The sequence below is a fragment of the Nonomuraea sp. NPDC048916 genome (assembly GCF_040649575.1).
In the GTDB taxonomy this organism is placed as follows: Bacteria; Actinomycetota; Actinomycetes; order Streptosporangiales; family Streptosporangiaceae; genus Nonomuraea.
The window spans coordinates 55,552-167,368 of the sequence record NZ_JBEZFS010000011.1 but is presented as its reverse complement, the minus strand read 5'-3'; the positions used below and the strand labels follow the sequence as shown (position 1 = coordinate 167,368).

At 71.8% G+C, this 111,817-nt stretch carries 103 protein-coding genes and 2 pseudogenes (2 of these 105 running past the window's edge); 47 read left to right on the top strand and 58 right to left on the bottom strand.

What is annotated here, in order from left to right; genetic code table 11:
* Both AB0C16_RS13925 and AB0C16_RS13920 read left to right on the top strand, forming a co-directional pair.
* Window positions 1-589, top strand: the 3' portion of a protein-coding gene (locus AB0C16_RS13925) for a phosphatase PAP2 family protein (RefSeq protein ID WP_357682372.1). The gene continues 158 nt to the left of window position 1, outside the view; the window shows 589 of its 747 coding nt (coding positions 159-747); its start codon lies beyond the left edge, outside the window; its stop codon occupies window positions 587-589.
* On the top strand, window positions 576-1,286 hold the full coding sequence (locus tag AB0C16_RS13920; RefSeq protein WP_357682370.1) for a phosphatase PAP2 family protein: 711 nt from the start codon (window positions 576-578) through the stop codon (window positions 1,284-1,286). Before AB0C16_RS13925 ends, AB0C16_RS13920 begins: the two co-directional genes overlap by 14 nt.
* Window positions 1,287-1,295: 9 nt before the next feature.
* On the opposite strand, the gene AB0C16_RS13915 is transcribed toward AB0C16_RS13920, so the two are convergent.
* Both AB0C16_RS13915 and AB0C16_RS13910 read right to left on the bottom strand, forming a co-directional pair.
* A complete protein-coding gene (locus AB0C16_RS13915) occupies window positions 1,296-2,612 on the bottom strand; it encodes a wax ester/triacylglycerol synthase domain-containing protein (RefSeq protein ID WP_357682368.1) in 1,317 nt (438 codons plus the stop codon).
* Window positions 2,609-2,731 carry a DUF1918 domain-containing protein gene (locus AB0C16_RS13910; RefSeq protein WP_357682366.1) on the bottom strand — a complete coding sequence of 41 codons (123 nt, stop codon included), beginning with the start codon at window positions 2,729-2,731 and terminating at the stop codon, window positions 2,609-2,611. Before AB0C16_RS13910 ends, AB0C16_RS13915 begins: the two co-directional genes overlap by 4 nt.
* Before the next feature lie 388 nt (window positions 2,732-3,119).
* On the opposite strand from AB0C16_RS13910, the gene AB0C16_RS13905 reads away from it, so the two are divergent.
* Window positions 3,120-4,805 (top strand): AMP-binding protein, encoded by a 1,686-nt coding sequence (locus AB0C16_RS13905; RefSeq protein WP_357682364.1) that lies wholly within the window; start codon window positions 3,120-3,122, stop codon window positions 4,803-4,805.
* Window positions 4,806-4,982: 177 nt separating this feature from the next.
* On the opposite strand, the gene AB0C16_RS13900 is transcribed toward AB0C16_RS13905, so the two are convergent.
* Genes AB0C16_RS13900 through AB0C16_RS13890 form a run of 3 tightly spaced genes read right to left on the bottom strand, consistent with a single transcriptional unit; the run spans window position 4,983 to window position 7,599 of the window.
* Complete coding sequence (locus AB0C16_RS13900) at window positions 4,983-6,140, bottom strand: acetyl-CoA C-acetyltransferase (RefSeq protein ID WP_357682362.1); 1,158 nt, start codon at window positions 6,138-6,140, stop codon at window positions 4,983-4,985.
* A 10-nt stretch (window positions 6,141-6,150) separates the two neighbouring features.
* Entirely contained in the window at window positions 6,151-6,768 is a 618-nt protein-coding gene (locus tag AB0C16_RS13895; protein ID WP_357682360.1) for a TetR/AcrR family transcriptional regulator, read from the bottom strand.
* A gap of 15 nt (window positions 6,769-6,783) precedes the next feature.
* Window positions 6,784-7,599 (bottom strand): SDR family oxidoreductase, encoded by an 816-nt coding sequence (locus AB0C16_RS13890; protein WP_357682358.1) that lies wholly within the window; start codon window positions 7,597-7,599, stop codon window positions 6,784-6,786.
* Window positions 7,600-7,645: 46 nt separating this feature from the next.
* On the opposite strand from AB0C16_RS13890, the gene AB0C16_RS13885 reads away from it, so the two are divergent.
* From AB0C16_RS13885 to AB0C16_RS13875, 3 genes are read left to right on the top strand one after another with little or no spacing between them, the layout of a single operon-like run.
* On the top strand, window positions 7,646-8,485 hold the full coding sequence (locus AB0C16_RS13885) for an enoyl-CoA hydratase (RefSeq protein ID WP_357682356.1): 840 nt from the start codon (window positions 7,646-7,648) through the stop codon (window positions 8,483-8,485).
* Window positions 8,475-9,605: an acyl-CoA dehydrogenase family protein gene (locus AB0C16_RS13880; protein ID WP_357682354.1), complete on the top strand. Its 1,131-nt coding sequence runs from the start codon at window positions 8,475-8,477 to the stop codon at window positions 9,603-9,605. Before AB0C16_RS13885 ends, AB0C16_RS13880 begins: the two co-directional genes overlap by 11 nt.
* Window positions 9,602-10,723: an acyl-CoA dehydrogenase gene (locus AB0C16_RS13875; RefSeq protein WP_357682352.1), complete on the top strand. Its 1,122-nt coding sequence runs from the start codon at window positions 9,602-9,604 to the stop codon at window positions 10,721-10,723. Before AB0C16_RS13880 ends, AB0C16_RS13875 begins: the two co-directional genes overlap by 4 nt.
* 15 nt (window positions 10,724-10,738) lie before the next feature.
* Here AB0C16_RS13875 and AB0C16_RS13870 read toward each other — a convergent pair whose 3' ends face one another.
* From AB0C16_RS13870 to AB0C16_RS13855, 4 genes are all read right to left on the bottom strand, one after another.
* A complete protein-coding gene (locus tag AB0C16_RS13870) occupies window positions 10,739-11,842 on the bottom strand; it encodes a nitronate monooxygenase (RefSeq protein WP_357682350.1) in 1,104 nt (367 codons plus the stop codon).
* Window positions 11,843-11,916: 74 nt separating this feature from the next.
* Window positions 11,917-12,669, bottom strand: coding sequence for a CoA-transferase (locus tag AB0C16_RS13865; protein WP_357682348.1), 753 nt, complete (start codon window positions 12,667-12,669; stop codon window positions 11,917-11,919).
* A complete protein-coding gene (locus tag AB0C16_RS13860; RefSeq protein WP_357682346.1) occupies window positions 12,666-13,532 on the bottom strand; it encodes a CoA-transferase in 867 nt (288 codons plus the stop codon). The genes AB0C16_RS13865 and AB0C16_RS13860 overlap by 4 nt, the downstream gene beginning before the upstream one ends.
* On the bottom strand, window positions 13,532-14,281 hold the full coding sequence (locus tag AB0C16_RS13855; RefSeq protein ID WP_357682344.1) for an enoyl-CoA hydratase family protein: 750 nt from the start codon (window positions 14,279-14,281) through the stop codon (window positions 13,532-13,534). Before AB0C16_RS13855 ends, AB0C16_RS13860 begins: the two co-directional genes overlap by 1 nt.
* A gap of 186 nt (window positions 14,282-14,467) precedes the next feature.
* Here AB0C16_RS13855 and AB0C16_RS13850 point away from each other — a divergent pair, with 186 nt between their 5' ends.
* The 3 genes from AB0C16_RS13850 (at window position 14,468) to AB0C16_RS13840 (ending at window position 17,151) form a co-directional block, all read left to right on the top strand.
* Window positions 14,468-15,370, top strand: a complete 903-nt coding sequence (locus AB0C16_RS13850) for an SDR family oxidoreductase (RefSeq protein WP_357682342.1) — start codon at window positions 14,468-14,470, stop codon at window positions 15,368-15,370.
* Window positions 15,371-15,533: 163 nt separating this feature from the next.
* Window positions 15,534-15,842 (top strand): hypothetical protein, encoded by a 309-nt coding sequence (locus AB0C16_RS13845; protein ID WP_357682340.1) that lies wholly within the window; start codon window positions 15,534-15,536, stop codon window positions 15,840-15,842.
* Window positions 15,843-15,972: 130 nt separating this feature from the next.
* A complete protein-coding gene (locus AB0C16_RS13840) occupies window positions 15,973-17,151 on the top strand; it encodes a hypothetical protein (protein ID WP_357682338.1) in 1,179 nt (392 codons plus the stop codon).
* Between the two features lie 89 nt (window positions 17,152-17,240).
* Here the strand turns inward: AB0C16_RS13840 and AB0C16_RS13835 are convergent, their stop codons facing one another.
* Window positions 17,241-18,848, bottom strand: coding sequence for a FadD3 family acyl-CoA ligase (locus AB0C16_RS13835; protein ID WP_357682336.1), 1,608 nt, complete (start codon window positions 18,846-18,848; stop codon window positions 17,241-17,243).
* 264 nt (window positions 18,849-19,112) lie between these two features.
* Between AB0C16_RS13835 and AB0C16_RS13830 the strand changes: the two genes are divergently transcribed.
* Window positions 19,113-19,880, top strand: coding sequence for an SDR family oxidoreductase (locus AB0C16_RS13830; RefSeq protein WP_357682334.1), 768 nt, complete (start codon window positions 19,113-19,115; stop codon window positions 19,878-19,880).
* On the opposite strand, the gene AB0C16_RS13825 is transcribed toward AB0C16_RS13830, so the two are convergent.
* From AB0C16_RS13825 to AB0C16_RS13760, 14 genes are all read right to left on the bottom strand, one after another.
* Window positions 19,859-20,671, bottom strand: coding sequence for a MaoC/PaaZ C-terminal domain-containing protein (locus AB0C16_RS13825; RefSeq protein WP_357682332.1), 813 nt, complete (start codon window positions 20,669-20,671; stop codon window positions 19,859-19,861). The two genes, AB0C16_RS13830 and AB0C16_RS13825, sit on opposite strands and share 22 nt — an antisense overlap.
* Entirely contained in the window at window positions 20,668-21,855 is a 1,188-nt protein-coding gene (locus AB0C16_RS13820) for a lipid-transfer protein (RefSeq protein WP_357682330.1), read from the bottom strand. Before AB0C16_RS13820 ends, AB0C16_RS13825 begins: the two co-directional genes overlap by 4 nt.
* Window positions 21,852-22,292, bottom strand: coding sequence for a MaoC family dehydratase (locus AB0C16_RS13815; RefSeq protein WP_357682328.1), 441 nt, complete (start codon window positions 22,290-22,292; stop codon window positions 21,852-21,854). Before AB0C16_RS13815 ends, AB0C16_RS13820 begins: the two co-directional genes overlap by 4 nt.
* Entirely contained in the window at window positions 22,289-23,563 is a 1,275-nt protein-coding gene (locus tag AB0C16_RS13810) for an acyl-CoA dehydrogenase family protein (RefSeq protein ID WP_357682326.1), read from the bottom strand. Before AB0C16_RS13810 ends, AB0C16_RS13815 begins: the two co-directional genes overlap by 4 nt.
* Complete coding sequence (locus tag AB0C16_RS13805) at window positions 23,563-24,963, bottom strand: MaoC family dehydratase N-terminal domain-containing protein (RefSeq protein ID WP_357682324.1); 1,401 nt, start codon at window positions 24,961-24,963, stop codon at window positions 23,563-23,565. The genes AB0C16_RS13810 and AB0C16_RS13805 overlap by 1 nt, the downstream gene beginning before the upstream one ends.
* 2 nt (window positions 24,964-24,965) lie before the next feature.
* Window positions 24,966-26,132, bottom strand: a complete 1,167-nt coding sequence (locus tag AB0C16_RS13800; RefSeq protein ID WP_357682323.1) for an acyl-CoA dehydrogenase family protein — start codon at window positions 26,130-26,132, stop codon at window positions 24,966-24,968.
* 111 nt (window positions 26,133-26,243) lie between these two features.
* On the bottom strand, window positions 26,244-27,899 hold the full coding sequence (locus AB0C16_RS13795; RefSeq protein ID WP_357682321.1) for an AMP-binding protein: 1,656 nt from the start codon (window positions 27,897-27,899) through the stop codon (window positions 26,244-26,246).
* A 14-nt stretch (window positions 27,900-27,913) separates the two neighbouring features.
* Entirely contained in the window at window positions 27,914-29,140 is a 1,227-nt protein-coding gene (locus AB0C16_RS13790; RefSeq protein ID WP_357682319.1) for an NADH:flavin oxidoreductase, read from the bottom strand.
* A 110-nt stretch (window positions 29,141-29,250) separates the two neighbouring features.
* Window positions 29,251-29,607 (bottom strand): hypothetical protein, encoded by a 357-nt coding sequence (locus AB0C16_RS13785; protein WP_357682317.1) that lies wholly within the window; start codon window positions 29,605-29,607, stop codon window positions 29,251-29,253.
* A gap of 3 nt (window positions 29,608-29,610) precedes the next feature.
* The gene (locus AB0C16_RS13780; RefSeq protein WP_357682315.1) at window positions 29,611-30,321 is read right to left on the bottom strand and encodes an ABC transporter ATP-binding protein; all 711 of its coding nucleotides are present in this window, start codon (window positions 30,319-30,321) and stop codon (window positions 29,611-29,613) included.
* Complete coding sequence (locus AB0C16_RS13775) at window positions 30,318-31,052, bottom strand: ABC transporter ATP-binding protein (RefSeq protein ID WP_357682313.1); 735 nt, start codon at window positions 31,050-31,052, stop codon at window positions 30,318-30,320. The genes AB0C16_RS13780 and AB0C16_RS13775 overlap by 4 nt, the downstream gene beginning before the upstream one ends.
* A complete protein-coding gene (locus AB0C16_RS13770) occupies window positions 31,039-33,324 on the bottom strand; it encodes an ABC transporter permease (RefSeq protein WP_357682311.1) in 2,286 nt (761 codons plus the stop codon). Before AB0C16_RS13770 ends, AB0C16_RS13775 begins: the two co-directional genes overlap by 14 nt.
* Before the next feature lie 73 nt (window positions 33,325-33,397).
* Window positions 33,398-34,801, bottom strand: coding sequence for an ABC transporter substrate-binding protein (locus AB0C16_RS13765; RefSeq protein ID WP_357682309.1), 1,404 nt, complete (start codon window positions 34,799-34,801; stop codon window positions 33,398-33,400).
* A gap of 61 nt (window positions 34,802-34,862) precedes the next feature.
* On the bottom strand, window positions 34,863-35,624 hold the full coding sequence (locus AB0C16_RS13760; RefSeq protein WP_357682307.1) for an SDR family oxidoreductase: 762 nt from the start codon (window positions 35,622-35,624) through the stop codon (window positions 34,863-34,865).
* A 190-nt stretch (window positions 35,625-35,814) separates the two neighbouring features.
* On the opposite strand from AB0C16_RS13760, the gene AB0C16_RS13755 reads away from it, so the two are divergent.
* On the top strand, window positions 35,815-37,515 hold the full coding sequence (locus AB0C16_RS13755; protein WP_357682305.1) for a class I adenylate-forming enzyme family protein: 1,701 nt from the start codon (window positions 35,815-35,817) through the stop codon (window positions 37,513-37,515).
* A gap of 84 nt (window positions 37,516-37,599) precedes the next feature.
* Here AB0C16_RS13755 and AB0C16_RS13750 read toward each other — a convergent pair whose 3' ends face one another.
* From AB0C16_RS13750 to AB0C16_RS13740, 3 genes are read right to left on the bottom strand one after another with little or no spacing between them, the layout of a single operon-like run.
* Entirely contained in the window at window positions 37,600-38,472 is an 873-nt protein-coding gene (locus AB0C16_RS13750; RefSeq protein WP_357682303.1) for a PaaI family thioesterase, read from the bottom strand.
* A 55-nt stretch (window positions 38,473-38,527) separates the two neighbouring features.
* Window positions 38,528-40,936 carry an acyl-CoA dehydrogenase gene (locus tag AB0C16_RS13745; protein ID WP_357682301.1) on the bottom strand — a complete coding sequence of 803 codons (2,409 nt, stop codon included), beginning with the start codon at window positions 40,934-40,936 and terminating at the stop codon, window positions 38,528-38,530.
* A gap of 5 nt (window positions 40,937-40,941) precedes the next feature.
* Window positions 40,942-42,102 (bottom strand): steroid 3-ketoacyl-CoA thiolase, encoded by a 1,161-nt coding sequence (locus AB0C16_RS13740; protein WP_357682299.1) that lies wholly within the window; start codon window positions 42,100-42,102, stop codon window positions 40,942-40,944.
* Window positions 42,103-42,351: 249 nt separating this feature from the next.
* On the opposite strand from AB0C16_RS13740, the gene AB0C16_RS13735 reads away from it, so the two are divergent.
* Window positions 42,352-43,269, top strand: coding sequence for a 3-oxoacyl-ACP reductase (locus AB0C16_RS13735; RefSeq protein WP_357682297.1), 918 nt, complete (start codon window positions 42,352-42,354; stop codon window positions 43,267-43,269).
* 52 nt (window positions 43,270-43,321) lie between these two features.
* On the opposite strand, the gene AB0C16_RS13730 is transcribed toward AB0C16_RS13735, so the two are convergent.
* The 3 genes from AB0C16_RS13730 to AB0C16_RS13720 all read right to left on the bottom strand — a co-directional run bounded on the left by AB0C16_RS13730 (window position 43,322) and on the right by AB0C16_RS13720 (window position 45,606).
* Window positions 43,322-44,098 (bottom strand): SDR family oxidoreductase, encoded by a 777-nt coding sequence (locus AB0C16_RS13730; RefSeq protein WP_357682296.1) that lies wholly within the window; start codon window positions 44,096-44,098, stop codon window positions 43,322-43,324.
* Window positions 44,099-44,159: 61 nt separating this feature from the next.
* Entirely contained in the window at window positions 44,160-44,906 is a 747-nt protein-coding gene (locus AB0C16_RS13725; protein ID WP_357682294.1) for an SDR family oxidoreductase, read from the bottom strand.
* Between the two features lie 82 nt (window positions 44,907-44,988).
* Window positions 44,989-45,606: a TetR family transcriptional regulator gene (locus AB0C16_RS13720; RefSeq protein ID WP_357682292.1), complete on the bottom strand. Its 618-nt coding sequence runs from the start codon at window positions 45,604-45,606 to the stop codon at window positions 44,989-44,991.
* Between the two features lie 159 nt (window positions 45,607-45,765).
* Here AB0C16_RS13720 and AB0C16_RS13715 point away from each other — a divergent pair, with 159 nt between their 5' ends.
* Both AB0C16_RS13715 and AB0C16_RS13710 read left to right on the top strand, forming a co-directional pair.
* The gene (locus tag AB0C16_RS13715) at window positions 45,766-47,313 is read left to right on the top strand and encodes an FAD-dependent oxidoreductase (RefSeq protein WP_357682290.1); all 1,548 of its coding nucleotides are present in this window, start codon (window positions 45,766-45,768) and stop codon (window positions 47,311-47,313) included.
* Window positions 47,314-47,324: 11 nt separating this feature from the next.
* Entirely contained in the window at window positions 47,325-48,611 is a 1,287-nt protein-coding gene (locus AB0C16_RS13710) for an alpha/beta hydrolase (protein WP_357682288.1), read from the top strand.
* A gap of 99 nt (window positions 48,612-48,710) precedes the next feature.
* Here the strand turns inward: AB0C16_RS13710 and hsaA are convergent, their stop codons facing one another.
* Entirely contained in the window at window positions 48,711-49,877 is a 1,167-nt protein-coding gene (gene hsaA / locus AB0C16_RS13705) for a 3-hydroxy-9,10-secoandrosta-1,3,5(10)-triene-9,17-dione monooxygenase oxygenase subunit (protein WP_357682287.1), read from the bottom strand.
* Between the two features lie 172 nt (window positions 49,878-50,049).
* Between hsaA and AB0C16_RS13700 the strand changes: the two genes are divergently transcribed.
* The 3 genes from AB0C16_RS13700 to AB0C16_RS13690 are packed head-to-tail and all read left to right on the top strand — an operon-like array spanning window position 50,050 to window position 52,285.
* A complete protein-coding gene (locus AB0C16_RS13700) occupies window positions 50,050-51,204 on the top strand; it encodes a Rieske 2Fe-2S domain-containing protein (RefSeq protein WP_357682285.1) in 1,155 nt (384 codons plus the stop codon).
* Entirely contained in the window at window positions 51,201-51,494 is a 294-nt protein-coding gene (locus AB0C16_RS13695) for a ferredoxin (protein ID WP_357682283.1), read from the top strand. The genes AB0C16_RS13700 and AB0C16_RS13695 overlap by 4 nt, the downstream gene beginning before the upstream one ends.
* The gene (locus AB0C16_RS13690; protein WP_357682281.1) at window positions 51,491-52,285 is read left to right on the top strand and encodes an SDR family NAD(P)-dependent oxidoreductase; all 795 of its coding nucleotides are present in this window, start codon (window positions 51,491-51,493) and stop codon (window positions 52,283-52,285) included. The genes AB0C16_RS13695 and AB0C16_RS13690 overlap by 4 nt, the downstream gene beginning before the upstream one ends.
* A gap of 174 nt (window positions 52,286-52,459) precedes the next feature.
* On the opposite strand, the gene AB0C16_RS13685 is transcribed toward AB0C16_RS13690, so the two are convergent.
* On the bottom strand, window positions 52,460-53,941 hold the full coding sequence (locus AB0C16_RS13685) for an FAD-dependent oxidoreductase (RefSeq protein ID WP_357682279.1): 1,482 nt from the start codon (window positions 53,939-53,941) through the stop codon (window positions 52,460-52,462).
* 42 nt (window positions 53,942-53,983) lie between these two features.
* Window positions 53,984-54,922 (bottom strand): biphenyl-2,3-diol 1,2-dioxygenase, encoded by a 939-nt coding sequence (gene bphC, locus AB0C16_RS13680; protein ID WP_357682277.1) that lies wholly within the window; start codon window positions 54,920-54,922, stop codon window positions 53,984-53,986.
* A gap of 362 nt (window positions 54,923-55,284) precedes the next feature.
* Here bphC and AB0C16_RS13675 point away from each other — a divergent pair, with 362 nt between their 5' ends.
* Window positions 55,285-55,479 (top strand): hypothetical protein, encoded by a 195-nt coding sequence (locus tag AB0C16_RS13675; protein ID WP_357682275.1) that lies wholly within the window; start codon window positions 55,285-55,287, stop codon window positions 55,477-55,479.
* A 69-nt stretch (window positions 55,480-55,548) separates the two neighbouring features.
* On the opposite strand, the pseudogene AB0C16_RS13670 reads toward AB0C16_RS13675, so the two are convergent.
* A pseudogene (locus AB0C16_RS13670) lies at window positions 55,549-56,349 on the bottom strand (sugar phosphate nucleotidyltransferase); the annotation flags it as partial.
* Between the two features lie 72 nt (window positions 56,350-56,421).
* Here AB0C16_RS13670 and AB0C16_RS13665 point away from each other — a divergent pair.
* Window positions 56,422-56,859 carry an NUDIX hydrolase gene (locus tag AB0C16_RS13665; RefSeq protein ID WP_357682416.1) on the top strand — a complete coding sequence of 146 codons (438 nt, stop codon included), beginning with the start codon at window positions 56,422-56,424 and terminating at the stop codon, window positions 56,857-56,859.
* A gap of 354 nt (window positions 56,860-57,213) precedes the next feature.
* Here the strand turns inward: AB0C16_RS13665 and AB0C16_RS13660 are convergent.
* Window positions 57,214-58,137, bottom strand: a pseudogene (locus AB0C16_RS13660) (SUMF1/EgtB/PvdO family nonheme iron enzyme); the annotation flags it as partial.
* Window positions 58,138-58,846: 709 nt separating this feature from the next.
* On the opposite strand from AB0C16_RS13660, the gene AB0C16_RS13655 reads away from it, so the two are divergent.
* Window positions 58,847-60,211, top strand: coding sequence for a hypothetical protein (locus AB0C16_RS13655; protein WP_357682274.1), 1,365 nt, complete (start codon window positions 58,847-58,849; stop codon window positions 60,209-60,211).
* Window positions 60,208-60,711, top strand: coding sequence for an NUDIX hydrolase (locus AB0C16_RS13650; RefSeq protein WP_357682272.1), 504 nt, complete (start codon window positions 60,208-60,210; stop codon window positions 60,709-60,711). The genes AB0C16_RS13655 and AB0C16_RS13650 overlap by 4 nt, the downstream gene beginning before the upstream one ends.
* A gap of 157 nt (window positions 60,712-60,868) precedes the next feature.
* On the opposite strand, the gene AB0C16_RS13645 is transcribed toward AB0C16_RS13650, so the two are convergent.
* From AB0C16_RS13645 to AB0C16_RS13610, 8 genes are all read right to left on the bottom strand, one after another.
* Complete coding sequence (locus tag AB0C16_RS13645; RefSeq protein WP_357682270.1) at window positions 60,869-61,696, bottom strand: M55 family metallopeptidase; 828 nt, start codon at window positions 61,694-61,696, stop codon at window positions 60,869-60,871.
* A gap of 39 nt (window positions 61,697-61,735) precedes the next feature.
* Window positions 61,736-62,920 carry an acyl-CoA dehydrogenase family protein gene (locus AB0C16_RS13640; RefSeq protein ID WP_357682268.1) on the bottom strand — a complete coding sequence of 395 codons (1,185 nt, stop codon included), beginning with the start codon at window positions 62,918-62,920 and terminating at the stop codon, window positions 61,736-61,738.
* Between the two features lie 8 nt (window positions 62,921-62,928).
* Window positions 62,929-63,951, bottom strand: a complete 1,023-nt coding sequence (dmpG, locus tag AB0C16_RS13635) for a 4-hydroxy-2-oxovalerate aldolase (protein WP_357682266.1) — start codon at window positions 63,949-63,951, stop codon at window positions 62,929-62,931.
* Between the two features lie 17 nt (window positions 63,952-63,968).
* Window positions 63,969-64,871 carry an acetaldehyde dehydrogenase (acetylating) gene (locus AB0C16_RS13630; protein ID WP_357682264.1) on the bottom strand — a complete coding sequence of 301 codons (903 nt, stop codon included), beginning with the start codon at window positions 64,869-64,871 and terminating at the stop codon, window positions 63,969-63,971.
* 97 nt (window positions 64,872-64,968) lie between these two features.
* Window positions 64,969-65,754 (bottom strand): 2-keto-4-pentenoate hydratase, encoded by a 786-nt coding sequence (locus AB0C16_RS13625; RefSeq protein ID WP_357682262.1) that lies wholly within the window; start codon window positions 65,752-65,754, stop codon window positions 64,969-64,971.
* Between the two features lie 105 nt (window positions 65,755-65,859).
* Entirely contained in the window at window positions 65,860-66,888 is a 1,029-nt protein-coding gene (locus AB0C16_RS13620; protein ID WP_357682260.1) for a ferredoxin--NADP reductase, read from the bottom strand.
* A 20-nt stretch (window positions 66,889-66,908) separates the two neighbouring features.
* On the bottom strand, window positions 66,909-68,594 hold the full coding sequence (locus AB0C16_RS13615; RefSeq protein ID WP_357682258.1) for an FAD-binding protein: 1,686 nt from the start codon (window positions 68,592-68,594) through the stop codon (window positions 66,909-66,911).
* A complete protein-coding gene (locus tag AB0C16_RS13610; protein ID WP_357682256.1) occupies window positions 68,591-69,454 on the bottom strand; it encodes an alpha/beta fold hydrolase in 864 nt (287 codons plus the stop codon). The genes AB0C16_RS13615 and AB0C16_RS13610 overlap by 4 nt, the downstream gene beginning before the upstream one ends.
* Before the next feature lie 241 nt (window positions 69,455-69,695).
* On the opposite strand from AB0C16_RS13610, the gene AB0C16_RS13605 reads away from it, so the two are divergent.
* Window positions 69,696-70,274, top strand: a complete 579-nt coding sequence (locus AB0C16_RS13605; protein ID WP_357682254.1) for a flavin reductase family protein — start codon at window positions 69,696-69,698, stop codon at window positions 70,272-70,274.
* A 19-nt stretch (window positions 70,275-70,293) separates the two neighbouring features.
* Here the strand turns inward: AB0C16_RS13605 and AB0C16_RS13600 are convergent, their stop codons facing one another.
* Window positions 70,294-71,181, bottom strand: a complete 888-nt coding sequence (locus tag AB0C16_RS13600; protein WP_357682252.1) for an IclR family transcriptional regulator — start codon at window positions 71,179-71,181, stop codon at window positions 70,294-70,296.
* Window positions 71,182-71,380: 199 nt separating this feature from the next.
* Between AB0C16_RS13600 and AB0C16_RS13595 the strand changes: the two genes are divergently transcribed.
* Together AB0C16_RS13595 and AB0C16_RS13590 are read left to right on the top strand one after the other, a co-directional pair.
* Window positions 71,381-72,337: an LLM class F420-dependent oxidoreductase gene (locus AB0C16_RS13595; protein ID WP_357682250.1), complete on the top strand. Its 957-nt coding sequence runs from the start codon at window positions 71,381-71,383 to the stop codon at window positions 72,335-72,337.
* Window positions 72,334-72,828: a nuclear transport factor 2 family protein gene (locus tag AB0C16_RS13590; protein ID WP_357682248.1), complete on the top strand. Its 495-nt coding sequence runs from the start codon at window positions 72,334-72,336 to the stop codon at window positions 72,826-72,828. Before AB0C16_RS13595 ends, AB0C16_RS13590 begins: the two co-directional genes overlap by 4 nt.
* 224 nt (window positions 72,829-73,052) lie before the next feature.
* Here the strand turns inward: AB0C16_RS13590 and AB0C16_RS13585 are convergent, their stop codons facing one another.
* The 3 genes from AB0C16_RS13585 to AB0C16_RS13575 all read right to left on the bottom strand — a co-directional run bounded on the left by AB0C16_RS13585 (window position 73,053) and on the right by AB0C16_RS13575 (window position 76,099).
* On the bottom strand, window positions 73,053-73,427 hold the full coding sequence (locus AB0C16_RS13585) for a nuclear transport factor 2 family protein (RefSeq protein WP_357682246.1): 375 nt from the start codon (window positions 73,425-73,427) through the stop codon (window positions 73,053-73,055).
* A 2-nt stretch (window positions 73,428-73,429) separates the two neighbouring features.
* Window positions 73,430-74,791 (bottom strand): MFS transporter, encoded by a 1,362-nt coding sequence (locus AB0C16_RS13580; protein ID WP_357682244.1) that lies wholly within the window; start codon window positions 74,789-74,791, stop codon window positions 73,430-73,432.
* A 141-nt stretch (window positions 74,792-74,932) separates the two neighbouring features.
* A complete protein-coding gene (locus AB0C16_RS13575; RefSeq protein WP_357682242.1) occupies window positions 74,933-76,099 on the bottom strand; it encodes an acyl-CoA dehydrogenase family protein in 1,167 nt (388 codons plus the stop codon).
* Window positions 76,100-76,163: 64 nt separating this feature from the next.
* Here AB0C16_RS13575 and AB0C16_RS13570 point away from each other — a divergent pair, with 64 nt between their 5' ends.
* Window positions 76,164-77,237, top strand: coding sequence for an acyl-CoA dehydrogenase family protein (locus AB0C16_RS13570; RefSeq protein WP_357682240.1), 1,074 nt, complete (start codon window positions 76,164-76,166; stop codon window positions 77,235-77,237).
* Between the two features lie 325 nt (window positions 77,238-77,562).
* Complete coding sequence (locus AB0C16_RS13565) at window positions 77,563-78,267, top strand: hypothetical protein (RefSeq protein ID WP_357682238.1); 705 nt, start codon at window positions 77,563-77,565, stop codon at window positions 78,265-78,267.
* A 61-nt stretch (window positions 78,268-78,328) separates the two neighbouring features.
* On the opposite strand, the gene AB0C16_RS13560 is transcribed toward AB0C16_RS13565, so the two are convergent.
* Window positions 78,329-78,946, bottom strand: a complete 618-nt coding sequence (locus AB0C16_RS13560; protein ID WP_357682236.1) for a GntR family transcriptional regulator — start codon at window positions 78,944-78,946, stop codon at window positions 78,329-78,331.
* A 454-nt stretch (window positions 78,947-79,400) separates the two neighbouring features.
* Here AB0C16_RS13560 and AB0C16_RS13555 point away from each other — a divergent pair, with 454 nt between their 5' ends.
* Together AB0C16_RS13555 and AB0C16_RS13550 are read left to right on the top strand one after the other, a co-directional pair.
* Window positions 79,401-81,038, top strand: coding sequence for an NAD(P)/FAD-dependent oxidoreductase (locus AB0C16_RS13555; RefSeq protein ID WP_357682234.1), 1,638 nt, complete (start codon window positions 79,401-79,403; stop codon window positions 81,036-81,038).
* A 129-nt stretch (window positions 81,039-81,167) separates the two neighbouring features.
* Window positions 81,168-82,118, top strand: coding sequence for an alpha/beta hydrolase (locus AB0C16_RS13550; protein WP_357682233.1), 951 nt, complete (start codon window positions 81,168-81,170; stop codon window positions 82,116-82,118).
* A gap of 101 nt (window positions 82,119-82,219) precedes the next feature.
* Here AB0C16_RS13550 and fxsT read toward each other — a convergent pair whose 3' ends face one another.
* Entirely contained in the window at window positions 82,220-84,691 is a 2,472-nt protein-coding gene (fxsT, locus tag AB0C16_RS13545; RefSeq protein ID WP_357682231.1) for an FxSxx-COOH system tetratricopeptide repeat protein, read from the bottom strand.
* A gap of 208 nt (window positions 84,692-84,899) precedes the next feature.
* Here fxsT and fxsA point away from each other — a divergent pair, with 208 nt between their 5' ends.
* The 8 genes from fxsA to AB0C16_RS13505 all read left to right on the top strand — a co-directional run bounded on the left by fxsA (window position 84,900) and on the right by AB0C16_RS13505 (window position 92,834).
* On the top strand, window positions 84,900-85,067 hold the full coding sequence (fxsA, locus tag AB0C16_RS13540; protein WP_357682229.1) for an FxSxx-COOH cyclophane-containing RiPP peptide: 168 nt from the start codon (window positions 84,900-84,902) through the stop codon (window positions 85,065-85,067).
* A gap of 204 nt (window positions 85,068-85,271) precedes the next feature.
* The gene (locus tag AB0C16_RS13535) at window positions 85,272-86,039 is read left to right on the top strand and encodes an SIR2 family protein (RefSeq protein ID WP_357682227.1); all 768 of its coding nucleotides are present in this window, start codon (window positions 85,272-85,274) and stop codon (window positions 86,037-86,039) included.
* A gap of 10 nt (window positions 86,040-86,049) precedes the next feature.
* Complete coding sequence (locus tag AB0C16_RS13530) at window positions 86,050-87,699, top strand: tetratricopeptide repeat protein (RefSeq protein ID WP_357682225.1); 1,650 nt, start codon at window positions 86,050-86,052, stop codon at window positions 87,697-87,699.
* Window positions 87,700-87,703: 4 nt separating this feature from the next.
* Window positions 87,704-88,942, top strand: coding sequence for an FxsB family cyclophane-forming radical SAM/SPASM peptide maturase (locus AB0C16_RS13525; protein WP_357682223.1), 1,239 nt, complete (start codon window positions 87,704-87,706; stop codon window positions 88,940-88,942).
* Complete coding sequence (locus AB0C16_RS13520; protein ID WP_357682221.1) at window positions 88,939-90,216, top strand: HEXXH motif domain-containing protein; 1,278 nt, start codon at window positions 88,939-88,941, stop codon at window positions 90,214-90,216. The genes AB0C16_RS13525 and AB0C16_RS13520 overlap by 4 nt, the downstream gene beginning before the upstream one ends.
* A 90-nt stretch (window positions 90,217-90,306) precedes the next feature.
* Window positions 90,307-91,101 carry a hypothetical protein gene (locus AB0C16_RS13515; protein ID WP_357682219.1) on the top strand — a complete coding sequence of 265 codons (795 nt, stop codon included), beginning with the start codon at window positions 90,307-90,309 and terminating at the stop codon, window positions 91,099-91,101.
* A gap of 144 nt (window positions 91,102-91,245) precedes the next feature.
* A complete protein-coding gene (locus AB0C16_RS13510) occupies window positions 91,246-91,716 on the top strand; it encodes an SPW repeat protein (RefSeq protein WP_357682217.1) in 471 nt (156 codons plus the stop codon).
* On the top strand, window positions 91,680-92,834 hold the full coding sequence (locus AB0C16_RS13505; protein WP_357682414.1) for a glycoside hydrolase family 3 C-terminal domain-containing protein: 1,155 nt from the start codon (window positions 91,680-91,682) through the stop codon (window positions 92,832-92,834). The genes AB0C16_RS13510 and AB0C16_RS13505 overlap by 37 nt, the downstream gene beginning before the upstream one ends.
* Here the strand turns inward: AB0C16_RS13505 and AB0C16_RS13500 are convergent.
* The gene (locus AB0C16_RS13500; RefSeq protein WP_357682215.1) at window positions 92,793-93,947 is read right to left on the bottom strand and encodes a LacI family DNA-binding transcriptional regulator; all 1,155 of its coding nucleotides are present in this window, start codon (window positions 93,945-93,947) and stop codon (window positions 92,793-92,795) included. The two genes, AB0C16_RS13505 and AB0C16_RS13500, sit on opposite strands and share 42 nt — an antisense overlap.
* 159 nt (window positions 93,948-94,106) lie before the next feature.
* On the opposite strand from AB0C16_RS13500, the gene AB0C16_RS13495 reads away from it, so the two are divergent.
* Genes AB0C16_RS13495 through AB0C16_RS13465 form a run of 7 tightly spaced genes read left to right on the top strand, consistent with a single transcriptional unit; the run spans window position 94,107 to window position 102,483 of the window.
* Complete coding sequence (locus tag AB0C16_RS13495; RefSeq protein ID WP_357682213.1) at window positions 94,107-95,729, top strand: ABC transporter substrate-binding protein; 1,623 nt, start codon at window positions 94,107-94,109, stop codon at window positions 95,727-95,729.
* Window positions 95,730-95,737: 8 nt separating this feature from the next.
* Window positions 95,738-96,688 (top strand): ABC transporter permease, encoded by a 951-nt coding sequence (locus tag AB0C16_RS13490; protein ID WP_357682211.1) that lies wholly within the window; start codon window positions 95,738-95,740, stop codon window positions 96,686-96,688.
* A complete protein-coding gene (locus AB0C16_RS13485) occupies window positions 96,685-97,548 on the top strand; it encodes an ABC transporter permease (protein WP_357682209.1) in 864 nt (287 codons plus the stop codon). Before AB0C16_RS13490 ends, AB0C16_RS13485 begins: the two co-directional genes overlap by 4 nt.
* Complete coding sequence (locus AB0C16_RS13480; protein WP_357682208.1) at window positions 97,548-98,516, top strand: ABC transporter ATP-binding protein; 969 nt, start codon at window positions 97,548-97,550, stop codon at window positions 98,514-98,516. Before AB0C16_RS13485 ends, AB0C16_RS13480 begins: the two co-directional genes overlap by 1 nt.
* A complete protein-coding gene (locus AB0C16_RS13475) occupies window positions 98,509-99,408 on the top strand; it encodes an ATP-binding cassette domain-containing protein (protein WP_357682206.1) in 900 nt (299 codons plus the stop codon). The genes AB0C16_RS13480 and AB0C16_RS13475 overlap by 8 nt, the downstream gene beginning before the upstream one ends.
* Entirely contained in the window at window positions 99,405-100,823 is a 1,419-nt protein-coding gene (locus tag AB0C16_RS13470) for an amidase (protein WP_357682204.1), read from the top strand. Before AB0C16_RS13475 ends, AB0C16_RS13470 begins: the two co-directional genes overlap by 4 nt.
* 31 nt (window positions 100,824-100,854) lie before the next feature.
* Window positions 100,855-102,483: an amidohydrolase gene (locus tag AB0C16_RS13465; RefSeq protein WP_357682202.1), complete on the top strand. Its 1,629-nt coding sequence runs from the start codon at window positions 100,855-100,857 to the stop codon at window positions 102,481-102,483.
* A gap of 45 nt (window positions 102,484-102,528) precedes the next feature.
* Here the strand turns inward: AB0C16_RS13465 and AB0C16_RS13460 are convergent, their stop codons facing one another.
* Window positions 102,529-102,774, bottom strand: a complete 246-nt coding sequence (locus tag AB0C16_RS13460) for a hypothetical protein (RefSeq protein ID WP_357682200.1) — start codon at window positions 102,772-102,774, stop codon at window positions 102,529-102,531.
* Between the two features lie 62 nt (window positions 102,775-102,836).
* On the opposite strand from AB0C16_RS13460, the gene AB0C16_RS13455 reads away from it, so the two are divergent.
* The gene (locus tag AB0C16_RS13455) at window positions 102,837-103,661 is read left to right on the top strand and encodes a substrate-binding domain-containing protein (protein WP_357682198.1); all 825 of its coding nucleotides are present in this window, start codon (window positions 102,837-102,839) and stop codon (window positions 103,659-103,661) included.
* A 219-nt stretch (window positions 103,662-103,880) separates the two neighbouring features.
* Here AB0C16_RS13455 and AB0C16_RS13450 read toward each other — a convergent pair whose 3' ends face one another.
* The 7 genes from AB0C16_RS13450 to AB0C16_RS13420 form a co-directional block, all read right to left on the bottom strand.
* Entirely contained in the window at window positions 103,881-104,132 is a 252-nt protein-coding gene (locus tag AB0C16_RS13450; protein WP_357682196.1) for a hypothetical protein, read from the bottom strand.
* A 33-nt stretch (window positions 104,133-104,165) separates the two neighbouring features.
* Window positions 104,166-105,659 (bottom strand): pyridoxal-dependent decarboxylase, encoded by a 1,494-nt coding sequence (locus AB0C16_RS13445; RefSeq protein WP_357682194.1) that lies wholly within the window; start codon window positions 105,657-105,659, stop codon window positions 104,166-104,168.
* A 58-nt stretch (window positions 105,660-105,717) separates the two neighbouring features.
* Window positions 105,718-105,993, bottom strand: a complete 276-nt coding sequence (locus AB0C16_RS13440; RefSeq protein WP_357682412.1) for a helix-turn-helix domain-containing protein — start codon at window positions 105,991-105,993, stop codon at window positions 105,718-105,720.
* Window positions 105,994-106,354: 361 nt separating this feature from the next.
* Entirely contained in the window at window positions 106,355-106,876 is a 522-nt protein-coding gene (locus AB0C16_RS13435) for a nuclear transport factor 2 family protein (protein WP_357682192.1), read from the bottom strand.
* Window positions 106,877-106,976: 100 nt separating this feature from the next.
* Entirely contained in the window at window positions 106,977-109,205 is a 2,229-nt protein-coding gene (locus AB0C16_RS13430) for a LuxR C-terminal-related transcriptional regulator (RefSeq protein ID WP_357682190.1), read from the bottom strand.
* Window positions 109,206-109,297: 92 nt separating this feature from the next.
* A complete protein-coding gene (locus AB0C16_RS13425) occupies window positions 109,298-109,678 on the bottom strand; it encodes a nuclear transport factor 2 family protein (RefSeq protein WP_357682188.1) in 381 nt (126 codons plus the stop codon).
* The gene (locus tag AB0C16_RS13420) at window positions 109,675-110,640 is read right to left on the bottom strand and encodes an AraC family transcriptional regulator (protein ID WP_357682186.1); all 966 of its coding nucleotides are present in this window, start codon (window positions 110,638-110,640) and stop codon (window positions 109,675-109,677) included. Before AB0C16_RS13420 ends, AB0C16_RS13425 begins: the two co-directional genes overlap by 4 nt.
* Window positions 110,641-110,880: 240 nt before the next feature.
* On the opposite strand from AB0C16_RS13420, the gene AB0C16_RS13415 reads away from it, so the two are divergent.
* The 3 genes in view from AB0C16_RS13415 to AB0C16_RS13405 are tightly spaced (at most 20 nt apart) and all read left to right on the top strand, a layout consistent with a single transcriptional unit that may run on beyond the window.
* Entirely contained in the window at window positions 110,881-111,600 is a 720-nt protein-coding gene (locus AB0C16_RS13415; RefSeq protein WP_357682184.1) for a dienelactone hydrolase family protein, read from the top strand.
* Between the two features lie 20 nt (window positions 111,601-111,620).
* Window positions 111,621-111,800: a hypothetical protein gene (locus AB0C16_RS13410; RefSeq protein WP_357682182.1), complete on the top strand. Its 180-nt coding sequence runs from the start codon at window positions 111,621-111,623 to the stop codon at window positions 111,798-111,800.
* Window positions 111,770-111,817, top strand: the 5' portion of a protein-coding gene (locus tag AB0C16_RS13405) for a hypothetical protein (RefSeq protein ID WP_357682180.1). 510 nt of this gene lie beyond the right edge of the window; the window shows 48 of its 558 coding nt (coding positions 1-48); it begins with the start codon at window positions 111,770-111,772; its stop codon lies off the right edge, out of view. The genes AB0C16_RS13410 and AB0C16_RS13405 overlap by 31 nt, the downstream gene beginning before the upstream one ends.

Sequence of the window (111,817 nt, the reverse complement as noted above, 5' to 3'; positions counted from 1 at the left end):
CGAGGAACTGCACGAGTACGCGCACGCCAACCCCGCCGTGACCAGGGTGCTCATCGTGTGGACCGACCTGTTCGGGCCCTGGCCGTGGCGCGTCGCGGTCGCCGTGTTCGCCGCCTGGCTGGTGTACAAGGGCGCCCCCAGGCTGGCCGCCTGGGCGGTCACCACCCTGATCGTGGGCGGGCTGCTCGGCGTCGCCCTCAAGGTCGTGGTCGCGCGGGCCAGGCCGCACCTTCCCGATCCCGTCGCGCTGGCACCGGGCGAATCCTTCCCCTCTGGTCACGCGCTCAACGTGACCCTCGGTGCGGGGGTGGTCGTCCTGCTCCTGCTGCCCATGCTGCCCCGGTGGGGGCGACGGGTCGCCTGGGTCGTCGCCGCCTTCCTGGTGCTGTCGGTCGGCTACACCCGGATCGCCCTCGGCGTGCACTGGGTGAGCGACGTGGCCGCCGGGACCGTGCTGGGTGCGGCCGTGGTCGCCGCCACCGCGGCGGCGTTCGAGACCTGGCGGCGAGGGCAGGGGCGCAGGCCCGCCACCCCGCTGACCGAGGGAGTGGAACCCGAGTCCGTGAAGGTGACCCATGACCAGAGCTGAACACGTCAAGCACTACGCGCTGACACTCGTCTTACCGCTGCTGCTGATGCTCGGGCTGACGTACGGCGCGGGCCGGCTGATCCTCGAGGCGCGCACCGGGGAGGCGGCCACGAACGGCGACCTGGCCGGGGAACGCACCTCCCTGTGGAACACGCTCACCGACTTCGGCAGCAGCCTGTCCGACACCCCGTACATCGTGGCGCTGACCGCGATCGCCGTGATCGTCTTCCGGCTCGTCCTCAAGCGCTGGCGGGAATCGATCTTCCTCGTCGTGGCGGTCTGGAGCCAGTCGCTCATCTTCCTCACCACCACCGTGCTCATCGACCGCGAGCGCCCGCCGGTCCCCCACCTCGACCCCGCTCCCCCCACCTCCAGCTTCCCTTCGGGCCATGTCAGCGCCGCCGTGGCCTTCTACTGCGGGCTCGCGCTCATCCTGAGCACACACGTCCGCCACCGGGCGCTCCAGGTGGTGATCTGGGTGCTCGGCGTCGCCGCCCCGCTCATCGTCGGCTTCTCCCGCCTCTACCGGGGCATGCACTTCCCCACCGACGTCGCCTGGGGCATGCTGCTGGGCGCCGTCTGCGTCGTGGTGGCGGCGCGCGCCATCCTGTACCGGCGGCATGAGGGGGCTCGGCCCCGGCTGGCATCACGCGACGACCCCGAGGGAGTCAGTCCCGGCCGCGCGGCACCCCGATGACCCGCCGCATCAGGCAGTGCCTGAAGCCGTGATGCCGGCGAGTTCATCACTCAGATGGGCGGCGAGTTCGTCCAGGTCGGGGACGCCGTCGGGATCGGCGATGAGGTTGATCGTGACCGTGCCCGCGTAGGACAGGATCTCGAAGGTCACCGTCACGTTGCCGCTCTCGGCGACCGCCACGGGGATCAGCCGGCGGATGGTCGCGCCGGCGAAGGTCCACGGGTGATCGGGGCCGCGCACGTTGCTGACCAGGGTGTGGATGCGTCGCTGGCGGCGTAGGTACCAGCGGTAGAGCCCGATCGCGGACAGCATCCGGAACACCGGGCCGAACAGGCCGGCCGCCGAGCCGTCGGCGGCCTGCTGCTTGCGCTCCCCGATCAGGGCGGCGATCTTCACCAGCCGCTCTTCAGGGGCGCCGGTGAGGGGCAGGCTGGCGATCAGCACGCCGAACCGGTTGCCGAGCTCGCTGGAGGTGGCGGTACGCCGGGTCGCCACCGGCACCGAGACCGACAGCGCGCCGACGTGCTCGCCACGCCGTTCCAGCAGTCTGCGGAGCGATCCGGTGACAGCCGTCAGCAGAGCGTCGTTCACGGTGCAGCCGTGACGGTGCGCCGCGGACCGCACCGCCGCCAGGTCGGCTCGTACGACGGCGAACGTGCGCCGCGCGCCGGTCGGCCGCAGCAACGAGCAGTGTGCGATGGGTTCCGGCCGCATCCCGCCCGTCGCGGCGGTGGCGGCCTTCGCGCCCCGCCAGAAGGCTCGCATCCGGCCGAGGGCCCGCAGGCGTTCGGCGAAGGCGTCGGCGGCGAGGAGCCGCAAGGACGGCGGGCGCCGGGGGAAGCCGGCGGGAGCGGGTCGTCCGGACCGGTCGACGAGCGCCGCGAGCATGGCGAGTCCGCCGATCCCGTCGGCCAGCACGTGGTCGAGGACCACGATCAACGCGACCGCGCCGCCGTTCAGCCCTGTGACGAAGATCGCCGTCCACCGTGACGGCGGCAGGGGACCGGTCAGTACGGCGGCGGCCACGTCCAGCAAGGCCCGCTCGTCCCCCGGCGAGGGGCAGGTGAGCTGCCGCACGTGCAGGCGGATGTCGAATCCAGGGTCGTCCAACCACACGGGGCGGCCGCAGCCGAAGGGCACGGGCACCAGCCGCTGCCTCAGCCGCGGCACGGACCGGATCCGGTCGGCGAGTAACGCCATCGCCTCCGTCACCTCGAACTCCGGTCCCGCCTCCAGCATGAGGACCGCGCCGGCTCGCTGGGACAGCGACGTGCCCTTCCCCATGGCCAGCATGGCCACGTCCGACGCGCTGGCGCGGTCGATCATCGCCCTTCCTCCGGCGGCGTGGGCTCGCTGGTGAGCACGCCCGCGACGAAGCCCTCACGGCGGGTGTTGCCGCCGTACGCGCCCTCCACGATCAGCCGATCGCCCGCGGCCGCCTTCATGGTGAGCTCCTCATCTCCACTGCGTCTCCCTTGCGTCTCCACTGCGTCTCCACTGCGTCTCCACTGCGAGCCGGGGATGATTCTCATCCCGCTTCCACCGTCCGGCTCCCGGCTCGCGTGCGGCAGTGCCTTAGGTCTTCGAAGCGAGGGGACCTTCGTCCTGCCTCCCGACACCTCTCAGGCGGTGTGCGGTTCGAGCGTGGAGGCGGCGGCCGGGGCCGGCGCGCAGGGCCACGCGGTGGGCCACGGTTTCGGCGCCGTGGTCGATTCCGGTGCCGACGGGTGTCCCGGTGAGCGGGATCGCGGCCGAGACGGCCGGGGTCCGGTTGCTCTGCTGGTCGCGAGGCGCCGGCGACGGCCCGCGCCCCCTACCCGCGAGGAGAGGACCGTGCCAGAGGTGGGCAGCCGTGACAGGCGGGAGGATTCCGTGGGCACGCTGGCGGAGGACCGTCCGGCGGGCCGGGTCACGTTCGCGGAGCTGATCGAGGCACGCGCGAACGACGACCGGGCCGGGCTGAGGTTCGAGGACCGGCGCTGGAGCTGGCGGGAGGTCGTGGCGGAGGCGCGGCTGCGGGCCGGGCTCGCCCGGGAGCTGCGCCGGCCCGGCCCCTGGCATGTCGGGCTGCTCCTGGACAACACTCCGGAGCACCTGTTCTGGCTGCTCGGGGCGGCGCTGGCCGGGGCGGCCGTCGTCGGGATCAACCCGACCCGCCGGGGCGCCGAGCTGGCCGCCGACATCGACTTCACCGACTGCGGGCTGATCGTCACCGAGACCGCGAGACGGCCGCTGCTGGACGGGCTCGACCTGGACTGCCCGCCCGACCGGGTGCTGGTCACCGGCACCGGCGAGTACGCGCGGACGCTCGCCGCGGCCTCTCCCCTGGCCGCCGGCCACCCGCGGCCCGAGCCCGCCACGATCTTCTCGCTGGTCTTCACCTCCGGCACCACCTCCGCGCCCAAAGCGGTGATCTGCAGCCAGGGACGGCTCGGCCGGATCGCCGTGCAGCAGCGGGAGCGCAGGGGGCTCGGCCGCGACGACGTCTTCTACGTCGTGATGCCGATGTTCCACTCGAACGCGATCATGGCCGGCATCGCCCCCGCCGTCAGCGCGGGCGGATGCGTGGTGCTGCGCCGCAGGTTCTCCGCGTCGGTGTTCCTGCCCGACGTGCGCCGCCACGGGGTGACCTTCTTCAACTACGTCGGCAAGCCGCTGCACTACATCCTGGCCGTCCCGGAGCGGGAGGACGACGCCGACAACCCGCTGCGGATCGCGTTCGGCAACGAGGCGTCCGAGCGTGACATCGCGGAGTTCGGCCGGCGCTTCGGCTGCGCCGTCATCGACTCGTACGGCTCCAGCGAGGGCGAGATCCGCATCAGCCGCGTGCCGGGGACGCCGCCCGGCTCGCTGGGGGTGGCCGAGGAGGGCACGGTCGTCGTGAACCCGGAGACGCTGGAGGAGTGCCCGCGCGCGGTGATCGACGGGAACGGCGCGCTGCTCAACGCCGACGAGGCCATCGGCGAGATCGTCAACAAGGCGGGGGCCGCGGTGTTCGAGGGCTACTACCGCAATCCGGAGGCGACGGCGCGGCGGATCCGGGGCGGGTGGTCGTGGTCGGGCGACCTCGCCTACCGGGACGCCGAGGGCTTCTGGTACTTCGCCGGCCGCGACAGCGACTGGCTGCGGGTGGACGGGGAGAACTTCGCCGCCGCGCCCGTCGAGCGGCTGCTGTCGCGGTTCGAGGCGTTCGCCGACGTGGCGGTCTACGCGGTGCCGGATCCGGACGCCGGCGACGAGGTGATGGCGGCGGTGGTGCTCGCGGAGGGGCGGGAGTTCGACCCGGGCGCCTTCGGCGGGTTCCTGGCGGGTCAGCCGGATCTCGGCACGAAGTGGGCGCCGCGTTATGTCCGGGTCACCGCCGAGTTGCCGCGCACGGCCACGAGCAAGGTCGTCAAGCGTCCGTTGCGGGACGCGGCCTGGCGCACCGCCGACCCCGTGTTCGTCCGGCCCGGCACGGCTCTGGCCTACGAGCCGTTCGACCCCGGGGCCCCTGACGGCCGTTCCCGCCAGGCCTGATCTGGCGCGCGAGCCGGTGCTCGACGTGACCGGCCCATGCCCCCCGGGCGTGAGCCGTACGGATGTGTGGCCCGTACGGCTCGCGACTGGTCGGTCAGTGAGCCGTACGGGTGAGGGCCCGTGGGGCTCGCGGCCCTGCTCCCCGGGTGAGGGCCCGTACGGCTCGCGGCCGGCCGGTCAGAGGCGCTCGATGACGGTGACGTTGGCCTGGCCGCCGCCCTCGCACATGGTCTGCAGACCGTAGCGGCCGCCGGTGCGCTCCAGCTCGTGCAGCAGGGTGATCATCAGGCGGGCGCCGGTCGCGCCGAGCGGGTGACCGAGCGCGATCGCGCCGCCGTTCGGGTTGACCCGCGCCGGGTCGGCCCCGGTCTCCTTCAGCCAGGCCAGCACGACCGACGCGAACGCCTCGTTGATCTCGACCGCGGCCATGTCGTCGATCGACATGCCGCTCTTCTTCAGCGCGTAGGCCGTGGCGGGGATCGGGGCGGACAGCATCCGGATGGGGTCCTCGCCGCGCGCGGACAGGTGGTGGATGCGGGCGCGGGGGCGCAGGCCATGGGTCTTCACCGCGGCCTCGGAGGCGATCAGCAGGGCGGCGGCGCCGTCGGAGATCTGCGAGGCGACGGCGGCGGTGAGCCGCCCGCCCTCCTCCAGGCTCTTCAGCTTCGCCATCTTCTCCAGGGAGGTGTCGCGGCGCGGCCCCTCGTCGGCCGAGACGCCCTCGAACGGGGTGATCTCGCGGTCGAAGCGGCCCTCGTCGATCGCGCGGATGGCGCGCCGGTGCGATTCGAGGGCGAACGCCTCCATGTCCTCGCGCGAGATGTCCCAGTCGCGGGCGATCATCTCGGCGCCGCGGAACTGGGAGACGTCCTGGCCGGGGTAGCGGGCCTGCCAGCCGCGCGAGCCGGCGAACGGCCCCTCGGTGAGGCCGAGCGCGTCGGTGGCGCCGCGCGAGGCGTAGGCGATCGGGATCATCGACATGTTCTGCACGCCGCCGGCCACCACGAGGTCGCTGGTGCCCGACATGACGGCCTGGGCCGCGAAGTGCACCGCCTGCTGGGAGGAGCCGCACTGCCGGTCGACGGTGACGCCCGGCACCTCCTCGGGCAGCCCGGCGGCCAGCCAGCAGGTGCGGGCGATGTCACCGGCCTGCGGCCCGACCGTGTCGAGGCAGCCGAAGACCACGTCCTCCACCGCCGCCGGATCGACCCCGGAGCGGGACATCAGCTGGGTCAGCGCGTGCGCGCCGAGGTCGGCCGGGTGCACGCCGGAAAGCCCGCCGCCACGCCTGCCCACGGGGGTGCGCACCGCTTCGACGATGTATGCCTCCGCCATCGGAAACTCCTCAGGTTGTCAGGATCCCTTCCAGGACCATCGCTATGTACTGCCTGGCGATCTCTTCGGCGGGCAGCGGGCCGTCGCTTCGGTACCAGCTCGCGGCCAGCCACACGGTGTCGCGGATGAAGCGGTAGATCAGTCCGGTGTCGAGGTCGGCGCGGAGGATCCCGTCGGTGACCCCCCGGTCCAGGACCGACAGCCACATCTCGCGGAACCGCCGCTGAGTATCGACGAGGTACGAAAAACGGGGAATTGTCGCTAGATGCTTGGATTCGTTCTGATAGATCACCACGGCCGGCCGGTACCGCTCGATGCACCGGAACGACTCGGTGATCAGCGCCTCGAAGGTCTCCCGCACGCCCAGGCCGGAGGCGATCACCTTGTCGTAGGCGGACCACATGTCGGCGAGGAAGACGGACAGGATCTCGTCGACCATCGCCTCCTTGGAGTCGAAGTGGTAGTAGAGGCTGCCGCCCAGGATGTCGGCGGCGTCGGCCACCTCGCGGACCGTCGTGGCCGCGTATCCCCTGGACGCGAACACCTCGGCGGCGGTCGCGAGCAGCTCCGCCCGCCGCCCGGCCCGGGCGGCGGCGGTGCTCTGGGAATCTCGGCGTCGTGCACTCATCGGAAGGCGGACCTCTCAGGGATGCTGGCTGGAGACCGAGACGACCTCTCCGGTCATGTAGGAGGAGTAGTCGCTCGCGAGGAAGACGATAACGTTGGCGACCTCCCAGGGCTCCGCGTAGCGGCCGAAGGCCTCCCTGCCGGTGAGCTCGGCCAGCAGCTCCTCGGTCGTGACCTTGGCCAGGTGCGGGTGCATGGCCAGCGAGGGGGCCACCGCGTTGACCCGCACACCGTACGGCGCGGCCTCGATCGCCGCGCACCTGGTCAGCGCCATCACGCCGGCCTTGGCCGCGGCGTAGTGGGCCTGGCCCTCCTGCGCCCGCCAGCCGATCACCGACGCGTTGTTGACGATCACGCCGCGTCCCCGGGGTTGCATGCGCGCCAGCGCGGCCCGGGTGCAGCGCATCGTGCCGCCCAGGGTCACGTCCAGCACCCGGCCCCACTGCTCGTCGGTCATCTCCACGAGCTTGGCCGTGCCGCCGAGCCCGGCGTTGTTGACCACCACGTCCACCGGGCCGAACCTCTCCTCGGCGGTCGCGAACAGGCTCTGGACCTGCTCCTCGGAGGTGACGTCGCACGGCACGGCGGTCACCGCGGCGCCGTGCTCGCCCTCCAGCGCGGCCAGGCTCTCCCCGAGCCGGCGCTCGTGGGCGTCGCTGATGACCACCCGCGCGCCCTCCTCCAGCATGCGCCGGGCGCACGCGCCTCCGATGCCGGTGCCGGCCGCGGCCGTCACCACCGCCACCCGGCCACGCAGCAGGCCGTGACCGGGAACGTAGGCCGGCGGGCCGCCAGGGACCCGGGACGGGTCCTCCTCCTCGCTGAGCTTCACGTGGTTTACTCTACCAAATAGTTGTTAGAAAGAATGCGAGGGCCCCATGACCGTGGTGCGCTACGAACGGCGCGGACCCGTGGCGATGGTCACCATGAACCGCCCCGACTACCGCAACGCCCAGAACTCAGCGATGACCTACGCCCTCGACGAGGCCTTCTACCGGGCCGCGGCCGACGACGACGTCAAGGTGATCGTGCTGGCCGGGGCGGGCAAGCACTTCTCCGCCGGCCACGACATCGGCACCCCCGAGCGCGACGCGGACGTCTCGTTCGAGCGCAAGGCCGGCCTGTGGTGGGACCACGTGGGCAAGGAGGGGGCCGAGAGCCGGTTCGCCCGCGAGTCGGAGGTCTACCTCGGCATGTGCCGGCGGTGGCGGGAGATCCCCAAGCCGACGATCGCGATGGTGCAGGGCGCGTGCATCGCGGGCGGGCTCATGCTGGCCTGGGTGTGCGACCTGATCGTCGCCTCCGACGACGCGTTCTTCGCCGACCCGGTGGTGCGGATGGGCATCCCGGGCGTCGAGTACTTCGCCCACCCGTGGGCGATGCCGCCGCGCATCGCCAAGGAGTTCCTCTACACCGGCGACCGGATGCCCGCGCGGCGCGCGTACGAGGTGGGGATGGTCAACCGGGTGGTGCCCCGCGAGGAGCTGGAGGCGCGGACCCTGGCGCTGGCCGAGCGGATCGCGGCCATGCCGCGGATGGGCCTGGCGCTGACCAAGAAGGCGGTCAACCAGGCCGAGGACCTGCAGGGCATGCACGTCGGCATGGACTCCGTCTTCGGCCTGCACCACCTCGCCCACGCGCACAACGCCGAGACGGCCGCCGACTCCCTGGCCGGGATGGACCCCAGGAGCATGAAGGCGGCCGCCGATGGATCTTGACCTGTCGTCCGTGGAGCCGTTCCGCGCCGAGGTGCGCGCGTGGCTGCGGGAACACGTCCCGGCCGCGCCGCTGCCGTCGCTGGAGACGGCGGAGGGCTTCGCCGCCCACCGCGCCTGGGAGCGCGAGCTGCACGCGGCCCGCCTGTCGGTGGTGTCCTGGCCGGAGGAGTACGGCGGCAGGAACGCGACGCCGCTGGAGTGGCTGGTCTTCGAGGAGGAGTACTACGCGGCCGGGGCGCCGGGCCGGGTCGGCCAGAACGGCGTCAACCTGCTCGCGCCGACCCTGTTCCAGCACGGCACGCCCGAGCAGCTCGCCCGCGTCCTGCCGCCGATGGCCTCGGGCGAGGTGATCTGGGCGCAGGCCTGGTCGGAGCCGGGCGCGGGCAGCGACCTGGCGTCCCTGCGGGCCACCGCGACCCCGGTCGACGGCGGCTGGCTGCTGAACGGGCAGAAGACGTGGAGCTCGCGCGCCGCCTTCGCCGAGCGGGGCTTCGGCCCGTTCCGCTCCGACCCGGATGCCGAGCGGCACCACGGCCTGACGTACCTGATGTTCGCACTGGACGCCGAGGGGATCACCCGCAGGCCGATCGGCCGCATCGACGGCAAGCCGGCCTTCGCCGAGCTCTTCTTCGACGACGTGTTCGTGCCCGGCCACGACGTCATCGGCGAGCCGGGCGAGGGCTGGCGGGTCGCGATGAGCACCACGGGCAACGAGCGCGGGCTCACCCTGCGCAGCCCTGGCAGGTTCCTGGCCGCCGCCGACCGGCTGGTGGAGCTGTGGCGCGCGCACGGCGACCCCGCCGACACCGCCATGCGCGACCGGGTGGCCGACGCGTGGATCAGGGCCCGCGCCTACCGGCTCAAGGGGTTCGAGACGATCTCCCGCGCCGAGGACGTCGGCGCGGAGTCCAGCGTCAACAAGATCTTCTGGTCGGAGCTGGACGTGGCGCTGCACGAGACGGCCCTCGACCTGCTGGGCCCGGACGGCGAGCTGGCGGGCGAGTGGCTGGAGGGCTACGTCTTCTCCCTCGCCGGCCCGATCTACGCCGGCACCAACGAGATCCAGCGCAATGTCATCGCCGAGCGCGTGCTCGGCCTGCCGAGAGCGGGGCGAGCGTGAAGTTCATCCTCGACGCCGAGCAGAGGCTGTTCGGCGAGACCCTGGACAAGCTGCTGGCCCAGGCGGGGACGCCGGCCGTGGCCCGCGACTGGGCGGCCGGCCGGCCGGAGCCCGGCCTGGCCCTGTGGCGGTCGCTGGCCGGGGCCGGGGTGTTCGCGGTCGCCGTGCCCGAGCGGGCGGGCGGCGCGGGCGTGCTCCCCGTGGAGCTGGTGACGGCGTTTCACGAGCTCGGCAGGCACGGCGTGCCCGGACCCTACGCCGAGACCGTGGCCGCGGCCGTCCTGCTCGACCGGCTCACACCGGCCGCCCGGCTGGCCTTCCTCGCCGAAGACCCGGCCGCCGCCCGGCCGTCCTTCCTCGCGGAGGAGACGTCCGGCGCCCGGCCGTCCGACACCACCGAGAACACGTCCGGCGCCCGGCCGTCCTTCCTCGCCGACGGGACGGCCGGCGGGTGGCAGGCCGGTATCGCCGAAGGCGCGGTCGTGGTGTCGCTCGCGTTGCCCCCGGCGGCGCCGTACGCGCTGGACGCGGACGTCGCCGGCGTCGTGCTGACCGTCGAGGGCGAGGAACTGCGGACCGGGGTCCCGGGGGACGTCCGGAAGTCGCTGGACCCGGCTCGGCGGCTGTTCGCGGTCACGCCGGGCGACGTGCTGGCCACCGGCCCGGAGGTGGCGGCCGCCGCCGGCGAGGCCCGCGACCTGGGCACGCTGGCCTGCGCCGCCCAGCTCACCGGGATCGGCCGCCGCCTGCTGGAGGTGTCGGTGGACCACGCCAGGACGAGGCGGCAGTTCGGGCGGCCGATCGGTGAGTTCCAGGCGGTCAAGCACCATCTGGCGAACGCGCTGGTCGAGCTGGAGTACGCCCGCCCGCTGGTGCACGGCGCGGCCCTCGCGTACGGGTCGCCGGACTTCCCCCGTGAGGTGTCGGCCGCCAAGGTGATGGCGTCGGAGGCGGCGTACGGGGCGGCCAGGATCGCCCTGCAGGTGCACGGCGCGATCGGCTACACCGACGAGTACGATCCCAGCCTGCTGATCCGCAAGGCCCGCGCCCTGCGCGCGGCCTGGGGCTCCCCCGCCGACCACCGCGCACGCGTGATGTCGGCGCTCACCGGAGCCTGACCCAGGCCGACCCGTTCAGCCGGTCAGGTTCGCGCCGAGGCCGCGGATGACGCCCGCGGCCTGGGCGACGATCCCACCGATCAGCTCCTCGCAGGAGGGCAGGTCGTCGATGAGCGCCACGACCTGCCCGGAGGCGAGCACGCCGAGGTCGGGGCGGCCGTCGACCATGGCCGCCTTCAGCAGCATCGGGGTGTTGGCCGCCATCAGGACCTGCGACCAGGTGAGCTCCTTGCCGTGCTTCATGGCCAGCCCGTCGCGGATCATCGCCGCCCAGGACATCCGGGAGATCTTCTTGAACCGCGCGGCGTTGCGCACCGCGCGGATCATCCCGGTCACCCGGCCCGAGCGTTCCAGCCCGTCCACCAGGCCGGTGCGCAGCACCCGGTGCGGCATACCGTCCACCTGGCGGGTGACCACGGTCTCGGACATGCTGAGGTAGGTCTGCTTGACCGCGTCGGGCACCGAGCTGTCGGAGGTCAGCAGGAACCGGGTGCCCATCGCCACGCCCGCCGCGCCGTAGGCGAGGGCCGCCGCGAGGCCGCGCCCGTCGAAGAAGCCGCCCGCCGCGATGACCGGGATGTCGACCGCGTCGACGACCTGGGGCAGCAACAACGTGGTGGCGACCGCGCCGGTGTGGCCGCCGCCCTCGCCGCCCTGCACCAGCACGGCGTCGGCGCCCCAGGCCGCGACCTTCTCGGCGTGCCGCCGCGCGCCGACCGACGGGATCACCACGACGCCGGCGTCCTTCAGCCTGGCGATCAGCTCCCGGCGCGGGGCCAGCGCGAACGACGCGACCTTCACCCCGTTCCTGATCAGCAGGTCGATGCGGTCGGCCGCGTCGGAGGCGTCGGCGCGCAGGTTGACTCCGAAGGGGGCGCCGGTGCGGGAGCGGACCTCCTTGATCGCGGCGGCGAGCTCGTCGAGGGTCATCGTGGCCGAGCCGAGCACGCCGAGCCCTCCGGCGTTGGCCACGGCGGAGACCAGCCGCGGGCCCGCCACCCAGCCCATGCCGGTCTGCACCACCGGGTGCCGGACGCCCACGAGCCGGGTCAGCGGCGTGTCCAGAACCTGCCCGGCCACACCGGGACCACCGCCCGAGGCATCCCCGTGCCCGGCCACACCGGGACCTCCCCCCGAAGTGTCCCCGTGCCCGGCCGCACCGGGACCACCGCCCAAGGTGTCCCCGTGCCCGGTCACGGCCGGACCTCGCGGTCGCGCAGGGACCGCGGGTCGAGCACCTCGCGGATCAGGCGCAGCTCCTCGCCGGACGGCTGCCGGGTCTCGGGCACGTCACCCTCGACGACCGGCTCGAACCCGGTGGCGGCCAGGATCTGCTCGACCTCGACCCCGGGGTGCGCCGAGACCAGCCGCATCGTCCCGTCGGGCGTGCCGAAGTCGAACACCGCGAGGTCGGTCACCACGCGGCGCAGGTCATGGAACCGCGCGGCCTCCGCGCCCAGCTCGGCGGCCCGGTCGTGGCCGACGCCGCTGACCATGTCGACCTTCGGCACGAAGACGCGGGCCGAGTGCCGGGGGATCCAGTAGCTCGTCGGGTCGCAGATCGTGTTGCCGGGGGCGCCGCGCACGCCGAGGAGCTGCGATTTCGGCCGTGCCCAGTCGCCGACGGCGGAGATGTTGGTGTTGCCGTGCCGGTCGATCTGCGAGGCGCCCATCATCACGTGCCGTCGCCCGTTCTGCACCAGCCACAGGTGCTCGCGGAACGGCAGCCACCCCTCGACCGCTCCGGCCGGCGCGCCGAACGGCACGGCCTCGGCGGTGAGCAGCGCGCCGCCGTCGGTGGTCAGCAGGCCGGGCTCGAACGTGAGCCGGGCCAGCCGGGCGCCCAGGACCGAGCAGGTGCCCATCGCCGCGGCCAGGATCTCGCCGTCGCCCCGCCACGCCTCGGCGCAGGCGACCACGCAGATCTCCGCTCGGGTCGCGCTCATCGTGCCGCCCCTTCCTCACGCCGCTCTTCGTGCCATCGCCGTACGGCCTGCCGGTAGGCGGCCTCGTCACCGGACAGGAACCGGTCGGCGAAGGCGGCCCACTCCGCCGGGTCGGCGGCCGAGGCGGCGTAGTGCCGCTGGAACGCCTCGTCCCGGCCGGAACCGAGGTCGGTGAAGTGGCCGCCGTCGGGCGTCTCCACCACGCCCCTGACGTGCATGCGGCTGACCAGCAGCGTCTGCGGCGGGCCGCCCAGCTCTCCGGGCGGCACCATCCGCTCGCAGGACAGGTAGCAGCGCGCGGCGGCCTTGGCGAACAGGTCGTCCAGGTACGGGTCGGGGCCGAGGTAGCGGCCGTTGCCGCGGGTGTCGGCCAGGTCGAGGTGCACGAGCGCCGCGTCCATGGTGAGCGCCGGCACCGCGACCAGCTCCTCCTGGTCCTCGTACGGCGAGCGGACGGTGCGCAGGCCGGGGTTGACCCGCAGGACGTCGGAGCCGAGCCCGGCCCGCGTCGGCAGGAACGGCAGCCGGTGCGCCCCGGCCAGCAGGCCGAACATGAACATGCCCTCGTCGTACTCGGTGAACTCGATCGCCCCGCTCTGCCGGGCGATCCGGAAGTGCGGTTCGAGGGCGACGGAGTCGAGCGTCACGAACGGGGCGACGACCCGGCGGACCTTGCCCGCCGCGCACAGCAGGCCGACGTCCGGCCCGCCGTACGACACGAGGGTCAGGTCCTCGAGCGAGGACCGGTAGATCGCCCGGACCAGGGCCATCGGCTTGCGCCGCGATCCCCAGCCGCCGATCCCGATCGTCATGCCGCTCTCCAGTGAGCCGACGATCTCCTCGACGGACATCACGGCGCCCATCACGCGCCCCCTTCCGCGACGAAGGCGTCACGATGCCGATCGCCGGCGCCCATCAGGTTGAGCTCGTAGGTGAAGCCCTGCTCGTAGCGGTAGCTGCGCTTGACGTCGACCGGGTCGATGCCGTTCAGCGACTCCTTGGCGCGCCGGATCACGTACGGGTCCTTGGCGGCGATCCGGGCCGCCACCTCCAGCGCGGCGTCGCGGAGCCCGTCGCGAGGCGCGATCTCCAGCACCGAGCCGAACGCGTGCAGCTCGGCCGCCGTCACGTTGCGGCAGGTGTAGACCATCGCGCGCATCAGATGCTGGGGCACCAGCCGGGCGAGGTGGGTGGCCGCGCCGAGCGCGCCCCGCTCGACCTCGGGCAGCCCGAAATAGGCGTCGTCGGAGGCCACCACGATGTCGGCGTTGCCGGCCAGGCCGACCCCGCCGCCCAGGCAGAACCCGTGCACGGCCGCGATCACCGGAACCTCGCACTCGTAGACCGCCGCGAACGCCGCGTAGCAGCCCCGGTTGGCCCCTACCAGCGCTTCGAAGCCACTGGTGGCCTGCATCTCCTTGATGTCGACGCCGGCGTTGAAGCCCCGGCCCTCGGCGCGCAGCACCACCACGCGGGTCCCGGGGTCACGCCCGGCGTCCCGGACGGCATCGGCCAGGTCGAACCAGCCCCGCACGGTCAGCGCGTTGACCGGCGGCACGTCCATCACGATCTCGGCGATGCCCTCGTCGTGGCTGCTGGTGGAGATTCCCATAAGCTACCTTTCGACCTAACATTTGTTAGAAACTAAGCTAGCAGAGCGGCCCGTTTTCCTCGACGCCGCCCGATTTCCCCCGTAAGACCGCACGTCGCTCCGCAAGACCGCACGTTGCTCCGCAGGGCGACAACGTCGCTCCGTAAGACCGCATGTCGCTCCGCAAGACCCCGAGGAGACCTGAAAATGATCTGCGAGGACCGAGTCGTCATCGTGACCGGCGCCGGGCGCGGCCTCGGCCGCGCGCACGCGCTGGAGTTCGCCCGGCAGGGTGCCCGGGTCGTGGTCAACGACCTCGGAGTCGGCCCCTCCGGCGAGGGCGGGTCCGACGGCCCGGCTCAGGCGGTGGCCGAGGAGATCCGCGCGCTGGGTGGCGAGGCGGTGGCCGACCGCTCCGACATCGCCACCGACGAGGGGGCGCGGCGGCTGGTGGCGACCGCGCTGGAGCGCTTCGGCCGGCTCGACACGCTGGTCAACAACGCCGGGTTCGTCCGCGACCGCATGCTCGTCAACCTGTCGGAGGAGGAGTGGGACGCGGTGACGCGGGTCCACCTGAAGGGGCACTTCCTGCCGCTGAAACACGCCGGGCTGCACTGGCGGGCCGAGTCCAAGGCGGGCCGGCCGGTGGACGCCCGCGTGGTCAACACCTCGTCCGGGGCCGGCCTGCTGGGCAGCGTCGGGCAGGGCAACTACTCGGCCGCCAAGGCGGGCATCGTGGGGCTCACCTTGGTCGCGGCGGCCGAGCTGGGCCGCTACGGAGTGACCGTCAACGCCATCGCGCCCGCCGCCCGCACCCGGATGACCGAGGAGGTCTTCGCGCGGACGATGGCGGCCCCCGAGGACGGCGCCTTCGACGCCATGGCGCCGGAGAACGTGTCGCCGCTGGTCGTCTGGCTCGGCTCCGCCGAGTCCAAGGACGTGACCGGGCGGGTCTTCGAGGTCGAGGGCGGCCGGATCTGCGTGATGGAGGGCTTCCGGCACGGCCCGGCCACCGACAAGGGCGCCCGCTGGGACGCCGCCGAGCTCGGCCCGCGGATCGCCGCCCTGCTGACCGCGGCCACCCCGCCGGAACCGGTCTACGGCGCCTGACCGGACGCCCGTGACCGACGACGGCGGAATCAGTCGAGGTCATCCGCCGCGAACGTCGGGGCGCGGGCGCATACCCACGCCATCCCGCGCCGGGTAGGTCCGGGAGACCGGACACTCCTCCCTCTCCGTGGACTAACCTACGCACATGCGCGATCATGTGATCATGACCCCGACCGATGTCAAATCGGCCGGGGCGAGATGCGCCGCGGTCGGGAGGATTCTCGAAGAACGTGCTGGCGCGTTCCGGGACGACGCGGCTCCCACACCACGATGCTTCGGTCTTGTGGAAGGCGCTTCCCGAGAGCTTGACGATCACTACCTGGACTTCTACACCGAAGTGAGCGACTACGTCACCGATCTTCACCAGAAGCTGACCACGGCCGGTGCGGCTCTCATGCTCATAGGCCGAAATCAGGAACTCGTTGACGCGCACGAGCGCGAGCACATGGACAGGCTCCCTGACGGCGACTGACCGGGAAGCGCTGACGGTCATCTGATGTCGCGGACGTGAGGCACGAGCTGATCTTCGAGGTGAGCTACCGCGGCGGCTGCGTCTGAACCCTGACCCGCCTCGCGGGCGACCTTCGTGTGAACGGAAATACATGGCCGAGTGGTACGAGAGCCCTCTGCAACTCCTTGAGACCCTCTTCAACGCGATACGTCGCATAGGAAACGACGAGGACGTGCACCGCCTGAGAACCATGGCAGAGGCCTGCCGGCGGATGCAGTCGGCCCTGAAGGAGGCGAACGGCGAGATCGCCCAAGCGGAAGATCTGCTCGGAACCTGGCAAGGCAACAGCGCGACCGAGTTCAAAGAGAACTACGGAAGGCTTCTCGACCCGGAATTCCGGTTACAGGCCATCGCTCAGCTCGGCGAGGCCTCCACCATCCTCGAAAACGCCGCCGATGTGTCAGTCAGTACGCAGAGGGCCATGGCGGAGCTGGTGAAAAGTCTGCTCACAGCGATCGCGATGGCGGTGGCGATCTCGAGTGTCACCGCCGGTCTGGGTAGCTTGGCGGCCTGGGCCAGGACGGCGAAGACGACCAGCGAGGTCGCCTTCGCCGCCGCCACGACTCTCGGCAGACTTCAGCTGATCTTCCGTACGCTCAGTGGACTTCTGAGGACCCTCACGATAACCGTCGGCCGATCGCGGGTGGTGCGCGGCCTCGGCACGAAAGTCGGCAACGAACGCCAGACCTTCCTCCAGATGGCCCGAGGGTCGTGGAAATCGTACTGGCAGCTGTATCGGTGGGGGCTGTTCGGCAACTTCGCCATCAACGCCGCGGCCAACCCGTTCCGCGGACGGCACCCGCTCGACAGGTCTCTTCTGTCGATCGCCGAAGGCAGTAACTCCGCCACCGTCAGCGGCATGCTCGGGGGGACCTCTGGCATTTCCGCGTTGGCCGCGATGAAGCCATGGAAGCGCAACCTGATCCAGGGGGCCGCCGCCGGCAGTACTTCCACGTTCTGGAACGACCGGGTCGAGAACAAGTCGTGGGAGCAGACCGGCAAGGACGTGGTGATCGCGACCATACTCGCGAGCGGTTTGAACATGCTCTATGTCGGCACGGGGGAAAGTAAGCTCGTGGCCGGACTCGGCTCGGAGACCTGGCGAGGATACTGGAAAGAGCTTCCTCCCCTGGCGAAGGGGTATGTCGTGGGCTATCCCGGCAACGTCACCATGAGGGTCGCCGTGCCCTGGGCGGCGAGGCCGGAGCCTCTCGACATGCCGAAGCTCAGGCCACTGCCCGGCGGGCACGATACCCCGGACCTTGACTAGCGGCCGTCACGCGGGAGCCGGAGTCTGTCGCGTACCTCCATCTGCTGGAGGCAGCGATCAGGCCATTGTCCTGCGGGCCGCGCAGGACACTAGCCGGGGGCGAGAGCGGGCAGGCCCGCTTTGTCCACCTTGCCGGCCGCGTTGCGGGGAAGGCGGTCGACGAGGACGACCTCGCGGGGCACCTTGAAGTTGGCCAGCCGGTCCCGGCAGTGGGCGATCAGCGCGTCGGGGGCGAGGACGGCGCCGGGGCGGGGCGCGACGTAGGCCCGGCCCACCTCCCCCAGGCGGGCGTCCGGCACGCCGACCACCGCGGCCTCGGCGACGCCCTCGACGGCGGCCAGCACCTGCTCGACCTCGGCGGGATACACGTTGAACCCGCCGACCACGAACATGTCCTTGGACCGGCCGGTGATGGTCAGGTTGCCGCGCTCGTCGAGCCGGCCGCGGTCGCCGGTCACCAGCCAGCCGTCCCTGATCGTGGCGGCAGTCGCCTCCTCGTCGTCGAGGTAGCCCAGCATCACGTTGTGGCCGCGGACGAGGACCTCGCCGTCGTCTCCCACCGGCACGGGCTCGCCCGCGGCGTCCGCCACGCGCACCTCCACGCCCTCGATGGACCGCCCGGCGGTGCCGGCCACGGTCTCGTCGTCGTCGTCGAGCGAGCAGGCGGTGACCGTGCCGCACGCCTCCGTCAGCCCGTACGCGGTGACGACCTCGGGGAAGAGCTCGGCCCGCATCCGCCGGACCAGGGCGACCGGCACCACCGCCGCGCCGGTCACCGCGAGCCGCAGCGAGGACAGGTCGTAGCGGTCGCGCTCGGGCGCGTCCAGCATCGTGATGTAGATGGTCGGCGCGCCGGGCAGGACGGTGATCCTCTCGGCCTCGATCAGCCGCATCGTCTCCCCCGCCTCGAACACCGGCTGCAGCACCATCGTGGCGACCCGCAGAAGACAGGCGAACATCCCGGCCTTGAACCCGAAGCTGTGGAAGAGCGGGTTGACGATCAGGTAGCGGTCGCCGTGGCGGAGCCCGTTGCGCGCGCTCCAGGCCAGGTAGGTGCGGACGTTCTGGCGATGGGTGCACATGGCGCCCTTGGGCCTGCCGGTGGTGCCGGAGGTGAACAGGATGTCGGCCACGTCGTCGGGACGCACGGCGGCGGCCCGGGCGACCGCCTCCTCCTCCGGGACACCGGCCGCCCCCGCGACGAAGTCCTTCCAGGCGACAGCCCCCGGCCGGGCCACGTCGTCGTACGTCACGACCGTGGACAGCTCGGGCAACCCGGCCGCGGCGTCGTGCCCCTCACCGGAGGGCCCGCCGGCGGAGGGCAGGCCGAGCATGGCGAGGTAGGAGTTGCCGAGGAAGCCGTCCTCCACGAAGAGGAACCGGGCGCGGCCACGACCGAGCAGCCAGCGCGCCTCCTCACCCTTGTACCTGGTGTTGATCGGCACCACGACCGCGCCGACGCTCAGCGCGCCGAGGGCGGTGACGATCCAGCGCAGGCCGTTCGGCGCCCAGATCGCGACCCGGTCCCCCGGCAGGGCGCCGAGCGCGACGAAGGCCCGGGCCGCCTCGCGCACCCGGGCCAGTAACTCCGCGTAGGTCAGCCGGGACGCGCCGTCCACCACGGCCTCGGTGTCGGGGAACTCCCGGGCCGCCCGCTCCAGGACGCCGGGAATCGTCAGTGCCTCGTTGTCGCTCATAACTCCCTGCCTTCTCAGTCGGGACGCGGTCCGATCCGGCGGCGCCGGTGTCGCGCCACGCCCGCGCCGTGGCCCATGGTGACTCGCGGCGGGGCCCGGCGGAGCGGCCGTCCCGGTGGCCGGTATCCGCCCCCCGCGTCAATCCGTCCGGTCGTACCCTCCGAAGGATCGTTCGGGGATCGTTCGGGGATCGTTCGGGGATCGTTCGGGGATCGTTCGGGGATCGGTCGGGAATCGTTCGGCGGACTGTGCGGGAGGGCTTCGGTGGATGTGACGCTGGACTTCGGCGGCCGGGCGGTGCTGGTCACCGGCGGCACCAAGGGTATCGGCTTCGAGATCGCGCGGACGTTCCTCGCCGCGGGCGCCGACGTGGTGGTGTGCGGCCGTAACGAGCCGGACGCGCTGCCGAGCGGGGGTGGCAGGACGGCCCGGTTCATCGCGGCCGACATCCGGGACGCGGGCGCCGCCGCCCGGCTGGTGGAGCAGGCGGTCGAGCTGCTCGGACGGCTCGACGTGCTGGTCAACAACGCCGGGGGCTCCCCCGACTCCGACGCGGCGACGGTCTCGCCGAGGTTCGTCGCCCGGATCGTCGACCTGAACCTGCTCGCCCCGTTCTACGTGGCCCAGCCGGCCAACAAGGTCATGCGCTCACAGGAGACGGGCGGCTCGATCATCAACATCGGCAGCGTCTCCGGCGTGGACCCTCAGCCGGGCACCGCGGCCTACTCGGCGGCCAAGGCGGGCCTGCTCATGCTCACCAGGGCCCTGGCGCTGGAGTGGTCGCCGAAGGTGCGGATCAACCACATCACCACCGGCCTGATCCGGACCGAGTCGGCGGCCGCGCTGTACGGCGAGGACGGCGGCGCGGCCGTCGCCGAGGTCATCCCGATGAAGCGGATGGCGGTGCCGGCCGACGTCGCCAACGCCTGCCTCTACCTGGCCAGCGACCTCGCCTCCTACCTCACCGGCGTGGACATCGCGGTGCACGGCGGAGGCGAGTTCCCGGCCCGTTACACGGTGACGCGGAACTGAGCGCGACCGCCCGAGAGCACGGTCGTGCCGTTCACCTCCGCCTCGAACAGCACGGCCTGCCCGCCCTCCCGGCTGCGGACGGTGAGCCGGTCACCGGGGAAGACCGGGGCGGCGAACCTGCCGTCCAGCTCGGTCAGGTCGGCCGGGTGCGCCCCGACGGCCGCGGCCAGCGGGAGCGTCACCGCGGCCAGCGTGCACAGGCCGTGCAGGAACGGCCTCGGCATCCCGGCCTCCCTGGCCGCCCGCGGGTCGATGTGCATCTGGTGCCGGTCGCCGAGCAGGCGGTAGAGGGCGGCCTGGTTGGGCGAGGTTTCGAGGCGCAGCTCGTGGCCGGGCGGCGGCTCGGGCCGGACGGGAGCCGACGGTCCCCGCTCGCCGCCGAACCCGCCGTGTCCGGGCGCGAACAGCGACCAGGTGGCGACGAAGAAGTCGCTCTCCACCTCCACCTCGAAGACCGCGGCACGCCCCTTGTCCCAGACCTGGGCGACGCGCGCCGACATGGTCAGCTCACCCGCCGGCGGCAGCGGCCCGCGCACCCGCAGCCGCTGGGCGCCGTGCACGGCGGTCCTGGTGTCGAACGCGCCGAGCGAGCCGAGGGCGTCGGGGGCCCACTGCGCCTTCGTCAGCGCGAACGTGGGCAGCACCCGCAGCCGCTCCTCGAAGACCAGGTCGAGGTCCGTCGCCCCGGCGCCCACGGCGAGCGCGTAGAGGATCGCCTCGCGCTCGTCGTAGGCGACCGTCCGCTCGCCGAGGTGGTGGCCGATCCACGTGCCGGCGTCCGCGCCGCTCACGTGTCGCGTCCCAGGACCAGGCCGCTGGTGGGCACGCCGGTGCCCGCGGTGACGATCACGTTGCGCACCCCGGCGGGCTGGTTCACCGAGGTGCCGCGGACCAGCCGGACGGCCTCGGCGACGCCGTTCATGCCGTGCAGGTACGCCTCGCCGAGCTGGCCGCCGTGGGTGTTGAAGGGCAGCCGCCCGCCGAGTTCGAGGTCGCCGGCGGCGACGAAGTCCTTGGCCTCCCCCCTGCCGCAGAAGCCGAGCTCCTCCAGTTGCGGGAGCACCAGCGGCGTGAAGTGGTCGTACAGGATCGCCGCGTGCATGTCCCCGGGGCCGAGGCCGCTCTGGCCGTACAGTTGCCGGCCCACCAGCCCCATCTCCGGGATGCCGCTGATCGTGGGGCGGTAGTAGCTGGTCATCATGTGCTGGTCGGCGCCCGCGCCCTGGGCCGCGGCGCGGATGACCGCGGGCGGGTGCGGCAGGTCGCGCGCCCGCTCGGCCGAGACCACGACCAGCGCCTGGCCGCCGTCGCTCTCCTGGCAGCAGTCCAGCAGGCGCAGCGGCTCGGCGATCCAGCGCGAGGCCTGATGCTCCTCCAGGGTGATGGGCCGCTGGTAGAACCAGGCCGCCGGATTGGTGGCGGCGTGCCGGCGGTCCACGACCGCGACCCGGCCGAAGTCCTCGCTGGTCGCCCCGTACTCGTGCATGTAGCGGCGGGCGAACATGGCGACCCACTGGGCCGGAGTCGACAGGCCGAACGGCGTCATCCAGGAGTAGGCGGCACGGTCGGCGCCGGTGTCCATCGGCCGATCCGCCTGGCCCAGGCCGTAGCGCTCGCCCGACCGCTCGTTGAACGCCCGGTAGCAGACGACGACCTCGGCGACGCCGGTCGCGACGGCCATGGCGGCCTGCTGGATCGTGCCGCAGGCCGCGCCGCCGCCGTGCCCGACGCGGGAGAAGAACGTCAGCTCGCCGATCCCGGTGTTGCGGGCGATGTGGATCTCGGAGCTGGTGTCGGCGGTGAACGTGACCATCCCGTCGACGTCGGACGGCTTCAGCCCGGCATCGGCGACGGCGGCGAGCACGGCCTCGCAGGCGAGCCGCAGCTCGCTGCGTCCGGAGTTCTTGGAGAACTCCGTGGCGCCGATGCCCGCGATGGCCGCGGCGCCGGACAGGGAGCTCGGGCGGTGGCTCATGTCGCGTCCTTCGGGCCCGGCGCCGGCAACCGTACGGCGACGGTGCCGGAGACATGGACGCCCCGGCCGTTCACGCCGCGCACGGCGATCTCGACCCGGTGGTCCTCGTCGTGCCTGGCGGTGACGGTGCCGGTCAGCACCATCGTGTCGCCGGGATGGTTGGGCGCGCCGAGCCTGATCCGGATGGCCTTGACCGTGGCGGCGGGTCCCGCCCACTCGGTGACGTAGCGGTCGACCAGGCCGTTGGTGGTCAGGATGTTCATGAAGACGTCCTCGGATCCCCGCTCGACGGCCAGGCCGGGGTCATGGTGGACGTCCTGGTAGTCGCGGCTGGCGATGGCGGTCGCGACGATCAGGGTGCGGGTCAGCGGGATCGCCAGCTCCGGGAGCGACTCACCCACCGCCACCTCGTCGTACGCCCTGGACGGCAGGTTCATCGGGCCACCGGCCCGGCGGCGAGCACGGCGCCGAGGCGGGCGAGGTCGGCGCTCGGCCCGCCCAGGGTCCCGGCGATCTGCCTGGCCCACAGGAAGTGCCGGTGCACGGGGTAATCGACGTCGACGCCGATGCCGCCGTGCACGTGCTGCACCCGGTGGGCCACGGTCAGCCCGGCGTCGCCGGCCCACCACTTCGCTACCAGCACGTCGGCCGTCGCGGAGCCCTCCGCGAGAGTGGTGACGGCCTGCCAGAGGCACACCCGCATGGCGTCGATGTCGATGTAGCAGTCGGCGAGTTGGTGCTGCACCGCCTGGAAGGTGGCCAGCGGGCGGCCGAACTGCCTGCGTTCCGCGAGGTAGGTCACCGCGTGCCGCAGAGCGCCCTGGGCGACGCCGAGCTGCAGCGCCGCCAGGGCGACGGCGGCGCGTTCGACGGTCCACGTGACGGCTCCGCCACCCGGCGGGCCGACCGCCTGCGCGGGGGCGCCGGTCAGGGTGAGGTTGCCGGCCAGGTCGTGGGTGGTGGTCTCGACCCGCTCCCAGGCGACGCCCTCGGCGCCGGAGTCGACCAGGAACAGGCCCGGCCCCTCCTCGGTGGCGGCCGAGACCAGCACGTGGCTCGCGCCGAACGGCGACGGGACCACGGCCTTCGTCCCGGTCAGCCGCCACCCCCCGCCGTCCGGCACCCCGCCGCCGTCCCGCGCGTCGCCGTCCCGCGCGTCGCCGCCCCGACCATCACCGTCCCGCGCGTCGCCGCCCCGACCGGAGCCGCCCCGACCATCACCGTCCCGCACGTCACCGCCCCGACCGGAGCCGTCCCGACCGGAGGCGCCCCGACCGGAGGCGTCTCGGCGGGCGGTGCAGGCCGGGTCGGCCGGGTCGGCGGGGCCGAACTCCTCCAGCGCGACGGTGAGCCGGGACGTGCCGTCCACCGCGCCGGGCAGCAGGCTCGCACGCTGCGCGGGCGTGCCGTGCCCGGCGATCGCGAGGGCCGCGACGGCGGCCGGCCACAGCGGGACCGGGGCCACGAACCGGCCCTGCTCCTCCAGCAGCACGCAGAGCGCGGCCAGACCGAGCCCGGCGCCACCCGCCTCCTCCGGCGCGGCGATCCCGAGCAGGCCCGCCTTGCCCAGCTCCGACCAGAGCGCCTCGTCGAGGTGGGTCTCGGAGCTCTCGGCGACGCGGACGCGATCGGTGGTGGCACGGTCGGTGAATATCTCGTGCGCCAGAGCGCGAACCTCTTCGAGCTCCTCGTCCAGGGTGAAGTCCATCAGTGCTGCTCCTCCTGTGCGACCGGCCGGAACACGGGAAGTGAGAGGCCGGGGTCGGCGTCGAGCCAGCCGAGCGTGACCGGCAGGTCGATCTCGACCTCGTCCGGTGTGACGCCGGTCAGGTTGGTGATGAGCCGCGTGCCCTCCTCGAGCTCCACGACCGCGACGATCAGGGGGTACTCGAACGCCGGGTGGCGCGGGTGGTGGCTGACCACGAAGCTGTGGACCCGCCCGCGGCCGGACGCCTCGACGGTGTCCCAGTCGAACGAACCGCACTCCGGGCAGCAGGGGCCCGGCGGATGGCGCAGCGCCCGGCACGCGGCGCAGCGCTGGATGACCAGCCGGTGCTCGCGCGCCGCCTCGAACCAGAACGCGTTGTCCCGGTTCACCGCCGGCCTCGGCCGGAGCGCCGCCGTCGACCCGCCGCCCCCGCCCGACGCCTCCGCACTCGCGATCGATGACACACTCGCAGGCGGTGCCGCGCTCACGGCCGACGACACACTCACAGGCGGTGCCGCGCTCACAGGCGGTGCCGCGCTCACGGCCGATGACACACTCACGGGCGGTGCCGCGCTCACAGGCGGTGCCGCGCTCACGGGCGGTGCCGCGTTCGCCGGTGTGGGACGCTGCTTGGGGCGGAAGCGCAGGGTGCGCCAGCGCTGCACCGCGACCGTCTCGTCGTTCTGGTCGGTGTAGGTCCGCACGGTGGTCACGAACCGGCCCGCGCCCAGGGCGGTGACCTTCTCGGGAGAGATCGACTCGACGACCTCCCGCACGCTGACGTGGTCGCCGGGCACCAGCTCACGGTGAAACTCGAACTCCGAATCGGTCGCCACCACCGAGGTGTAGCCGCCCTCGTCGAGCAGCGCGACGAGCTCCTCGAAGCCCGGCCCTGCGCCCCGGCCCGCCACGGTGGCGGCGTACCCGCGCATCGTCCACGCCTGCGCCATCGACGCGGGCGCGACGATCCCGGGCCGGCCTGTCGCACGGGCGGCGGCCTCGTCCAGGTAGACGGGGTTGCGGTCGCCCATCGCCTCGGCCCAGTGGCGGATCATCGGCGCGTTGACCGGGTCGGGGCCGGGCCTCGCCGGGACGATCTCGCGACCGACGAAGGGCGCCAGCCGCTCCTCATAACCGTCACGGCCATCCCAGCCGTCGTGGCCGTCGCGGCCATCGCCAACCCGGCCATCGCGACCATCCCGGCCGTCGTGGCCGTCGCGACCATCCCGGCCGTCGTGGCCGTCGCGACCATCCCGGCCGTCGTGACCATCGCGACCATCCCGGCCGTCGCGACCATCGCGACCATTCCGGCCGTCGTGGCCATCCCGGCCGTCGTGGCCATCCCGGCCGTCGTGGCCGTCGTGGCCGTCGTGGCCGTTGTCGGTTACCGCCTCGGGCACGGTCACACGCCACGACCCATCCGGGGCAGGCCGAGCCCCTGGGTGGCGACCATGTCGCGCAGGACCTCGTTCACGCCGCCGCCGAAGGTGTTGACGATCCCCTGCCGGGACAGCTGTTCGATCTGGCCGGCGAGCACGGCGCCCGGCGAGCCGGGCCGGATCCGCCCGCCCGCGCCGAGGATGTGCGACAGCGTCCGCTGCACGTCGATGTGGGTCTCGGTGCCGTAGACCTTGGCCGCGCCCGCGTCGGCGCCGGACAGCGCGTCGCGCGCGACCGCGGCGGTCATCTTCCAGTTCATCAGCCGCATCGCCTCCAGCTTGGCGTACGTGCGGGCGAGGTCCCGCTGCACCCAGGGCAGCTCGATGGCGCCGTTGTCGCGGGCCCAGTCCGCGACCTGCTCCCAGAGCTGGATCATCCGGCCGCCGAGCGCGGCCAGACCGACCCGCTCGTGGTTGAGCTGGTGGGTGATGAGCTTCCAGCCGCCGTTCACCTCGCCGACGAGGTTGCCCGCGGGGACGCGGACGCCGCCGTAGTAGGTGGCCGTGACGACCATGCCGCCGACGCACCGGATCGGGCTCCACGAGAACCCGGGGGCGTCGGTCGGGACGATGAGGATCGAGATGCCCCGGTGCTTGGGGGCGTCCGGGTCGGTGCGGCAGGCCAGCCACACGTAGTCGGCGGTGTTGGCGCCGCTGGTGAAGATCTTGCTGCCGTCGATGACCCACTCGTCGCCGTCCCTGACCGCGCGGGTGGTGAGGGAGGCCAGGTCGGTGCCGGCGCCCGGCTCGGTGTAGCCGATCGCGAAGACGATGTCGCCCGACAGCATGCCGGGCAGGAACCTGCTGCGCTGCTCGGCGGAGCCGTGGCTCATCAGGGTCGGGCCGACGGTGTTGACGGTGACGAACGGGAAGGGCAGCCCGGCCCGCTGGACCTCGTCGAAGAAGACGTACTGCTCCTCGATCGAGCGGCCCTGCCCGCCGTATTCGGCCGGCCAGCCGATGCCGAGCCAGCCGTCGGCGCCGAGACGGCCGACGACCTCGCGGAAGCGGGAGCCTCCCACGCCGTCCTCGCCGGCCTGGCGTCGCTCGTCCGCGGTCAGCAGGCCCGCGAAGTACTCCCGCAGCTCCGTGCGCAGCCGCCGTTGCGCGGGGGTCTCACGCAGATCCATGTTCCGCTCTCCTCCTGGATTCGCTGAGGCTGGATTCGCTAAGGCTGGTTTCGCTAAGGCTGGTTTCGCTGAGGCCGGATTCGCCAAAGCCGGTTTCGCTGAGGCCGGTCGCTAGGGCAGGAACCGCTGTCGCCCGTTGGCCGCGAACTCCGCGCGCAGCGCGTCCTTGTCCTCGCCGGTCATCGGGGTGTAGTCCGGGGCGCCGCGCCCGGTCCAGCGGTAGACCGGGTCGCCGGTCCGCCAGCCGTCGTGCTGGATCTCCTTCTTGCGCAGCTTGTTCGAGCCGGTGGCCGGCAGCGCGTGGGAGACCCGGACGAAGCGCGGCGCTCCCTTGGTGCCGAGGTCGGTCTGCCCGGCCAGGAAGGCGGGCAGGCCGAGGTCCTCGAACGCGGTGCCCTCGGGGATCTCGACGGCGGCCATCACCTGGTCGCCGGAGCGTGGGTCGGGCACGGCGAAGACGGCCGCCGCCACGATCCGCGGGTGCCGCCGCAGGACGCGCTCGGTGAGCAGCGCGGAGATGTTCTCGCCGTCCACCCGGATCCAGTCGCCTGAGCGGCCGGCGAAGTGGAGGTAGCCGGCCTGGTCGAGGTAGCCGAGGTCGCCGGTCCAGTACCAGCCGTGGCGGACCCGTTCGGCGTCGGCCGCCTCGTTGTTGTAGTAGCCCTCGAACTTGGCCGCGCCGTCGACGTCGACGATCTCGCCGATGGCCGCTTCGGCGTTGGTCACCCGGCCGTGCTGGTCGAGCACTGCCGGCGGGCAGACCTCGCGGGTCTCGGGGCCGACCACCTTGACCCCGGCGTGCGCGGGCCTGCCCAGCGCGCCCGGCGGCCCCTCCGGCGACAGCCTGATCATGCCGGAGCCCTCGCTCGACCCGTAGGCCTCGATGAGCCGGCAGCCGAAGCGGCGCAGGAACGCGGCCTGGTCCTCCGGCGACGCCTCGGTGCCGAAGCCGTGGGTGAGCGTGTTGCGGGCGTCGCCGGGGGTCTCCGGCGTGGCCAGGATGTACGCGATGGCCTTGCCGACGTAGGTGAAGAACGTCGCGCCGTGGAAGCGGACGTCGGGCAGGAACCCGGAGGCGGAGAACTTGGGCACGAGGGCGACGGTCGCGCCGGCGGCCAGCGACGGCGCCCACAGGCCCATCACCGCGTTGCCGTGGAACAACGGCATGCAGCAGTAGGTCACGTCGTGCCGCCGGACGTCGTACTTGTCGGAGTTGGCGTGGCCGAGCCGGGCGAGCCGGCCCTGGGAGCATCTGGCCGCCTTGGAGGCTCCGGTGGTGCCCGAGGTGAACAGCAGCAGCAGCTGGGTCTCCGGCGTGATGCCGGGCTCGCGGTACGGCTCGCGGTCCTGGGCGGCGACCCGCGCCGCGTAATCCTCGCCGTCGACGATCAGGAAACGGTCGCGGGGGACGCCGAGGTCGAGGCCGTCGAGCAGCGCCAGGCCGGCCTCGTCGGTGACGACGAGCATCGGGTCGGTATGCCTGACCTCCTGCTCCAGGGGAGAGCCGCGCCGGGTGGGGTTGACGCCGACGATCGTGGCGCCGCTGAGCGCCGCCGCGCCGAGCCAGAAGACGTACTCGGGCACGTTGTCGAGCAGGACCGCGATGTGGAACGGCCCGCCTGCGCGCAGCCCGCGCGCCAGCCGGGCGCGGGCCGCGCTCTCGCGGACCACCTCGTCCCAGGTCCAGGTCCGCTCGCGGGTCCTTAGGCCGGGATGGTCGTCGCCGGCCCGGTCGAGCAGCAGGTCGGCGATCGTCTCTCGTCGCACGGTGATGGCTCTCCTCAGGCCCGCTCGTCCGGCTTGTCCCGACCGGTCAGGGGGCCGGTGAGCACGCAGTGGGTGCCGCCGTAGATCGCGGTCATGCACTTGTTGCAGTGGATGCACAGGGATTTCACGCTCGCGTCGGCCCGCATCCGGTTGATCAGGTCCGGCTCGCGCAGCAGCGCCCGGGCCATCGCGACGAACTCGAAGCCCTCGCTCATCGCCTGGTCCATGACGTGCCTGCCGGTGATGCCGCCGAGCAGGATGAGCGGCATCTTGACCGCGGCGCGGATCTGCCGTGCGTCCTTGAGCAGGTAGGCGTCCTGGTAGGGGTAGGAGTGCAGCAGCCGCCTGCCGAAGATCTTGACCCCGAGCCTGACCGGCTGGGGCATGACCGCCGCGAACTCCCGCAGCGGCGCCTCGCCCTTGAACAGGTACATCGGGTTGAGCAGCGAGCTGCCCGCGGTGAGCTCCAGGGCGTCGACCGAGCCGTCCCGCTCCAGCCACTGGGCGACCTGGATCGACTCGTCGAGCCAGAAGCCGCCGGGCACGCCGTCGTCCATGTTGAGCTTGGCGGTGACCGCGATCCGGTCGCCGACCGCGTCGCGGACGGCGCGGGCGATGTCCCTGGACAGGCGGGCGCGGTTCTCCAGGCTGCCGCCGTACTCGTCCTTGCGGTGGTTGATCCGCTGGCTGAGGAACGAGCTGGCCAGGTAGTTGTGGCCGAGGTGGATCTCGACGGCGTCGAAGCCGGTCTCGATCGCCATCCTGCCGGCGTGGGCGTGGGCCTGGACGATCCGGTCCAGGTCGGCGCGGCTCGCCGCGCTGGTGAAGCTCGTCGTCGTGACGTGGAAACGCCGGTTCGGCGCCAGCGCGGGCAGCCTGTTGGACTTGGGGTTGGCGACCGGGCCGGCGTGGCCGATCTGCGCGGCGATGGCCGCCCCCTCGGCGTGCACGGCCTCGGTCAGTCTGCGCAGGCCGGGCAGCGCCTCGGGGGTCCAGAGGATCTGCCTCCGGTCCGTACGCCCCTCGGGGGCGACCGCGCAGTAGGCCACGGTGGTCATGCCGACTCCGCCCGCCGCGTGGCGCACGTGGAACTCGATGAGCTCGTCGGTGACCAGGCTCTTGCGGCTCAGCCCCTCGTAGGTGGCGGCCTTGATGACGCGGTTGCGCAGGGTCACCGGACCGAGCTTCGCGGGGGCGAACACGTCCGGCACGTCCTTGGCCGGGGGTGTCGTCTGAGTCAAGGGAATCCTCCGTCCGGACTCCGGATTGGAGCAGGGCCGACGTTAGTCAGCGGGATCCGCCGGCGATCGGCGAATCCCGCTGACCGGGAGGGACATCCGGCAGGGGGCCGTCAGTCCCGGCGCTCTCGCAGGGCCTCGGCGATCTGGTCCGCCCGCGCTTGCCCCTCCACGAGCTGCCGGAGCAGCCACAGCCGCAGCACCGCCGCCACGGCCCCGGCGAGGTAGAGCGCGGCGCCGAGCACGGTGACGGAGACGCACGCCGTGGCGAGGATCTGGAAGGAGGCGATGTCCCGCGCGTCGTCCTGGCTGAGGGAGTTGTTGTAGGCGACGAGGCCGCCCGCCACTCCGGCGACCATCAGCAGGACGCCCAGGAGGCGGGCCTTGCCATCGTGGCGGGAGCGGTCGGTCTTCAGCCTCATCCGCGCCACTTCCGACCTGAACTGTTCGCGTCGTTCCTCGGTCAGCATCGTTCATCCTCCCAGGTAGCTGCTTGACAGTCGGTCCTCGATCTCGCCGGGGGTGCCGACCGAGACGACGCGCCCGTGCAGCATGAGGGCGGCGGTGTCGGCGATGGGCAGCACGGCGCGGGCGAACTGCTCGGCCACCAGGACCGACAGTCCCTCCGCGACGAGCTGCGCCACGGTGTCGTACATCTGCGTCACGATCATGGGGGCGAGGCCCATGGACAGCTCGTCGAGCAGCAGGATCGCGGGGGCGGTGCCGAGGGCGCGCGACAGCGCGAGCATCTGCTGCTGGCCGCCGGACAGCGACCCGGCGAGCTGGTCGCGCCGCTCGCCGAGCATGGGGAAGCGGGTGTAGGCGGCCTCCTCCATGTCCCGCAGCCGGGTGCCGGTGCCGGTCGCGACCCACAGGTTCTCCCGGACGGTCAGGTTGGGGAAGATGCCCCGGCCCTCGGGGATGGAGCACACTCCGAGCCGCGCCGCGTCCTCGGCGGACAGGCCGTTGACCCGCCGGCCGGCGAGTCTGAGCTCGCCCCCGGTGAGGGGCAGCAGGCCCGCGCAGACCTTCATGGTGGTCGACTTGCCGCCGCCGTTGGGGCCGAGCAGCGCGACCACGGAGCCGGCCTCGACTCTCAGGTCCACCCCGCGCAGCACCTCGATCGGGCCGTAGGCCGCGCGGGCGCCGGCCAGCTCCAGCAGCGGCGCCGGGTCGTCGTTCATGTCGAGACCTCCTCGGTGCCGATGTAGGCCGCGATGACCTCGGGTGACTCCTGGATCTCGCGCGGCGTGCCCGAGGCGATGACCGCGCCGTAGTCGAGGACGTGGATGGTGGAGCAGAGCCGCATGACCAGCGGCAGGTCGTGCTCGACCAGGCAGATCGCCAGCCCGTCGGCGGCGAGGTCGCTCAGCAGCCGGGCGAAGGCGCCGGTCTCGGCCTCGGTCTGGCCGGAGGCGGGCTCGTCCAGCAGCAGCACCCGGGGCGCGGTCATCAGGGCGCGGGCGACCTCGACGACGCGGGCCCGGCCGGTCGGGATGGCGGAGACGTCGAGGCCGGCGATGTCGCTCAGGCCGGTCAGCTCCAGCACGCGGTCGGTCTCCTTGGCGACGTCGACGCGGTGCCCGCCGCCGGCCCGCAGGATGTCTCCGGCGACCCTGACGTTGTCGCGCACCGACAGCGACAGGAACAGCTCCAGCCGCTGGAACGTGCGCGCCATGCCGAGCCGCGCCCGCCTGGCCGGCGGCAGCCGGGTGATGTCGGCGCCGTCGAGCAGCACCTGTCCCGCGTCGGGCCGCAGCAGGCCGGTGACGGTGTTGAACAGGGTCGTCTTGCCGGCGCCGTTCGGGCCGATCAGCCCGGTGATCCGGCCGGCCTCGACGCCGACGCTCACCTCGTCGACGGCGAGGTTGCCGCCGAAGCGGACGGTGATCCCCCGGGTCTCAAGCAACGGCATGGACGCCTCCTTCATCGACGGCCGGCGTGGCCCGCGGCCCGCGGCCGCCCTCGCGGGCGGGCAGGCCGAGCTCCCGGTCGAGCCGCTCCCGCAGCGCCTCGGTGTACGGCTCGTCGACGCCCGCGAGCTCGGGCGGGACGCTCCGGCGCCGGGCGAGCTCCTCCTCGGTCAGCACGGCCCGCGGCATGAGCGCCCCGCCGAGCGCCGGCAGCCCCAGGACCAGCAGGGCGGTGAGGATGGCGAACCACCAGCCGCCGATGACGCCGGTCAGCGCGAGCAGGTAGAGCAGGGCCCCGGCGGCGGCGCCCCCGGCCAGCACGGGCCGGGCGCCGCGCAGCGTCCGGTAACCGTCGAACAGGTCGTGGACCAGGCCGCTGGGGTTCCTGCCCACGCCCATGCCGATCAGCGCGGTGGCGACCAGCACGATCTGGCCGAGCGTCTTGTAGATGCCCGCCATCTCGGGGGCGGCCATGGCCAGGTCGTTGAAGGTGCCGATGATGACGACGAAGCCGACGCCGGACATCAGCCCGCCGAACAGGGCGCCGCTGACGTAGCCGATGCCGCCCACGACGGTGAGCATCACCAGGGACAGCCCGGCCATGGTGGCGAAGTTCTCGCCCGAGACCGATCCGGAGGCGGTCGACATCAGCACGCCGCCGAGCCCGGCGATGGCGGCCGAGAGCATGAAGACGCCGAACTTCAGCCTGACCAGGTCCTGGCCCAGCATCGCCGTGGCGGCGGGGCTGTCCTTCATGGCCGCCAGGCGCCTGCCGTACCCGCTGGAGCGGAGCGCGACCAGGCCGACGGCGATCACCGCGAAGAGCGCGGTGGAGGTGACCAGGAACGTGCCGGGGTCGCGCAGGTCGAGCGGGCCGATCCGGAGCGGCGGGACGATCAGCGTGCCGTTCGGGAACAGCGAGAACGTGACGCCGAAGAGCGTGTGCTCGACGGTGTCGCGCAGCACCATGTTCGACAGGAACACGCCGAAGGCCATGGTGGCGAGCGCCAGGTAGAGCCCGCGCAGCCGGAGCGCGGGCAGCGCGACCAGGCCGCCCACGACGGCGGCGACGAGCACCGCGAGCAGGACACCCTCCGGGGTGAGCCGGGCGGCCAGGCCGGTGCCGGTGATCCCGAAGTGGAACGCGATGACGGTGGCGACCGCGCCGAACGCCAGCGGCGCGAGGTTCAGCTCGCCGGCGTAGCCGGTCAGCAGGGTGAGCGAGAGCGCGATGATCGCGAACGTCATGCCCAGCCCGAACGTGGTGATGGAGGTGTCCTCCATGAGCGGCATGAGCAGGAGAACGGCGGCCACCAGGACGGCGCCCCAGGCGGCGGCCCCGCGCACGGTCGGCACCCGGTAGCGTTCGCGGGTCCGGATCGCGGCGCCGCGCAGCCGGTCCTGGGGCAGCAGGACGAGCACCACGAACAGGATGATCATCGGGAGCGAGACCCGGAAGTTCCCGGCCCACGTCCAGTCGGTCGGGAAGTAGGCCGTGACGTACGTCGCGGCCAAGCCGAGCACCATCGCGCCGGCGAAGGTGCGCGGGATGCTGCGCAGCCGGCCGAACATCGCGGCGGCGAACGCGTCGATAACCAGCAGCGTGAGCGCGTTGGCCTCCAGCGCGCCGCCGCCGATCGGGGTGATGAGGATGCCGGCCAGCACGGCCAGGGTCGAGCCCATCGCCCACGACAGCGCGGCCACCCGGTCCGGGTTGTGCCCGTTGAGCCGGACCAGGTCGGGATCGTCCACGGTGCCCCGCATGACCACGCCGACGCGGCTGCGGGTGAAGAGCATCCGCAGGCCCACGGCGATTCCGGCGGCCACCAGCAGGCAGATGATCTCGTGCGCCCGGACGACCACGCCGAGGAACTCGACCTTGGCGTTCGCGCCGAAGAACATCTCGACGACCCTGGCCTCCTCCGGGTGCCAGAGCCACTGCGACAGGAACAGCATGCCGAGCGTGATCGCGACGGTGACGACGATCCTGGTCACGTCCGCGGTGTCCCGCAGCCCTTTCATGATCACGGCATGCAGGACGGCACCCATGAGGGGCCCGACGACGCCCACCACGACGATCAGGGCCAGCCAGATCGGCCAGCCCCAGCCGTAGGCGAGCTGCCAGTAGAGGAACGTGCCGAGCATGGCCTGGGCACCGTGGGCGAAGTTGAAGATCCCGGAGGTGTTGTACGTCAGGACCAGCCCGGAGGCGGCGACCGCGTACACCGCTCCGAGGACGAGACCCAGGATCGTGAAGGTCAGGAACGTGGTCATGCGCGACCCTTGCTCTGGATGGCAGGAAGGGCCGCGGACCGGCGGGCGGCCGGTCCGCGGCTCGGGGGGGCGATCAGCTCTGCGGCTTGATCACGTCGGGCGTCAGGAACGTGGTGGCGACCCGGTCCTCGCCGAGCTTGGTGCCCCACGTCGACGGGTCCGTCTTGAGCACGTTGGCCGGATCGCAGTCGAACTCGCCGATGGTCGCCGGGGCGACCTGCTTGTACGTCGACCCGGTGAGTTTGACCATCAGCACGCAGGCGGCGGGCAGGTTGCCGCCCGGGTCGGTCGGGGCGTGCAGGCCGCCGCCGGTCCACTCGTGCACCTGGCTGAGCTTGTTGATCATGCACTGGCGGGTGAGGTCGGAGCCGCAGTCCTTCGCCGCCGTGGCCCAGAGCAGGAACGCCGAGGTGGCCTGCATGCCGAGCAGCGCGGTCTTGCCGTTCTCGGCGTTGACCAGGTCGAGGTACTTCTTGACGGCCGGAACCTGGCCGGCGTTCTCGAACGGCTGGAAGATCAGGCCGGCGTGGAGGTTGTCGCCCTGGCCGCTGGTGTTCCACTTGGCGACGGCCTGGCTGTACCAGGTCGCCTCGAACACCAGCGTCGGGTCGGCGCCGACGCGGTCCAGCGCCTCCAGCAGGCTGAAGGCGGCGGGGTCGGGCGACTTCGAGGTCCACAGCGCCTTGACGCCGCACGACTTGAACTTCTCGGCGAACGGCACGTAGCTGGGGTCGCCCTCGTTGTTGAGCTGGACGCCGCACTTCTTGGGCGTGACGCCGATGCTCTTCATGGCGACTTCGATCTTCTTGCTGCCCGCCATGACGGCCGGGGAGGTCGAGGTGATCAGGTCCACGTCGGCGAAGCCGGGGAACGTCTTGGCGGCCAGGCGCAGCGGCGCGGCGTTGAAGTGGTCCACCGGGTAGGGGACGGGCTCGAACTTCATCGGGCCCATGGCGGCGTTGGGGCCGACGGTGTAGCCGGCGACCACGGGCAGGTTGCAGGCGACGCGATACTGCTCGGCGGCCTCGTCCAGGGCGAAGCCCTGTCCCACCAGCATGAAGTCCTGCTTGCAGGCCTTCTGCATGACGGTGGCGGCCTGCATGTAGGCGGCGTCGTACTGGTTGCCGACGATCTTGCGGCCGTTGATGCCGCCCTGTCCGTTACACCACTTGATCATGGCGCTGACCGCGTCGCCCATCTCCTTGGACAGGCCGGGCGCCTTGGGGAAGCCCCGGTCGTCGCCGTAGCCGATGGTGATGGCGGTGTCGGTGACGCCCTGGTCGGTCGCGCCCTTGGCGCTGCCCGGCCCGCAGGGTGACTGCAGGGTGCCGAACGTCTCCTGGCTGGCCGAGGCGGCGGGCTCCTGCCCGGCGGCGGCGGTGTCCGGCGGCGCCGCGCCGCGCTCGCTCGCGCAGGCCGCGAGCATCGCCAGTGCCAGGGCACCGGCCGCCAAGCGGGTGATCGCCTTGACTTCCATGCGATCCTTCTCCTTTCGTGACCGCCCGACCGCGGCGGTGTCTGTGGGGGGTGGGGCGGAGTCAGCCGAAGTTGGCCTGGCCGCCGTCGAGCGGCACGGTGGCGCCGGTCAGATACCGCAGGTCCGGGCCTGCCAGCGCGACCACGGCCCGGCCGATGTCGGCCTCGCAGTCGCCGATGTAGCCGAGCGGGATCGTCCTGCGGAACTCCTCCGCCTCCTCGGGGTTGTTCTCGGTCCACCATCTGAGGCCGGGCGACAGGGCGTGCGGGGCGATGTTGTTGGCGCGGATGCCGTCGCCGCCCCATTCGGCCGCGGCCGTACGGGTCAGCGAGCGCAGGGCCTGCTTGGCCGCGGCGTACGCGCCGTAGGTCGAGGGGTCCCACCGGACCATGGCCGAGGTGACCAAGTTGACGATGCTGCCGCCGCCCCGCCGCTTCATGTGCGGGTGGCACGCCTTCATGAACGCGAAGGCGGCGAAGGGGCCGCTGCGGAAACCTCGCTGGAAGGCGGCGTCGCTCATCGACAGCAGCGGGCCGTAGGAGCCGGAGTAGGCGTTGTTGACGAGGATGTCCACCCCGCCGAACCTCGCCACCACGTCGTCGACCACGGCCGGGATCGCGTCCGTGTCGCTCACGTCGCACGGGAACGGCTCGGCCGTCGCCCCGCGTTCGCGGACGAGCGCGCAGGTCGCGTCGAGCTTGGCCGGGGTGCGTCCGAGCACCGCGACGGCCGAGCCCTCTGTGGCGAGGGCCAGGGCGATCCCCTGTCCCACGCCCTGGCCGGCGCCCGTGACGATCGCGATCTTCCCGTCGAGGATTCCCATCGGCTTCCCGTTCCGTCGGCATTGGCCGCCATGGTGAGGTGTCCCGGCCCGCTCCGGGCGGGGCGATCCCGCTCACCGGGAGCCGCCTTTCCATCACGAGAAGGACACGGTGAGAAGTGCTTCCGTCACCCCGTCCCGGTGAGCGGGAGAGGTTCCCCCGCGTGCTCTCCGACGGACAGAATGAGCGGCCATGAGGGACACCGGCGTGGCGGTGCGGCGGTGGGAGAGGGAGCTGATGGGGACGTCGACAGATCCTGCGGCCGCGGCGATGGCGATCATGACGCGCCTGACCGGCCCCGGCGGCGAGTTCGAGCTCGCCGAGGAGGAGGTCCTCGGCGCGCGCATGACGGTGTTCAGGAACCGCCGCCGCAACCTCGGCGAGGTGCTGGCCGAGTCCGTCCGGTTCGGCGAGCGCGACTACGTCGTGACCGCCGATGAGCGGCTGAGCTTCGCCGAGCACGGCCGCCGGGTCGCGTCGCTGGCCAGGGCGTTACGTGAGGACCACGGCGTGCGCCCGGGTGACCGAATCGCCATCGACGCGGCCAACTCCCCCGGCTGGATCCTGTCGTTCTGGGCGGCGGTCGCCACCGGCGCGGTCGCGGTGGGCTACAACGCCTGGTGGTCTCGCCCGGAGACCGAATACGCCCTGGGCCACACCACGCCCAAGCTGGTCATCGCCGACGCCAGGCGGGCGGCGGTGGTCGGCGACCGGGCCCCGGTCCTGAGCCTGGAGGAGGACGTCCCCCGGCTGGCCGGGCTGTATCCGGACACGCCGCTCGCCCCGCACGCCGCCGGTGAGGACGACCCGGCGGTCATCCTCTACACGAGCGGCACCTCCGGCCGGCCCAAGGGCGCCATGCACTCGCACCGCAATCTGACGTCGGTCATCGAGTACCACCGCATGAACGACGCGCTGCTGCGCGCGTTCGGCGACCCGACCGACCCGATGGACCGGCGCTACCTGCTGGTCCTGCCGCTGTTCCACATCGCGAGCCTGCACAACCTGGCCGTGCCGCGGCTGGCGAACGGCAGCGCCGTCGTCCTGCACCAGGGCGCCTTCGACGTGGACCGGGTGCTGCGGCTGATCGAGAAGGAGCGGGTCACCAACTGGGGCGCGGTGCCCACGATGGCCAAGCGGCTGATCGAGCACGGCGACCTGTCGGGGTACGACCTGTCGTCCCTGACGTCCTTCGCGCTGGCGTCCGCGCCGTCGTCGCCCGCCTTCAAGGAGCGGCTCCGCCAGGCGTTCCCGGTGGCGCGGCAGGCCCTGGTCGACAGCTACGGCCTGACGGAGACCTCGACCGCCGTGGCCGCCGCGAGCCCCGTGGATCTGGCGGAGGCGCCCGGGACGCTGGGCCGGCCGATCACGACCGTGCGGCTGGAGATCCGCGACCCCGAGGGGAAGGCGCTGCCCGAGGGCGAGGAGGGCGAGGTCTGCGTCCGCAGCCCGTTCAACATGCTCGGCTACTGGCAGGACCCGGACGCCACCGCGCGGACCATCCGCGCGGACCGGTGGCTGCACACCGGCGACATCGGCGTGGTCGAGCAGGGCCGCCTGCGGCTCACCACCCGCCGTTCCGACCTGATCCTGCGCGGCGGGGAGAACGTCTACCCGGCCGAGGTCGAGAACGCGCTGGCCGAGCACCCCGGCGTGCTGGAGTGCGTCGTCATCGGCGTGCCCCACTCCGACCTGGGGCAGGAGGTCATGGCCGTGGTCGTCACCTCCGCCGGCGAGCCCGCCCATGTGGAGGAGCTGACCGCGTACGCGCGGGAGCGGCTGGCGTACTTCAAGGTGCCGTCCCGGTGGCGGATCACCACCGAGCCGCTCCCCCGCAACGCGACGGGCAAGGTGATCCGGCGCGAGGTCGAGCTCTCCGTCGCCCCGGACTGAGCCCGCGCCGCCACGCCGGAAGCCCAGGCCGTCTTGCCCGGCCTGGGCTTCCGCGGGTTCGGGAGTGGGCTCGCGAGCGGATCGTCAGCGGGGGCGTGGCAGTTGCTTGTCGATGAACAGGCCCTCGGCGCTGACGCGGACCTCCCCGCCGGCGCTGATGGTGCCGACGGTCCTGATCTTGCGGCCGTCCACGGAGACCTGCCGTCCCATCACGGTCAGCGGCTCGAACAGCGGGGTGGGCCGGTGGTAGCGCAGCGTCAGCTCCGCCGTCATCCCGGACGGTCCCGCCCAGTGGTTGGCCACGCCCAGCGTGTGGTCGAGCAGCAGCGCGGAGACACCGCCGTGCACGTAGCCGGGCGGCCCCTGATAGGGCAGGTCCAGCACGACGACGCCCTCGATGGACCCGTCCGCGTTGCCGTGCAGACGCAGGGGCGGGGCGAGCGCGTTCTCCGGTCCGGTCACGGGGTCGTGCCGGGTCACGCCCTCGCCCCGCCACATGTCGACCATCCGCTCCTCCACGGCGGGGGCGTGCTCCTCGAGATGGTCGGCGACGGCGTTCAGCCGCTCCGCCACCGTCGCCATCTCGGCGGCGGAGCGGTCGCCCGCGTGCAGCAGCGCGGTTATCACCCGGCGGGCCGCGGCGACCGCCTCGTCCACGCCCTTGTTGCGCGGGGTCGCGGTGAGCTCGGGCCGCCCCCCGATCGCCCCGGTCGGCTCAGTTGGCCCGGTCGCCCCGATCGCCCCGGTCGGCCCGGTCGGCCCAGTTGGCCCGGTCGCCCCGGTCGCCCCGGTCGGCCCGGTCGGCCCGGTCGCTTCGGCCGGCCCGGTCGGCCCGGTCGGCCCAGTTGGCCCAGTTGGCCCAGTTGGCCCAGTTGGCCCGGTCGCCCCGGTCGGGTCGGTCGGCCCGGTCGCTTCGGCTGGCCCGGTCGGCTTGGTCGGCTTGGTCGGTTCGGTCATGGACGGGCCTCCGGGGTCGCGTGGCGGGCGCCGGGACTTCGTCGCGCTCCGGCGCTCATGACGCGGTCCCGGCGGGCGCGACCGGCTCGGGGTCGCGGGGCAGGCCGAGCAGCCGCTCACCGATGATGTTCAGCTGCACGTCGGTGGTGCCTCCGGCGATCGACATGCACCGGGAGTTGAGGAACCGCCAGGCAGCGTCGGGGCCCGCGCCGCGCTCACCCGTGATGGAGGCGGTGCCGAGCCAGTCCATCGCCGTCTCCCAGACCTCCTGGATGTGCTCGACGCCGATGAACTTGGCCACGCTGGACTCCGCGCCGGGCTGCCGCCCGCTCAGCGACCGCATCGTGGTGCGCAGGCCGAGGAGCCCGCTCGACTGGGCGTCGCACAGGATGGCGCCGAGCCTGGTCAGCCGCTCGTCGTCCACCTCGTGCGGCGCTGCCGCCACGATGTCGAGCAGGGCCTCGCCCCCGCTGCCGAGCGAGGAGTCGTGCGACAGGGAGACCCGCTCGTTGGCCAGGGTGGTGCGGGCCAGTTTCCAGCCGTCGCCGGGCCGGGCGACCAGCATCTCGTCCGGGACGAACACCTCGTCCAGGAACACCTCGTTGAACAGCGCGTCGCCGGTCAGCTCGCGCAGCGGCCGGATGTCGACGCCGGGGCCGCGCATGTCGAGCAGGAAGTAGGACAGGCCCCGGTGCTTCGGCGCGGACGGGTCGGTCCTGGCCAGCAGGATGCCCCAGTGCGCCTCGCGGGCCATGGAGGTCCAGACCTTCTGGCCGGTGACCTTCCATCCGCCTTCGACCTTCTCGGCCCGGGTGGCGAGCGCGGCCAGGTCGGAGCCGGCGCCCGGCTCGCTGAACAGCTGGCACCAGACGAGGTCGCCGCGCAGCGTCGCGGACAGGAACCTCTCCTGTTGCGCGGCGTCGCCGTGCGCGATCAGGGTCGGCACCACCCAGGCGCCGATGATCAGGTCTGCGGCCCGGAGCCCGGCCGAGCGCATCTCCTCGGCGATCACCAGCTGGGTGACCGCGTCGGCGCCCTTGCCCCAGGGTTCGGGGAGGTGCGGGGCGGCGTAGCCGTGCTCGGCGAGGTAGGCCGGCCGCTCCGCGCCGGTGAGGTCCAGCGCGGGCCGCAGCTCGGCGCGGATTCCGGCGCGGACGTCCTCGGCCTGGGGAGGCAGCTCGACGCCGAGGCCGCGCCGCACGCCGTCCAGGGTGAGACGGGCCACCCGGCGCAGCCACCACGGTGTGGGGCCGAGCAGGATGCGCAGGGTCTGGGCGCGGCGCAGGTAGAGACCCGCGTCGTGCTCCCAGGTGAAGCCGATGCCGCCGAGCGTCTGGATGCAGTCCTTGGCGGTGGCGTAGCCCGCCTCGACGCTGGTCGCGCCCGCGACGGCGGCGGCCAGCGACGCCTCCGCCCGGCTCGCGCCGCCGGGCTCCGCCTGGTCCGCCGAGCCCTCCGCCCGGTCCGCGCCATCGGCGGCCGTGAAACCCTCCGCCCGGTCCGCGCCGTCGGCGGCGCGGGCGGCGTCCCAGGCGCAGGCGCGGGCCTGCTCGGCGCGTACGAGCATGCGGGCGCAGCGGTGCTTGACACCCTGGAACTGGCCGATCGGGCGGCCGAACTGGTGGCGCACCTTCGCGTAGTCGGCGGCGGTGGCGGTGGCCCAGTCGGCCAGGCCGGAGGCCTCGGCCGCGAACAGGGTCGCGGCCAGGTCGATCACGTCGTCGGGGCCGAGGCCGGTCAGCACGTCGCCGGGGTCGACGGCGAGACCGGCGGCGGTGACCCGCGACAGCCTGCGGGTCAGGTCGTGGCCGGGCAGGTCCCCGGTCTCGACCGAGGCACGGTCCAGCACCACCCACACCGTTCCGGCACCACCCGAAGCATCCCGGACGTCTCGGGCGTCCCGAGAGGCCCGAGCGTCTCGGTCATTCTGTACATCTCGTACGTCCTGGGCGTCCTGGGCGTCCTGGGCGTCCTGGGCATTCCGGGCGTCTATGGCGGGTAGCACGAACAGGTCGGCGACGTGGCCGCCCATGACGGGCTCGGACACGCCGGAGACGGACAGCCGCCCGGCTTCGTCCCGCGTGAGCGTGAGACCGCCCGGCCGCAGGCCGACCGCGCCGATCCGCGTCCCCGAGGCCAGCTCGGCCAGGTGGGGCCGGTGCCCCGCGCGGTGCAGCACCGCACCGGCGAGCACGGTGGGCAGGAAGGGCCCCGGGGCGATCCAGCGGCCCAGCTCCTCCGCGACGACGGCGAGTTCGAGCAGGCCGAAGCCCGCTCCGCCGTCCGCCTCGGGAAGGTGCAGGCCGAGCAATCCCTGCTCGGCGAGTGCGGGCCAGAAGGCCGGCAGTTCCTCGCGCTTGGCGTCGACCGCCGCGCGCACCACCTCCGGCGTGACCTCGCGGGTGGCGAAGGCGCGCACGGCGTCGCGCAGGTCGCGGTGTTCCTCGGTCAGTCCGATGGTCATGCGCGTCAGATCCGTTCGATGATGGTGGCGGTGGCGTGGGCGCCCCCGGCGCACATGGTGATCAGGGCGGTCGACCCGCCCGACCGTTCGAGCTCGTGCACGGCCTGGGTGATCAGGCGGGCGCCGGTGGAGCCGACGGCGTGCCCGAGGGCGATGGCGCCCCCGTTGACGTTGACCTTGTCCAGGTCTGCGTCGTGCGCCTGAGCCCAGGAGAGCACCACGGAGGCGAACGCCTCGTTGACCTCGACCAGGTCGATGTCGGCGAGCGTCATGCCGGCCTCACGAAGCACGTGCTCCGTGGCATCGACCGGCCCGTCGAGGTGGAAGTAGGGGTCGGAGCCGACCATGCCGGAGGCCACGATGCGCGCCCGGGGCCGCAGGCCGAGCGCCAGGGCCCGATCCGCCGACATCAGCAGCACGGCCGCCGCGCCGTCGCTGATCTGCGAGGTGTTGCCGGGCGTGTGGATGCCGTCGGGGATGACGGGGCCGAGCTTGGCCAGGCCCTCGGCGGTCGTCTCACGCAGGCCCTGGTCACGGGTGATCGTGGCGGTCTCCCCGGTCGGGCCCTCGGGGCCCGCCACGGGCGCCTCGACCGAGATGATCTGCCCGTCGAAGCGTCCCTCGGCCCACGCCTGGGCGGCGAGCCGCTGTGAGCGCAGGCCCAGCGCGTCGGCGTCGGCGCGGGTCAGGCCGCGCCTGCGGGCGATCCGCTCCGCCGCGGTGAACTGGTCGGGCAGGTCGATGGACCACGAGTCCGGGCGCGGGCTGCCGGTCTCGGGGGTGAGCGCCTGGCCGAGGAAGACCCGGCTCATCGACTCGACGCCGCAGCCGATGCCCGCGTCGATGGCGCCGGACGCGATCAGCCCCGCCACGAGGTGCACCGCCTGTTGCGAGGATCCGCAGGCGCAGTCGACGCTCGTGCACGCGGTGGTGTACGGCAGGCCGGCGTGCAACCAGGCCTGGCGGGTCACGTTGTTCGACTGCTCGCCCGCCTGGGTGACGCAGCCGCCGATCACCTGCCCGATCGAGCCGGGCGCCACCCCGGTCCGCTCCAGCAGGCCCTTCTGGGCGATGCCGAGCAGCTCGGCGGGATGCAGCCCGGACAGCACGCCATGGCGCTTGCCCACCGGCGTGCGTGCCGCGTCGACGATGACGGCCTCAGCCATTGCTTCTCCTCGTTAGCGGGGGGTTGTCGCGATCAACGTTGGTGCGCCGAGGCTAGAATGAATTTCTGTTTCTCACCCGTACGAGTCCCGCTGAGTGGTCCGCGCGGGCCCGCCGCCCGGCACTGGATTACGGCTGGCTACCTGGAGCGCTACGGTCCGTGTCCACTCAACGGGACGCCCGCTTGGCCCAAAACTAGAATTAATACTAGTTTCGCCTGGCCAGACGATCCTATCGAGCAGGAGCCGCAGATGAGTTCGAACACCGGCCTGGAGGGCAGGACCGCCGTCGTCACCGGCGCGGGCGCCGGACTGGGGCGCAGCGAGGCGCTGGCGCTCGCCGCGAACGGCGCGAACGTCGTCGTCAACGACGTGGGACCGGCCGCCGACGAGGTCGCCGCCGAGATCAGGGCGCTCGGCGGCCAGGCCGTCGCGGTGCGCGGCGACGTCGGCGACTGGTCCCTGGGCGAAAGGCTGGTCGGCACGGCGGTCGAGACGTTCGGCGAGCTCGACATCCTGGTCAACAACGCCGGCGTGCTCCGCGACACGATGCTGTTCAACCTGACCGAGTCCGACTGGGACGACGTCGTCCGTGTCCACCTCAAAGGGCACGCCTCGGTCTCCCGGGCCGCCGCCGTCCACTGGCGGGCCGCGAGCAAGGCGGTGGGCGGCCCGGTCTACGGCCGGGTGATCAACACCTCCTCCGAGGCGTTCCTGTTCGGCTCCGCCGGCCAGCCCAACTACTCGGCCGCCAAGGCCGGCATCGTGGCGCTGACCCTGTCGACCGCCCAGGGCCTGTCGAGGTACGGGGTGCGGGCCAACGCGATCTGCCCCCGGGCCCGCACCGCCATGACGTCGGAGGTGTTCGGCGACGGCCGTGAGGCGGGCGGGCTGGACATCCTCGCCCCCGAGCGGGTGGGCACGTTCGTGAGCTACCTCGCCTCCCCCGCCGCCGAGGAGATCAGCGGCCAGGTGTTCGTCGTGTACGGCGACATGGTGGCGCTGATGGCCGCCCCGGTCGTCGAGCGGAAGTTCACCGCCGAGGACGGGGTCTTCTCCGTGGACGAGCTGGACTCGCAGCTCACGCCGTACTTCAGCGGTCGCGGCCCGTACCGGACCTACGCCGCCTACAGCGTGGCCGAGCTGGACACCACGGGAACCCAGCGCTGACCGGGCGGGCGCCGCCCTCGTGAGGGTGGCGCCCGTCGCGCGTCGTGGAGGGTCAGAACCGGTCCGGCCCGCGCAGGGTCGCCTCCGCGCCGCCGTCCACGAAGATGATCTGCCCGGCCATGTGGGAGTTGCCGGGGCTGATCAGCCAGCGCAGCGCGTCGGCGATCACCTCGGGCTCGGCGTGGCCGTTCAGCGGCATCGGCACCGCCTCGTCCATCACCTTGCGCATCGCCTCGTCCTCGAACAGCGGCGCCGTCATCGGCGTGAGCACGACGCCGGGCGCCACCGCGTTGAGCGGGATGCCGCACCCGGCCCAGTCGGGGCTCACCGCGCGCCGCCGCAGCCATTGGGCCAGCGCCGACTTCGACGACGGGTACAGCCGCCACCCGTCGCCACGCTCCATCGCCCGCTCGGCCAGAGCAACCGCCTCGGGCTCGTCGTCGTCAAGACAGGCGCGCACCACCTCGGGATCGGCGGGCTGGATGGAGGCGATGGAGGCGACCGCCGCCGCCCGCGGTTTGGGAGCCCGGGCGAGCGCCGGGCGCAGCCCCTCCAGGAGCGCGGTCACCCCGAAGAAGTTGACCCTGACCGCCTGCACGGTCGCCCCGGACACGCCGGCGCAGGCGACCACGCCGTCCACCACGCCATCGGCCCTGTCGAGCACGGACTCGACGGCCCGCCCGCGACCCTCCGGGGTGGACAGGTCGGCGCACACCTCGGCGTCTCCGAGGTCGACGCCGATCACCTCGTCACCCCGCTCCCGCAGGGAGGCGGCCAGCGCCTTGCCGATGCCCGAGGCCGCCCCGCTCACCACGATCTTCCGTCGCACGTCGTCGCTCCTTGATGTTCGCTCCTTGATGTTCGCTCCTCGACGGGGTCGCCCGGGACCCTCAGGTGCCGGATCCGCCGTCCACGAGGATCCCGGCCCCTGTCAGGTAGCCGGCGTCCTTCGAGGCCGCGAACGCGATGACCGCCGCGATCTGCTCGGGCTCGGCGCTGCCGAACGGCGAGCGGATCCTCGCGAAGTAGCGCAGGTCGAGATCGTCAGGAAACTCTATGCCGCTGGTCAGCGGGGTCGCCACGGTGCCGGGCGAGATCGGGACCACCCGGATCCCGCGCCCCGCCAGCTCGGCCGCCAGGCTCAGCGAGAAACTCAGCACGGCGCCCTTGGACGCCGAGTAGGCCGTCATGTACGGGGTGCCCTGCGTGGCGGCGGACGAGGCGACGTTCACGATGACGCCGGTCCGGTCGGGCAGGTGACGCAGCGCCTCCCTGCACAGCAGCGCGGTGCCGACGAGGTTGACCGAGAACAGCAGCTCGAGATCGGCGACCGTCAGCGTCTCGATCGGCGTCGTCTTGTGGATCCCCGCGACGTTGACCAGGACGTCGATCCCGCCGAGCTCGGTGGCCGCCGACGCCACGGCTCCGACGACCGCCCACTCGTCGGTCACGTCGATGACGTGCGGGACGAACCGGCCGGGCCCGGACACCGAGCGGCTGGTCTCCTCCAGGCCCTCCTCGCCCCGGTCGAGCGCGAAGATCGACGCGCCCTCCGCGGCGAGCCGGATCGCGGTGGCCCGCCCGATGCCCGATCCGGCACCCGTGAGCAGGACCTTCACCCCGTCGAATCGGTTCACTGCCAGCCCTCCGTCGTCCGCGTGACGGCACGCTATCCGCGAGCGGGCCGCGCGGGCGGCCGCGTCCCGTTCAGCGGGAGAGCTACCCGGTGGCGGCGTTCGAACGCGGGGCGAGCAGCAGCCGGCAGGCGATGCGGATGTCGCTCTCCGCGTCGGGGATCGACATCCGGCCGTTGAGGGTCGACTGCAGCACGCCGTACCAGCACTGCATGAGCAGCCGCACCAGCGTGATGTCCATGACCGTCGGGTCGTCGATGCCGAGCGAGCGCAGGACGATCTGCCGGAACCTCGCGTCGATCCGGCCGGCGTCGGCGACCGCGGCGGCGTTGGCCACGTTGGCGGACGTCAGCATCGCGAGCGCGAGCGCGGGCCGGCGCAGGAACTGCCTGCTGGCCAGCACGAGCACCTCGGCGACGGCGTCCTCCGGGCTGGTGCCCGGCCTGGGACGCCCCACGCCGTCGCCGAACCGGTCGACATGCTCGGCCATCACCGCGGTGAACAGGTGGGTCTTGGACGGGAAGTAGCGGTAGAGCGTGGCGATGGCGACGCCGGCGGCCTTGGCCACCTCCTGCATCTGGACCCGGTCGAGGCCCTTCTCGGCCCCGATGCGGGCGGCGGCCCGCAGGATGCGCACATGCCGGGCCCGCTGCTCCGGCGAGCTGGGCTCCGCCGGCGCTCTGACCTCGGCGATTCGCGGCACTCTTCCCCCTGATCCGTCTGTTGTCGGAACGACGATACACACGGGTACCTGCCTCCCGGCCAATCGTCCATACCGGTGAGTGGGATGGAACGTCCGCCGCCCCGCCGCGCTGCGCTTGCCTGGGGACGGTGTGATCAGCGATCGGCAGGAGGGACGGTCATGGCGGGCGCCGAGCCGTGGGACGACGAGTACGACGTGGTGGTGGCCGGGTCGGGCGCCGGGGCCCTGACCGGCGCGCTGGCGGCGGCGGGGCGCGGGCTGCGCACGGCCGTGCTGGAGAAGACGGAGCTGCTGGGCGGCACGTCCGCCTACTCGGGCGCGGCCGTGTGGCTGCCGGGCAGCCAGGTGCAGCTCCGGGCCGGGATCGGCGACTCGACGGAGTCGGCCCGCGCCTATCTGACGGCCCTGCTGGGCGAGGCGGAGGCCGAGCGGCGCGAGGCGTTCCTCGAGACCGCGCCGGAGGTCGTCGAGTTCCTGGAGCGCGACCCGGCGATCGAGTTCGAGTGGCGGCCGTTCCCCGACTACTTCGCCGCGCCGGGCCGGTCGGCCGCCGGGCGTTCCTTCGTGCCGCTCGACCTGCCGGCCGATCGGCTCGGCGAGCTCGCCGCCCTGGTCCGTCCTCCGGTGGAACGCGACCGCGCGGGCCGCGGGCACGCCGGCGGACCGCTGTCGGCCGGGCGGGCGCTCATCGGGCGGCTACTGCTCGCCCTGGTCACGACGGGGAACGCCGCCGTGCGCACCGGCGCCTCCGTCACCCGGCTGATCGTCGAGGACGGCCGCGTCACCGGGGTCGAGGCCGGCACCGCCGAAGGCCCGGTACGGCTGCGCGCCGCCCGGGGAGTCCTGCTGGCCGCCGGCGGCTTCGAGGGCAACGACGCGATGCGCGAGAAGAACGGCGTCCCCGGCGCCGCCGCATGGACGATGGCCCCGCGCGGCGCCAACACCGGCGAGCCGCTCCTGGCCGCCACCGCGATCGGCGCCGCCACCGGCCTGATGGACGAGGCGTGGTGGTGTCCCGGCGTGGCGCAGCCGGACGGCGGGGCCGCCTTCACCCTGGGCTTCCACGGCGGGCTCATGGTCGACGCGTCGGGCCGCAGGTTCGCCAACGAGTCGCTGCCGTACGACCGGATGGGCCGCGAGATGGCCGCCGCACCCGGCCGCGTGCCCGCCTACCTGATCTTCGACTCCCGCTCCGGCGGGCGGCTGCCGGCCATCACGGTGCCCGGACGTCCGGCGGAGGAGCACCTCGCGGCGGGCACCTGGGCGCGGGCCGGCGGCGTGGGCGAGCTGGCGGAGCTGATCGGTGTGCCGCGTGACGCGCTGACGGCCACCGTCGAACGCTTCAACGGCTTCGCCGCCGCCGGCGTCGACGAGGACTTCCACCGGGGCGAGGACCCCTACGACCGGTTCTTCACCGGCGCCTCGCAGGGCGCCAACCCGTGCCTGGTCCCGGTGGACCGGCCGCCCTACTACGCCGCCCGCATGGTCCTCAGCGATCTCGGCACCAAGGGCGGCCTGCGCACCGACCCGGACGGCCGGGTGCTCGACCGGGACGACCGGCCGATCCCCGGCCTCTACGCCGCGGGCAATACCAGCGCGTCGTTCGCGGGCCGCTGCTACCCCGGCCCGGGCATACCCATCGGCTCGGCCATGGTGTTCGCCTATCGGGCGGTGAACGACCTAGCCGGGACCGGCAACAACCGCTGAGAGGAACGCTCATGAAATCCCCCCACAAGGCCGCATTACTCCGGCGCGCGATGGCCGTGGCCGTGGCCACCCTGGCCGCGGCGGCTGCCACGACGTGCCCGGCCACGGCGACCACGGCCGGCACCGGCGCGACCGGCGCCGGGACCGCGCACGCAGAGACGGCTCGTGCCAAGACCACCGCCGCGACCTCGCGCGCCGAGACCACGGTCGCCCAGGCGATCTCCGGGGCACGCGGCAGACCGCTCACCGTCCGCCCGCTGAAGGGCGGGGCGGCACTGCCGAGCGCGGCGCGGACGTGGTCCGTCACCTACGTGTCGGAGGGCGCCACCGGCACCCGGATCGCGGTCTCGGGCACGGTCGCGGTGCCGAAGACGACGCCTCCTCCCGGCGGCTGGCCGGTGATCAGCTGGGCGCACGGCACGACCGGGACGGCCGACGTCTGCGCCCCTTCCAGGGACGACGAGAACGGGCTCGCGCACGACTACCTGTCCTCGATGCGGCCCACGCTCGACGCCTGGGTCGCCCGCGGCTTCGCCGTGGTGCAGACCGACTACGAAGGGCTCGGCACGCCGGGCGAGCACCCGTACATGAACGGCCGCAGCGCCGCCAACACCGTGATCGACATCGTGCGCGCGGCGCGCCGGGTGGACCACCGGGTCGGGCGGGACTGGTTCGTGGCCGGGCACAGCCAGGGCGGGCACGCCACGCTGTTCACCGCCGCCGCGAGCGACGCGGGCAAGGGCCTGCGGCTGCGCGGCGCGGTGTCGATCGCCCCGGGCGGGTGGGGACTCAGCCAGCTCGTGCCCTACGCCCAGCACAACCTGCCCGTGCCGGTGGACGTCCTGGCCTTCCTGCCCACGGTCGTCATCGGCGCCTCGGCCGTCGAGCCGGCCGCCGATCCCGAGGAGATCCTCACCGACGAGATGCGGCCGCTGCTCGCCGCCGCCCGTACGGCGTGCGTGGCCCAGGTGCGGGCGGTGGCCGCGAGCACCCCGGTGGGCCAGGTGATCCGAACGGGCGCCGACACGGCGCCGCTCACCGCCTACCTGCGGACGCAGGAACCGGTCGGCATCCGGGTCAAGGTGCCGACCCTGGTCGCCCAGGGCACGCACGACGCCCTGGCGCCCAAGCAGTCGACGGACCTGATGGTGGCCGACCTGTGCCGGCAGGCGCCGAAGATCACGTACCGGATCTACGACGGCGCCGACCACCGGGCAGCGGTCCCGAGGTCCTTCGACGACGCCCTGGCTTTCGTCAGGACGATCCTGGCCGGCCAGACCCCGGCCACCACCTGCTGACCCTCGTCCAACCTCCCGGCGCGCCCGGTCCCGGCCTCACCAGGCGGGACCGGGCGCGCCGGACCCATGCCCGGGGCCACCGGATCACCGGCGAGCCTGTCAGACCAGGTTGTCCTCGATGGCCAGGCCGAACTCGCCCTTGCCGTACATCGCGAGGGCCCGCTCGACGTCGTTCGCGACGTGCACGCTGCCGGCGTGGGCGTCGCGCCAGGCGCGCTCGATGGGGTTGCCGCGGCTGAGCGAGCTCCCCCCGGCGGTCTTGAAGAGGATGTCGATGGCCTCCAGCGCCCGCTCGGTCGCGCGGACCTGGTCCCTGCGCACGCGCAGCCGCAGCTCCATGGGGATCGGCTCGCCCTTGACGGCGTGCTCGTGCACCTCGCGGATGTTGCGGTCGGTCTGCAGGACGGCCGCGTCGATCTCCGACGCGGCCCGGGCCACGGCGACCTGGGCGAACTGGTCCTCGGCGAACCGGCCGCCACCCAGGCTGAGGCGGACCCGGTCGCGCATCGCGGTGACGTAGGACCGGTAGCAGCCGGCCGCCATGCCGATCACGGGAGCGGTGATCGTGGTCGTGAACATGCTGCCGAACGGCATCCGGTAGAGCGGCCCGGTGTTGACCTTCTGGCCGGGACCGCGCAGCTGCGCCTGCTCGTAGTTGCGCATGGCGCGGTGGCCGGGCACGAACACGTCCTCGACGAGAAGGTCGTTGCTGGCGGTCCCGCGCAGCCCGATGACGTCCCAGACGTCCTCGATCGCGTAGTCGGTCCGGGGCACCAGCACGGTCATGAAGTCGACCGGCCTGCCCTGGTCGCCCACGACCAGGCCGCCGACCAGCGCCCAGGACGCGTGCTCGCACCCGGAGGAGAACCGCCACCGGCCGGACACCCGGTAGCCGCCCTCCACGGGCGTCAGCCGGCCGACGGGAGCGTACGACGACGACACCAGCACGTCCGGGTCGTCCCCCCAGACCTCGGCCTGCGCCGCGTCGGCGAACAGGCCGAGCTGCCAGGCGTGCACGCCGAGCACGGAGACCAGCCAGCCGGTGGACCCGCACACCGCGGAGATCTCCCGGACGACCTCGAAGAACCTCACCGGATCGCCCTCCGCGCCGGAGTATCGCCTGGGCTGCAGCATCCGGAAGACCCCGGCCCCGACGAGCTCCCTGATCGTCTCCTCCGGAACCCTCCGCTCCTCGTCGGCGGACCGCGCACGCTCCGCGATCTTCGGCAGTAACGTGCGTACCGAGTGCAGGACCTCGTCACTCATCGTGTGGACACTCCGTGTCGCGCTCGTCGGGCAGGTGCCGTCCATGATGGTGCGTTGCCCCAGCTTTCGCGCGTCAGGAGCATCCCGCCCAATGGGACTCACGGTCCGGCCGCGCTTCACAGCTCCTACCTTGACGAACGGAGACAAGTGCGTCCTGAAGGGTTGGATAGACGTGACTGCAGGAGAAGCCGGCAACGACGGCGTCCGCGCGATCGAGGCGGAAGCGGTGCCAACGCGATTCGCCCGGGGCTGGCACTGCCTCGGCCTGTCGAAGACGTTCAAGGACGGCGAACCGCACACCGTCAACGCGTTCGGCCAGAAGCTCGTGATCTTCCAGAGCGGCGACGGCAGGCTCAACGTGCTCGACGCCTACTGCCGGCACATGGGCGCCGACCTGTCCCAGGGCACGATCAAGGGTGACGAGATCGCCTGCCCCTTCCACGACTGGCGCTGGGGCGGCGACGGCCGCTGCAAGAAGATCCCCTACTCGCGCCGCGTCCCGCTGCGCGCCCGCACGTCCGCGTGGACCACGATGGACCAGGACGGCATGCTGTTCGTCTGGAACGACCCGGAGGGCAACCCGCCGCCGCCCGACGTCACGATCCCCCGCATCGAGGGCGCCACCAGCGACGAGTGGACGGACTGGGTCTGGAAAGAGATCGTCGTCAACACCAACTGCCGCGAGGTCGTGGACAACGTCGTCGACATGGCGCACTTCTTCTACGTCCACTACTCGTTCCCGACGTACTTCAAGAACATCTTCGAGGGACCCGTCGCCACGCAGATCATGAAGGGCATGGGCCGCCCCGACATGCGGCCGCCGGCCAAGGACGGCGAGCCGCAGATGCGCGGCAACACCTCGATCGCGTCCTACCACGGGCCGTCGTTCATGATCGACGACCTGACCTACCACTACGACAACATGGACCTCCACTCCGTGCTGATCAACGCCCACTACCCGATCGACGCCAACTCGTTCGTCCTGCACTCGGGCATCATCGTGCGGCGCAGCGACCAGCTTCCGGCGGGCGCGGCGGAGGTCATGGCCGGCAAGCTGGGCGACTTCATCCTGAGGGGCTTCGACCAGGACGTCCAGATCTGGAAGCACAAGACGCGCATCGACAACCCGCTGCTGTGCGAGGAGGACGGGCCGGTCTACCAGCTCCGCCGCTGGTACGAGCAGTTCTACGTGGACGTGGCCGACGTCCGGCCGGAGATGGTGGAGCGCTTCGAGTTCGAGCTCGACACCACCCGCCCGATCGAGGTGTGGCAGCAGGAGGTCGAGGCGAACCTGGCCCGCCGGGCGGCGGAGAGCCGGACACCATGACGATCCGCACGGACAACAGGCTGCTCGACGGCGCGCCCATGCAGGCGCTGAGCTGCCGCCAGTGCGGCGCCACCGTGGGGGTGCGCAAGGCGAGCTGGCACCAGACCAGCATCCAGTGGGACACCGAGTCCGTGAACGCCTGCCTGGAACGACGTGCCGCCGGCCCGGGCGGCGGCCCGAACGGCGCGGCGTTCACGGGATGCGCGGCGCTGTCCGACTCGATCAGGCAGGCGGTGCTGGACGGCGCGGTCACGGTGCCCGACGCCTGGACGGAGGACACGGACCAGTGATCGACAAGAACGTGTACGGCCCGTGGGCCGTGATCGCGGGCGGATCCGAGGGCGTGGGCGCGTCGTTCGCGCGGCTGCTGGCGGAGGCCGGGTTCAACCTCGTGCTCATCGCCCGCAAGCCCGGCCCGCTCGACGAGACGGCGGACAAGGTACGGGCGACGGGCGTCGAGGTGCGCACCGTCCGGCTCGACCTGCTCGCCCCGGACGCCCTGGAGACGATCCGCGCGGTGACCGACGAGCTGGAGGTCGGCCTGCTGGTGTTCAACGCGGGCGCCAACAGCTACGGCCACGAGTTCGTGACCGGCGACCTGGACCGGGTACGCCAGGTGATCGACCTGAACATCACGGCGCAGCTCGCGCTCGTCCACCACTTCGGCGCGCTGATGCGGGACCGCGGCCGCGGCGGCGTCCTGCTGGTCGGCTCGCTCGCCGGCTACCTGGGCCAGCCGCAGATCAGCGTCTACTCGGCGGTCAAGGCGTTCTGCCGGATCTTCGCCGAGGGGCTCTGGCTGGAGCTCGGCGAGCACGGCGTGCACGTGCTCGAACTCGTCCTCGGCATCACCCGCACCCCGGCCATGGAACGGGCCGGGCTGCGCATGGACATCCCCGGACTGAACGTGGCGGACCCCGACGACGTGGCGCGCGAGGGCCTGGCCCATCTCGCCGACGGTCCCGTCTGGGTCGCGGGCGGCAACCACGCCGCCGCCGTGAAGCGCGGCGGCCCGGCCCGCGCCGACCTGGTGCGCGGCGCGTACGAGGCGACCCGGCGCCTCATCCCGCCCGCGAGCTGAGCCCGCGCCCCGCCGGGCGGCGCCGGCCGACGGAGCACGAGCTGAGGCAGACCGCGCCTCTGGCCCCTTCTGCGTGGCGAGCTCCCAGCCGCGGGCGGCCAACGGATCAGCGGGCGAGGAGACGGCGCAGAAGGCGGCCACCCGGATGGGTGGCCGCCTCCTTCATGGGCTCGCCTACTCAGAGGTCGCGGCGTGCCGACCGGCGCGGCGGCCGAAGAAGGTGCCGTCGCCGAGCGAGGTGCCGCTGACGTAGCCCTCGCCGTGGATGCCGGACGCGGCCCGGCCCGCGGCGTACAGGCCGGGGATGGGACGGCCCGAGTGGTTGAGCACGGCGCCGTCGACGGTGGTGCGCAGCCCGCCGAGGGTGAAACCGGCGACGCCGGTCCCCTTGCCCGCGCTCTCCCGGTCGCCCGCGTTGAACCCGATCCGCGGGTCGGCGGCGGCGAACGGCGGCCGGAGCGGCCGGAGCCACTTCGGGTCCTTGCGGAAGTAGGGGTCCTCGCCGCGCTCGGCGTAGCGGTTGTAGGCGGCGACGGTGGCCTCCAGCGCGCCGGCCGGCATGCCGAGCGCCTCCTCCAGCTCGGCGAGGGTCTCCGTGACGAACCGGGGACGCACGCCCCACAGGTCACGCGCCGGGATGTCCTCGTACCCCTCCTCGTCGATGATCGCCCAGTACGGCCCGGGCTGGTGCACCACGGCGGCGTGACTGAACAGTCCGGGGTAGACGTCCTCGTTGACGAAGCGCTGGCCGAGCCCGTTGACGAGCACGCCGCGCACCAGCATCGCGGGCAGCGCCGTCAGCGCGACCTCCACGGCGGACATGCGCCGGGTGGCCGCGCCGAGCGCCGTCGCCATCTCAATGCCGCTGCCGTCGTCGAGGCCGTCGCTGACCTTGCCGTGACCGAGGAGCACGGGGGCGTGGTGGGCGAGCATCTCCTCGTTGTCGACGAAGCCGCCGGTGGTGAGGACCACCGCCCTGCGGGCGCGGTAGGCGACCGGGGCGCCGTAGCGCTGGGCCACGACCCCGGCGACCCGGCCGTCGTCGTCCACGACCAGGTTGGTGGCGCGGGTGTCCTCGTGGCAGGCCGCGCCCGCCGCCTTGGCCGCCGCGACCAGCGCCTCCATGATCAACCAGCCGCCGAAGGACCTGGTCGCCGGCCGGTGGCCGCGCGGCACCGGCCGGGCGATCGTGTTGTAGGGGTGGGCGTTCTCCCCCAGCCACATCAGGCCGTCCATCGTCGGCGGCATCCAGCTCGGCGCGTCGTACAGCGACTCGTTGAACGTCAGCCCGCGGCCGCGGAACCACTCGAAGTGCTCGACGCTACCGTCGCAGTAGAGCCGCAGCTTCTCCTCGTCGGCGTGCGGCCCGACGGCGGCCCGGAGATAGGCGAACATGTTGTCCGGGTCGTCGTCGAACCCGCACGCCTGCTGCAGCGCCGTCCCACCGCCGAGATAGAGCTCGCCGCCGGACATCGCGGACGAGCCGCCCGGCCCGCCCGCGCGCTCCAGCACGAGCACGTCGGCGCCCGCCGTCGCGGCCTCGAAGGCGGCGGCGGCGCCGGCGCATCCGAAGCCGACGACGAGCACGTCGCATTCATGGTCGAAACCCGCCAGCGAGCCGGCGCTGACGGGCTCCACCGAGGGCGCGGCGGTCACGCGACGGCCCACCCTCGCGGCACACGCTTCATGGCGATCCGTTCAGGACGTGGGGACGGACTTGGGGACGGACTTGGGGACGAAGGCGGCGAGCGGCTCGGACCCGGACCAGTCGTGGCCCCAGTAGCTGTCGGCCGTGATCTCTTCGGCCGTGTAGTAGCGCTCGTCGACGAGCATCCCGTCGGTGCCGTACTCGATGTCCCAGCCGCCGGGTGCGCGGACGTAGAAGGAGACCATCTTGTCGTTGGTGTGCCGGCCGAGCGTGGAGGAGATGGAGAAGCCGCTCTTGCCGACCCGGTCGAGCGCCATCCCGACCGCGTCGAGGCTGTCGACCTCGACCATCAGGTGCACCAGCCCCGGATCGCCCGCGAAGGGCGCGGGGCAGATGGCCAGGCTGTGGTGGCGCTGGTTGATCCCGAGGAAGCGGACCCGCCGCACGGGCGGCCTGCCACCGCCGACCTTCATGGCGCCACGCGGCAGGAAGCCCAGCACCTCGGTGTAGAAGGAGACCGTCTCGTCCATGGCGGTGGTGGGCAGCACCACGTGGCCCATCCCCTGCGGGCCGGTCACGAACCGCTGCGCCAGGCCGGTGATGACGGGGCTGTGGTCGAGCACGGGGCCGAAGAAGATCTCGACCGGCGCCCCGGCGGGATCGGTGAACGTGAGCACCTGCTCCACCGCGCGCTCGGCGGCCTCCTGCTCGTCGAGCATCTTGACCGGGGTGCCCGACGCCTCCACCGCCCGCCCGACTGTGGCGAGCGCGAACTGGTCGCGCACCTCCCAGCCGATGGCGAGCACCCGGTCGGACTCGCCGGGCACCACGATGAGGCGGGCCTGGCGCTCGTCCATCCGGAGGTACAGGGTGTCCGGGTCGGGCCCGGATCCTTCCGCGAAGCCGAGCCCGTCGATCACGAGCTCGCGCCAGCGGTCGATGTCGCGCGTCTGGACCTTGAGATAGCCAAGTCCTCGGATCTGCGTCACGTTCCCCCATCCAATCTGCCGGTGTAGAGGTCGAGCATTCGAGCCCTCCGGTCCGTGGCGGTCTCATTTCCACCCCAAGGTGGCAGACACCGCCCCGGCCCGCCCCGGACCTCCCGCTGAGTGAGAGTCCCGGTTCCCGCCGAGCGCGCGACGCCGACGCCCCGCGAGCGATCCGGACTCCCGGGTGGGTGCGGGAGCGTCGGCTCCTGTCTTGACGGCCGGCGGGGTCCCACTGATCGGAAGACGGCTCCGGATACAGGTGGCCCAGGCACTAGGTTCCCCACGATCCGAGGCTCTCGACGAGTGGGAGGTGAGCCGCATGGGCTCCGGGCGGCTGGACGGGCGAACGGCGATCATCACCGGTGGGGGCGACGGGATCGGCAGGGGTCGACATCCTGGTCAACAACGCCTGGGGCAGCGCGGGCGGGATCGGCCGGGTCGAGAACAAGACGGACGAGCAGCTCGGCCGCGGCTTCGCCATGGGCTACTACGGCCCGTTCTGGGCGATGCGGGCGGCGTTCCCGCACATGAAGAGGCGTTCGCGCCTGCGGGGGTGAGTCGTGAGCCGTCGTCCGATGGCGATCACACCGAGCCTGGTCCCCACGCCGCAATACTCCAACCTCAGCTCAGCAGCGCTCTGGCCTATTGGCCACGGGTGCTCCCAGGTCGATCACCTCGCTTCTCGTGCACACCACGTGCACCGGGCGGGTCCGCGCGTAGGCCGCCAACGCCAGCGACAACCTCGGCTCAGCCTCAGAGCCGGAGCCGGAGCCGGTGTGCGCGCGGCCGAAGTCGACGAAGTCTGCATCGACACGAGCCCGGCCTTCCACCAGCATCAAGTTGCCGACCCCGTACCGGTCTTGCAGGGCGTTCGCCGCTCGCCGGCTGGGCTTTTCCACCAGCTCGACCACCCGCGGGATGCCGTCAGCGCCGGGCGAGGTCGCGATAACGCCACGCTGCTGGGCGAGGTCGGCCCGGTAGGGGCGAGCCAGGACGCTCACGCCGGGCGGCGCCTGCCGCAGCGCCGCAAGCGGGTTGGCGGAAGGGTACAGGTTGTCGCCGTACGCCACATACAGCTCCTCGTCGCGGCATGTCCGAAGGTGGTCGGCGCCGTTGAGCAGCGAGGTGAGATCGCCGTAGGCGCCGGCTTGAGCAACCCACTCCACCGTCATATCCAGTTCTGGGCCGACCTCTGGCACGTTTAGGCCCGCCGCGCGCTGGTAGCTGCCATGTGCCTCGGCGGCCAGGACCTGCCGCGCCCACGCGGCGAACGGCTCGTAGTACGGGTGGTAGACGACCGCCACCCGGGCGGGGCCGACCTCGGCGATCTCCTCCAGCAGGTGCACGATGCCGGGACGCCCGTGCACGGGCAGCCACTCCTTGGGTAGGTAGCGGGCCCACGCGTGAACGCGGGTACCCAACCCTCCAGCCGCGATCACCACCCGTGTCGGCGGGACTGCCCTACGCGAGCCGGCCGCCTGAGGTACTTTGCCGGGGTGATGAAGGTTAGGGTCACCGGCGTTGTCATCGAGGACGGGCGGATCCTCCTCCTGGACCAGGACACCGACAGCGGGCGCTCCTGGTCGCTGCCCGGCGGGAAGATCGAGCCGGGCGAGCCCATCGGGGACGCGCTGGTGCGGGAGATGCGGGAGGAGACCGGCATCGATGTGGAGGTTGGTCGGCTGCTGTACGTGTGCGACCACCTGCCGGGCGATGGCATCCACGTCATCCACATGACGTTCGAGGCGGCCCGCACCGGCGGCACCGTGGGGGTGATCGCCGAGGGCGCCGATACCACGCCAATCCGCGGCGTGCACTTCGTGCCGATCGCCGACCTGTCGGCGATCGGATTCTCCCCGCGTTTCGCCGAGCTGGCCGAGGCCGGATGGCCCGGGGCGGGCTCCTACATGGGCGCCAAAGCGAACATCGGCCTGTGACCGCGCCTGCGTGAGCGCGCCGACGAGGCGGGCGTCGAGGACGTTCAGCGGCAGACTCCGATCCTCAAGGCTGCACATCCACTCGCGGAGCAGCGCGGCCAGCCGCGCTGCGGGAACCGGCCGGCGCGGCTCTTCACGGACGAGGCGGATCCCGACGCCGCGGGAGCTGCCGACCAAGTGACGCTGCCGCAGCCGCAGCACCTCCTCCTGTCCAGAAGGGGTGTTCCAGGCGGCGCCAGTCAACCACCTGCCCACCGGCCCTGCCTGCGGGTCGGGTCCGTCCGCGCACCACACCTGCACGTTACCGACCACGTGGTGAATGCCGCCGGCCGCGAGCCCGTTCTGCATGACCGGGACGGTGTCTCCGACGTTGTAGTCGGTGTTGGTCGCCTCACCGCCTGCCATCAGGGCGGCCATCTCCTGCACCTGCGGCAGGCGTGCGGCGTGGCGGGCGGCGAACGCGGCCGCGCCGACCCACGTCACCCAGTACGCCGGATGGTCGGCGAATCCGGCGCTGACCGTCCACCGGCCGCTGCCGGGGTCGCGGTGCAGGCGGCCGCCACGCTCATGTGGCATCTCGCAGCACAGCAGGTAGGCGCCACCGGATTCGTTGTGCAGGCCATGCTCGGCAAGCTCGTTGAGAAACTCGGCGTATTCGGCGTTGGACACAAGCAGGTTGCGCCAGGCCAGGCCGCCCACCAGCACATATTCGACCCCGCCACCGTCGTTCCCCCCGTTCCAGCGGACGGTCGGCCCCGTCGAGGGTCGGCGACCGACCGGCCGGTCGGCATGCGGCACGTGTGTGTACAGATGGTCGCCGGCCAGCCACTCGCCGACCAGCGCGGCGATGTGGTCGGGAAAGACCCGCTGGGCGGAGGTGAGCGCCGTCGTCGCGGCGACCCGCACCAGCTCAGCCGAACGCTCGTCCAGGTGCGTGGTCAGCGCCGTCTTCGGGACGGTGGTGACGAAGGTGTCCTCACCCACCGGCTGCGCGGTGCCCGCGGCCGTCGTGGCGAGAGGGCGTCTGGTCCCGGCGAGCTCGGGCAGCACCCGCACGAGGCTGTGCCAGCCGGCGGCGGGATTCCTGACCGCCGCCTCGTACGGGATGCACACGACCTCGCCGGTGTCGCTGACGTCGCGGTGATGGATTGCGGTCGCCAGCAGCAGCGTGTTCAGGACGTGCAGGCGTGCGAGCGCGACCAGGTCGGGCGGGTCGTCGTCGGGCAGCAGCGCAGCCGCCCCGGCCAGCGGGGCGTCCGCCCTGTGTGTGGCGGTCATCAGCTGCCGGTAGCGGGCGCGGTAGTCCCACCGCCTGAACAGGCCGCCGCGCGCGAAGGAGGAGGCGACGCCCAGCGGGCTGCGCGTCAGCACCACCACCGGCGCGTCCGGGAACAACTCCAGCACGTTCGGCGTCGCGAGAAACAGGTTCGTCTCCTTGACCGCCTGCCGGACGGGGGCGTACTTCGACACGGCGAACGCCACCAGCCAGTGCCGCCCGTACGGGGTGAGCCGCCGCTCGGCCTCCACCAGGCCGACCCCAGCAGGGTTGAGCGGCGACAGCGGATGGCCGGGCGCGAGCTGCTGGCGCAGCGGCTCGTTGTGCTGGTCCATCACCAACCGCAAGGTGTCGGACAGCCAGTTGGAGCCGACCCGCTCCATCGTCCCCAGCATCACCAGCGGCGCCAGCAGTGGCCGCCCCTCATGAGCCGCAGCGCGCATCTCCTCAACTCTGGCGTCGATCTCCGACAGGATCGCACTCGTTCCGCGCATCGTTTCGTGTCTCCTCACGTCGGCCGCGAATGTCCTGGTCAGGACACCCCGGGCCTGGCCGGGCCACCAGATGCGCGCCCATGCGCCAACCGCGCCGCCGCATTGCGGGGTTGCGCGGGGTTGCGCAGATCCCATTCCGCTGCGCCACCTGGGTATCCCCTCCTACGGTGGGGCGCGACAGCGGACGGCACAGCTCGTCAGGGCAGGAGTGGACGCGATGCAGGGACGGCCTGTCACCAACCACGATCTCGCCGCCCTCATCACCACCAGCGGCCGCTCACACGGTGCCGTCGCCCGCAAGGTGAACACGCTGGCCGCCGACCGACACAAGCTGGATCTGCGCTACGACCAGGCCAGCGTCTACTGGTGGCTGCGCGGCCGCGTCCCCGACGCCCCCGTCCCCCAACTACTCGCCGACATCCTCGGAAGCTGGCTCGGCCGCCCCATCGAAGTCGACGACCTCGGGTTCACCGACCGCGGCGGACAGCTGGGCCTGGCCGTGGCCACCAGCGCCGACCAGGCCGCCGCGACCGCATCCGAACTGTGGAAGCAGGTGAATCAGCGGCGCACCCTGGTCGGGTCCGCGTTCGTCCTCAGCGCCGCGGTGGGCGCCGGATTCGACTGGCACTTCGCCCCCGCCCGCGCCACCACCGACCGCCCTGTGGGGGACCGGACTGTGGGCATGGCCGACGTGGAGCGGCTGCACAAGGCACGTCTGGAGTTCATCGCCCTTGACCGCGCCAACGGCGGCGGCCACGCCTTCACCTGGCTTGTCGACCACCTCGACCGCGCGGTCACCCCCCTGCTCGCCGGCCGCTACACCACCCCGGTGGGCCGCGAGTTGTTCTCCGCCGTCGCCTCCCTCACCGAACTCGCCGGGTGGATGGCCTTCGATCAGCACCACACCTTCGGCCAAGGCGTGGCGCAGCGGTTCTTCATCCAGGCGCTCAGCATGGCCCGCCAATCCGGCGACCGAGCCTACGCCGCGCACGTTCTATCGAACCTGGCCACGCAGGCCCTGTTTCTCAACCACGGCGCGGAAGCCGCCCGGCTGGCCCGCGCCGCCCGATCAGGCGCCGGCCGGGCCGCCACGCAAACCCTCGCCGCGCGCCTGGCAGTCGTCGAGGCGCGCGGCTGGGCGCTCGTCGGCGACCGCCGCGAGGCCCGAGCCGCGATCCGACGCGCCGACCAGGCGATGAGCCGGTCCCAGCCGGGAGCAGACCCCGGCTGGCTGTCCACCTTCACCCCGGCCCACCACGCCGGATCGGTCATGCACGCGCTGCGCGACCTCGGGCTGCACGCCGAAGCCGCCAGGCACGCCGGCGCTGCCCTCGACCTCCCGGACTCCAACGTACGGACCCGCGCTCTGCACCAGGTGCTGCTCGCCACCGTCCATGCCGGCCGCAGCGACATCGACGCCGCCTGCGCCACCGCCCAGCAGGCCCTCACCATCTACCCGCATCTGGCTTCAGCCCGGCTGCGCGCCCGACTGCTCGATTTCGCCCGGCGTCTGCCTCAGCAGGACGTACGATGCGTTCGCGAATACAGCGAGCAAGCCAGGGAACTGCTCACGAAACCATGACCGACCAACACCCCGCGACCAGCGTTCAGCGGACCTTTGTCGAGCCGGAGATCTACTACGCCCAGCTCGCCTCCGTGCACGTAGCCACCGGTGCTCTCCTCACCGATACGGACGGCCGCATCCTGCTGGTCAAACCCAACTACCGCCCGCACTGGCTCATCCCCGGCGGCATGGTCGACGACGGCGAACCCCCGGAGCTGGCCTGCGCCCGGGAACTACACGAAGAACTCGGCATCCAGGCCAAGATAGGCCAGCTCCTGGTCGTCGACTGGGCGCCCGCACGCGGACACCGGACCCGCCCCATCTTGTATCTCCTGTTCGACGCAGGCACGCTGCACGACCCGCGCATCCGGCTTCAGCACACCGAACTTGACGACGCCGCCTTCCTCACCGCTGCTGAGGCCCCGGGCCGCCTCTCGCCGACGGTCGCGGCCCGGATACCCGCAGCCCTCGCCGCGCGCGATCAGGGCATCACGATCTACCGGCCGCACAACGACTAAGCTGTGGGAGAGACTGCGCCAGTGGGCGCGGCTGCTCGGCATCCCGCCGACGCGGTTGTGGTTTCAGGTGCCGGAGCAACGCGCCAGCCACCCACCAGCCCACACCCCGGTGCCGGTTCCGGTCCGTCGGGCCGGGTGACCCCCGAACGTGTCGTCTTCACGGCCCGATCTGTGTGAGCAGGACGATGAGCTGAAGCGTGCCGTAGGCAGCCGCCATCTCCTCGGTGTCGAACGCCACGGTGCGCCCGTTCTTCCTGACGACGCCGGGAATGAGGGCGGCGAGGTCCGCCGAGCGCGGCTGGTGCAGGTCGACCTCGACGTGGAGCGGGCGGGGCACGGAAACCGGCGGATTGCTGGCGTGTAGCCGCATCGCCTGGCCGGCGCTCTGCCGAAGGCGGTCGCGCGCCTCCTCCGGGTGCAGGGTGTCGGCCGCGAGTTGGCCGAGGCCTCGTTTGACCGGCACGGTAACGGCCTGCGGCACCAGTGCGCTGAACTCGTCGCACGCGGCGACGTCTCCGCTGGCCAGCACGACAGGCACTCCGTACGAGCCCGCCAGCAACGTGTTGATCCCGATCTCGCCGTGCGAACAGCCGTTGACGCGGACGTCAAGGATGGCGTCGGCGATGGTGTGCGCGAGCACGGCGCCGCCCGCGCCCGCGCGTGCGTGGTAACCCACGAACATCGCCACCTGGGCACCGGCCTGCAAGCCCGCCAGCATGCCCAGTTCGCGGGGTTTGCCGCGGATCAGCCGGGCTCGCCGGTCGAGTTCCTCAGGCAGGATGTTGCGGTACGGGCCGTGGGAATCGGCAACCAGCACCTCGGCAGCCGGCTCAGCGTCGATCGTCCCCTCCACGACGGCGTTGGCCGCCGCCGTCATCAACCTCCGGCCACGCTCGTACTCGTACCGCTCCGGGTTGATCTCCGCCGGATGAACAATGCCAGCGATGCCCTCCATGTCTACCGAAATCAGCACTTTGATCTCCACGCTCACAAGCTAGCGCGTTCTCTCGATCCTCATACCGGGTCAGATCATCGAACGCATCGGTCCCTGCGGCGGCTCGATGTCCAGGTCGGTCAGCGCGGAGGCGTGGAAGACCGAGCCCGGCACGTGGATGGCGTGCGTGAGGCCCACGTGCGCGTCGCGCCAGAAGCGCTGGATCGGGTTGTCCACGCGCATGGCGTTGCCGCCAGAGCGCGCCACGATCTCGTCGACCGCGCGGACCGCCCGCCAGGCGGCCTGGACCTGGGTGCGGCGGCCCACGGCGCGCTCGCCGAAGGTGACCTCGCGGCCCGAGGCCACGAGGTCGTACATGCGCGAGGCGTTGTCGAGCAGCGCCGAGCGCGCCGCCGCGATGTCCGCCGCCGCCTCGCTGATCGCGTAGAGCACGTACGGGTCGTCCTTGATCCTGGTGCCGGTGATCTGCACCCGGCCCTTCTGGTACGCCAGGTGGTGCGCGAGCGCGCCCTCGGCGATGCCGATCACCGAGGCGGTGATGCCGAGCGGGAACGCGGCGGAGAACGGCAGGTGGTAGGTCGGGTTGGTCAGCCCGGCCTCCCGGGCGGCGGTGCCGTCCACGACCTTCGAGAACGGGATGACCCGGTAGTCGGGGACGAACGCGTCCTTGACGATGATGTCCTTGCTGCCGGTGCCGCGCAGGCCGACGACGTCCCAGGAGTCGTCGACGATCTCGTAGTCGGAGCGCGGCAGGATCAGGTGCAGCGAGGTGGGCGGCTTGGCCATGTTGCCGTCGGCGTCGCCGAGCATGCCGCCGAGGAAGATCCAGTCGCAGTGGTCGGTGCCCGAGGAGAACTGCCAGCGGCCGTTGAAGACGTATCCGCCGTCCACCGGCCGGGCGATGCCCATCGGCGCGTACGGGGAGGCGATCCAGGTGTCCTGGTTCTCGCCCCAGATCTCCTCCTGCACCCTGGGGTCGGCGAACGCCATCTCCCAGGGGTGCACGCCGACCACGCCGGTGACCCAGCCGGTCGAGCCGTCCAGGGCGGCGATCTTCATGACGGTCTCGGCGAACTCGCGCGGATGCAGTTCGAGGCCGCCGTGCCGGCTCGGCTGGAGCATCCGGATGGCGCCCGACTCGCGCAGCACCTTGGCCGCCTGATCGTCCAGTCTGCCCAGCGCCTCGTTCGCGGGGCCGAGCGCGCTGATCTCCTCGGCCCGCTGGGTGACCGCTTCGAGTACCGGATTGGTCATGGCTTGTCTCACTTCTTCGCCGCGAGGGCGACTGCGATTTCGATGAGCTGGTCTTCCTGGCCGCCGACCAGGTTGCGGCGCCCGGCCTCGATGAGGATCTCGGCGCCGGACACGCCGTACTTCCCGGCCTGGCGGTCGGCGTGCTTGAGGAAGCTGGAGTAGACGCCGGCGTAGCCCATGGTGAGCGTCAGCCGGTCGAGCTGGCACTCCCCGTCCATGATCGGGCGCACGACGTCCTCGGCGGCATCGATGATCTTGAGGGTGTCGATGCCGGTGCGGATGCCGAGCCGCTCGGTGACGGCGGCGAACGCCTCGACGGGCGTGTTGCCCGCGCCCGCGCCGAACCGGCGGGTCGAGCCGTCGATCTGCAGGGCGCCCGCGCGGACGGCGATGACCGAGTTGGCGACGCCGAGGCCGAGGTTCTCGTGGCCGTGGAAGCCCACCTGCGCGTCGGAGCCGAGCTCGGCCACGAGCGCGGCGATCCGGTCGCCGGTCTGCTCCATGATCAGCGCGCCGGCCGAGTCGACGACGTACACGCACTGGCAGCCCGCGTCGGCCATGATCCGGGCCTGCCGGGCGAGCACCTCGGGCGGCTGGCTGTGCGCCATCATCAGGAACCCGACCGTCTCCAGTCCCAGCTGTCTGGCCAGGCCGAAGTGCTGGATCGAGATGTCGGCCTCGGTGCAGTGGGTGGCGATCCGGCAGATGCTCGCGCCGTTGTCGGCCGCCTCGCGGATGTCGTCCTGGATGCCGAGGCCGGGCAGCATCAGGAACGCGATCCTGGCCCGCTTCGCGGTCGCCACCGCGGCCTTGATCAGCTCCTGCTCGGGGGTGTGGCTGAAGCCGTAGTTGAACGACGAGCCGCCGAGCCCGTCGCCATGGGTGACCTCGATGACCGGCACGCCCGCCTCGTCGAGCGCAGCCACGATGGAGCGCACGTGCTCGACCGTGAACTGGTGCTGCTTGGCGTGCGAGCCGTCGCGCAGCGACGAGTCGGTGACCCGGATGTCGAGGTCGGCGCTGTAAGGCATGGGTGATCTCCCTGTGGCTAGGAGCGCTCGGCGAGGAGCCGCTGCGCGAAGCCCTCACCGACCTTGGTGGCGGCGGCGGTCATGATGTCGAGGTTGCCGGAGTACGGCGGCAGGTAGTCGCCCGCGCCCTCGACCTCGACGAACACGGCGACCCGGGCGAGCCCGCCGCTCACCGGCGTGGGGTCGTCGAACTGCGGCTCGGCGCGCAGCCGGTAGCCTGGCACGTACGACGCGACGGCGGCGGCCATCTCCTTGATGGAGGCGGCGAGGGCGTCGCGGTCGGCGTCCTCGGGGATCGCGCAGAAGATCGTGTCCTGCATGAGCATCGGCGGCTCGGCCGGGTTGAGGATGATGATCGCCTTGCCCTTCGCGGCGCCGCCGATCGTCTCGATGCCCCGCCCGGTGGTGCGCGTGAACTCGTCGATGTTGGCCCGTGTGCCAGGCCCGGCCGACGGCGAGGCGACGCTGGCGACGATCTCGGCGTAGGCCACCTCGGTGACGCGAGACACGGCGTGCACCATCGGGATCGTCGCCTGCCCGCCGCAGGTGATGAGGCTGACGTTGGGCGCGTCGAGGTGGGCGCCGAGGTTGACGGCGGGCACCACCGCGGGGCCGAGCGCGGCCGGGGTGAGGTCGACCGCCCGGATGCCGAGCGCCTCGTAGCGGGGCGCGTTCTCCTTGTGCACGTAGGCCGAGGTCGCCTCGAAGACCAGGTCGGGCCGCTCGTCCTGGGCGAGCAGCCAGCCGACCCCCTCGGCGGAGGCGGTCAGGCCCGCAGAGCCGGCCCGCTTGAGCCCCGGGCTGTCGGGCTCGACGCCGATCATCCAGCGCGGCTCGATGAGGTCGGAGCGCAGCAGCTTGTACATCAGGTCGGTCCCGATGTTGCCCGAGCCGACGATCGCGGCGGTCGCCTTGGTCACTGTCCCAACCTCATTTCGCCAACGCTCATCTCGGCAACCCTCATTTCGTCAACCCTCATTTCGTCAACCCTCATTCGTCGACCCTCATTCGTCGACCTCATTCGAATCGAGCGGTCACGGAGCCGAGCCCGGCGAACTCGGCGCGGAAGGTGTCGCCGGGACGCACGTCGATCGCCCTGGTGCAGGAGCCGGGCAGGATGACGTGCCCCGCTTCGAGCTTGACCCCGAAGGAGGCGACCTTCCTGGCCAGCCAGGCCACGGCGGTGGTCGGGTCGCCCAGGACGGCGCTGGTGTTGCCCCGGGCGACCTCCCGGCCGTCCCGGTGGAGCACGGCCTCGACGTCGGCCGGGTTCAGCTCGGCCGGGCTGACCCGGGCGGCGCCGAGGAGCACGCCGGCCGAGGAGGCGTTGTCGGCGATGGTGTCGGCCAGGCGGATCTTCCAGTCCCTGATCCGGCTGTCGATGAGCTCGAGGCTCGGCACGACGTACTCGGTCGCGGCGAGCACGTCGGCCTCGGTGCACCCCTCGCCGGGCAGGCTCGCCCCGAGCACGTAGCCGATCTCGACCTCGATCCGCGGGTAGCAGTACGCGGAGGTCTCGATGGGGGTGTCCTCCGACAGCACCATGTCGTCGAGCAGGTGCCCGTAGTCGGGCTCGTCGACGCCCATCATCTGCTGCATCACCAGGGAGGACAGCCCCACCTTGTGCCCGTGGACGCGGGCGCCGTCCGCGAGCCGGCGCCGGATGTTGGCGAGCTGGATCTCGTAGGCGTCCACCACGTCGATGCCCGCGAACTCGTCGGTCAGCGGCTCGATCGGAGCCCGGTCCCGCTCGGCCGTCCGCAGCCGTCCGGCCGCGGCCGCCCGCTGCGCCTCTTCCAGCATCAGGTCCTCCGCAGATGTAGACGGTCGGGGTAAGGCTTCCAGTCATGGCCGCCGCTCCGGTGCCCGCTTCCCGCTCAGTGGGAGCCCGCCGGGCACGACCGGGGTTCATCCGTCGTAGGTGACCTTGAGCCGTTCGCTGACCGGGATCGCCTGGCACGACAGGATCAGGCCGTCGGCCAGGTCCCGCTGGTCCAGCACGGTGTTGTGCTCCAGCGTGACCTCGCCTTCCAGCAGCACGCAGGCGCAGGCGCTGCACGATCCCTCGCGGCACGAGTACGGCGCGTCCAGGCCGGCGGCCAGCAGCACGTCGAGCAGCTTGTTCCCGCTCGGCCAGGCGACCGTCGTCGTGCGGCCGTCCAGCTCGACCTCGACCGTGCTGCCGGGGGCCGCCGGGTCGATCACGACGCCGGACTCGGCGAACGGGTCGCCCGCCAGCGACTCGAACCGCTCGACGTTGACGCGCGGCGCGTCCATCCCGGCGAGGATCCGCGTGACGAGGTCCATGAACGGCCCCGGCCCGCAGACGAACGCCTCCCGGCCCGCGTACGGCCGGGCCAGGGCGGCCAGCCCGGCCGCGGTGGGCAGGCCCTGCACCGACTCCAGCCAGTGCACGACCGTCAGCCGCTCGCCGTGCTCGGCGGCCAGCGCGACCAGCTCGTCGCGGAAGATCACCGACTTCTCGTCCCGGTTGGCGTAGATGAGGGTGACGGCGCCGGTCCCGCCGCGCAGGCACGACTTGAGGATCGACATGACCGGCGTGATGCCGCTGCCGCCCGCGAAGAGCAGCAGGTCGTCGTCGAGTGAGGACGGGGTGAACGTGCCCGAGGGCCGCAGCACCTCCAGCACGTCGCCCTCGGTGACGTTGTCGCAGATCCAGTTCGACCCGTAGCCGTCCCGGGTGCGTTTCACGGTCACCTTGAGCCGGTCGTCGCACACGGGCGAGCTGCTGAGCGAGTAGCAGCGCGCCGCGCCCTCCGGCCGGCCGGTCGGCACCCGTACGGTGAGGAACTGGCCGGGCCGGTAGCCGAACCTGGCGTGGTCGCCGTCGGCGGGCTCCAGCACGAGCGAGTGGGCGTCCGGGGTCTCGCGGATGACCTCGACGACCCGCACCTTGAGCGGGGCCGGTTGCGTCATGGCTGTCTCCGTCCCCGCCGTCAGGCCGAGTGGGGCAGCGTGACCTGCCCGTCCCAGCGCGCTCTGGCGGCGGCGTGCCGCGCGGCGACGTACCCGAAGACGATCGACGGGCCGATCGTGGCGCCGGGCCCGGCGTACTCGTTGCCCATCACCGACGCCGAGGTGTTGCCCGTGGCGTAGAGGCCGTCGATCACCGAGCCGTCGCCGCGCAGCACCCGGCTGTGCTCGTCGCACACCAGGCCGCCCTTGGTGCCGAGGTCGCCGACCTCGATCCGGAACGCGTGGAAGGGGGCCTTGCCGATCACGTCGAGGTTCGGGTTCGGCAGCGTCGGGTCGCCGTAGTAGCGGTCGTAGGCGCTCTCGCCGCGGCCGAAGTCCTCGTCCCTGCCGGTCTCGGCGAACCGGTTGAACCGTTCCACCGTCTCGGCCAGCGCTCCGGCCGGGACGCCGATCTTCCCGGCCAGCTCGGCGAGCGTGCCGGCGGTGAACGCGATGCCCTGCTCGTAGAACTCCTTCGGAATCGGCATCCCGGGCAGGATCTGCGCGAACGGGTATCGGGCGCGGGCCTTGGCGTCCATCACGAACCAGGCCGGCACGTGCCCGCCCGCGAGCTGGTCGTGCACGAAGTTCACGTACGGCGACGACTCGTTGGTGAACCGCCTGCCCTCGGCCGACACGATGATCGACGGCGGGATGCACCGTTCCGACACCAGCGGGATGGTCGCCCCGGCGGGGTGCCGCACGGCGGGCATCCACCAGGCGTCGTCCATCAGGTCGAGGGCGGCGCCGAGCCGCTCGCCGGCCAGGATGCCGTCACCGGTGTTCTCCCTGGCGCCCATGCCGAAGTCGGCCCGGCCGCCCTCGGGCAGGTACCTGGCCCGCAGCTCCGGGTTGTGGTCGAAGCCGCCGGTCGCCAGCAGCACACCGTGCCGGCCGCGGATCCGCACGGGCCGGCCGTCGCGCTCGGCGACGATCCCGGTGACCGCGCCGTCGTCGCCGGTCACGAGGCCGGTCATGGGCGTCTTCAGCCAGAGCGGGACTCCGGCGTCCTTGAGCGCCATCCGCAGCCGGGCGACGAGCGCGCGCCCGCCGGTGGCCATGTGCCGGCGGCGGACCACGTTCGAGGAGACCCGCCAGGCGGCGACCACGGAGGCCCACCGGCCGCGCCAGGTGCGCTTGGCCATGGCCAGGTCGTGGTAGTCCTTGCCGGTGATCCACAGGCCCAGCGGGCCCTTCATGCTGTTGGGCCGCTGGTGTCTCTCGTCCTCGCCGAGCGCGCGGGTGTCGAACGGCACCGCCTCGATCGACCGGCCCAGCGGTCGGCCGCCCTCCAGCTCGGGGTGGTAGTCGGCGTAGCCCTTGGTCCAGAAGAACCGCATCCACTTGCTGGTGCCGAGCAGTTCCATCGCGGCCGGGCCCTGGTCCACGTACGCGTCGAGCCGGGCGGCCGGGACCCGTCCCCCGGTCAGCAGGTCGAGGTAGCGGCGGATCGACTCGCGGCTGTCGTCGTGTCCCCTGGCGCGCAGGGTGGGGTTGTTCGGGATCCAGATGCCGCCGCCGGAGATCCCGGTGCTGCCGCCGTACTTCGAGCCCTTCTCCACGACGACGCAGGACAGCCCGCTGTCGTGCGCGGTCAGCGCGGCGGCCATGCCACCGCCGCCGCTGCCGACGACGACCAGGTCGAACTCGTGGTCCCAGCCGGTCACCGGTCGTCCTTCCTGGTGAGGAAGGACAGCACGGCGCTCTCCCAGGCTGCCTTCCGCTCGATCATCACCCAGTGGCCGCAGTCGGGGAACACGTGCAGCTCGGCGTCCGGGATGGTGCGCATCGGGATGATGGCCATGTCGAGCGGGCTGACCCGGTCGTCGCGTCCCCACGTGATCAGCGTCCTGGCCTTCAGCTTGTGCAGCATCGCCCAGTACGGCGGCGCGTCGGAGGCGGCGGAGGCGCGGGCGGCCATCGCGGCCCTGCCGTACATCCGGCGGGCGCCGGCGAGCGTGGCCGGGTCGGTCGCCTGGGTCCACCGCTCCTCGATCAGTTCCTCGGTGACGATCGCCGGGTCGTACACCATGGAGTTGAGCCACTGCACCAGCGCCTGCCGGGTGGGGTTCTCGGTGAACTCCATGAGGAGGTTGATGCCCTCGCCGGGCCCGGGGCTGAACAGGTTGCGGCCGATGCCCCCGATGGTGACGAGCCGGCGGACCCGGTCGGGGTGGGCGATCGCCACCTGCGTGGCCACGATGCCGCCCATCGAGTTGCCGATCACGTCCACCCGCTGGAGCCCGAGGCCGTCGAGGAAGCGGATCACCGCGCCGTGGGCCGCCACCATGGGATGCCGGTCGGTCGGGTCGCTGACCCCGAACCCCGGGAACTCCAGGATCAGGCAGCGGAAACGCTCGGAGAGGGCGGCCAGGTTGTCGCGGTAGTTCCGCCAGCCCGTGACGCCGGGGCCCGAGCCGTGCAGGAGCAGCAGAGGCGGGCCCTCACCGGCCTCGTGGTAGCGCAGCACCCCCTGATCGGTGGCGAGCTCGCGCAAGGTCGACTCGTGGGTCAGCTCCGTGGTCATCTTCCGTCCCGGTCATAGCAAGGTGTCGGCTGCGTCGAAGGTAAGTCGAAGGTAATCGGACAGAACGGGCAAGCCCAGAGATCATCCCAATCAGCGAGACCGGGACCGGCCCGCCCGGCGGCCGGGGCCCGGGACCTGCCGGAGCAGAAAGCCCTTCCACTCAACGGGATCCCGCCGTCTGGGCGCCGCGCGGGCCTTTGTACGTTCGTCACCCGAGCCGCCGTCGCACGCGAGGTGACCCATGACAGCCGCATCCGCCGATCCCGCGTTCACGCCGGACCCCGACGCGCCCACCCCGGCGGAGTTCCGGCGGGCGATGGGGATGTTCGCGAGCGGCGTGACGGTGGTCAGCGGCCTGGACGGCGAGGAGCCGGTGGGCTTCGCCTGCCAGTCGTTCGCCTCGGTGTCGCTGGAGCCGCCGCTGATCCTGTTCTGCGCCGACCACAACGGCCGCGCCTGGCCGCGGATCCGCAGCTCGGGCCGCTTCTGCGTGAACGTGCTGGGCGAGGAGCAGGTCGACATCTGCGGCCGGTTCGGCTCCAGCAAGGGCAGGAAGTACGACGGGCTCGACTGGGACCTGTCGCGCTGGGGCACTCCGGCGCTGCGCGACGTGCTCCTGCGCGTTCACGCCGAGGTGCACGACGTGCACGTGGCGGGCGACCACGACGTGGTGATCGGCCGGGTGCTGGAGCTGGAGCAGGTCAGCGAGCAGCGCCCGATGCTGTTCTTCCGCGGCAGGTTCGGCGTCGAGCAGCCGGAGCCCGCCGATCAGACGCCGCCCGGCCCCAACCTGTGGGGGTGGGGCGACCACTGGGGGTAGCCGCTCTCGTGGTGGCGTCTCACAGCCAGTCTCCGTCCTGGCCGACGGCGAGCATCTGGTTCATCGTCTCGGCGGACCAGGTGCGATCGGGCGTCCGGGTGGCGCCCCGGGAGCGCCGTGAGGTCTCCAGACCGGGGAAGAGCGCCAGCGCGGCCTGCCGCGCCGCGTCGACCACCAGCGGGGCGACCTTCTCCAGCGGGGTACGGCTCTCGCCCACCAGGGAGATGCTCGCCACCGGCCCCTCGTGGCCGCGGATCGCCGCCGCGACGCAGGCGATCTGGGGGAAGCACTCCCCCCGCTCGAAGGCCAGGCCCCGGCGCTGCCGGATCCGGTTCAGCTCCTGGTGCAGGGTGCCGATGTCGCCGATCGTCCGGTTGGTCAGCCGGCTGATGGGGCCGCTGATCAGCGCGTCCACCTGCTCCGGCTCCAGCCAGGCGAGGATCGCCTTGCCCAGCGCGGTGCAGTGGGCCGGAGCCCGGCCGCCCACCCGCGAGGGGACCGACAGGGCGAACCTGCCGCCGACCTTGTCCAGGTAGAACACCTCCGATCCGTCGAGGACCGCCAGGTGGACGACCATGCCCGTCCTGATCTGCAGCTCGTGCAGCAGCGGCGCGGCCGCCTCGCGGATCTCGCCGTGACTCCCGTCCCGGCCGCCGAGCCCGAGCGCCCGCTTGCCGAGGCGGTAGCCGAAGGACGTGTGGTCGAGCCAGCTCAGCTGGACGAGCTGGTCGAGGATCCGGTGTGCCGTGGAGCGGGGGAGGTGGGTACGGCGGGCGACGTCCTCCAGGGTGAGCCGGGTGGATCGGCCGGTGAAGGCGTCCATGATCAACGTCATCCGCTCGACCATCGATGGCGGCAGCTCCCGCCGCGGCGGCGCCGGGGCGGGCTCAGTGCTGAGAGCGGTCATCGCACCTCCCAAAACTGAAATGAATTCTTGTTATTGACCTTAGCAACGCACCGGGCCCGAGGGAAGAGGTCGCCAGGCGGGGCGATAATCTACGCCGTGTCCGATTCCGGTCAGTGAGATCGGCGAATCGGCCCTGGACGTCGGTTGACTAGAAAGAATTCTGCGAGCGGGGTCCAAGACGCGAAGTGAGGTGGAGCCGGTGCGAATCGGCATTGTGAGTCCTGTCGTGGTGCGCTTTCCGGGCACCTACTCGGAATGGGAGACCGGGGCGGGCGCCGATGACCTGGGCCGGATCGCCGAGACCGCCGACCGGCTGGGCTACCACCACCTCACCTGCAGCGAGCACGTCGCCGTCCCGGCCGAGGCCGCCCGGCAGCGCGGCGGCGCCTACTGGGATCCGCTCGCGACGCTGGGCTACCTCGCCGCCCGCACCCGCCGCATCCGGCTGGCCACCCACGTGCTCGTCCTCGGCTACCACCACCCCCTCGAGATCGCCAAGAGGTACGGCACGCTCGACCTGATCAGCGGCGGCCGGCTCACGCTCGGCCTGGGCGTGGGCAGTCTGGAAGAGGAGTTCGAGCTGCTCGGCGTGCCGTTCGAGGATCGCGGCCCGCGCGCCGACGAGGCGCTCGCGGCCCTGCGCGCCTCCCTCTCGCGGCGCGAGCCCGAGTTCCACGGCCGCTACTACGACTACTCCGGCTTCGTGGTGGAGCCGCACGCGGTGCAGCCACGGGTCCCACTGTGGATCGGCGGCCAGACCCGGCGCTCCCTGCGCCGCGCGACGACCCACGGCGACGGGTGGACGCCGTTCGGGCTCCCCCTGGAGACGCTCGCGACGATGGTCCGCGAGGCCGAGCTGCCCGACCCCTTCGACGTCGTGTTCGGCCTCGGCCGCCCGGTGGACCCGTCCGGCGCGCCCGACGCCGCCGCGCGCGCCCTGGAGCGGGTGCGCGAGGCGGGCGCCACGGTGGCGGCCGTCTACGTGGCCGCCACGTCGGCCGCCCACTACTGCGACCAGTTGGAGACGCTGCGCGCCCTCGGCACCGCGATCGGCCTCGACTTCAGCCCACCGGCCCCGGCCACGAACCCGGCCACGGCCCCGGGACCGACCACGGGACCGGCCACGGACCCGGCTCGTCTCGGGGAGGACGCGTGAGCGGCATCGAGGAGCGGCTCGCCCTGCTGGAGGAGCGCACGCGCAGGCTGGAGGACGAGTTGGAGGTGACCCGCCTCGTCCTGTCCTACGGCCCGCTGGCCGACAGCGGCGGCGCCGACGCCGTCGCCGCGCTGTGGGAGCCCGGCGGCGTGTACGACGTGGACGAGCTGCTGATGAACGGCCGGGCCGAGATCGCCGCCATGGTCCGTTCCGACGCGCACCAGGGCTGGATCGCCCGCGGCTGCGCCCACGTCATCGGCGCCCCGCACGTCACGGTGACCGGCGACGACGCGGTCGCCCTCTGCTACTCCCTGATGATCGTCAAGGACCGCTCCGGCGACGGGTTCAGGGTTCGCCGCGCCACCGCCAACCACTGGACGCTGCGCCGCAGACCTGACGGCTGGCGCGTCGTCACCCGCGTCAACCGCGTCCTCGACGGCCGCTCCGAGTCACCCGAGCTGCTGGCCGCCGGCCTTCCAGTCACATCCTGAAGAAGGACCGCACCTGGCGAGCCGCCGACGCCCCTCTCACCGGCCGGGACCGCCGGTGTCACCGGAGAGCACACGTCGCGTTGACCAGGCCGGCAAGCGCCGTCTGCGGCCAGGTCTGGGCCAATCCGACGGTGCAGTCGCTGAGCACGCCACGCGCAGTCCCCGCTTGCGCAGTTCGCTCAGTGTCGAGATGGCGTCGTCCCCTTCAACCGTAGGAGCCTCGATCAGCCGCTTGTCTTGCGGTAGGCGTCCTTGAGGCAGATCTTTCCGTCGCGGAATCGCCAGAGGTCGATGCCGCGCTCAGACCATCGTGATCCGTCGGCGCGGACGAAGTGGTAGGCCCAGGTGCTGACGGCCCACTCGCCGAGAATCAGCGGCTCACCCTGCTCGATGCGGGCGCCCGCGTCATGCTCGAACATGGTGCGGAATCCTGCGGCCAGCTCGGTACGACCGCGGAACGTACGACCGGGTTCCGGGCCGACGGACGCGGCGTAGACGGCGTCGTCGGTCATCAGCTCCAACAATCCGTCGGCGTCCCGGCCGGCCCAGGCGTCAGCGAACCGGGCCAGGCACTCGCGCGGGCTCAGGTCAGACGTCATCGTTACGCTTTCTGATCATGGTGTCGATCCGGCGGTGCGGCTGTCTGTGGATCATCTTGTTGTCCTTGGTGGTCCGACGGTGCTGGTGTGGTGACCCTGGTGAGCCGGCGAGTTCGTCGCATGGGCCGGACCAGGAGCGGGATCATGCACAAGGTGGCGGTGCCGGCCGCGGTGAGCATGGCGACGCGCAGGTCGAACGCGGAGCCGACGACTCCCGCGATGGCCGAGCCGATCGGCAGCATGCCCCAGGTCACCGTTCTGTGCACGGCAGTGGCGAGGGTGGTCATCTCGGGCGGAGTGGAGAGGTGCCGGACGGTGAGCGCGTTGACCGCGAACACTCCTTGGCCGACGCCGTTGACGAAGGTTCCGATGGCCAGCAGCGGCACTGACAGGTGGCCGTTGGCGGAGGCGGCGATCGCGAGCCCCAGCACGGAAGGTACCCCGGCCAGAATGAGCGACGGGCCGATGCCGACGCGATCGGCGAGTCGTCGCGCCAGCAGGCTGCCCAGGGGGAATCCCGCGCCGCCGACGGCGATGGACAGGCCGAGGGCCGATGGGTTCAGGTGCAGGTGCCGTACGGCGAACACGACCAGCATTGAGTCGTACATGGCCACGCCGAGGTTGTAGACGGCACCACAGATCATGATGGGCCGAAGGATGGGATGGGCGGCGACGTAACGCAGGCCGCTGCCCACTTCCTTCACGAGCGGATGGCGGGTCGGAGCCGTGGGGGCCGGCTCACGGTGGCGGATCGCGGCGATGGTCAGCACACTGGCCAGGTAGCTGATGGCATCGAAGAGCAGGGCTCGCACCGCACCGGTCACGCTGATGACGACGCCGGCCAGGCCGGGGCCGATGAGCAGCGCCGTCGACTCGGAGAACGACAATCGGGTGTTGGCGGCGTGCAACCGCCGATCGTCACTGATCAACAACGGCGGATAGGACTGGTAGGCCACCTGGAAGAACACCATGGCGGCGCCGGTGACCGCCGCGACCAGGAGCAGGTGCGGAAAGCCGAGAACGCCGACCCCAGCGGCGAGCGGCAGCGAAAGCACGGCCAAGCCGCGTACCACGTCGGCGCCGACCATCGCCCGTCGCAGCCCCAGCCGGGCCACCCAGACCCCGGCCGGCAGACCGATCAGCAGGAACGGCGCCTTGCTCACCGCCGACAGCACCGCGACCTGCATAGTGCTCGCGTGCAGTACTTCGATCGCGACGAGCGGCAATGCCAGCAGAAAGACCTGATCGCCGAGCAGGCTGACGCTCTGACCGCCCCACAGAAGCCGAAAGTCGCGCCACCTGCGCCGCCCCTCATCGACGGCCTGTTCAGGGGGTGTGGGCGGCCGGGAAAGCTCGGATGGCATGGAAAGGATCATTGTTCCTCTCCTGCCGACGCGACCAGTGGCGTGAGTGACGTTGTCCGCTAAGATCCCGCCACCAGGCAGCCTGCTCGACGCCCGACCGACAGCACGTCCATGCTCGTGACGAGGGTGCCCGGACCGAACTCAGGGGCGCGCCTCGCGGGGCAGCCCGAGCACGCGTTCGGCGATGATGTTGCGCTGGATCTCGTTCGAACCGGCGTAGATCGTGTCGGACCGGGAGAACAGGTAGAGCCGCTGCGCGTCGCTCAGGTCGTACGGCGGCCCGTCGGCGATCATCCCGGCGGCGCCGAGCACGTCCATGGCCAGCTCGCCCAGCTCCCGGTGCCAGATCCCCCAGACGAGCTTGGAGATGGACGACTCGGGCCCCGGCGCGCCCGCCGCGATGCCCGCCATGGTGCGGACCGCGTTGAGCCGCATGACCCGCAGGCCCATCCAGGAGCGGACGAGCCGGTCGCGCAGCAGTGGGTCGTCGATCGCGCCCGTGCGCCGGGCGACCTCGATGACGGCCTCCAGCTCGTGGCGGAAGCCCACCTGCTGGCCGAGCGTGGCCACGCCGCGCTCGAAGCCGAGCGTGGCCATGGCGATCCTCCAGCCGTCGCCGGGCCCGCCCACGATGTTGCCCGCGTCGGTCACGGCGTCGTCGAAGAAGACCTCGTTGAACTCGCTGGTCCCGGTCAGCTGGACGATCGGCCTGATCTCCACGCCGTCCTGGCGCATCGGCACCAGCAGGTAGGACAGCCCGTGGTGGCGTGTGGAGCCGGACTCGGTGCGGCAGAGCACGAAGCACCAGCCGGCCTCGACGGCCAGGGAGGTCCACACCTTCTGCCCGCTGACGCGCCACCGGTCGCCGTCGAGCTCGGCGCGGGTCTGCACGCCGGCCAGGTCGGAGCCGGCGCCGGGCTCGGAGTAGCCCTGGCACCACAGCTCCTCGACGTCCACGATCGGCGGCAGGAACCGCCGCCGCTGCTCGTCGGTGCCGAACGCGATGACGGTCGGGCCGAGCAGGTTCTCGCCGATGTGGCCGACCCGCGCGGGCGCCCGGGCCAGTGCGTACTCCTCGTGGAAGGCGACCTGGTCCTCGACGCTCGCGCCGCGCCCGCCATACCGCTCGGGCCAGCCCAGGCAGGTCCAGCCGGCCGCGGCGAGGTGCCGCTCCCAGGCCAGCCGGATGTCGAACGCCTCGTGCTCGCGGCCGGGCCCGCCCAGCCCGCGGGCGCCGGCGAACTCTCCCGACAGGTTGTCCTCCAGCCAGGCGCGCACCTCGGCCCTGAACGTTTCGCTCCGGTTCACAGGTGGCACTCTACCAAACAGTTGTTAGAATATGTTCACCCCGACCGTTGACCCTTGGACGGACATGATCACTACCGACGAGCAGGAAGAGCTACGGCGCACCGTGCGCACCCTTCTCTCACGCAACCCCCCGTCCCGGCCCGGGCCCGAGGCCGAAGCCGGCTACGACGAGACCGTGTGGCGGCTGCTCGCCGACCAGGTGGGCGCCTTCGGGCTGGCCGTGCCCGTGGAGCACGGCGGAGCTGGCTGCACGCCGGCCGAGACCCACGTGGTGTGCGAGGAGCTGGGCCGCGCCCTCGCCACGGTCCCCTACCTGGGCTCCGCCGTCCTCGCCACCGAGGCCCTGCTCGCCTGCGGGGCCACCGGCCTCCTGCCCGGCCTGGCCGACGGCAGCCGGGTCGGCGCGCTGGCCTGGGCCGAGAGCGGCACGTGGGACCCGGCCGCGATCCGGGCGCGGGTGCGGGACGGCCTGCTGACCGGGGTGAAGGAGCACGTGCTCGACGGCGCGCGCGCCGACCTGCTCATCGTGCCCGCGCTCACGCCCGGTGGCGGCCTCGCCGTCTACACCGTGGAGCCCTCCGCTCCCGGCGTGAAGGTGGAGCCGCTGACCACGCTCGACCGCACCAGGCCGCAGGCGCGCGTGACGTTCGACGCCGCGCCCGCCCGGCTGATCGGCGCCGACGGTCACCGGATCCTCGACCGGCTGCTCGCGGTCGCCGCCACCGCGCTCAGCGCCGAACAGCTCGGCGGCAGCGCCCGCTGCCTGGAGATGACGCTCGGCTACGTGAAGGCCCGGGAGCAGTTCGGCCGGCCGATCGGCTCGTTCCAGGCGGTCAAGCACCGGCTGGCCGACCTGTACGTGCTGGTCGAGTCGGCCCGTTCGGTCAGCCACGACGCCGCCCTGGCGCTCACCGAGGACGCTCCCGACCTGGGCATCCGCGCCGCGACCGCGCAGGCGTACTGCGCCGAGGCGTTCTCCGCCGTGGCCGCCGAGACGATCCAGCTGCACGGCGGCATCGGCTTCACCTGGGAGCACGAGGCCCACCTCTACTTCAAGCGGGCCCACTCCGCCGCGAGGCTGTTCGGCGACGCCGCCTGGCACCGCGACCGCCTCGCCCCGCTGGTGCTCGGGACGTGACCGGGGAGGAGGCGCGCCCTGCGGCCGCCTCTCCTCCGATCGCATCACCACGGCGCCAGCGGGCACCCGATTGGGGGACACCGGTCTCCCGATCACCACGGCGTCACCGGCCCGCCGGCCGGCATCCTGATGAGGGACACCGTCCCGATCACCACGGCGTCACCCGCCCGCCGGCCGGCATCCTGACGAGGGACACCGTCTCCCGATCACCTGCGGCTCCCCCGCGTGGGGGACGTGGGTCCACCCACCGGGGGACGCCGCGCGGCGGTGCCGGCGTCTAGCCTCCGGCGGACGGTTTCCCGCACCCCCGCCCAGGAGGCTCCCCATGCTCGCCAACTCGGTCCGCTTCAGACGCGTCGCGACCGGCGCGCTGCTGATCACGGCGCCGGCCCTTCAGCTGATCGCGGTCATCGTCGACCCGGGCACCTGGGGCGACGACCGTGAGGCGGTCAGCTTCGGCGACAACCCGGCGCTCGCCCAGCTGCAGTCGGTGCTCTACCACTGGAGCTGGGTGCTCACCGCGATCGCCGCGTTCGGCCTGCTGCACCTGGTGCGCCGCAGGGCGGTCGTGCTCGGCCACATCGCCGGCGCGATGGCCATCGTCGGCTACATCAACCTGTCCGCCCTGCTGCTCACCGACCCGGTGGAGTGGTGGTTCGGGCAGCGCTACCCGGCCGAGGAGGCCCAGCGGCTGGCCGGCGAGGTCCTCGACCTGCCCGGTGTGGTCTTCGGCTTCACGCTGCCGTGGATCTTCTTCGCGCTGCTCGGCCTGCCGCTGCTGCTGGTCGCCGTGTGGCGGGCCGGCGCGGCGCACTGGTGGATCCCGCTCACCGTCGCGCTCGGCGGGCTGGGCGCGCAGCTCGTCCCGTACGGCCCGCTGACGGTCCCGCTGTGGGCGCTGCCCGCCGTCGCCCTCGGCGCGCTGGGCGTGCGGGTGCTGCGGATGAACGACGACCACTGGGCGGCCTACTACCCGGCCCCCGCCCGGCAGCCCGCCGCGACCGATCCCGCCGCGAACACCCCCGCCTGAACACCGCCGCGTACGACCGCCGCGTACGACCGCCGGTCGATGATCCGGCCGGCCGGGGACGTCAGCGATCCCCGTCGAACAGCAGGGCCTCCACCCGTCGCCGGTAGTCGCGGTAGATCTGCCGGTAGCGCTCGACGGCCCCGGAGCGGTCGCCGCGTTCGAGGAGTTCGAGGGTCTGCTGGTAGCCCTCCAGCCACACGTTCCACACGTCGCTCTCGGCGGTGAGGGCCAGCACCCGCAGGGTGCGCGTGACCACCAGGTCGACATGGGTCTGGAGCTCGCGGTTGCCGCTCGCCAGGATGACCACCGTGCTGAAGTCGGCCCCGGCGGCGGCGGCGACCGTCGCGTTGCCCTGCCGTAGCCCCTCGGCGAACTCGTCGAGCTTGACGCGCAGGGCGGCCAGGTGCTCGTCGGTGATGTTGTCCACGCCCCACTCGAAACCGGCGCAGGCCAGCACCATCATCACGTCGATCAGCTCGAGCGCGCTCTTCTGGGTCACCTGGGTGACCTGGCGAGTCCGGTTGGGTGAGATGTCGATCAGTCCTTCGGCGGCGAGCTGGGTGATCGCTTCGCGCACCGGGGTGATGCTCACGCCGAGCCGGGCCGCGATCTCCGCGTCCTTGATCAACGCGCCGGGTTTCAGCAGACCGCTGATGATCTCCTCGCGCAGCTGCCGCAAGACCGCTTCTTTACGCGTCAGCGGTACCGCATAGGACATGGCGACGCTCTCGCTCAGAGGAATCTGACGCGGCCATCCTATGAGTCCTTGACCGGCGTGGTCCGCCCCGCCGGGTTGCCGAGGGTCGTTCACATCGTGAGTTCCGGACTGTTGACGTAATGCAGAATGCATTTTACATTCATGGCACTCCAAATGACATGTGCGTGATGTCCGCCCTGATCACCGCAGCGCAGGGCGCCCCGCCCCACCCCCGGCACGACGTGCCGCGCGACAGGGGCCAGATCTCCCGACCACGGCTCACCGAAACAGCGGCCCCCTCCCCCGCGGTCATACGAGCATGCGCTCCGCCGGCCGCGGAGCGATGCCCCGCACCCTCGCGGCCGGGTGGCGCCGTGAGGCCGCCGCGCCCTCGCGGCACCACCGACGCATGACTCCACCGCCCCCAGGAGGACGAATGTCCGCACCCAGCCACGCCCCGCAGTCCGACCCGCGACCCGTGCCCTCCTCCGTCGATGTCGCCGTCGTCGGCGCGGGCTTCTCCGGGATGTACCTGCTGCACAGACTCCGCGAGATGAACCTGTCCGCGATCGTGTTCGAGGCGGGCACCGACGTCGGCGGCACCTGGTACTGGAACCGCTACCCGGGAGCCCGCGTGGACGTGGAGAGCCTGGCCTACTCCTACTCGTTCTCCGAGGAGCTGGAGCAGGACTACGAGTGGCAGGAGCGCTACCCGACCCAGCCGGAGATCCTGACCTACGCGCGGCACGTCGCCGACCGGTTCGACCTGCGCCGGGACATCTTCTTCGAAACGCGCGTCACCGCGGCCTCCTACGACGAGCAGGACAGGACCTGGCTGGTGCGCACCGGGCACGGGGACGAGGTCACCGCCCGCTTCCTCGTCATGGCCACCGGCTGCCTGTCGTCCTCGAAGCTGCCGGAGATCCCCGGCCTCGACCGGTTCGAGGGCCCCACCTACCACACCGCGCACTGGCCGCACGAGGACGTCGACTTCACCGGCATGCGGGTCGGGATCATCGGCACCGGCTCCTCCGGTGTGCAGTCGATCCCCGTCATCGCCGAGCAGGCGGCCGCCCTCACCGTCTTCCAGCGCACCCCCGCCTACAGCCTCCCGGCTCGCAACCGCAGGCTGCGCCCGGACGAGATCGCCGACATGAAGGCGAACTACCGGACCTTCCGCCAGGCCCAGCGAGACTCCGGGTTCGGCGTCCCCACACCGATCCCGGAGAAGTCCGCGCTCGAGGTCTCCGAGGAGGAGCGCGACGCCACCTTCGAGCGGGCCTGGGAGAGCGGCAGCCTGGTCAACCTCCTGACCGCGTACAACGACCTCAGCATCGACCAGGAGGCCAACGACACGGCGAAGCGCTTCATCCACCGCAAGATCCACCAGATCGTCGGGGACCCGCGGACCGCCGCCGACCTCTGCCCCGAGTACCCGGTCGGGACCAAGCGCCCGTGCCTGGACACCGACTACTACGAGACGTTCAACCGCCCGAACGTGCGGCTGGTCAACCTGCGGCGCACCCCGCTCGTGGAGATCACCGACAAGGGCGTCCGCACCTCCGACGAGGAGTACGCGTTCGACGCGATCGTCTACGCGACGGGGTTCGACGCCATGACCGGGGCGCTGACGAACGTCGACATCCGCGGCCGGGGCGGCGCCTCACTCAAGGAGGCGTGGAGCGCCGGGCCCCGCACGTACCTCGGGATCGGCTCCGCCGGCTACCCGAACCTGTTCATGATCACCGGTCCGGGCAGCCCCTCGGTGCTCTCGAACATGGTCGTCTCGATCGAGCAGCACGTCGACTGGGTGATCGACGCGATCGAGCACCTCGACCGGCAGGGCCTCAGGACGATCGAGCCCACCGAGGAAGCCCAGGACGCCTGGGTGGACCACGTCAACCTCATCGCCGGCGCCACCCTCTATCCCAAGGCGAACTCCTGGTACATGGGGGCCAACGTGCCGGGCAAGCCGCAGGTCTTCATGCCCTACGCCGGCGGCGTCGGGGAGTACCGCAAGACGTGTGACGAGGTCGCCGCCCAGGGCTACAAGGGCTTCGCCCTCTCCACCTGACCCACCGAGATTCGCGCACGCGCGCACCCCCTTGAAGTGGGTGGCCACGCCGTGACGCTGGAAGCGCCCACCGGAGACCTGTTCACATCCCCCCACGATCACCGGATTCGTGCCCCCATGGAGGACCAAATGTCCCGTCGTGAACTGATCGATCCCGAAAGCCGTGTCCCCCTGGACGCACTGCTCGGCATGCTGCCCGGCGGCTTCAACGCCATCCCCGACATCGTCCAGCGCCGAGCCGCCGTCCAAGGCATGATGGCCGCCATCGAGGTGCCCGAGAACCCCAACGTCGCCAAGGAGGACCGCACCGTCCCCGGCCCTGACGGGGAGCCCGACATCACCGTGCGGATCTACCGCCCGGTCGGCGCGTCCGGCACGCTGCCCGGCGTCTACTACATCCACGGCGGCGGCATGATCCTCGGCGACATCGCCGGGGAGGACGCCAACGCCACGATGATCTGCGACCAGGTCGGCGCCGTCGTGGTCTCCGTCGAGTATCGCCTGGCCCCCGAGCACCCGCATCCGGCCCAGGTCGAGGACTGCTACGCCGGGCTGGTGTGGACCGCGAAGAACGCCGCCGACCTGGGCGTCGACCCGGGCCGGCTGGCGATCTACGGCGCCAGCGCCGGCGGCGGGCTGACCATCGGCACCGCGCTCCTGGCGCGCGACCGCGGCGGGCCCGCGCTCACGTTCATGATGCCGATCTACCCGATGGTCGACGACCGGAACGAGACCCCGTCGAGCCACGAGATCACCGACATCGGCATCTGGGACCGCGCCGGCAACATCGAAGCCTGGGCCTGGTATCTCGGCGGCAAGGACGCCGACCAGTACGCGGCCCCGGCGCGCGCCGAGGACCTGTCGGGCCTCCCGCCGGCCTTCATCGACGTCGGCACCGTCGACCTGTTCCGCGACGAGGACATCGCGTTCGCGCAGCGGCTCATGCAGGCGGGCGTCCCGACCGAGCTGCACGTCAACCCGGGCAGCTACCACGCCTCCGAGACGTTCGCCGCCGAGGCGGCACTGTCCAGGCGCATCTGGGCCCGGCGCATCGACGCCCTCCAGCGAGCCCTCGCCTGACCGAGCCTGGGCGGGCGCGTCCGGTGCCGTGGGCGGAGTGAGGTGCCGCCGCCCACGGCACCGCGTACGGGCCGAGCCCGGGGCTCCGTGCGGCGCTTCCGTCAGAGCGCGGGCGGGTCGAAGTCGAAGTCGAGTCTCCGGCTCTCCTGCGCCACCACGACGTCCGGATGCTCGGTGCCGAGCACGCGCGCGTAGCGGCTCAGCGTGTCGGCCTTCAGGTCCTCCGCCTCACGCCGCGCGCCGAGCAGCAGCAGGTCGACGATCAGGTTGGCGGCTCCCGCGAGCGTCAGGGGATGGTCGGCGCCGAGCAGCGCGCGCAGCCGGTCGAGGGTGCTCTCCCCCAGCCTGCGCGCCTGTTCGTGCTCGCCGACGGCCGCCAGGTCACTGGCCAGGTTGATGGCGCAGGTGAGCGAGAAGTGGTGCTCGCGGGTCAGCCTCCTGTCGAGGCCGGCCAGCGCCCTCCGGTCGAGGTTCACCGCCTCCTCGGCGCGCCCGTTGATCCGCAGGAGCAGCGCGAGGTTGGTGTCGCAGCCGAACTTGAACGGATGCTCGTCGCCGTACATCAACGGGTAGCGCGGCGTCATGTCCGTCAGCAGGCTGAGCGCCTCACCGAGGTCGCCGGAGGCCCGCTGCGCGTTGGCCAGGCACAACCCCGCGGCGAGGGTGTCGGGGTGGTCGAGGCCGGTGCCGCGCACCTGCAGCTCGAAGGTGCGCTGGGCGAGCTCCAGGGCCTCGTCGACCTGGCCGGCCCGCCGCTTGGCGATGGACAGGTCCTTGGCGGTGCGCAGGGTCCACGGATGCTCGGCGCCGAGTTGCTCCACGCCGAACTCGTAGGCGTCCTCCCCGATGTCGCAGGCCTCCTGGTATTCGCCGTTGAGCCTGACCACTCTGGCCAGGCCGTTCCACGACGACAGCATGTTCTGGATGCTCGCTCCCGATCCCGCCCGCCGTTGCAGGGCGAAGGCCCGCGACTGCAGGTCGCGCGCCGTCGCGTACTCGCCGAGCAGCAGGTAGTCGAGGGCCAGGTTGTTCATCGCGCGCAGGGTGCGCCGGTGCTCGGAGCCGAAGACGGTCTCGTGCCGGCGCAGCGAGTCGATGTCGTGTTCCAGGGCCGCCGCGAAGTCGCCGCGGAAGCGCAGGTCGGCTCCGTGGCTGTTGATCAGCAGCAGCGTCTCCTCGTGGTCCTCGCCCAGGATCTCGCGCATCCGCGTCATGGTCCGCTGGTTGAGCTCGAACGACTCCTGGATGTTGCCCAGCTCGCGGATGATGATCGCCTGATGGCGTTGCGCCGACAGGACGCTCTGGTCGGTGTCGCCGCTGTCGGCGCGCCACTGCGCGATGAACCGCTCGACCAGCACCCGCCCCGACTTGAAGTCACCCGAGGAGTAGAGGTAGCGCACGATGTTGAGAGCGAAGTCGCGGATGCGCGGGTCGCGGCTGCGCTCCACCAGCGACGGCGTGACGTGCCCGAGCAGGCCGCCGTAGCGGGGCCAGGCGGCGGTGTCGTCCGGCTCGTACGGCGCCGCCGCGGACGCCAGCAGCAGGTGCGCCTCGCGCCGCATCGCGGTGCGCTCCGAGGGCGGCAGATCGTCGCGGAGCAGCGCCTGCACCAGCCGGTGCACCTGGATCGTCCGGTTCTCGGAGTCCATGCGGACCAGGGCGTAGCGGCCGAGTTCGCGCAGGACGCGGCTGGTCTGGATGGGGTCGGCCAGCGTGTCGGCCAGCCTCGACCGGCCGGCGAACTCCGGGGGCAGCCGGTCGAACAGGTCGCGGGGGATCGGCTCGGGCCCGAAGAACGCGCAGCAGCGCAGCAGCTCGACCGCCACGGGCATCTTCGTGGTGAGCTGTGACACCGACAGCGCCCAGGCCGCCGACATCGACAGCGGATAGTCGGCCGGCTTGTTGGCGCCGAGCAGCCGGGTCGTCTGCTCCTCCAGCAGCCTGAGGTATTCGCCGACCGACATGCCCGCCTCGACCTGCAGCGCGCCCGCCTGCTCCAGCGCCAGCGGCAGGTCGCCCAGCGCCTCGGCCAGCTGGTCGGCCTCGTCGTCGCTGATCCCGCGCGGCACCCGTTTCATCAGGAACTCGACGCTCTCCGCGCGCGGGAAGACGTTGACCGCGACGGTCTCGACCACACCCTGCCAGCTGTGGTTGCGCGAGGTGATCAGCACGTGGCCCGGCCCCCGGGGCACGATGGAGTTGATCTCGTCGATCTCGTCGGCGTTGTCGAAGATGAGAAGCCACTTGGCGTACGGCTCACCGCGGCGCAGCGCGTCGAGCACGGCCTCGGCGGCGTCCTCGACGCCCGCCGAGGCGCTGATCGGCAGGCGCAGCTCCCGGGCGAGCCCGGCGAGGGAGGACTTCACCAGCATCGGCTGGTCGGCGGGGATCCACCAGACGAGGTCGTAGTCGCGGCGGAAGCGGTAGGCGTACTCGATCGCCAGTTGCGTCTTCCCGACACCGCCCAGCCCGTGGAGGGCGTGCGGCACCACCGCGGTGACGTCGATGAGACCTGATCGCAGCTTATCCAGCAGGTCGTCCCGGCCGGTGAAGTTCTTGTTCTTCTGCGGCACCCGTCCCCAGATGGTAGGAACATGTCCAGAGTCCGGCGAATAGTGCGAAATCGACACGATACTGCCCCAGCTCAACCGAGTCTTTTAGATCAGCTTAGACTTCACGTCATCTTCGGTGAAGCCTGTTGGGGCAACCACTATCGCCATGCCACCACCGGCCGTGCGAAGATGAGATCCGCATGGTCATCTTTACAGCTCAAGGAGAGCTATGGGCGAGAAAAGCGCAGAAGAATACGGTGGTGGCCTCATCGACGTGAGCGGGCTCAGCCTGAGCGACCTCGACGCGCTCGACCAGCCGAGCCTCGCACTGGCGCTCCGCCGCCTGGTCGAGGACGCCGGCTCCGGACCCGTGGCGGGCTTTCAGTCCGCGCTTTGAATACACCTTGACAAGTTCTGACCTTGACTGGCGAAACTATTGCGACGGGAAGTGGATTCCCGCTGGACACATCAGGTGCAATGGCCGGGATGACGCGTGAGGGATGCGGACTGGGACCGACTCGTCAAACAGCTCCATCGGGGCGATTGCACGCCCCTTCTCGGAGCGGGGGCGGGTTTCGGACGACTTCCCGTCGGCAGCGAGTTGAGTTTATATTTCGCCGAGCGTTACACATATCCGTTCGCCGATCCGGATAATCTCGCCCGCGTCATGCAGTACGCCGCGTCGGTGAGCCAGGACTCCGTGGAGTTGAAGCACGAGGTCTGCACCTTTCTCAAGGAGTACGTGCCCTCCTCCTCCTCCGGCCCGGTGATCGACCCGCACGAGGTGCTCGCCGAGTTCCCGATCCAGACGTTCCTCACCACCAACTACGACGACCTCATGATGCGCGCGCTGCGCCACGCCCGGACCTGCCACAAGGAGCCGACCAGCCGCACCTCGACCTGGTGGGACGCCACGGCGGACGAGTTCGCGATCGACGAGCCGAGCGACCTGCAGCCGCTGATCTACCACCTGCACGGCCACTGGGACGATCCGGCCTCCCTGGTGCTGACCGAGGACGACTACCTGACCTACCTGGTCAACCTCGTGGAGGCCCGCGCCTCGGGGGCCGGGCTGTCGCTGCCCGCCACCGTGCTCGCCGCCATGACCGCCCGCCCGCTGCTCTTCGTCGGCTACAGCCTCCAGGACTGGAACTTCCGGGTGCTCTTCCACGGCCTGATCAGGTCCATGCCCATCAACAGGAGGCGGCGTCACGTGAGCGTGCAGCTCATGCCCGATCTCAACACGTCCATGGCCGACGCCGACACCCGCGCCCAGGAGTATCTGGAACGCTATCTCGACGGCTGGAGCATCTCGATATTCATTGGTAGCACACAGGAATTCTTCGGCGAACTGCGTCGCAGAATATGAGGACCGCCAGATGACAGAGCCCGGCCCGCACGTCCGGCCGTACGTGGGGCTTCGCCCTTATCGCCGTGATGAGAACACCCTGTTCTTCGGCCGCGACCGCGAGGCGCGAGAGGTCGCCACCCTCTGGCAGGCCGCCGGCCTGACCGTGCTCTACGGCGCCTCGGGCGTGGGCAAGACCTCGCTGCTGCACGCCGGGGTGCTGCCGCGCCTGGATCCCGAGCGGGCCGACGTCCTGCCCGTGGCCAGGGTCGCCCCCCGCCTGAACGGCCCCCAGACCGCGGGCAATCCGTACGTGACGGCCCTGCTGTCGTCGTGGGCGCCCGAGCGCGATCCGCTGAGCCTGACGGGGCTGACGATCTCCGACTTCCTCGACGCGAGGCCCGAACGCACCGATCGCTACGGCGACCCCATGCCGATCCTCGCGGCCGTCGACCAGGCCGAGGAGATGTTCCACGGCACTCCCGTCCTCGAAGGCGAGCGGGCGGCCTTCCTCGACCAGGTGGCGCACGCCGTGCAACGGCACACCGGCCTGCACGTGCTGCTGTCGCTGCGCGAGGAGTACCTGTTCCTCGTGCTGCCCTACGAGCGCCCGATCGGGCAGGGCTCGCGGACCCGTTTCCACCTGCGGCCCCTCAGCGCGGCCGGCGCCCTGGAGGCCGTACGCGGGCCACTGCGGCACAGCGGCAGGACCATCACACCCGCCGCCGCCGAGCTCCTCGTCGAAGACCTGCGCACCGCCGTCATCGTCGACGAGTCCGGCAGGACGTCGACCATCGAGCTGGACACGGTCGAGCCCGTCCAGCTCCAGGTCGTCTGCTCCGCGCTGTGGGAGTCGCTGCCGCCCGAGGTGCACGAGATCACCGAAGACCACGCCCGGATGTACGCCAACGTGGAGGAGTTCCTCTTCGAGTTCTACAAGCGCACGGTCGCCCACGTCGCCGAGGAGCATCAGCGGCCGGCCGGCGAGATCCGCTTCTGGCTGCGCAACACCTTCATCACCGAGCACGGCACCAGGAACGCCGTCTACGAGGGGCTCGAGCAGACCCAGGGCATGCCCAACACGGTGGCTCGGGCGCTGGAGGACCGCCACCTGCTGCGCGCCGAGCACCGGCGGGGCATCCGGTGGTACGAACTCGCCCACGACCGGCTCATCGCGCCGATCGCGCGGTCCGACTCCCCCGAGTCCTACCTGCGGGCGGCCCGCATCTCGCTGGCCAAACGCAACTGGGACAGCGCCCGCCGCCTGGCCGACGCCGCCGTACGGGCCGCCGACGCGGGCGAGACGTGGGTGCGGGCCGAGGCGGCCGAGGTCTTCGCCGGCGTGGCCGCGGCGAACGGCGAGATCGAGGTCGCGCGACGATACTGCGAGGAGGCGGCGGAGATCTTCGCCGAGCGCCAGCGCTTCGACGGGGTGGCCCGCGCGCTCACCACCGACGGCCTGCTCTGGCTCGCGCAGGGCGATCCCGCCAGGGCCATCGAACGCATCAGCGCCGCGCTCAACTGGGCTCCCAACGACATGTCCGCCCAGGTCGCGCTGGCCGAGGCGCTGCTGAAGTCGGGCACTCCCCGGGCCGCCGCCACGGTCATCACCGGGGTGCTCGCCCTGCTCCCGCCACACCTGCTCCAGCAGGCGCAGAAAATGCTCCGGGAGTCGGCGTGAGGTTATGCTTGGCGCCCATGAGTCTCGACGTGGAGGCTGGTCCGCTTTGTCTGAGTGGCCGCTGACTCTCGACGTGGCGGCACTGCTCGCCGGTGGTTGGCGGCCGACCCCGTTCAGGCAGTTCATCCTGAAAATCCACAGTCGGTGCGATCTCGCGTGCAGCTATTGCTACATGTACGAGATGGCCGACCAGAGCTGGCGGTCACGCCCCAAGCGCATGTCGTCCGACGTGGCCGCGGCCACGATCGCCCGGATCGCCGAGCACGTGCGCGCCCACGGCCTCACCTCCGTGGAGGTGATCCTGCACGGCGGTGAGCCGCTCCTCGCCGGGCCGCGGCAGATCGACGAGCTGGTCACGACGGCCCGATCCGCGGTCGACGCCCAGGTCATGGTGACCCTGCAGACCAACGCGACCCTGCTCGACGAGCCCTATCTGCGCCTGTTCGACCGGCTCGGCATCGGCGTGGGGGTGAGCCTCGACGGCGGTCAGGAGGCGCACGACCGCACCCGCCGCACCGCCGACGGCCGGGGCAGTCACCACAAGGTCGCGGCCGGCCTGCGCCTGCTGACCGGGCCCGGTTTCCACCACCTGTTCCGCGGCCTGCTCTGCACGGTCGACCTGCGCAACGACCCCCTGGAGACCTACGAGGCACTGCTCGCCTTCGGCCCTCCGGCGATCGACTTCCTGCTCCCCCACGGCACATGGGCGCAGCCGCCGCCGCGCCGTGTCCCCGGAGACGCGGCCACCCCCTACGCCGACTGGCTCATCACCGTCTTCGACCACTGGTACTCCATGCCCACCCGCCCCACCGGCGTGCGGCTGTTCGACGAGATCATCCGGCTGCTGCTCGGCGGGGCGTCGGCCAGCGAGCAGATCGGCCTGTCGCCGGCCGCCATGGTGGTCGTCGAGACCGACGGCGAGATCGAGCAGTCCGACATCCTCAAGTCCGCCTACGCGGGCGCTCCCAGCACCGGCCTGCACGTGTCCCGCGACAGCTTCGACGACGTCCTGCGCCTGCCGTCCGTCGCCGCCCGCCAGATCGGCGAGCTCGCCCTCGCCCCCACCTGCGCGGTCTGCCCCGTGGGCATGGTCTGCGGCGGCGGCCACTACGCGCATCGCTACCGGCCCGGCAACGGCTTCCACAACCCCTCGGTCTACTGCTCCGATCTGCTGCGGCTCATCAGCCACATCGGGAGCATCATCCAGCGTGACATCACCGCAGTAGTGAAGGACGCACCATGAACCTGGCAGAGCATCGCATCCCGGCCGAGGCGTTCGACGAGCTGGCCGCGGGCGCCGGTGGGGTGGAGACGGTCGAGCGGCTGATCGCCGCGCAGTACAGCAAGCACCTGCTGCTCCTGCGCGGCGTCCTCGAGGCGGCGCGCGGCGCGCGGCATCCCGCCTGGCCCCAGGCCCGCCGGGCCTACGACCTGCTGGCCAGCATCCAGTCCTCGCACCCGGAGGCGGTCGACGCCGTGCTGCGCCACCCCTCGGTGGGCGCCTGGGCGCGCCACACGATCGTGACGCTCGACATGCCCGAACAGATGGCCGCACTCGCGGCGGCGGCGGCGATCCGCGCCGGGGTGACCTGCGAGGTCGACGTGGCGGTGATCGACGGCGCGATCCACCTGCCCTCCCTCGGGCAGCTCACCCTCGACCACGACGCCACCGTCGCGACCGTCCACTGCTTCCCCGGCGGCAGCGAGGTGACCACCGGTCGCGGCTTCATGCGGATCGGCGGTGACGCGCCCGGCTGGCGAGGGCTGCGCTCGCTGTCGGCCGAGACCGACAGCCGGCGCCTCGAGGTGCTCGTCGACGACCTCGACCCCCACCGCATGCCCGGCTCCGACGCGCTGCGCGGCCCCCTCACCCCGCAGGAGGCCGGCCACTGGCAGGAGCTCCTGGAGGAGGGATGGGCGCTGCTGGTCCGCCACCACACCCCCGTCGCCGAGCAGGTGGCGGTGGCGATCAGCGTCCTCACCCCGCTGGCGCCGCCGCCCGGCGGCATGTCCAGCGCCACCTCCCGCGAGACGTTCGGCTGCGTCGCCATGTCGACTCCGCCCGACGGCCACGCCCTGGCGGTCACGCTGGCGCACGAGACCCAGCACGCCAAGCTGTCGGCGCTGCTCGACATCGTCCCGCTGACCAAGCCCGACGACGGCTCGCGCTACTACGCGCCCTGGCGCGACGATCCCCGGCCCGCGGCGGGTCTCCTGCAGGGCGCCTACGCCTATGTCGGCGTCACCGACTTCTGGCAACGCCAGCGCCACCACGAGCACGGCGAGGCGGCGGTCCGCGCCAGCGCGGAATTCGCCCGCTGGCGCTCCGCCGCCCGCCTGGTCACCACCACCCTGCTCGACAGCGGCGCCCTGACCGCACCCGGTGAGACGTTCGTCGGGGGCATGGCCCGCCGGCTCGACGAATGGGCCGGCGAGCCCGTGCCCGCGGCGGCCACCGCGCTGGCGGCCGGGGCCGCCGACCGCCACCGCTCCCTCTGGCGCGAACGCAACGCCTGACGGGCCGCGTCCCACCTCCGCCGGCCGAGGCACCGAGGCGGCCGCTGGACTGACCAGGCGGACGATGCCACCATCGGGTGGGGGGATGTCATGCTCCGATCGGCCCGGCGCGTCCTTCGGGACGTACGCGAGCGCAGGAACATCGACGCCTACGTCATCGCGCTGCTGTCGGTCGTGTTCGCCGTCCTGACGCTGATCGGCGACCAGGTGAGCGACCAGTACAAATGGGCGGTGCTGCTGGCGGGCATCGGGGTGCTGGTCCACCGGATCACGGTGCCCCACGGCGGCGGCACACCGGCCGAGCGCGTCCTCGGCGACCGGAACACCCTCCAGCGGATCCCGCTGAAGGATCGGCTGGACACCAGCCGCGAAGTGTGGATGTTCGCCCCTTCGGGCGTCAACCTCCTGTCGGAGGACCACTGCGCGGCGATCCGCACGACCGTGCTCAACCGGCACGACGGGGTGGTCAAGGTGGTGATCCTCGATCCCGGCGCGGGCGCGTCCGTCGAGATCGCCACCCGGCAGCTGGACGGCGGACTGGAGTTCCCGCTGCAGAGCCTGCCCGACAGCATCGCCACCACCCTGTTGCGGATGGACGCGATGGCGTCCTGGCAGGTGCCGGGGAAACGGGAGTTCAGGGTGTTCGGCTACAACCCCGGCTTCAGTCTGGTCGCGTTCGACCCCGGGCGGGCCGGCGGCACCGTGATCGTGGAGACGCACGGGGTGGGCAACACGGCGACGCCGAGCAGGATGCACCTGGAGTTGAGCCGCCAGACCGACGCCCACTGGTATCACTACTGGATCGACCAGTTCGACCACATCTGGCGTGCGTCGAAGCCGGTCGGCGACCCACCGCCCGCGGACGATCGCGCTGACGGCGCGTAACCGATCCGCCGGGGTTCGTCGACCGTGCGGACCTCACCGTCCCCCGCGCCTCGATTTCAGCCGCTTCACCGACATACCGTTACAAACCGGCGTTGAGGGGTAATGGCGGACATAAGGCGCATTAGACCATGCAGGAGGTGCACCATGACGCACCACACGGACATCAGACAGCATCCGGACATCGTGGAGATGCGTGCCCGATACGAGGCAGCCGCCGCTAATCCCACCGCCCAGCTGACGGACGGACTCGCCCTGCTCGCCGGCACATACCTGGCGGTGTCGCCGTGGATCGTCGGATTCCAGGGCCTCAGCGGCATCACGGTCAACAACCTGATCACCGGGCTCCTGGTCGCCCTCCTGGCGCTGGGCTACAGCTCCGCCTTCGGCAGGACGTACGGCCTCGCCTGGGTCGCACCCATCATCGGCGTGTGGACGATCATCGCGCCGTGGGTGATCAGCGGCCCGAACAACGCCACTCGAGTCATCATCAGCAACGTGGTGGTCGGCGCGATCATCCTGCTGCTCGGGCTCGCGAACATGCAGACAAGCATGGCCGCCGCGAAACGGCGCACGCCGGGATTCGGCAAGGGCACCACACCGAGCACCAGTCGCTGACGCGTGGAGTCCGCCGAAGGCGCTCTCCCTCTGCCGTTCGCCCAGGAAACCGTCGGTCCTCGTGGACCGGTCCTGCCGGGAACGCGGGAGCGCGCCTCGGCGGCGGGCAGACCCGCTTCGACGCGACGATGGCCCCGGAAGGCGACGACCCGATCGCGTTGCTCATGGCGCCGCCGCACACCGTCGTCGACGTGGAGCTGCGCACCGGGGAGCCGGTCGACGTCCGCCTCGAGCACCCGGTGCCTCGGTCCAGCCTGCTGTCGTTCCCCTTCGTCGGCGCCACGCTCGGCCACCGGGAGCCGTCACTCGGCCCGGACGAGCTGATCGAGGAGGCCGTACGGGTCGCCTCGGCGGCGGACGTCGCCGTGGTCGTCGTGGCCACGACCAAGGAGGTGGAGAGCGAGGGCTTCGACCGCACGTCGCTGAAGCTGCCCGGCCGCCAGGACGAACTGGTGTCCCGGGTGGCCGCCGCCAATCCGCGGACGGTCGTCGTGGTCAACGCCGGCTCGCCTGTGGAGATGCCGTGGCGGGAAGAGGTCGCGGCCGTCCTGCTCACCTGGTTCCCCGGCCAGGAGGGCGGCCACGCGCTGGCCGACGTGGTGCTCGGCCGTACGGAGCCGGGCGGCCGCCTGCCGACCACCTGGCCCGGCGTGCTCGAGGACTGTCCGGTCGTCGACGTCACCCCCGTCGACGGTGTGCTGCGGTACGAGGAGGGCGTCTTCGTCGGCTACCGCGCCTGGGAGCGGTCGGGTACGGCTCCCGCTTACGGGTTCGGAGCCGGCCTCGGATACACGACCTGGCACTACGAGTCCGCCGAGCACGCCGACGGGACGCTCACGGTCTGGGTGCGCAACACCGGCGACCGGCCTGGCCGCGAGGTGGTGCAGGTCTATCTGGCCCCCGCGGCGCCCGACGAGTCCCGGCCCGCCCGCTGGCTGGTCGGGTTCGCCGTCGCCGAGGCCGGCCCCGGCGAGACCGCCGAGGTGTCCGTCGAGATCCCGCGCCGCGCGGCCGAGGTCTGGAGCGAGCACGGATGGCGCCTGGTCTCCGGGGACTACGTGCTCCAGACCGGGCATTCACTCGACGACATCCGCCTCACCAGCGCTCTGTCCCTGTAGCAGTGCACGGTGAGGTTCTCCCGCCGGCGCCGGCCCACACGCACCGGCGGCGGCCCGTATCCGCGGCGCGGGCCGCCGGCCGGGAAAGGCCGAAGACGCGCGGATCTGGAAGTCGGCCGAAAAGAGGCGGCCGTGCTCGCCCTCGCGGCCTTCGAGGCGGTCGACCAGCAGTTCCACCGCCGCCTGGGCGGTCTCTCCGGGCAGGAAGCTGAGCGTGCTGATCGGCGGGTCGGTGTAGGAGGCCGCCGGATCCTCCGTGGTGCAGACGAGCAGCAGGTCGTCGGGGACGGAGCGGCCGAGCCGGCGGATCATGTCCAGCAAGAGCGGCGCGCTGACCTCGACCAGCGTGAAGATCGCGTCCGGCGGCACCGGGGCGGCGAGCAGTTGCCCCACGGCGTTGAGCGTGTGCTGCACACCGGGTCCGGGAAGGCAGACGAGCCGGGGTTCACGGCCCCGCTCGGCGCACCAGTCCTGGTAGGCGCCGACGGACTGCTGGTGGAAGCAGGCGGTGGTCTCGGCCGCGACGACCGCGATCCGTTCGGCGCCGGCGTCCTCCAGGTGATCGAGGACCTGGCGCACGGCGCTGTCGTTGTCGAAGTCGACCCATCGGCCGGTCTCCCGCGCTCCGCTCGCGATCTCCGCCAGGGCCCGGCGATCGGAGACCACGGGGACACCCGCCGCGAGGAAGTCTCCGACCATCGGATCTCCCTCGACCGGGTCGACGACGAACACGCCGTCGAGCGGCATGTCCAGCCAGCAGTCCTCCGGCCCGGAGGTGGGCAACAGGACGACGCCATATCCATGGGACAGAGCCACCCGGGTCGTGGCGGTGACGAGCTGCGAGAAGTAGGCCAGATCGGCGTAGACCCACGGTGCCTCGACGTACTCGCGTGCCGCGAGGCCGAGCAGCCGGGTGTGCCCCCTGCGCAGGAGCCGTGCCGTGGCGTTCGGGCGGTAGCCGAGACTTCTCGCCACCTGCCGTACATGATCACGGGTGGCCGCGGGAAGCCGTCCGGTTCCGTTCAACGCGTCCGACACGGTCGTCTTGGACACCCCCGCGGCGCGGGCCACATCCACGAGGCGGACCCGGACGCTGCGGTCTGACTGGTTCATGAGCGAAATCCTGCCATCTGGCCGGGTCGCCTGCCACCCGGCTCAGCTTTGCAGAATCGTTCCGCCAATCTCTTGTGCAGGAACGTTCCTTCACGAATACTCGCTGCCACCGCCGCCGCATACCAGATCGTTGCGGCCCGTTCAGAAAGAGGTGGTCTGATGCGGACCTCCCGTTTCGCTGCCGCAACTGCGCTGCTCGCACTCGCGGTCGCAGCCTGCGGCGGCGCTCCGCAAACCGGCAAGGGCGGCAGCGGCTCCGCCGCTTTCGAGATCACGAAGGACACCGCGCCGGCCAAGGGCCCTGTGGACTCGGTGACCTGGTCGCTCTACGCCGAACCACAGTCACTCGACTACGTGTACGCCTTCGACTACCACCCCAACACCGTGCTCGCCAACGTGTGCGAGCAGCTCATGCGGATCACTCCTGACCTGAAGCTGGAGCCCGGCCTGGCCAGTGCCGCGACCTCACCCGACCCCGAACGCTGGGTCTACACGATCCGCTCCGGCGTGAAATTCCACGACGGCTCCCCGCTCACCGCCGACGACGTCGTCGCGAGCATGCGCCGCCACCTGGATCCCAAGGTCGGCTCGTACTGGGTCTCGACCTACGAGAACGTCGAAAAGATCGAGAAGACCGGCCCAATGGAGGTCACGGTCCATCTGAAGCAGCCCGACCAGGTCTTCAACGAGGAGATGGGCACTTCCGCCGGAACCATCGCGAGCGCCGCCTCCCTGGCGAAGGAGGGCTACGGCACCCCGGATGTCGGAACCAACTGCACCGGGCCGTTCATGCTCGACTCGTGGCAGAAGGGCCAGTCGATCAACCTCAAGAAGTTCGACGACTATTGGGACCCGTCGCTCGCGCCCAAGGTGAACACGCTCAAGAACGTGTTCATCCCGGACCCCACCGCCCGCGTCAACGCGCTGCTCTCCGGCGAGGTCGACGGCGGTTACCTGCTGCCGCCCCCCGGGTTCCCCAAGCTCCGCACCGCCGACAGCGGCACGCTCTACTTCGGCCCCAACACGACGGCCGTGAGCCTGATCCCCACCAACCTCAAGGGCACGCTCGGTGACGTCAAGGTCCGCAAGGCACTGTCCATGGCGCTCGACCGCGACGGCATCATCAAGGCCGCCGCGGGCGGAGTCGCCACACCGGCGAAGGCGCCCGGCGCCATCGGCGCCTGGGGAATCGCCCCGGAGGCGGCCAAGGACTACTACGCCAAGCTTCCGCCCCTCACCCAGGACATCGCCGGGGCGAAGAAGCTGATCGAGGAGGCCGGCGCCTCCGGCAAGAAGATCGTGATCGCGACCAGCACGCTCTCCCCGGACATCAGCGTCATCGCCAACGCGGTGCAGTCGGCGGGGCAGGCCATCGGCCTGCAGGTCGAGCTGAAGGCGGTCGCCCCGGATGCCTACACCGCGCTGTTCTCCGACCCGAAGGCCCGCGAGGGGATAGACCTGGTCATGACGATCTGGTACGACTCCACCCCCGACCCGCTGGAGTTCTACGGGATCCTGAAGACGGGCAACTTCGCCAACTACGGCGGCTACTCCAACCCCGACTACGACGCCCTGGTCGATGAGGCCAACACCCAGGCCGACCCGGCCGCGCGCGCCGCGACGACCGCCAAGCTGCAGGAGATCGCCGTCCGCGATGTGGTCTGGATCCCGCTGTACGAGTTGCCGCACAACATGTTCCTCAACAAGCGGCTCACCGGCGCGCCGACCAGCATCTCCCAGCTTGTCTTCCCATGGGCCGCTCGTCTGGGTTCGGCCGGTTGAGTTCGACCATGGCAGGCTTTCTCCTTCGCCGGCTCGCCGGGATCACCGCGACGCTGCTCATCACGTCGTTCCTGGTCTTCGGCTCGGTCCATCTCGCCCCCGGTGACCCGGCGTCCTTCCTCCTGGGAGGGCGCTCGGCGTCGCCGACGGCCATCGCGGCCATCAAAGAGCAGTACCACCTGAACGACCCGTTCCTGATCCAGTACACCAAGTGGATCGGCGGCGTCGTCACCGGCGACTTCGGCAAGTCCGCGCTGTTCCGTCAGGACGTGGGCGGTCTGATCGCCGCCCGGCTGCCGACCACGCTGTGGCTCATCGGCTACGCCGGCCTGCTCATCCTGATCGGAGGGGTGGCGCTCGGGGCACTGGCCGCGCTGCGGCGGGGCGCGGTCGACCGGGTGGTCCTCATCGGCACGGGCGTCGCCACGGCCACCCCGTCGTTCGTCGCCGCGATCGGGCTGATCTCGCTGTTCTCCGTCCAGTTGGGCTGGTTCCCCGCCTTCGGCAACGGCAGCGGTCTCGGCGACCGGATCTACCATCTGACGCTCCCGGCGGCGGCGCTCGCCCTGACCTTCGTCGGCCTGCTTGCCCGGGTGACCCGAACGTCCATGTTGGAAGAGCTGGGACGCGAGCACGTCGAGGTGGCCCGCTCACGTGGGGTGCCCGGCTCTGACGTGGTGCGACGGCACGTGCTGCGCAACGCCCTCGTCCCGATCACCACCGTGACCGGGACGATCGTGGCCGGCCTGCTGGTCGCGACCTCGATCGTGGAGACCGCCTTCGGCCTGTCCGGGGTCGGCCAGTTGCTGGTCAGCTCCGTCACCGTCAAGGACTTCCCTGTCGTGCAGGCCGTCAGCCTGCTGGTGGTGCTGGCCTTCGTCTGCGCCAACCTCATCGTCGACCTGGTCCATCCGCTCATCGACCCCCGCCTGTCCCACGCGAAGGGAGGCTCAAGATGACCGCCCTGCCCATCCACCGGCGCAGGTTCCTCGCACCGCTGGCCCGCCTCGCGGGAGGCGACAAGCTCGTCACGGCCGCCCTCACCGTGCTCACCGTGCTGATCATCGCGGCGGTCCTCGCCCCCCTGATCGCTCCGCACGCCCCCGACGCCGTCGACTTGTCCGCGACCTTGAGCGGCTCCACCCCCGACCACCTGCTGGGCGCGGACCAGTCCGGACGTGACGTCCTGTCCCGGCTGATCTTCGGCGCCCGGACGGGGCTGCTCGGCCCACTGATAGTCGTGGTCGTGTCGACGGTGCTCGGCATGCTGATCGGGGTGGCCGCCGCCTGGCACGGCGGAGTCGTCGACTCCGTGCTGTCGCGTGCCATGGAGCTCGTCTTCTCCTTCCCCGCCCTGCTGCTGGCCATCATCCTGGTGGCGGTCTTCGGTGTCGGGCTGACCGCTCCGGTCATCGCGATGAGCGTCGCCTACGCCCCGTACGTCGGCCGGCTCGCCCGCAGCGTGGCCCTGCAGGAGAAGTCCCGCCCCTACATCCAGGCGTACCGGGTGCAGGGCTGGTCGGGCTGGCTGATCTGCGTGAAGCACCTGCTTCCCAACATCGCTCCGCTGATCCTGGCCCAGTCCGCGATCAACTTCGGATACGCGCTCATGGATCTCGCGGCGCTCTCCTTTCTCGGCTTCGGTGTCCAGCCGCCCACCGCCGACTGGGGCGCGATGATCAACGAGGGCTCCCCGGCCCTGCTCCAGGGCGCGATGCTCCCCGCCCTCGCCCCCGGCGTCGCCATCGTGATCACGGTAGTCGCGTTCAGCATCGTCGGCGAGTCCATCGCCGACCGGGTCGCCAGGCGGGAGCAGTGATGACCACCCGGCTACTGGAGATCGAGAACCTGAACGTGCGGCTCGCGGCCGGCAAGGCAGCGCGCCCCATCCTCGACGGTGTTTCGCTGCACGTCGAGCAGGGCGAGGCCGTCGGGCTGGTCGGCGAGTCCGGATCGGGCAAGTCCGTCACCTGCCGTGCGGTGCTGGGGTTGCTCCCCGAGGGAGCGCAGGCCGCCGGCAGCCTGTGGGTGGACGGGGAGGACATCCTGACGATGCCCTCCACCCGGCTTCGCGAGCTGCGCCGCCGCGACGTCTCCATGATCTTCCAAGACCCTCGGGCCTCCATCAACCCGCTGCGCCGGATCGGCGACTTCGTCACCGAGGGGTTGCGGGCCTGCGGGGTGCCGCGGAAGGACGCGCTCAAGCGGGCCGAGGAGTTGCTGGAGTCGGTCGGCATCCGTGAGCCGCGCGCGGCCCTGCGCAGGTACCCGCACGAGTTCTCCGGCGGCATGCTGCAGCGCGTGATGATCGCCGGCGCGCTCGCCGGAGGGCCCCGGCTGCTGCTGGCCGACGAGCCCACCACGGCGCTGGACGTCACCACCCAGGCCGAGGTCATCTCGATCCTCACCAGGCTGCGGGCCGAGCGTGACATGGGGATGCTCTTCGTCACCCACGACCTGGAGCTGGCCGCGGCGATCTGCGACCGCATCTACGTGATGTACGCGGGACGGATCGTCGAGGCGCAGCCCACCGAAGGGCTCTTCAGCCGGCCCCGCCATCCGTACACCTCGGGACTGCTGGCCGCGACCCCGCGGCTGGAGTCGGACGAGCCGCCGCACGGCGTCCCCGGGCGTCCCGTGTCACTCGCCGAGAGTCCGGCCGGATGCGCCTTCGCGGCCCGCTGCGCCCACGCCCAGCCCGCCTGCGCGCGGGAGGACCCCGTCCAGCGGGAGATCGACGGTGCTCAGGTGGCCTGCCTGCGCGCGGAGGAGCTCATCCATGACTGAGTACGCTCTGGAGGTCGAGGGCCTGCGCAAGTCGTTCGGCGCCCACGTCGCCGTCGACGACGTCTCCTTCTCCCTGAAGCCCGGCGGCGCTCTGGCCATCGTGGGCGAGTCGGGATCGGGGAAGACGACGACCGCGCGGATGCTCGTCGGCCTGGAGCGGCCGGACGCCGGCCGGATCCGCGTCGGCGGCCGGGACCGCTCGGACGTGGCCCGGGGCAAGGCGACCCGGCTGGCCCGTGCCCGCGAGATCCAGATGGTCTTCCAGGACCCCTACCTCTCGCTGGATCCCCGCGTGACCGTCGCCGCGTGCGTCGAGGAGCCGCTGCGCCTGCACTTCGCGATGAGCCCGGCCGAACGCCGCGCCCGCCGCGCCGAGTTGCTGGCACGGGTCGGCCTCGGCGAGCGGGAGGCGGACGCGCTCCCGAGACGGCTGTCCGGCGGCCAGCGCCAGCGGGTCGCCATCGCCCGCGCGCTGGCGACCGAGCCGAAGGTGCTGATCCTGGACGAGGCGACCGCCGCCCTCGACGTGTCCATCCAGGCCCAGATCCTCGACCTGCTGGCGGAGATCCGCCGCGACACCGGCGTCGGATATCTGTTCGTCACGCACAACCTGGCGCTCGTCCGGCACATCGCCGACGTCATCATCGTGCTCTACCAGGGGCGTGTGGTCGAGTCGGGCCCCACCCGGGAGGTGCTGGCCAACCCCGAGCACCCGTACACCCGTCTGTTGTTGCACTCGGTGCCGCGACCCGGCTGGGACCCCGCCCAGATCGCCGCCGACCGGCGCTCCCTCGCGGCCGTCCTGCGGGAGACGCCCAACCCTCCGGCCTCCGCGGAGTCCCCTCATCACGGCCCCGACCCGGACCCCACGAAAAGGAGTGTGGTCAAGTGACCGACCTCGCCTATCTGCCCGCGACCGAGGCCCTGCGGCTGTTCCGGTCCCGTGAGCTGTCCCCCGTCGAGCTCATGGCCGCCGTCATCGAGCGCGCCGAGGCCGTCGAGCAGCAGGTCAACGCGCTGAGCGAGCGCGCCTTCGACGAGGCCCTCCTCCAGGCGAAGCAGGCCGAGCGCGCCTACCGCGACGGCGGCTCGCCGCGCCCGCTCGAAGGGCTTCCCGTCGCCACGAAGGACGAGCAGCCGATCGCCGGACGGCCGGCCACGGACGGTTCGCTCGCCTACACCGGCAGTGTCGCCGAAGTGACCCACCCGGTCATCGAGCGGGTGCTGGCCGCCGGCGGCATCGTGCACGCGCGCACCACGACGCCCGAGTTCTGCTGCGCGGGGTTCACGCAGTCGAAGCTGTGGGGGATCACCCGTAATCCGTGGAACCTCGACTACTCCCCCGGCGGCTCCTCGGGCGGCTCGGGCGCGGCGCTCGCCTCAGGTACGGCCATGCTCGCCACGGGCTCCGATATCGGCGGCTCGATCCGGCTGCCCGCCGCCAACACCGGCACGGTCGGCTACAAGCCGCCCTACGGCCGGGTGCCCGCGATGCCGCCGTTCAATCTCGACCACTACTGCCACGACGGGCCGATGGCCCGCACGGTCGCCGACTGCGCGCTGCTGCAGAACGTCATCGCCGGCCCGCACCCCCACGACGTGGTCTCGCTGCGCCCCGCCGTGCGGATCCCGGACCGGCTCGGGGACGTGACCGGGCTGCGCATCGCGTACGCGCCCAACCTGGGCGACTGGGAGATCGAGCCGGAGGTCGCGGCCAACACCCGGGCCGTCGCCGAGGCGCTGCGGGAGGCCGGGGCGATCGTCGAGGAGGCCGGGGTCGGGCTGCGCCGCGCCGACGTCTTCGAAGCCGTCTTCATCCACTTCGGCGCCATCTTCGGCCCCATGGTCACCCGCGTCGCGGCCGAGCACGGCGACAAGCTCACCCCCTACGCCCTCGCCTTCGCCGCGGACGCCGAGCGGGCGATGGAACGGAGCGGCGCCTTCCTGGCCGGGCTGGAGCTGGAGGCGGCGATCTACGCGCCGATCGGCGAACTGCTCGACCGCTACGACGCGCTGATCTGCCCGACCACCGGGGCGCCCGGCCTGCGCGCGGGCGAGGAGTACGTCGACACCAGGCTCACCGTGAACGGCGTCGAACTCGACCACTACCTGGAGTACTCGCTGACTCCGGTCTTCAACATCGCCAGCCGCTGCCCGGTGCTCAACGTCCCGTCCGGCCGGGCGTCCAACGGCATGCCGACCGGGGTGCAGATCGTCGGCCGCAGCTACGACGACGCGACCGTCTTCCAGGTCGGCGCGGCCGTCGAACGCGTCCGCCCGTGGGCCTTCCGCCCCGAGGCGCTGTGATCCCCCTGATCTCATCTCAAGGAGAATCCGCATGACCACCCCCGCCGATCTCGTCTTCCGTGGCGGTCCGGTGCACACGCTCGGATCGGCCCGTACGGTCGCCACGGCGGTCGCCGTACGCGACGGCCGGATCATCGCCGTCGGCGACGACCCGGACGTCCGGCCGCTGATCGGTACCGCCACCGAGGTCATCGACCTGGCCGGTCGAGCCCTGCTCCCCGGGTTCCAGGACGCCCACGTGCATCCGGTCCTGGCCGGCCTCACCATGATCCGGTGCGACCTGCACGACACCGGCGACGCCGGCGAGGCCGTCGCCGCCGTCCGCGCCTACGCCGAGGCGAACCCCGAGGCCGAATGGATCAGCGGAGGCGGCTGGTCCATGGAATGGTTCCCGGGTGGCACGCCGAGCCGGCACCTGCTGGACACGGTCGTCCCCGACCGGCCCGTCCACCTGATCAACCGCGACGGTCACGGGGCCTGGGTCAACACCAGGGCTCTGGAGCTGTGCGGCATCGACGCGGGCACCCCGGACCCGGCCGACGGGCGCATCGAGAGGGAGGCCGGCGGCGCCCCGCAGGGCACGCTCCACGAAGGCGCGTCGCACCTGGTCGGCCGGCACGTCCCCGAGCCGGCCGCGGAGGCGATGCTGCGCGCCCTCCAGGCCGGTCAGCGGCGGCTGCACTCGGTCGGTGTGACCGCCTGGCAGGACGCGATGGTCGACCCCAAGGTGCAGCAGGCTTACCTGACCGCGGCCGAGTCGGGGCTGCTCACCGCGCGGGTGGTCGGCGCGCTCTGGTGGGACCGCGAAAGGGGCGAGGAACAGATCCCTGAGCTGCTCGCGCGCAGAGGCGGCGCGGGCCGGTTCCGCGCCACCAGCGTCAAGATCATGCAGGACGGGGTGGCGGAGAACTTCACCGCCGCGATGACCTCCCCCTACCTGGACGGCTGCGGGTGCGGAACCGGAAACCAGGGGATCAGCTTCGTCGATCCGGAGGCGCTGCGCGGGTACGTCACCCGCCTGGACGCCGAAGGCTTCCAGGTCCATGTGCACGCCGTCGGGGACCGGGCGGCACGCGAGGCCCTTGACGCGTTCGGGGCCGCGCGCGCCGCCAACGGCAGGAACGATCATCGCCACCACATAGCCCACCTGCAGGTCGTGCACCCGGACGACGTGCCGCGGTTCGCCGCCCTTGAGATCACCGCGAACATGCAGCCGCTGTGGGCGGCGCACGAGCCGCAGATGGACGAGCTGACCATCCCGTTCCTCGGCCCGGAACGGGCAGGCTGGCAGTACCCGTTCGGGGAGCTGGCCCGCACGGGCGCTCCGCTCGCGGCGGGCAGCGACTGGCCGGTCAGCAGCCCCAACCCGTTCCTGGGCGTCCACGTCGCGGTCAACCGGACGGTCCCGGGCGAGAGGGCCGAGGTGTTCCTGCCGGAACAGCGTCTGGGCCTGGCGGCCGCGCTGGCCGCCTACACGATCGGCACGGCGCGGGTGAACCACCTGGACACCCTGACCGGCACGATCGAGAAGGGCAAGCTCGCCGACCTGGTGGTCACCGACCGCGACCCCTTCTCGATCCCGGCCGCCGGGATCGCCGAGACCACGGTGCTGGCCACCTACGTCGAGGGCGATCGGGTCCACAACGATCCGGTCTTCTGACGCCGGCCGTCCGGACGAGCGGCGCGATCAGCCGGGCCGGAGGATCTAGATCCAGCCCTCGAGCCCGGCCATGAAGTCTTCGAACAGGTGGCGATGGATCGTGTGTTCGGCGCCCTTGACCACACGCACCTCGAAGCCCTTGGAGACGAGGGCCCCGGCCACCTCCGGGGAGATCAGCTCGCTCGGGTCGGCCCGCTGAACCAGTGACGGCACCACCGGTTCGGGGGTGAAGTCCGAGCCGGCGAACGAGTTGAGCGCCAGCGCGGTGGCCGGGTCCCACTTGGCCAGCATCTCGATCTCAAGGGCGCATTCCTCGGCGAGCGCGGACGCTGCGGACCGGACACAGCGGACTCGTGCTGGTGCCGCTGGCCGACATCCCGTACGGCCCGCTCGCCGTAGGCCTGATGGAGGAGTTGGACCGCGAGCTCAGCCGGCTCGGATACACCATGATCCAGTACGGCGCACGCCGCCTGAAAGGCGTGGCCGCCGCCCGCGCCTGGGCCGAGCTACGCCCGGTCGCGGTCCTCGCCCCGGCCGGGCGGCTGACCCGGCAGGCCGTGGACGTGCTGCGCTCGGCGGGGACCAAGGCGATGATCGGCATCGGCGTCGTGGGCTGGTCCTCCGAGATCGTCTCCACCGTGACCATGGACCATGCGGGGATCGGGGCCATGGCCGCCGAACACCTCCTCGCACGCGGCAGTCGCACCCTCTCCGCGATCGTCCCGGCCGAGGACGGCCTGCGCGACATGGGCCTGCGCCGGGCGGCCGGTGTGCGGCGGGTGGCCGCCGCCCGCGGCGTGCCGTACACCCAGATGGATCTGGCCTTCTCCGAGACCGCGGCCGCCGCGCGGCTGGATGCGTGGCGGGCCGCGGGCATCAGCGGTGACGGTCGGACCAAGCACGGCGTGTTCGCCTACAACGACGACTACGCCATGCTGCTGATGGCGGTGCTCGCCGACAACGGGCTCTCCGTTCCCGGCGACGTGGCGGTCGTGGGCTGCGACGACCTGCCGTTGGCGAAGCTGCTGCGGCCCCGGCTGACCACCGTCCGCCTCAACGTCACCAACGCTCCGGCCGTGCTCGCCCAGACCCTGGACCAGGTCGTCAAGAAGGGCGTGACCAGGCGGCCCCGCCTCGCCCTGTGGACCCATGCCCTGGTCGAGCGTGACTCCACCTGAGATCGGATGATCGGGGACGACTCGGCACCGGGTGACCGCCGCATCGGCTCCCTCCTCGTACCGTGACGCCCTGACCTTGTGGAAGAACCAGTCCACCCGACTCCTTGGTGGCCTGCTCCCGGCGCCACGGAGGTCAACGAGTCAGCATGCCGGCAGCAGTCCCACGTGACCGGACTGACCTGGCCAGACACGACGTCGGGGGCCGGCCATGGAGTCATGTCATTGCAGGTAGAACAGCTCCCACGGGCCAACGTTGGTCGGCCGGGCGCGGAGCATTCCGTAGAGGGAGCCCCCATAACCGAACTCCGCCGAGACGAACTTGCTGTTCGCTTGGGAATAGAACGCGTACCGATAGCTCCAGTTGCAATTCCAGGCTTGTGTCGTGACCCCGCCCTGGGCCGCGGCGCGCAACGCCTCCTGCCTTTCGTACATGTCGGCCAGCGTCCCGTATCTGATGCCGCCATCGGTCATGGCCAGCCGGATGTGACGGCCGCTGAGGGGAGGTCAGGGCGGAGGCGGCGTGGTCTCCGCACGGGCCTGGTCGAGCGCGGCGACCACGTCCTCGATGTGGTGGCTGCGGGTGCGGTAGCTGGTCAGGCAGAGCCGGAGGGCGGCGCGACCGGCGAGCCGCACGGGACTTATCCACGCCTGACCGCCGGCGACGACGCGAGCGGCCACGGCAGCGTGCCAGGCGTAGCTCTGCTCAGGGCCCAACGCGTCGGCCGCTGGATGTACGACGCACACCACCGGCAACGGCGTCTCGTTGACGCGCCTCCAACCGGTCTCGGTCAGCCGGCGGGCCAGCATCATCCCCAGTCGTACGTCACGTTCCAACTGCTCCGCATAGCCGCGCTGACCGAGCACGGCCAGCGCGAGAAATACCTTCAGGCCGGCGAACCTGCGGGACCACTGCACGCTGGTGACATACGGATCGCGGGCTCCCTCTTCGCTGGCGGGCATGTACGCGGTGCTCACCCGGAAGCTCTCCGCCAGGGCGTCCGGATGTCCGGTGATGAACATTCCGGCACCCATCGGTGCGGACAACCACTTGTGCGCGTCGACCGTGACACTGTCGGCGGCCTCCACACCCGCCACCAGGTGACGCAGCCGATCGGACAGCGCCACAGCGCCGCCCCAGGCGGCATCGACGTGAAAATGCAGATTCCAGTCCCGGGCGACGGCGGCCAGCTCCGGCAGGGGGTCGATGGCTCCCCCGCCGGTCGTCCCCATCGTGCCGACCAGCAGGAAGGGCAACCTACCGGCGGCAACGTCCGCGTCGTGCAGCCGGCGCAACCGCGACACGTCGAGTCGATGCCTGTCGTCGACGGGGACCAGGCGGACGGCGTCGCGGCCGAGCCCGGTCAGGTGAGCGATTTTCAACCAGGCGAGATGGCTCTCCGCCGACGCGTACAGCACCGGCGGTCCACCCAGACCGCCGACGCCGGACTCCGCGTACGCCCCGAACCGGCGGGTCAGGGCGACGACGACTGCAGTCAGGTTCGCCTCCGCTCCGCCGCTGGTGAAGCATCCGTCGGCCACGGCCGGCAGACCCAGCCGGGCGGCCAGGAAACGCAACACGTGGCGTTCGATCTCCACCGCCGCCGGAGCGTGACTGTAGGCGGCCAACTGGGGGTTGACCCCAGCCGCGATCAGCTCGCCGGCCACTCCCCACCAAGTGGGCGTCGGATTGAACAGCCCGAAGTAGCGCGGGTGGGTGGTGTGCACGCCCCACCGGTGAAGCGCGTCCAGTACGTCCGGGAATACATCCTTGGCCGACCGGCCGGTGCGGAAGTCGAATCCGGCCAGCCAGTCGCGGATCTGCCCGGTGCCCGGATCCGCCGGCGCCACCGGGTCCCTCACCACATCTCGGGAGTGCCGAACGACCAGGGACGCGGCGAGCTCCAGTAGCCAGGCGCCCTCCTCGGCGCCCACATCCAACGGTCCGGGTGCCGACATGTCGGTCTCGCCACCGGTCAGAAACGCCTTCGGATCGATCACACGATTCAGCATGGGACAAGGCCGCCAGCCCGACCAGCGGTGCTGACGACCTTCCCCGCTAACTTTCCGCCATCTCGTCCACGTGCCGTGCCCGGACCGTCCGCGACTGGCGACCCGTCCGCGGCGCCGGTGGCTCCGGGCTTGCCATCGGCTCGTCAAGCCGGAAGGCCCGTCGGTACACCGAGGGCGAGGTCGACAGCATGCGGCTGAAGTGGTGCCGATAGGTGACAGCGCTTTCGAAGCCGACCGTCGCCGCTATCTCCTCGATCGAAGCGCTTGTCCTCTCCAGCAAGGGCTGGCTGGCCTGAATCCGCTGTGCGATCAACCAGCGGATCGGACTGGTGCCACTGCAGCGGCCGAAGTGGCGGAGGCACGTCCGGGTTACTGCGCCTGACCGCCGTCACGGTGCGGTGGCATCACCAGGCGCCTCGCGACGGCGTTCGCGAGGCTTGGTCCGAAATCCTTGCGCACCAGATGAATGCACAGATCGAGCCCCGCGGAGCTGCCCGCTCACCGGTCCGGGTCGCTGCGCGCAGAGCATGAAGTCGTACCATGAGACCTCGAACTCGGGGCGGGGTAATCCGAACACCTCAGCGACGATGCCCACCTCAAAACCCGACATGCCCTCGTACGCCAGCACCGCAACGCTCGGACCACGCTTCGAAACCTGTATCGACACCATGGTGGACGGATACCTAGCCGCCAAAGATGGCCTTGGGCTCGCCCGTGTACCAGACGTTGTCGATGTCGAGCCGCCGGATCACCCACCGCTCCCCGTCACGAACGAGTTCCACCGCGTACAGGTTCTTGAGCAACGCGTACCGGCTGTGATCGGTGGCGAGCAGGTGCTGGGCCTCCACGATCGCGGTGAGCCGGGCAACCTCGCCGTCCAGCTGGACTCGGGGATTGGTGACCACGTGGGTGGTCTCCACCTGCGCGAGAACACCAAGGATCGTCTCCACGATTGTTTCGCGCCCGGCCATCAGCTCGCTGTCGACGCCGAGCTTGGCCGCCGCCGGACGGAAGTCCAGCTCGGCGTCGGCCGAGAACGCCGACGCGAACAGGTCCCGATCCCGTAGATCCTGGCCGAGCCCGAAACGGTAGAGAGCATCGACGATCTCCACGCGGTCCTTCAACTCACGGCTGACGGCTTCCCCATCCACTGCTCGCATCGCCTGATGCCGCGTCACGTACATGGCTCCCTCTCCCTTGATCATCGGACCCACCTAGTCGTGGATCACCCCATGACCAGTTCAGCACTGCTTCGCTCGATCCATCCCTGGTGCCGGGGGTGAATCGAGCGCCGTGGAGGGTGATTCAACGGACTCCCCGGGTGAGGGACGGCGGAGTGCGGTGTGACGCGGGCCAGGCCAGCTGGTGCCGGCCGGCGATGCCGAGCTTGCGATAGATGTGCCGGGCATGTGTCTTCACCGTGTTGACCGACACGAACAGATGCTCCGCGATCTCGGTGAGACTGAGGTCAGTGCGCAGATAGCGCAGGACGTCCCGTTCGCGTTCGCTCAGCAGGTCGGTCGACTGGTGACCGGGCACGGTCTCGCCGATGGCCGCCGCCAGCTCGTGCCGGAAGTCGACCAGGCCCAGCGGGCTGGGGCAGGACGCCAGGTGCGAGTCTGCCGCCGTAGTACATGCCACGGCGGACGCCTGATCGTGCCGGTTCAGGTATGCCTCCGCGAGCACCAGGAGTCCGAATACGCTCATGCTCCGGTCCGGCCCCAGACCCGGCGTGAAGACGACCAGCTCCCGCAGGGCGTCGAGAGCGTCGGGGCGGTCGGTGGCCAATGCCGCCTGGAGGATGACGTACTCGGGTATCGCTCGAGGCCGGGGCGGGGCCGCACACACCGCACGCGCTCGCTCGGCCAGGCCGGCCTGCTCAAGTGCGCCCGTCAGGTCCTTTTCGCGGTAGGCGGCGAGCCCGCGCAGCGCATGCACCGCCACCCGCAGCGGTGCCGGTGGCACGCTCCCTGCCCAGACCCCCTCCACATCGGCGAGCACACGGCGGCATTCGGCGGGCTGTCCGGCGAGCAGCAGGCTCCGTGCCACGCTGATCCTCGCCAGCGTGATCGTCGACGGTGACGACCACGCTCCGCCGGTGCGCTCCATGACCTGACGGCCGTGCCGCAACGCGACCGCCAGGTCGCCGGCCTCACGGGGTGAGCAGAGCTGCCACACATCCGGCGCTCGGACCGGCCCGTCCGCCGACGGGTGACGTCCGGTGGTGCGACTCCACCGGTCTCGTTCGTCCGGGCGGCCCAGGGTGCACCACAGAGACAACGCCCGGTCGGCGAGGCCCGCGGGAATCGCCGTGTCGGGAAGGGATTCGAGCCACCGTTCCAGGGTGGTCAGGTGGCCGGCGGTGGAGAACTCGTCGAACACCTCGTCGATCAGCTCGACGGCGTACGCGTAGTCCCGGCCGAGCAGCGCGTGCTCGACCGCCTCCTCGGCGTTGCCGTGTCCGGCCTGCCATCGTGCCGCCGCCCGGTGCGCCGCCCGCGCCCGCGACGGGTCCAGAGCCCAGAGGCGGCGGGTGAGCGTCCAACGGAACAGCCTGTGGTAGCGGAACCAGAAAGGGTTCTCTTCCCGCAGCAGGAAGACTCCGTCCGCCCGTAACCGGTCGATCAGCTCCCCCGCCTCGCGGGTGCCGTGCACCGCCTCGGCCAGCGGCGCGCAGAACCGCTCAAGCACCGCTGTGTCCAGCAGGAACTCTCGCAACTGCGGAGAAAGTGTCCCCCATACGTATTCCAGGAGATGTTCGGCGAGGAGGTCGATGCCCGCGGGGGCGTCGGCGTCGAGGGCCGTGCCGGCGTCAACGCGCATCCTCGCCCCCAGCAACGCCAAGCCGCCCGCCCAGCCGTCCGTCGACCGGACGAGGGCCGCGATGTGGTCGGCCGTCGGGCGAACCGCGAACCCTTCGGCGAACATGCGCTCCGCCTCGTCCTCGTCCATCCGCAGATCCGACCAGGTGAAGACGGCGAGCCGGGCCGTTAGGGCGAGCCGGTCCAGCGGCAACGCGGGTCGCACGCGGCTCGCGATGATCGTGGTGAGCCGATCGCCGCACCCTCGAATGAGCATGTCGAGTTGCTGATGCACCTGTGGTTCGGTGACGTGCTCGTACTCGTCCAGCACCAAGGTGAGCCGGCGTTCGGCCGATAGCACCCGATCGACGAGGGCGCTGACGAACAGATCGCTACCAGGGGGCACCTCGGGTGCGGCCGGGGCACCCGTTTGCGGGGCGAGCGCGAACGCGACGTGCGTCCAGAAGCGAGCGGTGTCGTTGTCGCGCGCGTCGACGCTCAACCACGCCACCGGCTGTGCCTCGGCGGCGGCCCAGGTGGTCAGCAGCGATGTCTTGCCGATCCCCGCCGGCCCTTGCACCAGCACGACCACGGCCTCGGCGGCCGCCGCCCGCAGTCGCTCTTCGAGTGCGGGCCGGCGTACGAGGGGGCGCAGCGGTCGGGGCGGGCGTACTTTCGCCCGCATCAGGGACAGCGGACCGCCTGCGGCGCCATCCGCACGTGTCCCGTTCATGTGCCAACGCTACAACTCGATGACTGAGTGATCGCGGGCCGGCCTGGGGACCCTCCGTACCAAGATCGAGGGACGGTCGCGCGGACGTGGTCTCACGCTGCTCCGGGCAAGGGGCTGACGTGGTGCGCCTGGTGCAACCAGGTGCCGTCGCGGTGGATCAGGACGTCCGTGGCCAGTCCGCAGAGGGCGAAGCGGGTGTGGAGGTGGGTGCCGGTCTCGCTCCACCGGTAGGAGCAGACCGCCGTGTCGCCGTGCCGGCGTATCTCGAAGTCATCCACCGACCAGTCGTCGATCCGGGCGTCGGCGAAGAACTCGGCCGCCTCGGCGATGAGGGCCGTCCGTCCGACGGATCGGCCCATCGGGCCGCCAGAGGACAGGTAGTCCGGCAGCGCGAGCGCGAAGAGCGCCTCGGTGTCCCGGTCTTGCATCGCCTGCCACCATGCGGTGACTGCGGCGTGCGGGGTTGTGGTCATCGGGTCTCCTCGGTTTCTCGAAGTTGAGCAGCGGCGTGGGACAGGTCTGCGGCGCGCATGCGTTCCCATTCCATCGGGCAGGCGGGCACCCCGATGGTGTCGAGTTCCGACAGGACTTCAATGAGCACCTGCCGGCGATGCGCGGAGAACGTGATCACGTGCGCGAGCACGCCGCCGAGCGTGAAGCTCTGGGGCGGCTCGCACAGCGCGTCCACGAAAACGTCATTCCAGGCGTTCCGCCGCCGGATGTCGTGGACGAGCGCGCGGAACTCCGCACCCGCGCTCGCCCATCGCGCGCGCAGGCCGTCGAGGGTACGGTCGCCGCCGTCGGGCATATCGCGACCCGCGATCGCCGCGTTCCAGACCTCTTTGGTCCAGATCAACCGGTCCAGCATGAGACGGACGGTCGGCTCGGGCCCGTCGAATGCGAGCACCTCATGCCCCGGACGGACCACTGTGTCGAGCTGCTCGTCGGTGAGCTCGCCCGCGCCGTCCAGCAGGCGCCCGGTGAGCCAGAGGTCGTGGTCGATCAGGCGGTCAGTCAAGTCCATGGCGGCTCCTGTCGCTTCGCCGGCGATGAGCATCCCGGCGGGAGGGTGGAAGTGGATACCGTTCGGCGCGGGCAGCCGGAAGTCGCCTCGCACCGCCCCGAACTCCGTCGGAGTCCTCCCGTACGCGCGCCGGAACGCGCGGGAGAACGCCTCGGTCGAGCCGTACGCGGCCTCGAACCCGGCGTCGGTGACGGTCGAGCCCTGGGACAGCCGCCACGCCGAGCGCTCCAGCAGCAGGCGGCGGCGGAACGTCGCGGGCGCCTCACCGAGCCCGGCCGCGACCAGCCGGTCGAAATGGAACCGACTGAGATACGCCCGACCGGCCACCTGCCACCCGTCGAGACCCTGGTCGAACGTGGCCAGGACGGTGTCCAGCAGCACCCGCAACCGATCGCGTCGCACTTTGTCCATGCGGCAATTCTCGGCGGCGGACGCACTCCCCCGCCTGATCGCATTTGCGCAATCCTGGAAGCAGGCGCCCGGCCGTCTTCTCCGCATCGAACCGCACCGTTCACCGACTCCACGAACCTGGCGCGGTTCAAAGCCTCTTGCCGGATCGGGCGTTGCGGCTCATCCTGCGGAGGCAAGGCAAACGCGTGCCCGACGTGCGGTGCGGGCGCTGACGGCGAGTTGGTGCGAGGGAGCTCTAGGATGACCGACCTGCAGATCGCCACGCCGCGCGGGCAGATGCCCGCCTATCTGGCAGTGCCCGAATCCTCAGGTGCGCATGCTGGGGTGGTGGTTCTCCACGATGCCATGGGCATGAGCCATGACCTGCGCAACCAGGCGGACTGGTTGGCGGGCGAGGGCTTCCTGACGGTGGCACCTGACCTGTTCTACTGGGGTGGCCGCATCGCCTGCATGCGCGGGATCATGCGCGACGCGCGGGCCCGCCGGGGCCCGGTCTTCGACGACATCGAGGCCGCGCGCACCGTCCTGGCGGGGCGCGACGACTGCACCGGCAGGATCGGGGTGATCGGTTTCTGCATGGGCGGCGGGTTCGCCCTGCTGCTGGCTCCCGGCCATGGCTTCGCTGTCTCCAGCGTCAACTACGGCACCTCCGCCAAGGACGTGTTCTCCGAGTCCTTCCTCGCCGGAGCCTGCCCGATCGTCGGCAGCTACGGGGCCAAGGACCCCGTCAACCGGGGCACCGCCCAGCGTCTGGAACACGCCTTGACAGCAGCCGGGGTGGAGCATGACGTCAAGGAGTACCCCGATGCGGGCCATTCCTTCCTCAACGATCACGACCCTCGTGATGTGCCAGTGCTGCTGGCGGTGCTGGGCCGGTTGTCCAAGGACGGGTTCCACGAGCCGTCGGCCCGCGACGCCCGGTCGCGCATCGTCGCCTTCTTCACCAAGCACCTGACCTGAGCGGGGAGGCTGACTCGTGGGTGATGGGCCGTGACGAGCGGGCCCGCCTGGCCGGCGAGCACGCGCTGAGGCTGACCGCCGACCCGGCCCGGCAGGCGCTGCTGGAAGACCGCCTCCGCTGGACCCGACGGGACCCGGAGCACGCCGGGCTCCTGGCAGGCTGGTCGCCATGGGATTCGGGATTCGCCAGTTCGAGCTGACCTTGATGCATCGGATG

What these genes read in the sequence shown, in the direction of transcription:
- AB0C16_RS13920 (WP_357682370.1), top strand. Translation starts at nt 576, where the DNA reads ATGACCAGAGCTGAACACGTCAAGCACTACGCGCTGACACTCGTCTTA.
- AB0C16_RS13915 (WP_357682368.1), bottom strand. Translation starts at nt 2,612, where the DNA reads ATGATCGACCGCGCCAGCGCGTCGGACGTGGCCATGCTGGCCATGGGG.
- AB0C16_RS13910 (WP_357682366.1), bottom strand. Translation starts at nt 2,731, where the DNA reads ATGAAGGCGGCCGCGGGCGATCGGCTGATCGTGGAGGGCGCGTACGGC.
- AB0C16_RS13900 (WP_357682362.1), bottom strand. Translation starts at nt 6,140, where the DNA reads ATGGCGGAGGCATACATCGTCGAAGCGGTGCGCACCCCCGTGGGCAGG.
- AB0C16_RS13895 (WP_357682360.1), bottom strand. Translation starts at nt 6,768, where the DNA reads ATGAGTGCACGACGCCGAGATTCCCAGAGCACCGCCGCCGCCCGGGCC.
- AB0C16_RS13885 (WP_357682356.1), top strand. Translation starts at nt 7,646, where the DNA reads ATGACCGTGGTGCGCTACGAACGGCGCGGACCCGTGGCGATGGTCACC.
- AB0C16_RS13880 (WP_357682354.1), top strand. Translation starts at nt 8,475, where the DNA reads ATGGATCTTGACCTGTCGTCCGTGGAGCCGTTCCGCGCCGAGGTGCGC.
- AB0C16_RS13865 (WP_357682348.1), bottom strand. Translation starts at nt 12,669, where the DNA reads ATGAGCGCGACCCGAGCGGAGATCTGCGTGGTCGCCTGCGCCGAGGCG.
- AB0C16_RS13860 (WP_357682346.1), bottom strand. Translation starts at nt 13,532, where the DNA reads ATGGGCGCCGTGATGTCCGTCGAGGAGATCGTCGGCTCACTGGAGAGC.
- AB0C16_RS13855 (WP_357682344.1), bottom strand. Translation starts at nt 14,281, where the DNA reads ATGGGAATCTCCACCAGCAGCCACGACGAGGGCATCGCCGAGATCGTG.
- AB0C16_RS13850 (WP_357682342.1), top strand. Translation starts at nt 14,468, where the DNA reads ATGATCTGCGAGGACCGAGTCGTCATCGTGACCGGCGCCGGGCGCGGC.
- AB0C16_RS13845 (WP_357682340.1), top strand. Translation starts at nt 15,534, where the DNA reads ATGACCCCGACCGATGTCAAATCGGCCGGGGCGAGATGCGCCGCGGTC.
- AB0C16_RS13840 (WP_357682338.1), top strand. Translation starts at nt 15,973, where the DNA reads ATGGCCGAGTGGTACGAGAGCCCTCTGCAACTCCTTGAGACCCTCTTC.
- AB0C16_RS13835 (WP_357682336.1), bottom strand. Translation starts at nt 18,848, where the DNA reads ATGAGCGACAACGAGGCACTGACGATTCCCGGCGTCCTGGAGCGGGCG.
- AB0C16_RS13820 (WP_357682330.1), bottom strand. Translation starts at nt 21,855, where the DNA reads ATGAGCCACCGCCCGAGCTCCCTGTCCGGCGCCGCGGCCATCGCGGGC.
- AB0C16_RS13815 (WP_357682328.1), bottom strand. Translation starts at nt 22,292, where the DNA reads ATGAACCTGCCGTCCAGGGCGTACGACGAGGTGGCGGTGGGTGAGTCG.
- AB0C16_RS13810 (WP_357682326.1), bottom strand. Translation starts at nt 23,563, where the DNA reads ATGGACTTCACCCTGGACGAGGAGCTCGAAGAGGTTCGCGCTCTGGCG.
- AB0C16_RS13800 (WP_357682323.1), bottom strand. Translation starts at nt 26,132, where the DNA reads ATGGATCTGCGTGAGACCCCCGCGCAACGGCGGCTGCGCACGGAGCTG.
- AB0C16_RS13785 (WP_357682317.1), bottom strand. Translation starts at nt 29,607, where the DNA reads ATGCTGACCGAGGAACGACGCGAACAGTTCAGGTCGGAAGTGGCGCGG.
- AB0C16_RS13780 (WP_357682315.1), bottom strand. Translation starts at nt 30,321, where the DNA reads ATGAACGACGACCCGGCGCCGCTGCTGGAGCTGGCCGGCGCCCGCGCG.
- AB0C16_RS13775 (WP_357682313.1), bottom strand. Translation starts at nt 31,052, where the DNA reads ATGCCGTTGCTTGAGACCCGGGGGATCACCGTCCGCTTCGGCGGCAAC.
- AB0C16_RS13770 (WP_357682311.1), bottom strand. Translation starts at nt 33,324, where the DNA reads ATGACCACGTTCCTGACCTTCACGATCCTGGGTCTCGTCCTCGGAGCG.
- AB0C16_RS13765 (WP_357682309.1), bottom strand. Translation starts at nt 34,801, where the DNA reads ATGGAAGTCAAGGCGATCACCCGCTTGGCGGCCGGTGCCCTGGCACTG.
- AB0C16_RS13760 (WP_357682307.1), bottom strand. Translation starts at nt 35,624, where the DNA reads ATGGGAATCCTCGACGGGAAGATCGCGATCGTCACGGGCGCCGGCCAG.
- AB0C16_RS13755 (WP_357682305.1), top strand. Translation starts at nt 35,815, where the DNA reads ATGAGGGACACCGGCGTGGCGGTGCGGCGGTGGGAGAGGGAGCTGATG.
- AB0C16_RS13750 (WP_357682303.1), bottom strand. Translation starts at nt 38,472, where the DNA reads ATGACCGAACCGACCAAGCCGACCAAGCCGACCGGGCCAGCCGAAGCG.
- AB0C16_RS13745 (WP_357682301.1), bottom strand. Translation starts at nt 40,936, where the DNA reads ATGACCATCGGACTGACCGAGGAACACCGCGACCTGCGCGACGCCGTG.
- AB0C16_RS13740 (WP_357682299.1), bottom strand. Translation starts at nt 42,102, where the DNA reads ATGGCTGAGGCCGTCATCGTCGACGCGGCACGCACGCCGGTGGGCAAG.
- AB0C16_RS13735 (WP_357682297.1), top strand. Translation starts at nt 42,352, where the DNA reads ATGAGTTCGAACACCGGCCTGGAGGGCAGGACCGCCGTCGTCACCGGC.
- AB0C16_RS13715 (WP_357682290.1), top strand. Translation starts at nt 45,766, where the DNA reads ATGGCGGGCGCCGAGCCGTGGGACGACGAGTACGACGTGGTGGTGGCC.
- AB0C16_RS13710 (WP_357682288.1), top strand. Translation starts at nt 47,325, where the DNA reads ATGAAATCCCCCCACAAGGCCGCATTACTCCGGCGCGCGATGGCCGTG.
- hsaA (WP_357682287.1), bottom strand. Translation starts at nt 49,877, where the DNA reads ATGAGTGACGAGGTCCTGCACTCGGTACGCACGTTACTGCCGAAGATC.
- AB0C16_RS13695 (WP_357682283.1), top strand. Translation starts at nt 51,201, where the DNA reads ATGACGATCCGCACGGACAACAGGCTGCTCGACGGCGCGCCCATGCAG.
- AB0C16_RS13665 (WP_357682416.1), top strand. Translation starts at nt 56,422, where the DNA reads ATGAAGGTTAGGGTCACCGGCGTTGTCATCGAGGACGGGCGGATCCTC.
- AB0C16_RS13655 (WP_357682274.1), top strand. Translation starts at nt 58,847, where the DNA reads ATGCAGGGACGGCCTGTCACCAACCACGATCTCGCCGCCCTCATCACC.
- AB0C16_RS13650 (WP_357682272.1), top strand. Translation starts at nt 60,208, where the DNA reads ATGACCGACCAACACCCCGCGACCAGCGTTCAGCGGACCTTTGTCGAG.
- AB0C16_RS13640 (WP_357682268.1), bottom strand. Translation starts at nt 62,920, where the DNA reads ATGACCAATCCGGTACTCGAAGCGGTCACCCAGCGGGCCGAGGAGATC.
- dmpG (WP_357682266.1), bottom strand. Translation starts at nt 63,951, where the DNA reads ATGCCTTACAGCGCCGACCTCGACATCCGGGTCACCGACTCGTCGCTG.
- AB0C16_RS13625 (WP_357682262.1), bottom strand. Translation starts at nt 65,754, where the DNA reads ATGCTGGAAGAGGCGCAGCGGGCGGCCGCGGCCGGACGGCTGCGGACG.
- AB0C16_RS13620 (WP_357682260.1), bottom strand. Translation starts at nt 66,888, where the DNA reads ATGACGCAACCGGCCCCGCTCAAGGTGCGGGTCGTCGAGGTCATCCGC.
- AB0C16_RS13610 (WP_357682256.1), bottom strand. Translation starts at nt 69,454, where the DNA reads ATGACCACGGAGCTGACCCACGAGTCGACCTTGCGCGAGCTCGCCACC.
- AB0C16_RS13605 (WP_357682254.1), top strand. Translation starts at nt 69,696, where the DNA reads ATGACAGCCGCATCCGCCGATCCCGCGTTCACGCCGGACCCCGACGCG.
- AB0C16_RS13600 (WP_357682252.1), bottom strand. Translation starts at nt 71,181, where the DNA reads ATGACCGCTCTCAGCACTGAGCCCGCCCCGGCGCCGCCGCGGCGGGAG.
- AB0C16_RS13585 (WP_357682246.1), bottom strand. Translation starts at nt 73,427, where the DNA reads ATGACGTCTGACCTGAGCCCGCGCGAGTGCCTGGCCCGGTTCGCTGAC.
- AB0C16_RS13580 (WP_357682244.1), bottom strand. Translation starts at nt 74,791, where the DNA reads ATGCCATCCGAGCTTTCCCGGCCGCCCACACCCCCTGAACAGGCCGTC.
- AB0C16_RS13570 (WP_357682240.1), top strand. Translation starts at nt 76,164, where the DNA reads ATGATCACTACCGACGAGCAGGAAGAGCTACGGCGCACCGTGCGCACC.
- AB0C16_RS13565 (WP_357682238.1), top strand. Translation starts at nt 77,563, where the DNA reads ATGCTCGCCAACTCGGTCCGCTTCAGACGCGTCGCGACCGGCGCGCTG.
- AB0C16_RS13555 (WP_357682234.1), top strand. Translation starts at nt 79,401, where the DNA reads ATGTCCGCACCCAGCCACGCCCCGCAGTCCGACCCGCGACCCGTGCCC.
- AB0C16_RS13550 (WP_357682233.1), top strand. Translation starts at nt 81,168, where the DNA reads ATGTCCCGTCGTGAACTGATCGATCCCGAAAGCCGTGTCCCCCTGGAC.
- fxsA (WP_357682229.1), top strand. Translation starts at nt 84,900, where the DNA reads ATGGGCGAGAAAAGCGCAGAAGAATACGGTGGTGGCCTCATCGACGTG.
- AB0C16_RS13530 (WP_357682225.1), top strand. Translation starts at nt 86,050, where the DNA reads ATGACAGAGCCCGGCCCGCACGTCCGGCCGTACGTGGGGCTTCGCCCT.
- AB0C16_RS13525 (WP_357682223.1), top strand. Translation starts at nt 87,704, where the DNA reads ATGCTTGGCGCCCATGAGTCTCGACGTGGAGGCTGGTCCGCTTTGTCT.
- AB0C16_RS13520 (WP_357682221.1), top strand. Translation starts at nt 88,939, where the DNA reads ATGAACCTGGCAGAGCATCGCATCCCGGCCGAGGCGTTCGACGAGCTG.
- AB0C16_RS13515 (WP_357682219.1), top strand. Translation starts at nt 90,307, where the DNA reads ATGCTCCGATCGGCCCGGCGCGTCCTTCGGGACGTACGCGAGCGCAGG.
- AB0C16_RS13510 (WP_357682217.1), top strand. Translation starts at nt 91,246, where the DNA reads ATGACGCACCACACGGACATCAGACAGCATCCGGACATCGTGGAGATG.
- AB0C16_RS13500 (WP_357682215.1), bottom strand. Translation starts at nt 93,947, where the DNA reads ATGAACCAGTCAGACCGCAGCGTCCGGGTCCGCCTCGTGGATGTGGCC.
- AB0C16_RS13495 (WP_357682213.1), top strand. Translation starts at nt 94,107, where the DNA reads ATGCGGACCTCCCGTTTCGCTGCCGCAACTGCGCTGCTCGCACTCGCG.
- AB0C16_RS13490 (WP_357682211.1), top strand. Translation starts at nt 95,738, where the DNA reads ATGGCAGGCTTTCTCCTTCGCCGGCTCGCCGGGATCACCGCGACGCTG.
- AB0C16_RS13485 (WP_357682209.1), top strand. Translation starts at nt 96,685, where the DNA reads ATGACCGCCCTGCCCATCCACCGGCGCAGGTTCCTCGCACCGCTGGCC.
- AB0C16_RS13480 (WP_357682208.1), top strand. Translation starts at nt 97,548, where the DNA reads ATGACCACCCGGCTACTGGAGATCGAGAACCTGAACGTGCGGCTCGCG.
- AB0C16_RS13475 (WP_357682206.1), top strand. Translation starts at nt 98,509, where the DNA reads ATGACTGAGTACGCTCTGGAGGTCGAGGGCCTGCGCAAGTCGTTCGGC.
- AB0C16_RS13465 (WP_357682202.1), top strand. Translation starts at nt 100,855, where the DNA reads ATGACCACCCCCGCCGATCTCGTCTTCCGTGGCGGTCCGGTGCACACG.
- AB0C16_RS13460 (WP_357682200.1), bottom strand. Translation starts at nt 102,774, where the DNA reads ATGCTGGCCAAGTGGGACCCGGCCACCGCGCTGGCGCTCAACTCGTTC.
- AB0C16_RS13450 (WP_357682196.1), bottom strand. Translation starts at nt 104,132, where the DNA reads ATGACCGATGGCGGCATCAGATACGGGACGCTGGCCGACATGTACGAA.
- AB0C16_RS13435 (WP_357682192.1), bottom strand. Translation starts at nt 106,876, where the DNA reads ATGATCAAGGGAGAGGGAGCCATGTACGTGACGCGGCATCAGGCGATG.
- AB0C16_RS13430 (WP_357682190.1), bottom strand. Translation starts at nt 109,205, where the DNA reads ATGAACGGGACACGTGCGGATGGCGCCGCAGGCGGTCCGCTGTCCCTG.
- AB0C16_RS13425 (WP_357682188.1), bottom strand. Translation starts at nt 109,678, where the DNA reads ATGACCACAACCCCGCACGCCGCAGTCACCGCATGGTGGCAGGCGATG.
- AB0C16_RS13420 (WP_357682186.1), bottom strand. Translation starts at nt 110,640, where the DNA reads ATGGACAAAGTGCGACGCGATCGGTTGCGGGTGCTGCTGGACACCGTC.
- AB0C16_RS13415 (WP_357682184.1), top strand. Translation starts at nt 110,881, where the DNA reads ATGACCGACCTGCAGATCGCCACGCCGCGCGGGCAGATGCCCGCCTAT.